The 115,343-nt window shown below is 38.2% G+C and carries 104 protein-coding genes and 1 tRNA gene (1 of these 105 running past the window's edge); 43 read left to right on the top strand and 62 right to left on the bottom strand.

Annotated elements, in window-relative coordinates; genetic code table 11:
* Together BM179_RS22705 and BM179_RS22700 are read right to left on the bottom strand one after the other, a co-directional pair.
* A protein-coding gene (locus BM179_RS22705; RefSeq protein WP_092019465.1) for a helix-hairpin-helix domain-containing protein crosses the window boundary here: on the bottom strand, positions 1–193 show its beginning. It extends 269 nt beyond the left edge of the window; 193 of the gene's 462 nt are visible here — the first part of the coding sequence; it begins with the start codon at positions 191–193; the stop codon falls past the left edge of the window.
* Between the two features lie 66 nt (positions 194–259).
* Complete coding sequence (locus BM179_RS22700) at positions 260–1,156, bottom strand: OmpA family protein (protein ID WP_092019464.1); 897 nt, start codon at positions 1,154–1,156, stop codon at positions 260–262.
* A 282-nt stretch (positions 1,157–1,438) separates the two neighbouring features.
* On the opposite strand from BM179_RS22700, the gene BM179_RS22695 reads away from it, so the two are divergent.
* On the top strand, positions 1,439–2,383 hold the full coding sequence (locus tag BM179_RS22695) for an alpha/beta hydrolase (protein ID WP_092019463.1): 945 nt from the start codon (positions 1,439–1,441) through the stop codon (positions 2,381–2,383).
* A 105-nt stretch (positions 2,384–2,488) separates the two neighbouring features.
* On the top strand, positions 2,489–3,598 hold the full coding sequence (locus BM179_RS22690) for an acyltransferase family protein (protein WP_092019462.1): 1,110 nt from the start codon (positions 2,489–2,491) through the stop codon (positions 3,596–3,598).
* Between the two features lie 58 nt (positions 3,599–3,656).
* Here the strand turns inward: BM179_RS22690 and BM179_RS22685 are convergent, their stop codons facing one another.
* Positions 3,657–3,965: an isoamylase early set domain-containing protein gene (locus tag BM179_RS22685; RefSeq protein ID WP_092019461.1), complete on the bottom strand. Its 309-nt coding sequence runs from the start codon at positions 3,963–3,965 to the stop codon at positions 3,657–3,659.
* Positions 3,966–4,489: 524 nt separating this feature from the next.
* Between BM179_RS22685 and BM179_RS22680 the strand changes: the two genes are divergently transcribed.
* Entirely contained in the window at positions 4,490–5,017 is a 528-nt protein-coding gene (locus BM179_RS22680) for a hypothetical protein (RefSeq protein ID WP_092019460.1), read from the top strand.
* A gap of 47 nt (positions 5,018–5,064) precedes the next feature.
* Here the strand turns inward: BM179_RS22680 and BM179_RS22675 are convergent, their stop codons facing one another.
* The 12 genes from BM179_RS22675 to xerD form a co-directional block, all read right to left on the bottom strand.
* Positions 5,065–5,889, bottom strand: a complete 825-nt coding sequence (locus BM179_RS22675) for an energy transducer TonB (protein ID WP_092019459.1) — start codon at positions 5,887–5,889, stop codon at positions 5,065–5,067.
* Between the two features lie 155 nt (positions 5,890–6,044).
* Complete coding sequence (locus BM179_RS22670; RefSeq protein WP_092019458.1) at positions 6,045–7,394, bottom strand: M56 family metallopeptidase; 1,350 nt, start codon at positions 7,392–7,394, stop codon at positions 6,045–6,047.
* A gap of 24 nt (positions 7,395–7,418) precedes the next feature.
* Positions 7,419–7,934, bottom strand: coding sequence for an ExbD/TolR family protein (locus tag BM179_RS22665; RefSeq protein WP_092019457.1), 516 nt, complete (start codon positions 7,932–7,934; stop codon positions 7,419–7,421).
* 124 nt (positions 7,935–8,058) lie between these two features.
* The gene (locus BM179_RS22660; protein ID WP_092019485.1) at positions 8,059–8,430 is read right to left on the bottom strand and encodes a BlaI/MecI/CopY family transcriptional regulator; all 372 of its coding nucleotides are present in this window, start codon (positions 8,428–8,430) and stop codon (positions 8,059–8,061) included.
* Between the two features lie 196 nt (positions 8,431–8,626).
* Complete coding sequence (locus BM179_RS22655) at positions 8,627–9,892, bottom strand: MFS transporter (RefSeq protein ID WP_092019456.1); 1,266 nt, start codon at positions 9,890–9,892, stop codon at positions 8,627–8,629.
* Between the two features lie 64 nt (positions 9,893–9,956).
* Entirely contained in the window at positions 9,957–10,784 is an 828-nt protein-coding gene (locus tag BM179_RS22650) for a UbiA prenyltransferase family protein (protein WP_092019455.1), read from the bottom strand.
* A 43-nt stretch (positions 10,785–10,827) separates the two neighbouring features.
* On the bottom strand, positions 10,828–11,676 hold the full coding sequence (locus tag BM179_RS22645; protein WP_092019454.1) for an MOSC domain-containing protein: 849 nt from the start codon (positions 11,674–11,676) through the stop codon (positions 10,828–10,830).
* 238 nt (positions 11,677–11,914) lie between these two features.
* On the bottom strand, positions 11,915–12,787 hold the full coding sequence (locus BM179_RS22640) for a TraB/GumN family protein (RefSeq protein WP_092019453.1): 873 nt from the start codon (positions 12,785–12,787) through the stop codon (positions 11,915–11,917).
* 155 nt (positions 12,788–12,942) lie between these two features.
* Positions 12,943–13,584 (bottom strand): hypothetical protein, encoded by a 642-nt coding sequence (locus BM179_RS22635; protein WP_092019452.1) that lies wholly within the window; start codon positions 13,582–13,584, stop codon positions 12,943–12,945.
* Positions 13,585–13,643: 59 nt separating this feature from the next.
* Positions 13,644–14,111 carry an RNA polymerase sigma factor gene (locus BM179_RS22630; protein ID WP_262503441.1) on the bottom strand — a complete coding sequence of 156 codons (468 nt, stop codon included), beginning with the start codon at positions 14,109–14,111 and terminating at the stop codon, positions 13,644–13,646.
* Between the two features lie 99 nt (positions 14,112–14,210).
* Positions 14,211–15,023, bottom strand: a complete 813-nt coding sequence (locus BM179_RS22625; protein ID WP_092019450.1) for an ion transporter — start codon at positions 15,021–15,023, stop codon at positions 14,211–14,213.
* A gap of 46 nt (positions 15,024–15,069) precedes the next feature.
* Positions 15,070–15,981: a site-specific tyrosine recombinase XerD gene (gene xerD / locus BM179_RS22620; RefSeq protein ID WP_092019484.1), complete on the bottom strand. Its 912-nt coding sequence runs from the start codon at positions 15,979–15,981 to the stop codon at positions 15,070–15,072.
* Between the two features lie 201 nt (positions 15,982–16,182).
* Here xerD and aroQ point away from each other — a divergent pair, with 201 nt between their 5' ends.
* The 8 genes from aroQ (at position 16,183) to mog (ending at position 22,233) form a co-directional block, all read left to right on the top strand.
* Entirely contained in the window at positions 16,183–16,605 is a 423-nt protein-coding gene (gene aroQ / locus BM179_RS22615; protein ID WP_092019449.1) for a type II 3-dehydroquinate dehydratase, read from the top strand.
* A 49-nt stretch (positions 16,606–16,654) separates the two neighbouring features.
* Positions 16,655–17,722, top strand: coding sequence for an aminotransferase class V-fold PLP-dependent enzyme (locus BM179_RS22610; protein ID WP_092019448.1), 1,068 nt, complete (start codon positions 16,655–16,657; stop codon positions 17,720–17,722).
* Positions 17,723–17,767: 45 nt separating this feature from the next.
* Positions 17,768–18,340 (top strand): MarC family protein, encoded by a 573-nt coding sequence (locus tag BM179_RS22605; protein WP_092019447.1) that lies wholly within the window; start codon positions 17,768–17,770, stop codon positions 18,338–18,340.
* A 122-nt stretch (positions 18,341–18,462) separates the two neighbouring features.
* Complete coding sequence (locus BM179_RS22600) at positions 18,463–19,101, top strand: ribonuclease H1 domain-containing protein (protein WP_092019446.1); 639 nt, start codon at positions 18,463–18,465, stop codon at positions 19,099–19,101.
* Position 19,102: 1 nt separating this feature from the next.
* Complete coding sequence (locus tag BM179_RS22595) at positions 19,103–19,795, top strand: tRNA1(Val) (adenine(37)-N6)-methyltransferase (protein WP_092019445.1); 693 nt, start codon at positions 19,103–19,105, stop codon at positions 19,793–19,795.
* A gap of 67 nt (positions 19,796–19,862) precedes the next feature.
* A complete protein-coding gene (locus tag BM179_RS22590; protein WP_092019444.1) occupies positions 19,863–20,831 on the top strand; it encodes a glycosyltransferase family 2 protein in 969 nt (322 codons plus the stop codon).
* Between the two features lie 37 nt (positions 20,832–20,868).
* Positions 20,869–21,672, top strand: coding sequence for a tRNA threonylcarbamoyladenosine dehydratase (locus BM179_RS22585; RefSeq protein ID WP_092019443.1), 804 nt, complete (start codon positions 20,869–20,871; stop codon positions 21,670–21,672).
* A gap of 27 nt (positions 21,673–21,699) precedes the next feature.
* A complete protein-coding gene (gene mog, locus BM179_RS22580; protein ID WP_092019442.1) occupies positions 21,700–22,233 on the top strand; it encodes a molybdopterin adenylyltransferase in 534 nt (177 codons plus the stop codon).
* A gap of 115 nt (positions 22,234–22,348) precedes the next feature.
* On the opposite strand, the gene lysM is transcribed toward mog, so the two are convergent.
* The 3 genes from lysM to folP all read right to left on the bottom strand — a co-directional run bounded on the left by lysM (position 22,349) and on the right by folP (position 24,678).
* On the bottom strand, positions 22,349–22,813 hold the full coding sequence (gene lysM, locus BM179_RS22575) for a peptidoglycan-binding protein LysM (protein WP_092019441.1): 465 nt from the start codon (positions 22,811–22,813) through the stop codon (positions 22,349–22,351).
* Positions 22,814–22,981: 168 nt separating this feature from the next.
* Complete coding sequence (locus BM179_RS22570) at positions 22,982–23,797, bottom strand: aminotransferase class IV (RefSeq protein WP_092019440.1); 816 nt, start codon at positions 23,795–23,797, stop codon at positions 22,982–22,984.
* 53 nt (positions 23,798–23,850) lie between these two features.
* Positions 23,851–24,678 carry a dihydropteroate synthase gene (folP, locus tag BM179_RS22565; RefSeq protein ID WP_092019483.1) on the bottom strand — a complete coding sequence of 276 codons (828 nt, stop codon included), beginning with the start codon at positions 24,676–24,678 and terminating at the stop codon, positions 23,851–23,853.
* Positions 24,679–24,906: 228 nt separating this feature from the next.
* Between folP and BM179_RS22560 the strand changes: the two genes are divergently transcribed.
* The 3 genes from BM179_RS22560 to BM179_RS22550 all read left to right on the top strand — a co-directional run bounded on the left by BM179_RS22560 (position 24,907) and on the right by BM179_RS22550 (position 27,293).
* Complete coding sequence (locus tag BM179_RS22560) at positions 24,907–25,455, top strand: DUF1599 domain-containing protein (protein ID WP_092019439.1); 549 nt, start codon at positions 24,907–24,909, stop codon at positions 25,453–25,455.
* A gap of 177 nt (positions 25,456–25,632) precedes the next feature.
* Positions 25,633–26,733, top strand: coding sequence for a BT_3928 family protein (locus BM179_RS22555; protein WP_092019438.1), 1,101 nt, complete (start codon positions 25,633–25,635; stop codon positions 26,731–26,733).
* Between the two features lie 50 nt (positions 26,734–26,783).
* Positions 26,784–27,293, top strand: a complete 510-nt coding sequence (locus BM179_RS22550; RefSeq protein WP_092019437.1) for a shikimate kinase — start codon at positions 26,784–26,786, stop codon at positions 27,291–27,293.
* 66 nt (positions 27,294–27,359) lie between these two features.
* On the opposite strand, the gene BM179_RS22545 is transcribed toward BM179_RS22550, so the two are convergent.
* Positions 27,360–28,940 (bottom strand): hypothetical protein, encoded by a 1,581-nt coding sequence (locus tag BM179_RS22545; RefSeq protein WP_092019436.1) that lies wholly within the window; start codon positions 28,938–28,940, stop codon positions 27,360–27,362.
* A gap of 192 nt (positions 28,941–29,132) precedes the next feature.
* Positions 29,133–30,368 carry a hypothetical protein gene (locus BM179_RS25440; RefSeq protein WP_092019435.1) on the bottom strand — a complete coding sequence of 412 codons (1,236 nt, stop codon included), beginning with the start codon at positions 30,366–30,368 and terminating at the stop codon, positions 29,133–29,135.
* Between the two features lie 329 nt (positions 30,369–30,697).
* Here BM179_RS25440 and proS point away from each other — a divergent pair, with 329 nt between their 5' ends.
* The gene (proS, locus tag BM179_RS22535) at positions 30,698–32,173 is read left to right on the top strand and encodes a proline--tRNA ligase (RefSeq protein ID WP_092019434.1); all 1,476 of its coding nucleotides are present in this window, start codon (positions 30,698–30,700) and stop codon (positions 32,171–32,173) included.
* An 80-nt stretch (positions 32,174–32,253) separates the two neighbouring features.
* On the opposite strand, the gene BM179_RS22530 is transcribed toward proS, so the two are convergent.
* The 9 genes from BM179_RS22530 to BM179_RS25720 form a co-directional block, all read right to left on the bottom strand.
* A complete protein-coding gene (locus BM179_RS22530) occupies positions 32,254–32,679 on the bottom strand; it encodes a hypothetical protein (protein WP_092019433.1) in 426 nt (141 codons plus the stop codon).
* Positions 32,680–33,151: 472 nt separating this feature from the next.
* Positions 33,152–34,537, bottom strand: a complete 1,386-nt coding sequence (locus tag BM179_RS22525; protein WP_092019432.1) for a hypothetical protein — start codon at positions 34,535–34,537, stop codon at positions 33,152–33,154.
* 23 nt (positions 34,538–34,560) lie between these two features.
* On the bottom strand, positions 34,561–35,646 hold the full coding sequence (locus BM179_RS22520) for a tripartite tricarboxylate transporter TctB family protein (RefSeq protein WP_092019431.1): 1,086 nt from the start codon (positions 35,644–35,646) through the stop codon (positions 34,561–34,563).
* A gap of 183 nt (positions 35,647–35,829) precedes the next feature.
* Positions 35,830–37,251: an ethanolamine permease gene (gene eat, locus BM179_RS22515; RefSeq protein ID WP_229633016.1), complete on the bottom strand. Its 1,422-nt coding sequence runs from the start codon at positions 37,249–37,251 to the stop codon at positions 35,830–35,832.
* A 95-nt stretch (positions 37,252–37,346) separates the two neighbouring features.
* Entirely contained in the window at positions 37,347–38,489 is a 1,143-nt protein-coding gene (locus BM179_RS22510) for a cysteine desulfurase family protein (RefSeq protein WP_092019429.1), read from the bottom strand.
* Positions 38,490–38,606: 117 nt separating this feature from the next.
* The gene (glmM, locus tag BM179_RS22505; protein ID WP_092019428.1) at positions 38,607–40,001 is read right to left on the bottom strand and encodes a phosphoglucosamine mutase; all 1,395 of its coding nucleotides are present in this window, start codon (positions 39,999–40,001) and stop codon (positions 38,607–38,609) included.
* A gap of 470 nt (positions 40,002–40,471) precedes the next feature.
* A tRNA-Gln gene (locus BM179_RS22500) sits at positions 40,472–40,542 on the bottom strand.
* A gap of 182 nt (positions 40,543–40,724) precedes the next feature.
* Positions 40,725–41,600: an ACP S-malonyltransferase gene (gene fabD / locus BM179_RS22495; protein ID WP_092019427.1), complete on the bottom strand. Its 876-nt coding sequence runs from the start codon at positions 41,598–41,600 to the stop codon at positions 40,725–40,727.
* Between the two features lie 128 nt (positions 41,601–41,728).
* Entirely contained in the window at positions 41,729–42,283 is a 555-nt protein-coding gene (locus tag BM179_RS25720) for an SPOR domain-containing protein (protein WP_229633015.1), read from the bottom strand.
* 275 nt (positions 42,284–42,558) lie between these two features.
* Here BM179_RS25720 and murB point away from each other — a divergent pair, with 275 nt between their 5' ends.
* From murB to BM179_RS22475, 3 genes are all read left to right on the top strand, one after another.
* Positions 42,559–43,578: a UDP-N-acetylmuramate dehydrogenase gene (murB, locus tag BM179_RS22485; protein ID WP_092019482.1), complete on the top strand. Its 1,020-nt coding sequence runs from the start codon at positions 42,559–42,561 to the stop codon at positions 43,576–43,578.
* Between the two features lie 104 nt (positions 43,579–43,682).
* Positions 43,683–44,492 carry a 3-deoxy-8-phosphooctulonate synthase gene (gene kdsA / locus BM179_RS22480; RefSeq protein WP_092019426.1) on the top strand — a complete coding sequence of 270 codons (810 nt, stop codon included), beginning with the start codon at positions 43,683–43,685 and terminating at the stop codon, positions 44,490–44,492.
* Positions 44,493–44,578: 86 nt separating this feature from the next.
* Positions 44,579–45,247, top strand: coding sequence for a pseudouridine synthase (locus tag BM179_RS22475; RefSeq protein ID WP_092019425.1), 669 nt, complete (start codon positions 44,579–44,581; stop codon positions 45,245–45,247).
* Positions 45,248–45,271: 24 nt separating this feature from the next.
* Here the strand turns inward: BM179_RS22475 and BM179_RS22470 are convergent, their stop codons facing one another.
* The 15 genes from BM179_RS22470 to BM179_RS22400 all read right to left on the bottom strand — a co-directional run bounded on the left by BM179_RS22470 (position 45,272) and on the right by BM179_RS22400 (position 62,814).
* Positions 45,272–45,649, bottom strand: coding sequence for a LytR/AlgR family response regulator transcription factor (locus tag BM179_RS22470; RefSeq protein WP_092019424.1), 378 nt, complete (start codon positions 45,647–45,649; stop codon positions 45,272–45,274).
* Positions 45,650–45,944: 295 nt separating this feature from the next.
* Entirely contained in the window at positions 45,945–48,047 is a 2,103-nt protein-coding gene (locus BM179_RS22465; RefSeq protein WP_092019423.1) for a tetratricopeptide repeat-containing sensor histidine kinase, read from the bottom strand.
* Positions 48,048–48,251: 204 nt separating this feature from the next.
* The gene (locus tag BM179_RS22460) at positions 48,252–50,309 is read right to left on the bottom strand and encodes a ComEA family DNA-binding protein (protein WP_143095300.1); all 2,058 of its coding nucleotides are present in this window, start codon (positions 50,307–50,309) and stop codon (positions 48,252–48,254) included.
* Positions 50,310–50,480: 171 nt separating this feature from the next.
* On the bottom strand, positions 50,481–51,611 hold the full coding sequence (locus BM179_RS22450; protein ID WP_092019420.1) for a DUF8457 domain-containing protein: 1,131 nt from the start codon (positions 51,609–51,611) through the stop codon (positions 50,481–50,483).
* A 216-nt stretch (positions 51,612–51,827) separates the two neighbouring features.
* The gene (gene rnc, locus BM179_RS22445) at positions 51,828–52,571 is read right to left on the bottom strand and encodes a ribonuclease III (protein ID WP_092019419.1); all 744 of its coding nucleotides are present in this window, start codon (positions 52,569–52,571) and stop codon (positions 51,828–51,830) included.
* A 66-nt stretch (positions 52,572–52,637) separates the two neighbouring features.
* Positions 52,638–53,885 (bottom strand): beta-ketoacyl-ACP synthase II, encoded by a 1,248-nt coding sequence (gene fabF / locus BM179_RS22440; protein ID WP_092019418.1) that lies wholly within the window; start codon positions 53,883–53,885, stop codon positions 52,638–52,640.
* A 457-nt stretch (positions 53,886–54,342) separates the two neighbouring features.
* Positions 54,343–54,579, bottom strand: coding sequence for an acyl carrier protein (locus BM179_RS22435; protein ID WP_092019417.1), 237 nt, complete (start codon positions 54,577–54,579; stop codon positions 54,343–54,345).
* A gap of 223 nt (positions 54,580–54,802) precedes the next feature.
* Positions 54,803–55,720, bottom strand: a complete 918-nt coding sequence (locus BM179_RS22430; protein WP_092019416.1) for an ROK family protein — start codon at positions 55,718–55,720, stop codon at positions 54,803–54,805.
* A gap of 111 nt (positions 55,721–55,831) precedes the next feature.
* Positions 55,832–56,296, bottom strand: a complete 465-nt coding sequence (locus BM179_RS22425; RefSeq protein ID WP_092019415.1) for a YkgJ family cysteine cluster protein — start codon at positions 56,294–56,296, stop codon at positions 55,832–55,834.
* Positions 56,297–56,328: 32 nt separating this feature from the next.
* The gene (gene porZ, locus BM179_RS22420) at positions 56,329–58,182 is read right to left on the bottom strand and encodes a type IX secretion system anionic LPS delivery protein PorZ (protein ID WP_177219490.1); all 1,854 of its coding nucleotides are present in this window, start codon (positions 58,180–58,182) and stop codon (positions 56,329–56,331) included.
* Positions 58,183–58,199: 17 nt separating this feature from the next.
* Positions 58,200–58,775, bottom strand: a complete 576-nt coding sequence (locus tag BM179_RS22415) for a thymidine kinase (RefSeq protein ID WP_229633014.1) — start codon at positions 58,773–58,775, stop codon at positions 58,200–58,202.
* Positions 58,776–58,908: 133 nt separating this feature from the next.
* Positions 58,909–59,088 (bottom strand): hypothetical protein, encoded by a 180-nt coding sequence (locus tag BM179_RS25125; RefSeq protein ID WP_143095299.1) that lies wholly within the window; start codon positions 59,086–59,088, stop codon positions 58,909–58,911.
* Between the two features lie 34 nt (positions 59,089–59,122).
* Positions 59,123–59,869, bottom strand: coding sequence for a succinate dehydrogenase/fumarate reductase iron-sulfur subunit (locus BM179_RS22410; protein ID WP_218159274.1), 747 nt, complete (start codon positions 59,867–59,869; stop codon positions 59,123–59,125).
* 141 nt (positions 59,870–60,010) lie between these two features.
* Positions 60,011–61,993: a fumarate reductase/succinate dehydrogenase flavoprotein subunit gene (locus BM179_RS22405; RefSeq protein ID WP_092019411.1), complete on the bottom strand. Its 1,983-nt coding sequence runs from the start codon at positions 61,991–61,993 to the stop codon at positions 60,011–60,013.
* A 152-nt stretch (positions 61,994–62,145) separates the two neighbouring features.
* Positions 62,146–62,814: a succinate dehydrogenase cytochrome b subunit gene (locus tag BM179_RS22400; protein ID WP_092019410.1), complete on the bottom strand. Its 669-nt coding sequence runs from the start codon at positions 62,812–62,814 to the stop codon at positions 62,146–62,148.
* A 536-nt stretch (positions 62,815–63,350) separates the two neighbouring features.
* Here BM179_RS22400 and BM179_RS22395 point away from each other — a divergent pair.
* The 3 genes from BM179_RS22395 to BM179_RS22385 all read left to right on the top strand — a co-directional run bounded on the left by BM179_RS22395 (position 63,351) and on the right by BM179_RS22385 (position 67,795).
* The gene (locus tag BM179_RS22395; protein WP_092019409.1) at positions 63,351–66,203 is read left to right on the top strand and encodes a T9SS type B sorting domain-containing protein; all 2,853 of its coding nucleotides are present in this window, start codon (positions 63,351–63,353) and stop codon (positions 66,201–66,203) included.
* 69 nt (positions 66,204–66,272) lie between these two features.
* Complete coding sequence (locus tag BM179_RS22390; RefSeq protein ID WP_092019408.1) at positions 66,273–66,710, top strand: thiol-disulfide oxidoreductase DCC family protein; 438 nt, start codon at positions 66,273–66,275, stop codon at positions 66,708–66,710.
* Positions 66,711–66,889: 179 nt separating this feature from the next.
* Positions 66,890–67,795, top strand: a complete 906-nt coding sequence (locus BM179_RS22385) for a prohibitin family protein (protein WP_092019481.1) — start codon at positions 66,890–66,892, stop codon at positions 67,793–67,795.
* Positions 67,796–67,801: 6 nt separating this feature from the next.
* Here the strand turns inward: BM179_RS22385 and BM179_RS22380 are convergent, their stop codons facing one another.
* Together BM179_RS22380 and BM179_RS22375 are read right to left on the bottom strand one after the other, a co-directional pair.
* Positions 67,802–68,401 carry a hypothetical protein gene (locus BM179_RS22380; protein WP_092019407.1) on the bottom strand — a complete coding sequence of 200 codons (600 nt, stop codon included), beginning with the start codon at positions 68,399–68,401 and terminating at the stop codon, positions 67,802–67,804.
* Between the two features lie 90 nt (positions 68,402–68,491).
* Positions 68,492–69,724 carry a bifunctional 3,4-dihydroxy-2-butanone-4-phosphate synthase/GTP cyclohydrolase II gene (locus BM179_RS22375; RefSeq protein ID WP_092019406.1) on the bottom strand — a complete coding sequence of 411 codons (1,233 nt, stop codon included), beginning with the start codon at positions 69,722–69,724 and terminating at the stop codon, positions 68,492–68,494.
* Positions 69,725–70,220: 496 nt separating this feature from the next.
* Here BM179_RS22375 and BM179_RS22370 point away from each other — a divergent pair, with 496 nt between their 5' ends.
* The 3 genes from BM179_RS22370 to BM179_RS22360 all read left to right on the top strand — a co-directional run bounded on the left by BM179_RS22370 (position 70,221) and on the right by BM179_RS22360 (position 73,533).
* Positions 70,221–72,323 carry a T9SS type B sorting domain-containing protein gene (locus BM179_RS22370; protein WP_092019405.1) on the top strand — a complete coding sequence of 701 codons (2,103 nt, stop codon included), beginning with the start codon at positions 70,221–70,223 and terminating at the stop codon, positions 72,321–72,323.
* 106 nt (positions 72,324–72,429) lie between these two features.
* Complete coding sequence (locus BM179_RS22365) at positions 72,430–72,765, top strand: YbaB/EbfC family nucleoid-associated protein (protein ID WP_092019404.1); 336 nt, start codon at positions 72,430–72,432, stop codon at positions 72,763–72,765.
* A 57-nt stretch (positions 72,766–72,822) separates the two neighbouring features.
* Positions 72,823–73,533, top strand: a complete 711-nt coding sequence (locus tag BM179_RS22360; protein WP_092019403.1) for an ATP-binding cassette domain-containing protein — start codon at positions 72,823–72,825, stop codon at positions 73,531–73,533.
* A 79-nt stretch (positions 73,534–73,612) separates the two neighbouring features.
* Here the strand turns inward: BM179_RS22360 and BM179_RS22355 are convergent, their stop codons facing one another.
* Together BM179_RS22355 and BM179_RS22350 are read right to left on the bottom strand one after the other, a co-directional pair.
* The gene (locus tag BM179_RS22355) at positions 73,613–74,863 is read right to left on the bottom strand and encodes a peroxiredoxin family protein (protein ID WP_177219489.1); all 1,251 of its coding nucleotides are present in this window, start codon (positions 74,861–74,863) and stop codon (positions 73,613–73,615) included.
* A gap of 126 nt (positions 74,864–74,989) precedes the next feature.
* Complete coding sequence (locus tag BM179_RS22350; protein WP_092019401.1) at positions 74,990–75,766, bottom strand: amidohydrolase; 777 nt, start codon at positions 75,764–75,766, stop codon at positions 74,990–74,992.
* A gap of 71 nt (positions 75,767–75,837) precedes the next feature.
* Here BM179_RS22350 and BM179_RS22345 point away from each other — a divergent pair, with 71 nt between their 5' ends.
* Positions 75,838–76,947: a redoxin domain-containing protein gene (locus BM179_RS22345; RefSeq protein WP_092019400.1), complete on the top strand. Its 1,110-nt coding sequence runs from the start codon at positions 75,838–75,840 to the stop codon at positions 76,945–76,947.
* A gap of 76 nt (positions 76,948–77,023) precedes the next feature.
* Here BM179_RS22345 and BM179_RS25830 read toward each other — a convergent pair whose 3' ends face one another.
* The 5 genes from BM179_RS25830 to BM179_RS22320 all read right to left on the bottom strand — a co-directional run bounded on the left by BM179_RS25830 (position 77,024) and on the right by BM179_RS22320 (position 82,260).
* On the bottom strand, positions 77,024–77,299 hold the full coding sequence (locus BM179_RS25830) for an RES family NAD+ phosphorylase (RefSeq protein ID WP_218159273.1): 276 nt from the start codon (positions 77,297–77,299) through the stop codon (positions 77,024–77,026).
* A 179-nt stretch (positions 77,300–77,478) separates the two neighbouring features.
* Positions 77,479–77,919 (bottom strand): Xre family toxin-antitoxin system antitoxin, encoded by a 441-nt coding sequence (locus BM179_RS22335; protein WP_092019399.1) that lies wholly within the window; start codon positions 77,917–77,919, stop codon positions 77,479–77,481.
* Positions 77,920–78,146: 227 nt separating this feature from the next.
* Positions 78,147–79,982 (bottom strand): glutamine--fructose-6-phosphate transaminase (isomerizing), encoded by a 1,836-nt coding sequence (glmS, locus tag BM179_RS22330; RefSeq protein ID WP_092019398.1) that lies wholly within the window; start codon positions 79,980–79,982, stop codon positions 78,147–78,149.
* Between the two features lie 105 nt (positions 79,983–80,087).
* The gene (locus BM179_RS22325) at positions 80,088–81,539 is read right to left on the bottom strand and encodes a DUF4270 family protein (protein ID WP_092019397.1); all 1,452 of its coding nucleotides are present in this window, start codon (positions 81,537–81,539) and stop codon (positions 80,088–80,090) included.
* The gene (locus BM179_RS22320; RefSeq protein ID WP_092019396.1) at positions 81,451–82,260 is read right to left on the bottom strand and encodes a glycogen/starch synthase; all 810 of its coding nucleotides are present in this window, start codon (positions 82,258–82,260) and stop codon (positions 81,451–81,453) included. The genes BM179_RS22325 and BM179_RS22320 overlap by 89 nt, the downstream gene beginning before the upstream one ends.
* A gap of 229 nt (positions 82,261–82,489) precedes the next feature.
* Between BM179_RS22320 and panC the strand changes: the two genes are divergently transcribed.
* The 7 genes from panC (at position 82,490) to BM179_RS22285 (ending at position 87,674) form a co-directional block, all read left to right on the top strand.
* Positions 82,490–83,326, top strand: a complete 837-nt coding sequence (panC, locus tag BM179_RS22315; RefSeq protein WP_092019395.1) for a pantoate--beta-alanine ligase — start codon at positions 82,490–82,492, stop codon at positions 83,324–83,326.
* Positions 83,327–83,509: 183 nt separating this feature from the next.
* The gene (gene panD / locus BM179_RS22310) at positions 83,510–83,860 is read left to right on the top strand and encodes an aspartate 1-decarboxylase (RefSeq protein WP_092019394.1); all 351 of its coding nucleotides are present in this window, start codon (positions 83,510–83,512) and stop codon (positions 83,858–83,860) included.
* Positions 83,861–84,054: 194 nt separating this feature from the next.
* Entirely contained in the window at positions 84,055–85,044 is a 990-nt protein-coding gene (locus BM179_RS22305) for a lysylphosphatidylglycerol synthase transmembrane domain-containing protein (RefSeq protein WP_092019393.1), read from the top strand.
* A gap of 79 nt (positions 85,045–85,123) precedes the next feature.
* On the top strand, positions 85,124–85,600 hold the full coding sequence (gene rfaE2 / locus BM179_RS22300; RefSeq protein ID WP_092019392.1) for a D-glycero-beta-D-manno-heptose 1-phosphate adenylyltransferase: 477 nt from the start codon (positions 85,124–85,126) through the stop codon (positions 85,598–85,600).
* Between the two features lie 67 nt (positions 85,601–85,667).
* Positions 85,668–86,360 (top strand): zinc metallopeptidase, encoded by a 693-nt coding sequence (locus BM179_RS22295; RefSeq protein WP_092019391.1) that lies wholly within the window; start codon positions 85,668–85,670, stop codon positions 86,358–86,360.
* 45 nt (positions 86,361–86,405) lie between these two features.
* Positions 86,406–87,212 carry a helix-turn-helix transcriptional regulator gene (locus BM179_RS22290; RefSeq protein WP_092019390.1) on the top strand — a complete coding sequence of 269 codons (807 nt, stop codon included), beginning with the start codon at positions 86,406–86,408 and terminating at the stop codon, positions 87,210–87,212.
* Between the two features lie 81 nt (positions 87,213–87,293).
* The gene (locus tag BM179_RS22285) at positions 87,294–87,674 is read left to right on the top strand and encodes a VOC family protein (protein WP_092019389.1); all 381 of its coding nucleotides are present in this window, start codon (positions 87,294–87,296) and stop codon (positions 87,672–87,674) included.
* A gap of 77 nt (positions 87,675–87,751) precedes the next feature.
* Here BM179_RS22285 and BM179_RS22280 read toward each other — a convergent pair whose 3' ends face one another.
* The gene (locus BM179_RS22280) at positions 87,752–89,476 is read right to left on the bottom strand and encodes an amino acid permease (protein WP_092019388.1); all 1,725 of its coding nucleotides are present in this window, start codon (positions 89,474–89,476) and stop codon (positions 87,752–87,754) included.
* A 208-nt stretch (positions 89,477–89,684) separates the two neighbouring features.
* Between BM179_RS22280 and BM179_RS22275 the strand changes: the two genes are divergently transcribed.
* Entirely contained in the window at positions 89,685–90,707 is a 1,023-nt protein-coding gene (locus tag BM179_RS22275; RefSeq protein WP_092019387.1) for a glycosyltransferase family 2 protein, read from the top strand.
* Positions 90,708–90,740: 33 nt separating this feature from the next.
* On the opposite strand, the gene BM179_RS22270 is transcribed toward BM179_RS22275, so the two are convergent.
* On the bottom strand, positions 90,741–90,962 hold the full coding sequence (locus BM179_RS22270) for a PspC domain-containing protein (protein ID WP_092019386.1): 222 nt from the start codon (positions 90,960–90,962) through the stop codon (positions 90,741–90,743).
* A gap of 340 nt (positions 90,963–91,302) precedes the next feature.
* Here BM179_RS22270 and BM179_RS22265 point away from each other — a divergent pair, with 340 nt between their 5' ends.
* On the top strand, positions 91,303–91,497 hold the full coding sequence (locus tag BM179_RS22265) for a cold-shock protein (protein ID WP_092019385.1): 195 nt from the start codon (positions 91,303–91,305) through the stop codon (positions 91,495–91,497).
* A gap of 199 nt (positions 91,498–91,696) precedes the next feature.
* Positions 91,697–91,891 carry a cold-shock protein gene (locus BM179_RS22260; RefSeq protein WP_092019384.1) on the top strand — a complete coding sequence of 65 codons (195 nt, stop codon included), beginning with the start codon at positions 91,697–91,699 and terminating at the stop codon, positions 91,889–91,891.
* A gap of 172 nt (positions 91,892–92,063) precedes the next feature.
* Here BM179_RS22260 and lysS read toward each other — a convergent pair whose 3' ends face one another.
* Entirely contained in the window at positions 92,064–93,773 is a 1,710-nt protein-coding gene (gene lysS, locus BM179_RS22255; RefSeq protein ID WP_092019383.1) for a lysine--tRNA ligase, read from the bottom strand.
* A 599-nt stretch (positions 93,774–94,372) separates the two neighbouring features.
* Between lysS and BM179_RS22250 the strand changes: the two genes are divergently transcribed.
* The 5 genes from BM179_RS22250 to BM179_RS22235 all read left to right on the top strand — a co-directional run bounded on the left by BM179_RS22250 (position 94,373) and on the right by BM179_RS22235 (position 100,859).
* Positions 94,373–96,949 carry a T9SS type A sorting domain-containing protein gene (locus BM179_RS22250; protein WP_092019382.1) on the top strand — a complete coding sequence of 859 codons (2,577 nt, stop codon included), beginning with the start codon at positions 94,373–94,375 and terminating at the stop codon, positions 96,947–96,949.
* A 203-nt stretch (positions 96,950–97,152) separates the two neighbouring features.
* Positions 97,153–98,094, top strand: a complete 942-nt coding sequence (locus BM179_RS22245) for a hypothetical protein (protein ID WP_092019381.1) — start codon at positions 97,153–97,155, stop codon at positions 98,092–98,094.
* Between the two features lie 82 nt (positions 98,095–98,176).
* Entirely contained in the window at positions 98,177–98,329 is a 153-nt protein-coding gene (locus BM179_RS25435) for a DUF8506 family protein (protein WP_177219487.1), read from the top strand.
* Between the two features lie 363 nt (positions 98,330–98,692).
* Positions 98,693–99,127: an Hsp20/alpha crystallin family protein gene (locus BM179_RS22240; protein ID WP_092019380.1), complete on the top strand. Its 435-nt coding sequence runs from the start codon at positions 98,693–98,695 to the stop codon at positions 99,125–99,127.
* A 247-nt stretch (positions 99,128–99,374) separates the two neighbouring features.
* Positions 99,375–100,859 carry a Do family serine endopeptidase gene (locus BM179_RS22235; RefSeq protein ID WP_092019480.1) on the top strand — a complete coding sequence of 495 codons (1,485 nt, stop codon included), beginning with the start codon at positions 99,375–99,377 and terminating at the stop codon, positions 100,857–100,859.
* A 201-nt stretch (positions 100,860–101,060) separates the two neighbouring features.
* Here the strand turns inward: BM179_RS22235 and BM179_RS22230 are convergent, their stop codons facing one another.
* From BM179_RS22230 to BM179_RS22205, 6 genes are all read right to left on the bottom strand, one after another.
* Complete coding sequence (locus tag BM179_RS22230) at positions 101,061–102,044, bottom strand: pyruvate dehydrogenase complex E1 component subunit beta (RefSeq protein WP_092019379.1); 984 nt, start codon at positions 102,042–102,044, stop codon at positions 101,061–101,063.
* A 269-nt stretch (positions 102,045–102,313) separates the two neighbouring features.
* Complete coding sequence (locus tag BM179_RS22225; RefSeq protein WP_092019378.1) at positions 102,314–102,796, bottom strand: hypothetical protein; 483 nt, start codon at positions 102,794–102,796, stop codon at positions 102,314–102,316.
* Positions 102,797–102,807: 11 nt separating this feature from the next.
* The gene (locus tag BM179_RS22220; protein ID WP_092019377.1) at positions 102,808–104,241 is read right to left on the bottom strand and encodes a SusD/RagB family nutrient-binding outer membrane lipoprotein; all 1,434 of its coding nucleotides are present in this window, start codon (positions 104,239–104,241) and stop codon (positions 102,808–102,810) included.
* Positions 104,242–104,286: 45 nt separating this feature from the next.
* Positions 104,287–107,403: a SusC/RagA family TonB-linked outer membrane protein gene (locus tag BM179_RS22215; RefSeq protein ID WP_092019376.1), complete on the bottom strand. Its 3,117-nt coding sequence runs from the start codon at positions 107,401–107,403 to the stop codon at positions 104,287–104,289.
* 170 nt (positions 107,404–107,573) lie between these two features.
* Positions 107,574–108,887, bottom strand: coding sequence for a RagB/SusD family nutrient uptake outer membrane protein (locus BM179_RS22210; protein WP_092019375.1), 1,314 nt, complete (start codon positions 108,885–108,887; stop codon positions 107,574–107,576).
* 19 nt (positions 108,888–108,906) lie between these two features.
* Positions 108,907–112,035, bottom strand: a complete 3,129-nt coding sequence (locus BM179_RS22205) for a SusC/RagA family TonB-linked outer membrane protein (protein WP_092019374.1) — start codon at positions 112,033–112,035, stop codon at positions 108,907–108,909.
* A 238-nt stretch (positions 112,036–112,273) separates the two neighbouring features.
* Between BM179_RS22205 and BM179_RS22200 the strand changes: the two genes are divergently transcribed.
* From BM179_RS22200 to BM179_RS22190, 3 genes are all read left to right on the top strand, one after another.
* Complete coding sequence (locus tag BM179_RS22200; RefSeq protein WP_092019373.1) at positions 112,274–113,017, top strand: DeoR/GlpR family DNA-binding transcription regulator; 744 nt, start codon at positions 112,274–112,276, stop codon at positions 113,015–113,017.
* Between the two features lie 214 nt (positions 113,018–113,231).
* A complete protein-coding gene (gene aroB / locus BM179_RS22195; protein ID WP_092019372.1) occupies positions 113,232–114,257 on the top strand; it encodes a 3-dehydroquinate synthase in 1,026 nt (341 codons plus the stop codon).
* A 562-nt stretch (positions 114,258–114,819) separates the two neighbouring features.
* The coding region (locus tag BM179_RS22190; RefSeq protein WP_143095298.1) for a hypothetical protein at positions 114,820–115,343 on the top strand (524 nt) is incomplete at its 3' end.

Raw genomic sequence — 115,343 nt, 5'->3', positions numbered from 1 at the left:
CAGTCGTTTTCATGACTATTTTACTCTTCAGGCAATCATCAAGTTTTGCATCTAACAATGCCAGTTCATTTTCAGCAGCTTCAATTTCGCTTTTGCGATAGCCAATAATATAACCCAGAAGAGCTGAAACAGCCAGCATAAGAAGATGCTGCCACCAGGCATTCGGGTTTTCGAGTGGATTTAGTTGAAACATATCTTTACATTTTGAAAGTTTAAGTTTTTTAATCAGATTCTGCGAAAATCAATTTTCTGTGTGATTTTATTGAATTACAATCGCAACCCTTCTGTTTTCTTTTCGTCCTTCAGGTGTATCATTAGTCGCTTTAGGCGAACTTTCCCCCTTAGCATCTGTCAGTAACTGATCTGGACTTATTCCTGATTTGGCAAACAGACTTTTCAATTCTTCGGCCCGTTTTTTCGACAATTTCAGGTTACTTTCTTCCGAACCAACATTATCTGTATGTCCGGTAAGTAAAAGTTTTTTGTCAGGATGTTCCTGCAAAAATTGCTTAGCCTCTTTTAAAAACTGCGCATTTGCCGGTGTTTTAATATATGAAAGACTTCCTGTCTGGAAATAAAGATCCATTGGTTTGAAAACAGATTCGAATTTCTGTTTTTGTGCAAGATTTTCTTCCGTTGATTTCCCGGCATCTGTAAAGCCGAAATCAAGCAGACCATAAGTAGTACCCGCAGGATTCCACTCAATTGAATCATTAAGTTTACCTTCGGTTGTAATTCTATCAGCAGGTAATCCCATTTTAACCAGATGATCTTTCAGAAACTCTGCTCTGGCAATCCCTAAATTTTCATATTTCGTAGGATTGGTTTCTGAAGAAGCATAATATCCGGTCAGGTTAAGTTTCTTGGAAGGATTTGCTTTGAGATAACTTACCAAAGAGTCCAGCTGGTTTTGAAGCGGTTCAAAAGCTACTGTTTCTTTTGATTTTTCATGTGCAAAATTCGTTTCTGAAGTAAGCAGAAGAGCATTGCCATCTTCAATTTTCAGAGGCGGGATTTTCACCGAGGCCGTCTCTTCATTCACGGGAAGTGTAACCGGAGCATCACACAGCTCTTTAATTTTACAGGTGTGCCAATAGGTTGAAGCAGCCATCCATAGTAAAAGCGCTATCAACCAGGGAGTTCTGGTTTTTGACATGACGTTAAAGGAGTAAATTGTTAAATATGAGTTATCGGTATAAAATTTAAATTATTCCTTCCTACAGACGGGAAAATGAATATCTGGTAACTAAATCTTTACTATAACTTATTTAAATAATGGGTCGGGAATAGGAAACCGGACTTGTTTTCATTCCGGTTTTTGGACTTGTTTTTCCAAAAAATGCGTAAATTGTTTTAATTTGACCTGATTTATAAGAATTTGCTATAAGTGACAGTGCAGTAGAATATTATCCTTTAAATCTCAAATTATTTTAAATTTATGAAAAAACTCATTCTGTCAACCTACCTTTTCCTCATTTCTTTCCTTAATTTTTCACAGACCTCTACCCAGAATATCGTGCTGAAACAAAACAAGGGATCTCTTGAAGGAACAATCTTAACTCCCTCTGTTTCAGGTGCATTTCCTATTGTGCTTATCATTGCCGGATCCGGACCTACAGACAGGGACGGGAACAATCCTATGGCAGATAAAAGCAATAGCTATAAATTACTGGCCGAAAAACTCGCAGAAAACGGAATCGCCTCACTCCGCTATGATAAGAGAGGAGTTGCTAAAAGTTCAGGGGCAGGTTTACGTGAAGCTGATCTGACCTTTGAAACATATGTAGATGATGCGGCACAGTTTATTGATACTCTAAGAAAAGACAAACGTTTTTCCAAAATTATCATTGCAGGCCACTCTGAAGGCTCTCTGATCGGGATGCTGGCTTTGCAAAAAGCGAAGGCTGATGCTTATATTTCAATGGCAGGCCCGGCAAGAAGAATCGATGAAATCATTAATACCCAGATTGCCACGCAGCCTATTCCCGATTCTGTAAAAAAAGAGACAGAAAAATATTTCAGCAAATTAAGACAAGGAGAAAAAATTCCGAAGATTATGCAAAATATGCTCATTTTCTCTCTTTTCAGGCCATCTGTCCAGCCTTATATCATTTCCTGGCTAAAATATACTCCGACAGAAGAAATCCGGAAAGTAAATATTCCAACCTTAATTGTTCAGGGGAAATCGGACCAGCAGGTTGGTGAAACTGAAGGTCTGGCACTTTCAAAGGCTAAACCCGACGCAGAATATTTACCGATAGAGGCAATGACTCATTCGTTAAAAGACGAAAACCAGATCCGGCAACAAGAGATCAAAAGTGAGGAATTTCCTTTGTCAGCCAAACTAACGGAAGGTATTATTCAGTTTATTCAAAAACTTTAGATTGGTTTTTAAAGATTAAATTTCAATTCAGCGGAATTATTTTTACTGCGGATTTTTATCAATCAGGCTTTTTTTTAATTTCGGATAAAAATCTTAACCAACCTAATGAATCAACGTTTACTCTCTCTTGATGTATTCCGCGGAATGACCGTCATGATGATGATTTTAGTCAACAATCCAGGCGATTGGGGACACATTTATGCGCCTTTAGAACATGCAGAATGGAATGGATGTACTCCAACTGATCTGGTTTTCCCATTTTTTCTATTCATCGTAGGAGTAGCTATTCCTTTTGCCTTCCAGCATAAAAAACCTGACTATCAGACCATTTCAAAGATCTTTCAAAGAAGTCTCAAACTTTTTGGTTTAGGCTTATTTCTTTCACTTTTTCCGCGATTCGATTTTTCAGTAGTGAGAATCATGGGTGTTTTACAAAGAATCTCTCTGGTTTTCCTGATCTGTTCAATCTTATTTCTCGTTACTTCCAAAAGGACTCAGATTTTCCTTATGATTGCCATTCTGGCCGGGTATTGGTTTATCATGACGCAAATCCCTGTACCTGATGCGGGAGCTGCAAATCTCGAACCTGAATCTAATCTGGGAGCCTGGCTGGATCGGATAGTTCTGGGTACAGCACACCTTTATAAAGCCGTCAGAGTCTGGGATCCGGAAGGCTTATTAAGTTCTCTTCCTGCCATCGGAACAGGACTTTCAGGCGTACTTACAGGTCAGTGGTTACAACGCAAAGGCATTAATACTGATAAAAAAGTGCTTTGGATGTTAGGATTCGGTTTTTTAGGAATAATGATCGGATTTATCTGGAATATGATTGGATTTCCTATTAATAAATCATTGTGGACCAGCTCTTTTGTGTGCTGGACTTCAGGATGGGCACTTTCTTTTCTTGCCGTTTTATATTGGGTAATCGATATAAAAGGACTCAGAATCTGGACAAGACCTTTTGTTGTTTACGGAGTAAATGCCATTACAGTATTCTTCCTCTCAGGGCTGATTCCCAGAGTAATGAATATGATTAAAGTTAAAATGCCGGACGGCGAAGAAACGGGTATCAAAACCTGGCTCTATGAATCATGGATTGTACCTTTTTTCACCGAACCCAAAAATGCCTCTCTCGCAGGAGCCGTTACATTTGTAATCATCTGGCTGATAATCCTTTGGATTATGTATCAGAAGAAAATAATCATCAAGGTTTAAATTCTCCCAAAATATAGCTTAAGCCTGGCAATCAGGCTTAAGCTGAAGAAAGTTTTGATTAAAGAACTACTACGGAATTTTCTTCAACAGAAATTCCGCTTGGCACATATTTGTCAGCAGACGAATCATTTGTCCAGACATCATTATCAATCAAATAACGAAATTGAAATTCTTTTCCTGTTTCCAACTCAACTACTGTCTTAAATGAACCATCTTTCTGTTTTTTCAAAGGCAGAGTCTCCGGATTCCAATCATTAAATTCTCCCACTAAACTAACAGATTTTGCTCCTGTTACAGCTTCAGCCGGAACAGCAAATGTAACCTTACAAACTGGTTTTGACTTTAAGAATTGTTTTACAAGCGTCATAATGGTAAATGATTAAATTTTTGAAATTTTTATATTAAGAAATTATATGCTCTTCCTGATTAAATATAACAAATATTCAAAAAAAATATACATAACTACCTAACAATCAAATTAATAAATTTTAAAATTCTTTAATAAATCATATTCAACCTTTAGACTTTACAAAAATCGGTCTGTAAGGTTACCTTGAGTTAAGTGCATTTACTCAATTCCGGCTAAAATGAATCCGGTATTACGAAAGAATAAACCAGCATTTTATAGAGGAAAATGAGAGGTGAAAAAGATGATTCTTAAAGCTTTTTTACAAAAATGTCATAAAAATTCTGTTTTCAGTCATTCAATCAGAATGGTAATTCTCTTTAAAACATATATTTTTTCTCAAATCATTCCTCAGGTTTGGAAACCTGACCGGGTAGTACTTATTTAGCAGAATTGTTCTGTTCTGAAATTTATCAGGATATTTACCGTTAATAAAAAATTAATCCATAGATCATCTTTAAGATATTTTAATCACTGCGTTACTTATGAACCATTTTCCTGTTTTACAGTCTTTTACCCATATTACCTCCTCTATCAGCGATCCCGTAAAAGCTTTGGTTTCCACACAATACGTTGAGCTATCAGGCTGGCAACAATTCAGAGCTTCTGTCGGAGAAGTTTTTAAACAAAAAAGGGCCTCATATCTTGCCATTACAGACAAACATCTTGTACAGGTTCAAACCCTTGGTGCAACAGTAATTGATCAGAAAAGTTTCTCTCTGGATGAAATCCATGACCTTCGCTTTGGTTCAGAAAAAGCCCCTGATCTCAAGGATGTTCATTTTCCAACCATCCAGATTACCTTTGGGAAAAAGGGCAAAAAAGGGTTAGAAACTGAAGAAATCAGTTACAAACTGTTTCCTTCCCTGTTTTTTGCCAATCTGAAATATTCGGAAAAAGTCGAAGAAGTATTGCAAATGGTGCAAATGCGCAAGGAATTGCTGAACAGACTTGAGAAATGCCATCAGAAGCTGGAAGATAAAAAAGCACTGGAAAGTCTCAGATCTTCGTAAATAAAATAAGGGAAGGCAAGACCTTCCCCCATTTCACTTTACTTCCATTAATTTAACTGAAACGTAATGGGTAGGGTGAACTTCACTGCAACCGGTATATTTGATTGTTTTCCTGGAATCCACCTTTTCATTAGTTTTATTACCCTCATCGCCTCTTCATCACAGCCAAATCCTAATCCTTTCAATACTTCCACATTATAGATTTCTCCGCTTTTACCAACAATAAAGGTCATGTAAACTTTCCCCCCTATTCCGGCATCTACCGCTCTGCCGGGATACCTGAGGTTTTTCTGCAGAAATCTGGACAATTCAGTCAGCCCTCCCTGATATTCCGGCATAATTTCTACATGCAAAAATGGTTTTTCTACTACTTCCACCTCTACAGGAATATCCACTTTTTTATCTACTCCGGTAGAGGCATCAGGGTCAATTACAGCTTCCAGACCAGCCTCCGCTTCTATGTTAACAGAACCAATGACCACATCAGACTTTGAGAGTTCATCCTGAGTAGGGGGCAGTTCCTCCACTTTATCATCAGGCATTATTTCAAAATCATTGAATTTCTGCGTTTTAACCGCTACGGGTGGAACCTGGTTAACCAGAGGAATCTGTTTGGGAAGCTCTATCTTTTTTTCAGGAGGAATTGCATATTCCTGCATATGAATATCTACAATCGTTTCTTTATGCCCGCCCTTATCCTCTGCAAAAATCAAAGGAGAAACAATAGCCAGCACAAAAATGACAATACCTAAAATCAGGGCCTTCAATATCCTGTCGTGATAATCTCTCCTTAAAGAATACGCACCATAACTCCGGTTTCTGTTCATGAAGATTATATCTTCTAAAGTTTGATTGGGTTTCGGATTTTCCATGTTAAGTTTTGTCTAAAGTTGAACTATAAGATTAATTTTAAAACTAATTTTTTAGTTATTAAATTTCTAAAAAAATCCCTTTTTACAGGGATTTTTCAGAAATTTTTCAGCCGATCACAGGCTTTCGTCTGTTGTACTCATTTGTTTTTCTTAAATCAGGTCCTGGCCGGGACAAAATTGATCGGAACGACAAACTTACTTCTTACCACTTTACCTTTTTGTATGCCGGGAATCCATCTAGGAATCAGTTTTAAAACTCTGAGGGCTTCCTGCTCCAATCCATATCCTAAACCTTTTATAACCTTGAAATCCTGAGTACTTCCGTCTGTATTTACCACAAAGGCTATGTAAACTTTGCCTCCGGTTTTAGCACGAATGGCTTCTGAGGGATATTCAATATTTTCCTGCAAAAATTCGCTAAAAGCTCTTCTGCCACCGGGAAATTCTGCCTGATTGTCCACGGCATCATAGATCCCCTGACGCCGGTTATTTTCTTCATTTACTAATTCCTCTGCCAGATCGGCACTGATCATCATTCCTCTGGTTAAATGCACTCCCGATTCCGCCAGCACCTTACTTGCCGGCTTGACAGTTTCTGAAGGCAAAACTTCTATGCGATAACCTGTCATTTTCCCGATATTCCTTTCCATTTTTGAAATCTGCCTGCTTCCCATAGTTGAAGAGGACAATACAATCATAAGCAGGAAAAGCGGAGCAATAAAGCCATATTTTAACAGAGATCTTTCTTCCGAACGATCCTTCATGAGCATTTTAATACGCTGTTTCAGAAGCGATTCATTGAAAAAATCATTCGTTAAAGGAACGGTCTGTACACCAAACTGCTGACTAAACAAAAGCATGGCATAATCATTCCTTGTATTTTCATGGCGACTGGCTATATCATCTGCAATGTACTCATGAATACATTTTATTGATCTTTTGTAGAAAAAAGTAACAGGATTAAACCAGTTGAAAATAGTTATCAGTTCAAATAAAAGTACGTCAGCAGAATGCAATTGACGAATATGTACTTTTTCATGTTCAAGCACTGTGTTCCGGCCTTTCATATCCTGAGAAACAAACAGAAAATTAAAGAATGAAAAGGCACGTTCAGATTGTTCTCCGATCAGTTTTCCCCGCATCAGCTTTCCAAGATAGGCAACATTTAAACTGAATTTTGCAATTCCTATCAGTACCCCTGTAATGTATATGAAAGCAAGCAATTCTCCCCAGGAAACATAAAAACTCGGTAATGACTCAGATCGCTGGTAGATGATTTGCGGATTATAGACTTCATAAAGCGTTTCATGTACTTTTGAAGAAACAAACCATCCTCTGATCCACTCCGACTGCATAAGCGGAATGAAGAAGGAAAAAGCTGCGGCTGCGATTAAATAAGCACGGTTCAGGTTAAAAAAGGTTTCCTCATTCAAAGCGATTCTGTAGAATGCATAAAATAAAACCAAATAAAGGTTCACTTGCAGAAGATAGTGGAGCCAGTTCATAGTATCCGGGTTTTGCTTAAAGTTCTAATAATCAGTTACTGATCTGGATAACAACTGTTTATCTTTCTCAGTAATAGTAACGATGCCATAGTGTTTATTATTGGTAATGGTAAATTCATCCAATAAATCCACCATGTTTCTGTACTTAGCATTTTCTGTAGATTTAACCACTATTGTAAAGGCATCACCTATCTTTTCTTTAAAATTAAAAAGTAATTTTCTAATACCTTCCGGTGAAAAATCTGTCGTCTGAACTCTTGTATCCGGATCATCTGACAGGCCCTGGTAATAATAAATCCTGTCGGCTTTGCCTAAAATAACAGTCAATGATCCGGATTCAGGAACCACAGACGTAGTGCCATCATCAAACGGCATGTTGAGTTTCATGATAACCGGTTTACTGAGTGTAGTGGTAAGCATAAAAAATGTAATCAGCAAAAAACCCAGATCGACCATTGGGGTCATGTCGATTTTAGTGGTTTGTTTTTTACTACGCTTTTTGCCCTCTGAGGACTTGTCGGATGCGGTTACTTCGGCCATAGTATTAAGTTGGTGTTGAAAATAAAATCCGGTAAACGAAAAGATAAATCTTTAACTTTTAAAAATTCCCGATTTTGATATTCGGGTGTAGAACTATCAGAATGTCTTTAACCGCCGCTCCCTGTTACTCCGCTTTCATTTCATTGATCATTTTCAGGATTTCATCTGCTTCTTTGACATCAATTTTTCCTTTTTGCGAGAAGAAGGAAAAAAGGCTTGAAAAAGAGTTCTCGAAGTATCCTTCCACCAATTTCTCTGTGGCGAAAGAACTGTATTGTTCTTTGGTAATTATGGGGAAATATTCGTGTGTTTTGCCATAAGCTTTATGATCTACAAACCCTTTTGTTTCCAGGATTCTCACAATAGTGGAAACCGTGTTGTAAGCTGGCTTGGGATCCGGCAATTGTTCTATGATATCTTTCACAAAACATTTATCTAACTGCCACATAACTTTCATAATCTGCTCTTCGGCTCTGGTTAATTCTTTTTCTACCATTTGCATATAGCTTTTTAATTTTTTGCTGCCCTGTTTCTTATTTTAAAGATTAAACTAATTTTTTAGTTTTACAACTATTTGAATAGTTTTTTTTCGGAAAATTATTTGAAAATATATTTTATCTCAAAAAAAAGCAATGCGACAAGGTTCTAAATCTTATCGCATTGCTTCTGATTATTTGAAAAAACGGGGATTCTCAGTTAATTTTCAACTTAAACAATTCTTTCGACCTGATCCACACCAGTGAAACTATAGAAATTGTGACAGCTCCTCCCAGCAAAACGGAAGGTACTGTGCCGAATATTTTCGCTAATAAACCGGATTCGAATGCTCCGATTTCGTTGGAAGAGCTTACAAATATTCCGTTTACTGCCGAAACCCGCCCGCGCATTTCGTCCGGAGTAAAATGTCTCAGTACTGTCTGACGTACAATTACGCTTACACTGTCAAATGCTCCTGTAAGAAATAGTGCAGCAGCAGACAGCCAAAAGAATGTTGACAGTGCAAATATAATGGTAGCAATGCCAAAGCCCGCCACAGCCATTAACAGGTTCCTCCAGGCATTGTCTGTCGGCGGGAAGTAAACCATAAATACCATCGTAACAAGTGCTCCTATTGATGGTGCGGCTCTGAGTATACCCAGCCCCTCTGCTCCTACTTTGAGGATATCTTCAGCAAAAATCGGCAAAATGGCAATTACTCCTCCGAATAATACGGAAAACAAATCAAGAGAGATCGAGTAAAGAATAATTTTGGTTTTAAATACATAAACGATTCCTTCTTTCAAACTTTCCCAAAGTGTCATATCTGCTTTTTCAGGAATAATAACCGGTCTTTTACTGATGAAAGAAATCAGAATCATCACCATAATCAGTAATCCGGTAACGATCCACAATGTGTGAGTCAGTCCGAGGTATGCATACAGAAAACCTGCTACGCCCGGGCCTACAATTGCACCAAACTGCCAAAATGAACTTGACCAGGTTGCAGCGTTGGCAAACACTTCTTTAGGCACCAGAAACGGATTAAGAGAAGAAGCCGCAGGGCTGAAAAAGCCTTTGGCTAAACCAATCAGAAATATGACAAAATATATCACGGTCAGCATCATTTCCTTACTCAGTCCCGAAATGGGATTAGTTGCCCAGATGAGAATGACAGAACCGGAAATAATTACCAGCAGACTGATAAGCATGATGGTCTTTTTATCTCTTCTGTCGGCGACATGCCCTCCAAAAAGTGCCAGAGAAATATAAGGCAGGGCTTCTGCAAGACCAATGAGTCCGAGTGCAAGCGGATCATGTGAAATTTTATATACTTCATAACCCAAAACCACTTCCTGCATCAATAAAGCCATGGTAAATAAAGAATTTCCCATCATATAAGCTCTGAATTCAGGATATTGAAGTGCAACGTAAGGACTTTTTTTAATTTTCTGCTGCCCTTCAGGTACTTGATTTTCCATAACTATTCATTTATTAAGGTCTGTTATTTAATGAAGTGCCGGCATATTTAAATCAGGCTATGCGCTAATGCCAGAAAAGCGCAATTCCCGGTAAAATAAACGCACATTCTCCCAGCCAGCGGTAACGTTCGCTTGAGCCATAGGTACAAATCCAGAATTGTACGATACTTACTCCTACTTCAATTGAAAGTACGAGATACTGATATGGATATTTTGTCCAAAAAGAGGCCAGAATTACCAACAGAATCATCAGCAAAGTTATCAATTGCACGATTCTGTCTGTATTTTTAGTACCCCAGGTTTTCGCCATTGTTATTGCTTCCGGAAATGCTTTCTGCTCAAAATTGGAAAACAAAAGCAAATTCTGAAAGGTTACCAGCCAAAGCATTACAGCCAGAATCCACTCAACAGGGCGGTGAAAACTTGCCCAGTCAACCGAAGCAGCACTTCCCCATACTCCGGCCGTATAAATCATTGCAGTAAAAGGCTCCTTATATTGATGAATCAGGCGGTTTCCTCCGATCCAGCCTACGATAAAAAGATAAAGACCCGATAAAAAAGCGACGATCAGTCCGAAGACGATAACCGACCAGGAAAGGAAAAAGGCTGAAACCGCTGAAAAAAGGCCGCAAATTCCTACAATTCCCCAGGCCAACAAATTATGTCTGGCATAAAACTGATGTCTCAAAGTAGGCACCTGGGTATCTTTAAGATTATCCAGCAGTCTGTCAAGCACATAAATCATCCAGACAGTCGAGGCCAGAATTACACCCGGCAACCATACGACCGGGGTATTTCCGGTCGGTAGTCGGCTGAACATGAGGTAATGCGCAACAGCCCCGGCAACTACATCCAGACTCAGATAATGGGCAATATTCAGGGCTTTTCTCAAAATAGTAATCTGTTGTTTTATAAAACTTACATCCCGGAACCCGTTATTTTCTCGGGCCTGTCCATTCTCTGATTTCCTTTACTTCAATAGAATCTCCCAAAGCAATTTTTCCGGTATCAGCAGGAATCAGATTTTGTCCGAAAAGAACTTTATTATGTATTTTTCTATAGGTAGAAAGTGTATAAAGCGGATCTTTTCCCGAACGTTCCCCTTTTTCAGGATCTACCGTTACCATAATACAACGACTGCAAGGTTTTACACCAAAGAATGAAGTATTTCCTGCTGAAAAATTATACCAGCTCTCTTCTTCATACGGCTGCCCTCCTGTATAGACTAAATTCGGCCTGAAGCGATTAATCTGAACAGACTCTGACAAACGTTTATTTAAATCATCCAAAGAACTCTGCCCAATCAGAAGAACCGGGTAACCGTCAGAGAATGAGGTTATATCATCTTCTGAAATCATATACCTTTCATCCACTTTTCTTTTTGATTTTTCAGGCATATAAACCAAACGACAGGGAATATTAAGCTGAGTACTGAACCAATCGTCTGCTTCTTTATTAAAAAGCAAAGAATCGATTTCATCATCCCAAACCTGAGCCTTTACCAGTTCTTTCCCGGCGTATCCATCTTCTGAAAGCGGAATATAAAGCGGTTCAACCTCTTTGGCTTTATGGGTAATTTTAAGGAAATTTTCTTCAAGATGCGTTTGTAAAAGAGCCATTTGGGGATGCTCTCTCTGGGAAAGAAAACGGCCGTTTTCATCAATCAATAACCAGCGACGATCGTACTCAAGACCTCTGGGGGTTACAGTAGCTTCTTCTACGCTAATGCCAGCTAATGATTTAACAGGATATATAAAGATTTGACTGATTTTTAGGTTTGTCATGATAAGAGGAGCGAAATTTTGTCAAAGATAACAAAACTTACTCCTCTTCACTTATGCTTTTATGAGATTACCTTGTAACCACATAGACATATAGGGAACATAGAGATTGCAACCACATAGGCATATAGAAAACATAGAATTTGTAACCACATAGACATATAGAAAACATAGGTTTTTTGTAATCATATAGAAATATAGGATACATTGGACTTTTTGATTTGCAATGTCATCTGGTTCTCTAATTAATCGCTTTTACGGTGAAGCCTTTTTTACGGAGTAAGGCAATGACACCTTCTTCCCCTGCCAGGTGCCCTGCTCCGAAGGCAAAAAAAGTAGGTTTTTCTGTGACGGCCTTCTCAATAACCGGAATCCAGCTTTTGTTTCTATCGTTCAGCAAAACTTCTGTAAATCCTTTGTATTCAGGAGATTCCGAAACAAATTGTAGTAGTTTCTCTAAATCATGTGCCCGGTAAATAGTTAGCATTTTCTCGAAAAGCTGCTTATTTTTCTCAAATTCAGCCACTTCTTCTACCAGAATTTCGGCCATTTTCTTATCTCCCAATTCTTCAACCACATGCATCTGCGCCTCAACAGGTTCCAACCCTTTTACTTCCTTCTTTTGCTTCAAAATTTCGGACATAAAAACCATTTCCGGAACTACGACAGGACATTTCATCATTTTCTGATAAATCAAGGCCTGTAAGAAAAACGGTCTGCTTTTCCCTACCTGGTCCAGATTTGTTTTGAGCGAATCTTTAAAGAATTGTTTTAACTTTTCATAATCCTTCGCTTTCAGGAAATCTTTTATTGTTTTTTCATCTTTAAAGGCAACCATTTCCTGTAGTTTCATCATTCCTGCAAAATCATCAAAATCAATTTCCAGATACAATTGTCCGCTATTTTCCAGCTTTTTTTTCAAAGATTCATCAATTTTAAAATCATTCGGACAAAGCATATGAAAAGTCCCGTACAAATATGATGGCTGCTTTAATCCGTTTCCGGAGACTTCCCATAACAAAGATTTTTCCTCAGCCTTCTGTGCATAAATCTTGCTGAAATAAAGAAAACTTATAACTAATGCAATGGTAAAAAATTTAATCGGACTTGTCATAAAATAAATATGTTTAGTAGTTTTCTATATGCCTATGTAGTTACAATCTCTATGTTCTCTATGTGACTATGTGGTTACAAATCCTATGTTTTCTATATACCTATGTAGTTACAATCTCTATGTTCTCTATGTGACTATGTGGTTACTCGTCTGGCTTATTCATCCAGTTCAGCCAACGCATTTTCCAGTTTTTGTAAATGAACCTCATAAAGTGTTTTAATCCACCAGTTAATGTATTTTTTGGTAAAATATGTTCCGATTATTGCCAAAACAGCCAAAATTGCCAGATACCCCCAAAGCATAAAATTACCAGGGTCTATCAGATCGGTCTCGCCTCTGTGGATTTCTGCCAGACAAATACCAACCCAGCCTCCATAAATAAAGGCAAAAGGTGTTATCTGATAATTAATGGTACGGTATAACTTTAAATACGATTTTAACTGTATAATGATTGATTTCAAACCTTCACGCAATTGTCCGGTTTCAGTATTTAATTGAAGATTCAGGGACAGGCTTTTGAAAAAGTACAGCATAAATACACTAAATATCATCAGAAAAAAACCGTTGATCCATTTAATCTCAGCAGAAAAACCCGGGTAAAAACAAAGCCAGAGCATTACCAGGGAAGCCAGAACACCCACAACTCCTTCCAGAATCAGATTGGTCCTTATTCTGTCGAGCGCAGTCTTTGATTTACGGCGAACCATTTGCAAAAGCACCTGATCGTCAACTCTTTCCGAAGCAATTCTGTCTTCAGATATCGTTTGCCAAAGTGATTTTAAGTTTTCAAGCTCCATATTTTACAGTTATAGCAAGATCTGTTTTTTCCAAAGTCAGATACATTTCAACATTTTATTTATTTTTCAGAAGGAACCATTAAACTCTTCAATTTCTCTCTGATCCGGGTCATCTTTACTCTGACATAATTCTGGGTAATCCCGAGAATTTCAGCAATCTCCTCATTATTCTTTTCTTCAAAGTACAAAACCAGCATCCCTTTTTCAACATCCGACAACTGAGCTATTGCATGATACAAAAGCTGGAGTTTTTCCTCCTGAGCATCATCAGCCGGAATTTCAGTTAAATTGAAAATACTTTCTGAAATACCCGTTTTCTCAGGTCTTCTGTTTTCTTTTCTCCAGTCAGAAATAGCTACATTTAAAGCAATCTGATAAATCCAGGTAGAAACTTTAGCTTCCTGTCTGAAATTCGGGAATGCTTTCCACAACTGAATAACAATTTCCTGGAATAAATCTTTCCTGTCGTCAATATCTCTCCTGTACATTCCACACACTTTGTGTACAATGCCCTGGTGCTGATTGATTAATTGAACAAATTGCTTTTCTATAACCGTCGGGAATAAAATAATAAGATAATTAGTATTAGGTAATTAGTCGCAAAGTATCATTCAGAATTACACAGATCAGGTATGTTTTTCTATTTCTTTTCCACAATGAGGACAAAATTTATGAGGATGAGTCTCCTTTCTCCTTGAACTGATGTGTTCTGAGAATCCTGAAGTCAGAATACCCGTAGGCAGGGCAATCATAACCACACCGGAAACAGCAATTACTCCGGCAAAGAATTTCCCAAGCGGCGTAATAGGAAACGTATCACCATAACCCACCGTAGTAATTGTAGAAACACCCCACCAAAGTGTAGCAGGAATGCTTGAAAACACTTTAGGCTGTGCATCATGTTCTACATAAAACATAATAGAAGAGGAAATAATCAGCATAAAAAGCATCAGTACAAAACTCAGTATTAATTCTTCCCGCTTTTCCCGGAAAACATTTTCAAAAACCCGTAATGCATGTATATAACGGGTAAATTTGAACAATCTGAAGATTCTGAATAGCCGCAGGATTCTGATTAATCCTGAACCTGTGGTAAAATGAGAGACATAAAACGGGAAAATCGCCAGGAAGTCGATAATTGCCGTAAAAGAAACCATATACCGGAGTCTTCCCCAGACAGGGTTCTGAAACTTCGGGTTTTCCACACAAACCCAAACCCTCAGTAAATATTCTATACTGAAGAAGATGACAGAAAATGTTTCAAAACCGACGAAAAAGACATCTGTTTCCTGACGGATACTTTTAACAGTATGCAGAATAATTGCCACGGTGTTAAGTGAAATAATCGTCAGGAGGAATATATCGAAAAACCAGGCAAGTCCTTTTTTCTTTTCCCTGGTTACTTCCAGAATACTGTAAACCTTTTTTCTGAGCGTCATAGCTGTTGAGGTTATTTTGTTTCCTTAACGAATCAATCTTATTTTCTTATTGCTTTTTCTTACTTCTCGGGTGAAAATCCGTAATGGTCTGTTGCAGAAATTCTCTGTCAAGATGTGTATAAATCTCTGTCGTAGTAATAGATTCATGTCCCAGCATTTCCTGCACTGCTCTTAAATCCGCTCCACCTTCAATCAGATGCGTAGCAAAAGAATGCCTGAAAGTATGCGGACTGATGCTTTTATGTATTCCGGCTTTCGCAGCGAGGTCTTTGATAATCATAAAAATCATAACCCTGGAAAGTTTGTCTCCTCTTCGATTGAGAAATACGTGGTTCTCAGCTTGTTTTTTTACCACCTGCTGGTTTCTGATATGTTCCAGGTAAATTTCTACGTATTTTATGGCATCTTTTCCTATCGGAACCAGCCTCACTTTATCTCCTTTTCCGAAAATCCTCAAAAAACCAATGTCAAAATACATTTCTGTTAATTTCATTTCAACCAGCTCCGAGACCCTCAATCCTGAACTGTAAAGTACTTCCAGAATAGCACGGTTACGTGTACCTTCGGGAGTTGACAGATCAATAACCTCCAAAATTTTCAGAATTTCAGGATAAGACAAGGTTTCCGGCAATTTCCTGCCTACTTTGGGAGAAGCTATCAATCCGGTCGGATCAGCTACAATGATATCTTCTAAAAGTAAATACTTGAAAAAAGCTTTCAGGCCGGAAAGTATTCTGGACTGTGAAGTGGGTTCCAGCCCTAATTCAGTAAGAAAAACAAAAAAACCGGTAATATCGGAATCTTTTACCAAGATGGGAGTTACATCATTTTCCCCTGCAATTTCCAGATATTCCCAAAACTTATGAACATCCCGCAGATATGCTTCAATCGAATTTTCAGATAACGAACGTTCAAGAGTAAGATAGCTTTTAAAATTTTTTAGATAGCTTTGCCACAACATTCAAAATCAGCATTTAGGTTTAATTGCTAAAATTAGCAATTTTTAACTGTTTTTATTACCTGAATGACCAGGAACGGGTTTCGCCTGAATATGGTTAAATATTCAGCAGCTTATTTTTAATGTTTTTATACCAATTGTTTTTAAATTCAGTCAGAGATTTCCGATAAGAGACCTGACAACTTAAGATTATTCCAGCATATGACACGTAAGCAAATTTTAATTCTGAATGGCCCGAATTTAAACTTATTAGGCAAACGCGAGCCTGAAATTTATGGCTACCAGACTTTTGATCAGTACATGGAAGTTCTGACTGATAAATTCACCGGAGTAGATTTGTATTATTTCCAGTCGAATCATGAAGGGGAATTAATTGATAAAATTCATGAAGTAGGTTTTTCATACGATGGAATTGTCCTGAATGCCGGGGGATATACTCATACATCCATTGCTCTGGCTGATGCGATTTCTGCGGTAAAAACTCCCGTAGTTGAAGTGCATATTTCTAACGTTCATGCCCGTGAGGACTTCCGTCATCATAGCTATCTGAGCAATCGTTGTAAAGGTATTATCATTGGTTTTGGCCTGAGAGGTTATGATTTTGCCATTCAGACATTCTTGTAGTATAGTATTTTAAAAAGCCGGATTCAGCTTTCTGAATCAGATTCAGCACATGATTACTTTTTATCCCGGTCCTTCAAAGGTTTATTCACAAATTGGCGATTATATGCAGGATGCTTTCAAAAGCGGCATACTCAGCGTTAATCACAGGAGTCCGGAATGTGTGGAAATGGTTCGGAATACCATTAATCTGCTGCACAAAAAACTAGATATTCCTGCCGACTATTCTGTTTACTTTATTTCATCAGCTACGGAAGCCTGGGAAATAATTGCGCAGTCATTGGTAAAAGAAAACAGTTTCCATGTATATAACGGTGCTTTCGGAAAGAAATGGTTTGAATATACGCAAAAACTGATTCCGGGAGCAAAAGGTTATGCCTTTGGGCTTAACGAAAACCTTGCAAACCTTTCTGCGGAAATCCGTTCAGCAGGCTCTGAGGCAGAAGTGATCTGCATTACTCAAAACGAGACTTCAAATGGTACACAGGTACTCGTAAATCGCCAGAAAATTGCACAAAATCAGGAATCATTGATTGCGGTAGATGCTACTTCTTCCATGGCTGGGATTACTTTCGACTGGACTCAGGGAGATATCTGGTTCACTTCGGTTCAAAAATGTCTGGGCCTTCCGGCCGGAGCAGGGATTATGATCTGTTCTCCCAAAGCATTGAAAAAAGCAGAAGAAACCGGAGAAAACAAACATTACAACAGTTTGCTTTTTATTCATGAAAATTTCGCAAAATTCCAGACACACTACACGCCCAATGTGCTGAATATCTATCTGTTAAACAGAGTTTTAGAAGAAATTCAGGAGATTTCATATATTTCGGATAAAATCAGAAAACAAGCAGATGACTGGTACAGCTTTTTTGAAAATTCTTCTTTCAAAACAAGTCTTTTAGTTGAAAATAATACGGTACGCTCAGATACGGTAATTGCTGTAAAAGGAGATGAAGAGCTTATCAAAACTATCAAAAACCAATCAAAAACTGCCGGAATTACCCTCGGAAATGGCTATGGAGACTGGAAAAACAATACATTCCGGATCGCCAACTTCCCGGCGATTGATCTTTTGGAAATTGAAAAATTAAAAAATACACTTGTTCAGATTCTCGGCTAAATCATTACAGTTAAAAAACCTTTTATCATCTAACATCATCAACTTATGAACTTTAACATAAAACATATTTTCTCTGTTTCTATCATTCTTTTCTCCGTTATTGATATTCTGGGTTCTATTCCCATTATCATTGATTTGAGGAAGAAATCCGGAGATATTCATGCCGGACATGCCACTTTGGTTTCAGGAGGAATTATGATTGGCTTTCTTTATGTTGGAAAATCCATTTTAAGTTTATTTGGTGTTGATGTCAATTCCTTCGCCATTGCCGGGGCTTTAATTATATTTCTGATCGGTCTGGAAATGACCCTGGGACGAAACATCTTCAAATCCGAGGATTCCGGAAGTAAAGTACATTCAATCGTTCCGCTAGCCTTCCCTATCATTGCAGGTGCCGGAACCATGACTACCATTCTTTCCCTGAAATCACAGTTTGATGAAGAAAATATTCTTATTGGGATTTTACTGAATCTTGGCTTTATCTATCTGGTTTTACGTTCATCGGAATGGATTGAGCGAAAACTGGGACAAGCCGGAGCAAATGTTCTGAGAAAAGTATTCGGTGTAATACTTCTTGCCATTTCCATCAAAATTATCAAGACCAGTCTTGGTTTATGATGATCAAGATCCGGAAAAGCAAGCCTGAATTCTCCCGGTTCAAGCAAAAATCAATCTTTTGAAAGTCGAAATCTCGTGTATTTAGACAGAATTCAGCTATTTTTGCCCATAATTTTTAGAAAGTGGCAAAAAACAAGCAAAAATATTACGTAATCTGGAAGGGAGCGAAAACCGGGGTTTTTGATTCCTGGACAGAGGCGGAAGCGTTAATAAAAGGGGTAGAAAAAGCTCAATATAAATCCTTTAACACCTTAAAAGAGGCGGAAAATGCTTTTAAAGGAAATTACTGGCAGGCTGTTCAGAGCTCATCCAATGGTGTTAAAAGTTCTTCTAAAACAAAAGCCAGCATAGGAAAACCTGTCATGGAAAGCATTTCAGTAGATGCTGCCTGCGCAGGAAACCCGGGAATACTTGAATATCAGGGTGTTGAAACCGGCACTAAAAGAGTATTATTTGCCATGGGTCCTTTTCCTGAGGGAACTGTAAATATCGGTGAATTTCTGGCTATTGTTCATGGCCTGGCATTCCTGCAAAAACACAATTCTGAACTTCCGATTTATTCTGATTCAAAAACTGCAATTGCCTGGATAAAAAACAAGGCCATTAAAACTACTCTGGAGAGAAACGCCGGAACTGAAGAGCTTTTTCAGCTTGTGGACCGGGCCGTTCTGTGGCTAAAAAATAATAAGTATCCCAATAAAATTCTAAAATGGGAAACCGAATTCTGGGGAGAAAATCCAGCCGACTACGGTAGAAAATAACATGTTCCAATTCAAACAATTTAAGATCGAGCAGCACCTGACAGCCATGAAGGTTACCACGGATGCCTGTATTTTGGGTGCGAGTGTAAATGTTACGAAAGCTGCAAATATATTGGACATTGGCGCAGGAACAGGTTTATTATCGCTGATGATGGCCCAAAGAACCCGTGCTGAAATTACAGCAGTTGAGATTGATCAGAATGCTTTTGAACAGGCCCTTGAAAATATTAATCAAAGTATTTTCAGGGAACAAATTAAGCTTTTTCACCAGCCGATTCAGAAATTTTCGACTGCCGGGCAATATGATTTGATTGTCAGCAACCCTCCTTTCTTTCAAAATCACTTAAAATCCGACAATCTTTCCAGAAATAAAGCGCTGCATACAGAAACTTTGTCTTTTGAAGAATTATTGGAAAGTGTCGGCACAAAACTTAAGCCTTCCGGCAGCTTTGTAGTTTTACTTCCGGTTTATGAAACCGAACTACTTTGCCGTCTGGCTCTGGCAAAAGACTTGTTTCCTGTGAAGCAATTGAAAATACGTCATCGGGAAAGCTCAAAAATATTCAGAATTATTACGACCTTTGAGTATTCAGAAGAAAAATTAGTGGAAGAGAGCCTGATTATTAAAAATCCGGACGAAACTTATACCACTGATTTTCAAAATCTTTTGAAAGATTATTATTTGATTTTTTAGAGAATCTGGTTTTTAAATCCATTTTTCCTCCTCAAATGAATACAGGCAAAAAGCCTGTGGGACAAATATGTTAGACATTTCAGTAATCGTTCCGTTATACAATGAAGAAGAGTCATTACCTGAGCTAGCCACCTGGATTTCAAAGGTAATGGATGAACATAAATTCAGTTACGAAGTCATTTTTGTAAATGATGGCAGCCGGGATAAATCCTGGAATGTTATCAGACAGATTTCCCTGAATAATCCAAATTTCAAGGGTATATCCTTTTCCCGTAATTACGGTAAATCCGCTGCACTTCATACTGGTTTTAAGGCCGCAGAAGGCCGTGTGGTTATTACCATGGACGCGGATTTGCAGGATAGTCCGGATGAAATTCCCGAACTGTACAGAATGATCACCGAGGAAGATTTTGATCTGGTTTCAGGCTGGAAACAGAAGCGTTTCGACCCGATTTCCAAGACCATTCCTACCAAACTATACAACGCCGTAACAAGAAGTATATCAGGCGTTTACCTTCATGATTTCAATTGCGGACTGAAGGCTTACAAAAAAGAAGTTATCAAAACCATCCGTCTTTACGGAGAAATGCACCGCTATATTCCTGTACAGGCAAACTGGAACGGATTCTCGAAAATCGGTGAAAAAGTAGTGAATCATCAGGCAAGAAAATACGGCACTACCAAATTTGGTCTGGAGCGTTTTCTCTATGGATTCCTGGATTTATTATCTATTACTTTTATCCAGAAATTCGGGAAACGGCCCATGCACTTTTTCGGTACTATGGGTATTCTTGCAATTTTGGCCGGAGGTTTCAGTGCCTTTTGGATTCTGGGAGAAAAATGGTGGGATATTGCCCATAACCTCAAATACCGGAATGCTACGGATCATCCTTTTTTCTATCTGGCTTTAACTTCCGTTATCATCGGAACACAGTTATTTCTTGCCGGATTTCTGGGAGAGTTGTTAACAACCAATTCTGACCGGACAACCGACTACCAAATCAAAGAAACAACCGGAGAGATTAAAGAGATTTAGCGTTTTTGAGATTTTATTAGCATAAAAAATAATTATAATGAGTGACTTAGCCTGGCTTGGACGAACCAAATTATTAATAGGGGAAGAACGCCTGCAAAAATTACAAAATTCCCACGTGCTGATTATCGGTCTGGGAGGTGTCGGATCATTTGCAGCCGAATTTATTTGCAGAGCAGGAGTTGGAAAAATGACAATCGTTGACGGAGATGTGGTGGATCCTTCCAATCGAAACAGACAATTACCTGCATTATCCACTACACACGGCCAACCGAAAGCGGATCTGATGAGCGAACGTTTACTGGCGATCAATCCTGATTTAAAACTAAATTCTATCAGAAAATTTCTTTCCCCGGAAGCATCAGAAGAAATCCTCAGCAGCGACAACTTCGATTATGTAATGGATTGTATCGATTCTGTTACTCCAAAACTGACTTTATTGGTGACTGCTCATAAAAAAGGATTAAAGATTGTGAGCTCTATGGGAGCCGGAGGGAAACTTGATCCGACCAAAATCAGAACCGCTGATTTATTTGCTACGCGTGAATGTTATCTGGCATCTCTTGTACGAAAAAGGTTAAGAAAACTGGGGATTTCATCCGGAATCAATGCAGTCTATTCTACAGAAAAGATGATAGACGAGTCATTGATGTTAACAGATGGCTCTAATTTCAAAAAATCAGCATACGGTACCATATCTTATCTTCCCGCAGCATTCGGGGGAGCCTGTGCTTCTGTGGTGATCAGAGATTTGCTTTCCTATCCTATTGAGATGGAAAAGAAACTTAAAGCTTTAACCCTAAGAGAAAACAAGCAAAAAAAGGTCAATTCCAGAAAATCATAGGTTATGTTTTCTTAATAAACCAACAATATGTCGAAAATTAAAATCGGTATCATTAATGTTTCTGACCGGGCAAGCGCCGGTATTTATGAAGATATTCCGGGAAAAGCTGTTTTAGAGACCCTCAGAGAATATCTGATTTCAGATTTTGAACCGGTTTACAAAGTAATTCCGGATGAGCAGGCTCTGATTTCGGAAACGTTGATAAGTATGGCGGACGTTGATGGTTGCTGCCTGGTCGTTACTACAGGTGGAACTGGTCCTGCTGTAAGAGATGTAACACCGGAAGCAACAGAGGCAGTCTGTCAGAAAATGATGCCTGGTTTTGGTGAATTAATGAGACAGGAAAGTCTGAAGTATGTTCCTACAGCGATATTGTCAAGGCAAACAGCCGGAATAAGAAATCAAACCCTGATTATTAACCTTCCGGGTAAGCCAAAGGCGATCAGACAATGCCTTGATGCGGTTTTTCCTGCGGTACCTTATTGTATAGATCTGATTGGCGGAGCTTATCTGGTCTGCAATCATGAAGTTATCAAGGAATTCAGACCAAAATCTGATTAATTGTTTTACTGTTTGGAAGCATCTTTTATTCCGGCACTTCAAAACTATATGATCTTATAGAAAAATGCCTCTCCTTATAGAAGAGGCATTTTTCAGATATAAACTAAGCTTCTTATTACAAAGTCGGGATACGTAAAATCTGACCCGGATAGATCAAATCAGGATCCTTAAGCATTGGTTTATTGGCTTCAAAAATCACAGGGTATTTCATCATGTCTCCATAATATTGCTTTGCAATTTTAGAAAGAGAATCACCTGAAACTACTTCATGAAACTGAGCTTCCGGAGCCGGAACAGCTACCGCTAACAGATTATTTACTACTTTAACTCCTTCAACGTTACCAACAGCAAGTGCAATTTTCTCAGAATCTTCCTGAGAAGGCACTTCTCCTTCAAGTGTAACGGTATCCAAAGCAGTTTTTACGGACAACTTATTGTAGTGCAAACCCAATGATTTAACATGCTCTAGTAATGCGGAGGCTCTTAATGGCTCTACTTCAGCAGCTTTGGCAGGTTCAACCTCAGTGTGGTGCCCAAAAACCTTTTCACCTACACCTTTAAAAAAAGACATCAATCCCATTTTGTTGATAGTTTTGTTTTAGAAAGAAAAAGAATATGTTTAAAAAAACGTCGCTCAGGAAGAATTTCCCTGACTTGTTTTACTCACCAAAAGTATTCATTTTTTCCAAAATCCAATGAAATACATTCTCTGATTTATTAATTGGTTAACATACATCAATAACCAATCTTATAATAATTCCCTTTCCAGAAAAAGAGACTGTATTTTACGGGTTTGTTTCCCTATTTTGCCATCATTAAAAATAGTATTATCAATCTGCGAAATGGCTACTACACGTTTTGTACTTCCGGTTGTAAAAACTTCATCAGCCTCAAGTGTTTCTTTCAGGGTAACGTCTCTTTCTTCAACTTCAAAATGTTCTCTGCACAACTCCAGCACATATTTTCTTGTTACGCCATACAAAACGCCATCTTTAGGAGTGATAACTTTCCGGTCTTTTATGATAAAAATATTACTTCTTGAAGACTCACTGATATCTCCGTTCAGATGATATAATAAATCGTCAGCTCCTGCTTCCCGCATTTTCGGTAAAACCCTGATCGGAGAAATATAACTCAGGGTCTTTATTTCCGGAATTTCTCTGGAATATTCATAAGTCATTAATTTCATTCCTATATCTGCCGGTTTGAAAATAAAAGGCTTTGGAATAATCATCAGATTGGACGGTTCAGCCGGAGTATAGCCATCAGGAGAATAACCTCCTGTCATCACAACCTTTATTCCCAGTAAATCATGAGGATTCAATTCTATCAGTTCCAGAATAATTTCTTTCAGTCTTTCTCTGCTTTCAGGGATAGGTAAACCCATCAATCTTGCTGAATTTTCCAATCGGTCTAAATGGTCATCCATAAAAACCGGTTTCCCGTTTACTGCTCTGAAAAAATCAAAAATCCCGTATCCACGCAATAAACCAAGGTCCGAAACATGGATTTTTGCCTCCTCTGACAACAAAATCTGTCCATTCAAAAAGTTATATTCTTTCATATTTTCATAATCAGGCAAAATGCCCTTGAGATTATATTTGAATTAATCAAAAACTAAAGAGATTTAGTCCATTCAACCAGTTTCACTGCTTCAATCGCTTCCCTGACCTCATGAACTCTTAAAATATTAGCTCCTTTCATCAAAGAGATCGTATTCATTACTGTTGTACCGTTCAGGGCGTCCATATGGGATATTTCAAGTTTTCTCCAGATCATCGATTTTCTTGAAACACCTACAAGCATGGGTAAACCCATAATATTAAATGCTTCCAATCTGTTGAGCAGATGAAAATTCTGGTCGGTAGTCTTGGCAAAACCAAATCCTAAATCCAGAATAATGTCCTTTTGCCCAAGCTGCCTCAGTTGATATACTTTTTGCTGGAGATCGTCTAAAATATCCATAACAAGGTCATCATAATTGGTCAGCTGATTCATATTTTCAGGAGTACCCCTGCTATGCATCAAAACATAGGGGACATTTAATCCGGCGGTAGTTTCAAACATTTCTTCATCCAGATTCCCTCCCATCACGTCATTAATCATAACTGCTCCGGCAAATACTGATTCCCGGGCCACTTTTGCTCTGAAAGTGTCAATGGAAATCAGTGCGTCCGGAAATCTTCTTATAATTTCTTCAATGGCAGGAATTACTCTTCTAAGCTCTTCTTCTTCACTCACCGGAGAGGCATTCGGGCGGGTGGAGTGTCCTCCGATGTCAATAAAAGCAGCTCCCTCTTCCAGCATTTTTTCTGTTTGGGAAAGTACTTTGTCCAACGTATCATATCTGCTCCGTTCAAAAAACGAATCAGGTGTAATATTTAAAATCCCCATTACTTTGGGAATTTTAAAATCAATCAGTTTACCTCTGCAATTTATGGTCATTGCCTGAATTTTGGTTGAATAAATAACAGAATGAGAGAATAAAAGGGAATAATCCGGCAAAATGCAATAATTTTGCAGCAGGCGTAATGAAGGACTGTTGATTTAAACTGCTTTCAAAACAAAAACTCAGAAACAAACCTATCGATTGTTGACAATCTTCACAACAGGACTCCTGTATCTGAATCCGCAATATTTTCATTAAACATTCACTTATTCTATCATTCAAAATTGAATACTGAACTCGAATATCGGCAAGTAATTTCGCTCTGCAAAGAGCTTTTCCAGAAAAAGAACAAAGATTATGGTACTTCATGGAGAATTTTACGTCTCCCAAGTCTGACAGATCAGATTTTTATCAAAGCACAACGAATCAGAAGCATTCAGGAAAAAGGCATTCAGAAAGTTGAAGACGGTATCGAAGGAGAGTTCATCGGCATTATCAATTATTGTCTTATTGCACTTATTCAGAAAACCCTTGAAAAGTCTGATCAGATGGAATTTTCAGAAGCAGAACTGAGCTCGCTGTATGATGATCAGGTTGAAAAAACCCTTACATTACTGATGAATAAAAATCACGATTACGGTGAAGCCTGGAGAGATATGCGGATAAGCAGTATGACAGACCTTATTCTGACAAAAATTTTCAGAACCAAGCAGATTGAAGACAATCATGGCAAGACTCTTGTTTCAGAAGGTGTGGAAGCAAACTATCAGGATATGTTGAATTATGCCGTTTTTTGTCTGATTAAACTAAAAGGATCTCAAAGCCAGCAATAAGCTGTTCACCATACTGATATGGACAGAAAGTTTGAAATCAATCTTTAAAATTGCAGGAGTCTGACCAGAAATTATCCTGTTACCGGCTTTAACATTTCATTAACAAGCAGTTTTCCCTGAAAGTAATAATTTTGATACATAACTAATTGTCGTAAAAGACGCATCGGGTTTCACTTCATGAGATATATCGCACAGTTTTCCAGAGTACTTGTTGGAATTGTTTTCATCTTTTCCGGATTAATTAAGCTAAACGACCCGGTCGGAACCGAGATAAAACTCGAGGAATATTTTGACGTCTTTGCAACAGACTTCGTCTGGTCTGCAGGTTTCTGGCATTCATTAGTTCCATATGCCTTGTTTATTTCTGTGTTTATGTGTGCGCTGGAGGTGATTCTGGGTGTGGCATTACTTGTGTCTTATCGCCTGAAATTTACTTCCTGGGTTTTACTGGCAATGGTAATCTATTTTGCATTTCTGACCTTTTATTCTGCTTATTATAACAAAGTCACCGACTGTGGCTGTTTTGGGGAAACCATCAAGCTAAAACCATGGACGAGTTTCTGGAAAGACATTATTCTGATGTTCTTTATCCTCATTATTCTGTGGCAGAGAAAGATATTTTCGCAACCTAAAACCGGTTGGATTGTAGGCCTTACTACAGTCCTGTGTGTCGTATTGGGAATCTATGCAATCAGGCATTTACCTCCATACGACGGGCTTCCTTATGCTGTAGGACAGAATATTCAGAATAATATGAAACCTTCTGAGGCATTGAAATTTAAGTATATTTATGAAAAAAATGGTGAGAAGGTTGAATTGGAGACCATGCCTACAGATACTAGTTATCATTTTAAAGAGCTTATTACTTTAAATCAGGATGCGGCAAAAGCTAAAATCACTGATTATAATATCTGGAAAGACGGTGATAGTACTGATTATAAAGCAGAAAGTTTTACAGGTAACAAATTAATGATAATTGTTCCGGTTATCAGTAAAGTAGATTTTTCAAATATCAGTAAAATACGCGACCTGGCCAATAGTCTTAACGGATCAGCTGTAACAGTATGGCTGCTTAGTTCATCCTCAGACGAAGAGGTAAACAATTTCCGTCATTCACATCAGCTGGCATTTCCGCAATTATCTGCGGATATTAAAGTTTTAAAAACCATTTCACGATCAAGTCCGGGAATCTGGCTTTTAAAAGATGGTACCGTAAAAGGCAAATGGTCTCATAATGATACCCCTACTAAAGATGAGGTTCTGGAGAAATTGAAGTAAGAAATCAATCATTTTCAGAATCTGTTTCGTAAAATTTTCCGTAAAATCAGATGAAAAATATTTTTCTAATAGGCATGCCCTCATCTGGTAAAAGTACTTTAGGTAAACAATTGGCCAAAGCTCTAAATTACCAGTTTGTGGATATGGATGAATTGATTGAAAGAGCCGAAAACAAAACCATTCCTGAAATTTTTAACCTTAACGGAGAAGAGTATTTCAGAAAAGCAGAAAGCGAAATACTCAGACAGTTTCATCCGGATCAAGGTCTTGTAATTGCCACAGGAGGTGGAGTGCCTTGCTTTTTTGATAACATGACCTTTATTAAATCTACCGGTGTAAGCGTCTTTTTAAATGTTGAACCAGTCGATCTGATTAAAAGGCTTCGAAAATCGGATGCCAATAACAGGCCTTTAATCAATAAAAACCTGAAGGAAGATGAACTCTTTGAGGAGCTTCAGAACCGATACAATCACAGATTACCTTATTATGCTCAGGCCGACATTAAGATTGACGGTAATATTGAAGTCGAACAGCTGATGTGGTTACTTGATGAATTGTAAAATGAAAAGGTCTCAGAATTCATAAATTCTGAGACCTTTTCATTTTCATCTGATCTGAAATATCATTTAGAAGAATAATCCGAATGAAAGTACTCCGCTGGTGAAAGTATTTGAAATTTTAGCGGAGTAATAATTATTAGGATTACTTAATTCATATGGTGTATAACCTGTGTTATAACTGCTGTTCACCAAGGCAAAATCTATATAATAGTCGCTTGTACGAACCCCGAATCCACCTGAAATCTGTAAGATTGTTCTTCCTAAATCCTGTTTGTCGAAAGAAGCTTTATACGGATTTGCTTTTGAGGCAACTCCGGCACGCACATTGAAAATTCCGGAAATTTTATACTCAGCTCCAACCTTGAAGTTAAATGCATTGTCAAAACGGTTTTTAAACTCCGGATTTACAATTGATTTGAAATCAGCATTTACCGAGGCAGGAGAATCGCTCGATCCGACACTCATACCCTTGTAATTAACATATTCCACATCAGCAGAGACAAAACCCTTCTTTCCCAGGAAAAAGGCCACTCCTGTTGCCATTCTTAGGGGCGTTGTTAACTGATAATCAAAAATCTGCTGGTTCAGATTGTATTGAATAGAAGAAATCGGCTTTCCGTTATTATCATTTTGCATATTCGGATTAAAGGCAGCATATAGAGACGCATCCTTCGTTTCAGATATATTGCTGTACCAGGTTGGAGTAGTTACACTGAAACCTACTCTTACAATGTCTAAAGGACGATAAATCATCCCGAATGATAAATTCAGTCCGCTGCCTGAAGCAGAGTAATCTTCAGTATAAGCCAGGTTATTTACCACAGGAGTTACATTGGCATTCTTGTCAGAAAACTTCTCATTCAATGCAGAGCTATAGCGATAGCTTAAACCGACAAATCCGATAGATCCTCCCAGATAGAGTTTATTTTTATAGCTGCCTCCGTAAGCAAAAGTCCATTGTGTAATCTTCCCGTCAGAAGTAAATGAAACCCTCTGTTTTGTAACAGTAGTTGCATCCAGTCTGTTTTGGTAAGTATTATTTGCTCCCGGATCAATCAGATATCCCTGATAAAACAAACCTTCATAAGAAGTAGGATTGCCCGTTGTGTTATCAAATTCATTATTTAAATCAGTCGGAGAGATATTTCTGTTGGTTGCAGAATTAGCCGCATTATCCAGTAACGAGCTTTTTTCATTCGTTCCCTGAAGAATAAAGGTGGTTTTCAGCGTAGCCTGGCGGCTATATCCGATTGCGAATGCTCCATGCCAGTCACCATTTTGGTTATCATTGGCAAAAACAATCCCAAAGTTAGGGATAGTCAGCTTTGTGTACTGATCAGGATAAGTTTGATTGATATAACTTGCATTTGTACTCAGGCTGTTCAAAGAAGCGGTAATACTAACTTCGGATCTGTTATAAAATCCAACACCTGCCGGGTTATAAGAGATATTACTCAGATCAGCTCCTAATGCTGCATGTGATCCGCCGATAGCCTGATAACGAGCTGTTCCCTGCGGTGCGATATTGGAGAACATCTGGGCATAATTTGTGTAGGTATTGGCAAGCGATGCGGCGTCCTGGGCTTTGATAAAAAGAGGACTTAATAAAAGCAAGCCTCCCATTATTATCGGATTAGTAATTTTCATGATGTATTTTGTTTTGCAGGTAATACGCGTTAGACTCTCAATAATGTTTAGACAATTATTTAACGTTTTTCACCTACCAAAAATATGTTAATAATTTGTTAATATTTAATCTGAGGGCTATTACATAAAAAAAGTGCCGGCTTTTTAATTGAAAGTCGACACTTCTGAATGATTTACTGAACCAACTTTTCGCTATCTCGGACCTCTTGATCCTCCACCGCCACCGGAAGATCCTCCAGAAGAACCGCCGGATGAAGAACCTCCCCCACCACGGGTACCACCTGAAGAACCACTGCTCCATGAAGAGGAAGAGTTATTAGACCAGCTTCTACTGCTATTGTTGTTATAGTTATTATTATTGTTGTAACTATTTGTACTTCTGCTGCTGTTACTGTTATAATCACCTGAAGAAGGATTAGCATAGGTTACGCCCGAATTTCTTCTTGGTGCCGAATAGTAAGTATTTGAGTTATTATTAGGCGTTGATGCGGTACTGTTATTTCCTCTTGTATTTGGATAGGAATTACCGCCATTATTGTAATTATAATTGTTATCACGACCGCCTCTGGTTGAGTAATAAGTATTATCGTTAGGCTGGCCATCATTAGACTGGCGACTGCCACGGATAGGGCCTGTATTTCCTGAACCGTTGGAAGGAGAATTGTATCTTGATGAACTTGTTCCTCCTATAGGGCCATAAGTACGGTTTCTGTCGGCTCCGGCGATTGAAGGTCTGTAGTAATCATAATACGATGGATAATATCCTCCGCCTCCATAATAAGAATAAGGGCTATAAGAATAATAATTACCCCAGGGACTAAAAGGATTATAATAATACGGGCTGTAATATCCGCCATAACCAAAGCTATAATAGCTTCCAAATCCACCATAATAAAAAGGATCATAGAATGAATTATAACCATAAGAATACGGGTTATAATATCCATAAGGAGACCAGCGGCTTCCAAACGACATTCCAAAAGAAATACCCGGATTGCCATACCAGCTATTCCAGCTGTTTGAGTATCCTCCTCCGTAACCATAACCGGCCACAGTGTTTACTCCGTCTCTGAAACCTGAGTTATAGTTATCTGAATTCTGGTTTTGATAAACACTACGGGAATTTATCCAGTTTTGAGAATAGTACTCGTCTGTTCCCTGAATATTCTGTGATTGAGTATTATTGTTATTACTGTACTGATTAGATCTGTATTCAGGATTTCTATTAACATATTCTCTGTCACGTTGTTCCTGGCGTTCCTGCTCCCTGTCGGCAAATGTGGCTGGGCGAACATCTTTTGCTGAGGCGTAGAGGTCATCATACACCTCATTCGAAGAGTTTCGTGCAACCTGACTGGAAGAGCTACACCCCCAAATACTTAGCAGCGCGAAGGCTGAAAAATATTTTATTGAATTTTTGAGGTCCATTTTTTTAAAGATTAAAATGTTTTACGATTTCAGGTTTCAAGCAATACAAAAAACACCATCTGCAGGAACTGAAAATATTCCATCAACGGTTTCTTAAAACTTGAAACTTAAATTTCATGTCAAACTTACTATAAAAACTTATCTTTGCAAGAATTTTAACATCTTATTAACAAAAGATCAAATACAAAAATTCCCTATTAAGTATTTGATTCTAAGCTGTTAAGTAGCAGCAGTTATGTGACAATTTTTGAAAGATTTACCCCTATTCAGGCGGCAAAAATAAGTTTGCAGACAGATATTCTTACAATAACAACGAAAAAAAAGATAAAATGAGTAAAGCACTCCCAAAAAAAAGTGAAAATTATTCCGAGTGGTACAACGAACTGGTAAAGCGTGCCGATTTAGCCGAGAATTCTGCCGTAAGAGGCTGTATGGTAATCAAGCCCTATGGTTATTCGATTTGGGAGAAAATGCAGAGAGCTTTAGACGATATGTTTAAAGAAACTGGGCATCAGAATGCTTATTTCCCTCTATTTATTCCAAAATCATATCTTTCAAAGGAAGCTTCCCACGTTGAAGGTTTCGCTAAAGAATGTGCTGTTGTTACCCATTACCGTCTTAAAAATGATCCGAATGGCGGAGGCGTAATTGTAGATCCTGAAGCAAAACTTGAGGAAGAACTGATTGTCCGCCCCACTTCTGAAACTGTAATCTGGAGTACTTATAAAAACTGGATTCAATCTTACAGAGATCTTCCTTTATTAATCAACCAATGGGCTAACGTAGTCCGTTGGGAAATGCGTACCAGACTTTTCCTGAGAACGGCTGAGTTTTTGTGGCAGGAAGGCCATACTGCTCATGCCACTAAGGAAGAGGCTGTTGCCGAAACGGAGCAAATGCTTGAAATCTATGCTACCTTTGCAGAGGAATTTATGGCTGTTCCTGTAATTCGCGGCCGTAAAACTCCTAATGAGCGTTTCGCCGGAGCAGAAGATACTTATTGTATCGAAGCAATGATGCAGGATGGAAAAGCTTTGCAGGCAGGAACTTCTCATTTCCTCGGACAAAATTTTGCGAAAGCATTTGATGTTAAATTCCTCAACAAGGAAAATAAGCAGGATTTTGTATGGGGAACTTCATGGGGTGTTTCAACCCGTCTGATGGGTGCTTTGGTAATGGCCCATTCAGATGATGAAGGATTGGTTTTGCCTCCGAAATTAGCTCCGATTCAGGTAGTTATTGTTCCTATTTTCAAAGGAGATGAACAACTGGCTCAAATTTCTGAAAAAGTAAATCCTATTGTGAAAGAACTTAAGAAAAGAGGTATTTCCGTTAAATTTGATAATTCAGACAAGCAAAGTCCTGGTTTCAAATTTGCTGAATATGAGCTTAAAGGTGTTCCGGTTCGTCTGGCTATCGGGGCAAGGGATCTTGCAAATGGCACCATTGAAGTAGCCCGTCGTGATACCAAACAAAAGGCAACCTATCAGATTGATAGCATTGTTGAATCGATCGTAAATCTTCTGGACGAAATTCAGGAGAATATTTATAATAAAGCCCTTCAATTCAGAACAGATAACACGGCAAAGATTGACAATTGGGATGATTTTGTAAAAATCCTTGATGAGAAACCTGGTTTTATATCAGCGCACTGGGATGGCACTTCTGAAACGGAAGAAAAGATCAAAGAATTAACGAAAGCTACAATCCGTTGTATTCCTTTGGATGCTGTGGACGAAGAAGGGGTTTGTATTTATTCGGGAAAACCTTCGTCACGCAGGGTAATTTTCGCAAGAGCCTACTAAGGTTGTTGCTTTCATTTTACTATTGATAACAAAAGAGGCCGGAAAATTTCCGGCCTCTTTTGTTAATTCAAATCCAAACCTTAATGCATAATAGAATCCGGTAACGAATATGGCGTTGAATCATCCGAAGATTTTTGTTTATGAAACAAGGCTCTGAATGTTTCAAGCATGTAAAAAATGTCTTCTACTTTACTTCTTGCAGCACGCATGGTATGAATATTTACACCTTGCTGCACCAGAGCCTGAAAAATATTCCGCAAATACACCAACTCCTCTTCATGATTACAGAAGTCTTTCACGATGTACATCGTAAAGCCTTTATCATTTTCATCTGCATTATAAATTACAAGGTGAAAGTCTGTTTCCTGAATAAAAGAAACAACCTTATTCTTGGAAAAATCATAAAACATTTGTTGAGAATCAACAAGGGAATCTATTATTTCTACCTCCTCTTTTGTTACGTATAAATCCTTTAAAAGATATATTGCTTGCGATGATTGTGTCATAACTATGATATTAATATTGTGAATTTTGAGTAATAACACTTAATGTTGACACAATGTTCAATTATTTTTATGATATTTCCAACAATAATTTTAAATTTTTAATGATTTATTAACATTATTTTTTTGCTTATAAAACACAGCTTAAAAACTGCCAAACCGATTAAATCACTATTCCATGTTAGTCCTTGAAGTGATATAAAATTAGAAAAATACAATTAATACAAAAGCAAATTATTTTGAAGGTACATTCCTCAAAAAGGAGTTACTTAATCTCATTTCGACCTGTTTATTAAACAGGTTTCCGATAAATTCTATAAAAAAATTGAAATAGTACTCACTTTTTAAAGCTATATTATTTGTTGTACTTTTCTTACATGTCAGATTCAAGGGTTTTTGAAACAAAAAAAGGACTGATATCTGAAAAAATATCAATCCTTTAAAAAAATTAAAAAATATTTGTTTTGAAAACGATTTAATCCTCGTTAAAATCCTCGGAAATCAATCTTCTCAATTGCTGATGAGGTCTGAGTGCAGGCTTCTTGCTAAAAAGAGCTTTGTCTCCGGTATATGATTTTGCCTTGCTGGCTAAACTTGAAGTTGTGAAATAGTTTTCCCGGATAAACTGAGAGGCTTCGTCTTCACCAATTTCGTTTCTTACCATATTACCTTTGTTAAAACCATCATTAAAACTGGCAATTCTCACTTCCATTTCAGATAGTTTCAACTGCTCCACACAATCTTTTATTTCATTCTCATAATTTCGTTTCCGGGTTTCCAGCTCTTCAATACCAGGTAAAAGGTTAAGGTCGTTTTCCAGTACATTTTTCTGAACAACATTATCAGCCAATAAGGCCTCAGCCTCCTGCAACTCCGGAACAAGTTTTTTCTTCTCCTTCTTCAAACGTCTGAGATTAGTATCAATCTGTATCCATCTGTACCAGTAACATTGCAGCACCGGAAAGGCTATTCCCAGACAAATGGCTCCTGCTATGGCAAAAAGTACACCTGACAAAACAAAAGATGCCAAAGCCCAGGGACTGTTAACCAGTTTCTCATTAAGCACATCAAAAGTCTTCAGTTGCTGGTCAATTTTTCTTGCTGTTTCCTGCGACAAAGGAGCAGAAGGATTCAGCGGGTCTATCGATTCATTCTGAATATTTTTAATCGTTTTGTTTACCCCGTCCTTTAATTTATCCGTTTTATAAGCCTCATATCTGAACCACCCTAAAATAAATAAGGTAGCAACGGCAAAAAGCACCATCGCTCCTTTAAACCAGGCATAAATCTTTTTAGAATTAGCTGAAGTATTTTCAGCATAGGGGCTTTCTATAAGTCGTTCATAAGCTGGTTTCAGCAAAATCGAAATCATTGCTAAACCTACTGCAAAAGACCATGCTTCAATATTATTTCTGATGTTCAGGGCATAAGCCACAATTTCATGAGAAATAATCAAATCTCCCGCCATAAACGAAATCCCGGCAAACAAATACACAAATCCAGCCAGCAGGGAATACTTATGAACAGACTTTTCCCGCTTTGCGGTAAGATCATGAATACTTGCCTGATTTTCATATACCTGTTCTTCCAGCCGTTCCTTACGTTTGCCATAAAGACCAACCTGAAGCATTTTTTCCTGCAAGGTATCAAAAGCTGTTTTCTGTCTGTTTTTTACCTGCTCTATAGACTCTTCAAGGGCTTTAATATCGCTCTTCCTTTCATCTATTTGTTTTTTAAGCCATTCAAAATTAACCTGACTGGATAGAAAGCCTTCATAAGTATTTTTATCCACAGCTTCCAATCCGCTTTGATAGCCATGTTGAAAGTCATAATTATCGGTATGTGAGTTATTCTCTTCCATAATATTTTTAAGGTATCTTAAAACTAGTCAACATCTGAAATTTCTTTAATCTGCTTATCACTCAGGCGGTTTTTATAATTGACAGCCAAATTGTATTCACTTTCAAAAACCTTAATCAGCATATCCCGCTGAGCGTTCAATTTGGTTCTTTCTGCGATAAGTTTGGTAAGTTCCGGTAAAATCTCCTGCTTTTCGGACCGGTGTTTTCCGATTTCTGCTTTAAATCGTTCTATTTCTGCCTCCCATTCTTCCACTCTTCTGACTTTGTCTTTCTGGCGTTGATTTCTCTTTTGAAAAATTGACAAATCGTCTTTCAAAATGGTAAGATTTCCTAAAAGAAGTTTCCCGGAAAACATAAACAGGAAAAATACGAATCCAAGTAAGGAAAGAGATTTAATAATTGGCTGGCTTTCATAAACCTGTGCAAACACAAAAACTGAGGCTGCCAGCGGCATCCCTATTTCTTCCAGAATCCTTCTCCAGGTACTTTGCTTTTCCTGGTCATGAAGGAAGGAAACCCTTCCAAACAGATTAAACATCCCTGCCAGAAAAACTCCGAGAGCGATAATATCGCTTTGTACAAATTGATCCTTCAGAGCATCCTGAATCAGAAAATAATTCCCGAAAGCTATTCCCACTGCCAAAAGCAGGCCTGTTATAGTTCTGGGCAGATGATGCTGTCCTTCAAATTCCTGGTTTTTAACCGCTACAATATCAGCTTCATTCCTCTTAATTGCCTCTTCACGCTCTTCAATCCAGTAATTCAGTTCTCCGATTTTCTCTTCCTGCTGTTTGATTACCTGCTCAGTTCCGGCCGTTTGCTGAGAAAAATAACTTCTGATTATTGAGGTTTTCTCATCAGGATCTGACCCTGACAATCCAAAAATCACGCCTTCATCCCGCAGAATATCTTCATTAATAAGCCAGTCGGGCTGCACTTCATAGATTTTCGAATCGGGATAATAAGTTACCTCCGGCTGTGGTAACTGTGGTTGATGTGGCGAAAGAACATGCACCTCCTCTGTCTGAAGAGATTCGATCGGATTCTCCCCGACAACATCAGTCTTATCGGGTTGAAATAAGGTCTTCAATTTGTCAAAGATAGACATAACAAAATGGTGTTTTATATGAATGGGCTTTTCTGTTGGCCTGAAAAGATTTCAGTAAACAGAATATTACAGAAACTTCAACTATACAAAATGGGATATACATATGTATAAGTCGAAATTGGGGAAAATTATTTTATCGGGCAAAGAATATTTGAAGAGTGGTTCTCAAAACAGATGAATTACTCAGTTTATTACTTTTTTAGAAGTGAAAATTATGTATTTCAATACAAATGCCAATAAAGAAATTCCCAGACCTCCGAAAAAAATCAGGCTGAGCCATCTGTTATAATAAACGATTGCCAGCAGGCAGACAACCGATAAAATCAAAGCCACCGCAGGCACGTAAGGATATAACGGCGCTTTAAAAGGACGATGCAGTCCGGGTTCTTTTTTCCGGAGAACAAACAAACTTAACATGCTGATCAGATACATTACCACAGCTCCCAGGACGGAGAGAATAATAATTTCATTTGTCGTTCCGGTAAATATAGCCAGAAATCCCACCAAACCGCCTGCAATCAGCGCCCAATGAGGCGTATGATACTTCAGGCTGATCTGAGAAAGTATTTTAGGGAGATACCCTTCTCTTGCCAGAGCATAAATCTGTCTTGAATAACTGATGGTATTACAATGAAAGGAAGCAATCAAACCGAAAAGCCCTAAACTGGCAAACACTTTTGACCAGGCATTATTTTTTCCAAGAGCCATAGTCAGTGTTTCAGGCAAAGGATGATCCAGATTACTTAATTGCCGCCAGTCTCCTACTCCGCCACTTAGAATCATTACACCCAAAGCCAGTATCACCAGGGTTAAAATACTGGAGATATATCCCCGGGGAATTGTTTTATGGGGATTTTTTACTTCTTCAGCTACCATAGCAACACCTTCGATGGCAACAAAAAACCACATTGCAAAAGGAATCCCTGCAAAAACACCGCCCGGTTCAACGGAAGGCGGATTATTCGCCAAGAACCTGTCATTATCATAACATGGCAGAATAATGATCAGAAATACGACCAGCTCCAGTACCGACAAAATTGTAACGATCAGGGAAAATCGGGCAGATTGCTTAATGCCAAATAAATTAATAGTAATAAACACTACATAAGTTGCCAGTGCAGTACCCATAATAGGAATGGCAGGATTCAAAAAATGTGTATAGCTGCCTAATGCATAAGCGATAGCTGGCGGAGCGAGTAGAAAATCAACCAAAGTGGCAAAACCGGCAATAAATCCTCCGATTTGTCCAAAGGCACGATGAGCATAAGAGAAAGGGCCTCCGGCATGCGGAATAGCCGTTGTAAGCTCTGTGTAGGAAAAGATAAATGTGACATACATAATTGTCACAATAATTGTAGAAATGAGAAAGCCAACTGTTCCGGCTACTTCCCAGCCGTAATTCCAGCCAAAATATTCTCCGGAAATCACCATTCCGACAGCAATAGCCCAAAGTTGAGTAGCGGATATAACACGATCCAGTTGAGGGCGCCGGCCGTCAGGAGCATCATTCATCGATAAAGGTTTTATATTGTGCTTGATTAACTTCTTACAGTTCAGCAATAGATTAAAGAGAATCGTTTTCAGGAACTTTCTCCCGAAATCCATGATTTCTTTAATCTATTGCCGGACTTAATTCTTCCCATTTGAAGCTTACTCAAATTTAACCCGAAAGAATTAAAACACAAATACCTGCCGGGAAATTATGCCTCCACTTTCAGCAATTCCGTTAATTTACTGACAACAAAGTCCACTTCTTCAATTGTATTGTATTTTGAGAAAGAGAATCTTACCGCAGGGCGGTTCGGATCTCCCCCGATAGCAGTCAGAACATGAGAGCCGATATTTGAACCACTTGAACAGGCACTTCCTCCAGAAGCTGAAATTTTGTTAATATCAAGGTTAAATAACATCATGTCAGAATCATCGGAAGCCGGGAAACTAACATTCAGTACAGTATATAAACTCCTGTCGGCATTTGCACAATCACCGTTGAAACTCACCCCTTCTATACTCTGCTGCAATTTCCCGATCATATAGGTTTTCAGATGCTGAATATGCTTGTGGTGTTCTTCCATACCGGAATAAGCTATTTCCAAAGCTTTGGCAAGTCCTACAATTCCATAAACATTTTCAGTACCTCCCCGCATATTGCGTTCCTGTGCCCCGCCATGTATAAAAGGATGAATTTTAGAATTGGCATTCATATAAAGAAAACCAACCCCTTTAGGTCCGTGAAACTTATGTGCGGCACCAACCAGAAAATTCATATTAAGCTGCTGCAAATCATGTTTGTAATGTCCCATGGTCTGAACAGTATCAGAATGGAAAATTGCACCATAATCTTCACAAAGTGCACCTACTTTTTCAAGATCCAGCAAATTACCGATCTCATTGTTCCCGTGCATTAAAGAAACCAGTGTTTTCGGGTTTTCTCTCAGCAATTCTTCCAGGTGATTCAAATCGATATGACCTTTTTCATCCAGGTTCACCAGACTAATACGGATTTTTCCTTTTTTAGCCAGGTATTCTAATGTATGTAAAACAGCATGGTGTTCAACCGGCGAAGTAATAGCATGTGTTATGCCATATTCTTCAATTGAGCAACGAATTGCCGTATTATCTGCTTCTGTTCCTCCTGAAGTGAAAAATATCTCTGCGGGAGAGGTATTTAATAATCCTGCAACGGTCTTTCGGGCACGCTCAATTGCTGTTTTAACGGTTCTCCCATGTGAATGGATAGAAGAAGGATTCCCGAAATTCTCCTCAAAAAGAGGCATCATAGCCTCTAAAACTGCTTTATCAATCGGGGTTGTCGCAGCATTATCAAAATAAACTCTATGCATTATTTATCAATGGATTAAAATTCTACTAGTTCTGTATATATAATCTATTTAGCTTAAAACATAAAATGTCAGGCTTTTGTGCCTGACATTTTAAAGAATGTATATTTATTGACAGAATTATATTCTGTGATTCACTACCTCTTTAATATCGCTGATAAGCTTTTTAGCCAGGTTATCTGCTTTTGTAATTGAGTCGGATTCAGAGTAAATTCTGATAATCGGCTCGGTATTTGATTTTCGAAGGTGTACCCATTCTTTATCAAATTCAATTTTAACACCATCAATAGCATTTATCGGATTTTTAGAGTACTTTTTCTTCACTTCTTCCAAAACCTGATCAACATCTATATCCGGGGTTAATTCAATCTTATTTTTAGAAATATAATACTCCGGATAGGCCTTTCTCAAGATAGAGATCTTTTTACCCGATTTTGCCAGATGCGACAGAAACAAGGCGATTCCAACCAAAGCATCTCTTCCATAATGTAATTCAGGATAAATTACACCACCGTTTCCTTCTCCTCCGATTATGGCCTTCGAAGATTTCATGAGTGCCACCACATTCACTTCTCCTACCGCTGAGGCATAATATTTACCTCCTGCTTTCTCTGTAACATCTCTCAATGCACGGGTTGAAGACAGGTTAGAAACCGTATTTCCTTTTTTATGTTGCAAAACATAATCTGCAATAGCCACCAAAGTATATTCTTCGCCAAATGGAGAACCATCTTCACACATAAAACAAAGTCTGTCCACATCAGGATCAACTACAATTCCCAAATCAAATTTCTCTTTTTCAATGGCTTTTGTAATATCTCCCAGGTTTTCCGGAAGTGGCTCAGGATTATGTGCAAAATGACCAGTTGGTTCGCAATGCAATTTAGTAATCTGAGTCACGCCCAAAGCTTCCAGAAGCATTGGTACTGCAATGCCTCCCGTAGAGTTCACTGCATCAATTATTACTTTGAAATTACGTGAAGCAATAGCTTCTTTATCAACCAGGGGCAATTCAAGTATCCAATCGATGTGTTTTTTCAGATATGTGTTATCCGCCGTATAGGACCCCAGCTTTCTTACTTCAACAAAATCAAATGCTTCTTTTTCCGCAATTTCGAGCAATTCTTCACCGTCTTTGCCTGAAATGAACTCTCCTGCCGAATTAAGCAATTTAAGTGCGTTCCATTGAATCGGGTTATGACTTGCTGTAAGAATAATTCCTCCTGCTGCTTTTTCGGCCGGAACAGCCATTTCTACAGTCGGAGTAGTGGAAAGCCCAAGGTCAATAACATTAAATCCAAGTCCCTGAAGGGTAGAAACTACTAATTTTGAAACCATCTCTCCTGATAAACGAGCATCTCTTCCAAGAATTACTTTAAGGTTCTCAGGATTAGACTTCTTCAACCAAGTCCCGTAAGCTGCCGCAAACTTTACGACATCAAGAGGAGTAAGTGCATCGCCGGTTTTTCCCCCAATTGTTCCACGTATGCCTGATATTGATTTGATTAATGTCACTTTCGAATATAGTTTATTAGTGTGAGCGGTAAAATTCAGAAATTAAAAAGAGATTATATCTTAATAAAAAATAAGCGTGTTCCTGACCTGAAAAATAGAAACCTATTCTTTTTCTCTCCCTATTTCAATAGCATCCGGACTTTTCCGATGATTAAATGTAAATCTTTCCGGTTTATAGATTTTGAGAATAAGAGATCTTCTTTAAAGAGTGGTATCAGAAAACACATAAAGCATCGTATAAAATGTATTTTATGGCAAAACTGATAAAATATTAAAGCCAAATCCGGAAGAATTTATCCGATGACCGGATTTCCCCTTTCAAAGAAGATTGCAATTTAAAAATTCAGCAAGAATAAGCCAACATTTCAGGTTTAAAAAAGACCTATAATTCAAAAAACTGAAAATAGTTATATAAAAACTAAAAAATCTCAAAACAAAAACCCCTCAATCGATTAAGAAAGAGGGGTTTGTTGACCGACTAGGATTCGAACCTAGAAAGACGGCACCAAAAACCGTAGTGTTACCATTACACCATCGGTCATCCTTGTTGTAAAAGGTGATGCAAAATTACAGGTTCCTTCTTAATTTGTCAAGCCCTTTTTGAAAAAATCTTTAAATTTCTTTCAGAAAAGGCCTTAAGTAGTCTCATATAACTTTGGTTTTCAAGGCCTTATTTAAGCCAAAATTTTTGAAAAAAATTTCAAATCTCTTGCTTCAAAATGCCTATAAACCGGCTGTTTCCACCGTTGGAGCAATTTTTTTAACCAAACCCTGCAAAACTTTACCCGGTCCGCATTCTGTAAAAGAGCTCGCTCCGCCGGCTACCATGTTCTCAACCGACTGCGTCCATCTCACAGCTCCGGTTAACTGAGAAACAAGATTTGCCTTAATTGTAGCTACATCTGTAGAAGGCTGGGCATTTACGTTCTGATAAATCGGACAGACCGGAGTGTTAAAATTTGTGGCCTCAATAGCTGCGGCAAGTTCTTCTCTGGCTGATTCCATCAAAGGTGAGTGGAAAGCTCCGCCAACAGGCAAAGGTAAAACTCTCTTTGCTCCTGCTTCTTTCAATTTCTCTCCTGCTTTTGCCACCCCTGAATTAGAACCCGAAATTACTACCTGACCCGGGCAGTTGAAATTAGCTGCTACCACTACATCATCAGTAATTGAGGCACAAATCTCTTCTATTACCGCATCTTCAAGTCCTAATACCGCAGCCATTGTAGAGGGATTCTGTTCACAGGCTTTCTGCATAGCCAAAGCTCTTTGCGAAACCAGTTTCAAACCATCTTCAAAACTAAGGGCATTTGCTGATACAAGGGCCGAAAATTCACCTAATGAATGTCCCGCTACCATTTCAGGCTTAAAATCTGCGGTTTCTTTTGCTAAAATCACAGAATGAAGAAATATAGCAGGCTGAGTTACTTTAGTTTGCTTTAGCTCCTCATCGGTTCCCTCAAACATAATGTCAGTAATTCTAAAACCTAAAATTTCATTTGCTTTTTCAAAAAGGGCTTTGGCAGAAGGTGACTTTTCATAAAGATCTTTGCCCATTCCTTTAAATTGGGAACCCTGACCAGGGAAAACGTATGCTTTCATCGTTTAAAAATAAAATTGTTTAAATATGCCGTAACCCGGCGTTTTCAGAAGAAATCCTTATAATCTTCAGATTTTAAAAGGCAAAATTACTCCGCCTTGCTTTAATTTCAATAGCTCAGAAAATCTCATTACTTTACCTGCAAGCCTTTGCGAATCTCTACTTTATCAGGTAAAATCATGGCTGTAGGATAGCTTTCCTTAATTTTACTGAAATATCTTTCAGCATCCATCCTGTTGAGGAAATCACCTACTTTTACCTTAAAAACCGGTTGTGTATAGCTTATGTACGGATTAAGCTCAGGGAAGCTCTGATAAGTAAAAACCTTGGCATCATCTGCAGATTTTTTGTCATTTCCTACATAAATCTGAATTCTGTAACCATTGGCAAACCTGATATTTTTGTTCCTTGAAGCAATTGTATCCAAAACAGCATCCAGCTTTTTATTTACCTGCATCGGCTGTTCAGATTTGTTTACTTTTTTAGGATCAGCTTTACCGGAAACACTTTCTCCGGGCTTCTCATTATATTTCGGCCGGTAAACTGCCAAATTCTGGTCGTTGGATTTGGGTGTACTTTTAGTTGTTGCTGAAGCTGTACTTTTCCCTGTAGTAGCAACTTTCGGAGAGCATGCTACACCAAAAATCACCATAAGGAACAAGACGAAGTATGAAATGCGTTGCATAAAAGAGTGGGTATTTTTGCAAAAAAAGAGTTGTTTTCCGAAAGATTGACCTCCGATAAAGTTCCGGAATTCAATAAAGTTTCCGGAGCACTTGCAATCAGTGAATCAAAACAAGCTGATAACGTTTTAAAAGATTATATTCTGAGTTGATTTTACAAATTTTAAGTATAAATCTCAGAAAAACAATAAACGTTTGTAAGCTTTTGTGTTATTTTGAATCCGGAATTTCAACAAACCACCTTAACAGACTTCCTGAATTCCGGAATTTTCAGCCAATGCTAGCAGTCAGAACCAACGTTTCTTTAAAATCATACAATACCTTCGGAATAAGTGCCTTTGCGAAATTTCTGGTAGAAATCGGATCTTTAGAAGATTTAACAGAAATTTTAAAAGACCCTCAATATCAGTCTTTACCAAGACTTTTCCTTGGCGGGGGAAGTAATATTCTGCTTACAGGAGATTTTGAAGGACTTATTGTCAAAATCAACCTTTCCGGTATTGACATTATTGCTGAAGATACAGATACCGTTCTGATTAAAGCCGGAGCCGGAATAGTCTGGAATGATCTGGTGATGTTTGCTGTAGCAAAAGGGTTCGGAGGCATGGAAAACCTTTCTCTTATTCCCGGAACTGTTGGCGCAGCACCTATGCAAAACATCGGGGCGTACGGAGTGGAAATTAAGGATATTTTTGAGGAATTGCAGGCACTCAACCTTAAAACCCTGGAAGTTGAAACCTTTAAGCTTGAGGACTGTCATTTCGGTTACCGTGAAAGTGTTTTTAAACATGAGAAAAAAGGGCAATATGTAATTTTGTCTGTTACTTTTAAACTCCGCAAAAATCCGTTTTTTAAAATTTCATATGGCGATATTCAGAAAACGCTCGAAGAAGCAGGCATTTCTGAATTAAGTGTAAAGGCAATCAGTGAGGCCGTTGTCAAAATCAGAAAGAGCAAATTACCTGATCCGGCAGAAATCGGAAATTCCGGCAGTTTTTTTAAAAATCCTGAAATTCCTAAAGATCAGTTTGAGAAGCTCAAAGAGAAGTTTCCTGCTATTCCAAGTTATCCTGTCAATGAAACAACGGTCAAAGTGCCGGCAGGATGGTTGATTGAACAGGCTGGCTGGAAAGGATATCGCGAAGGGGAAATAGGTGTTCATGCAAAGCAGGCACTTGTTCTGGTGAACTACGGCAACGGCAAAGGACTGGAAATCAAAGAACTGGCTGAAAAAATACAAAAATCCGTTTTTGAAAAATTTGGTATAGCATTAAGTCCTGAAGTAAATTTTATCTGAGTAATCTGACATTTCAGGGGCGACGGATTTCTTTCATATTCAGACAAAACTATAGGTATTTATTTAATCCGGTATATTTTCCGGTAATTTTAAAATTCATTCTCATGAACATTCCAAAGTTAAAAAATACAGATAAAAACAATTTTTTCCTGATGGCAGGAAGTTGTGCCATTGAGAGCCGTGACCTGGCTTTTGAAATTGCCGAAAAGATTAAGGGAATTACTGACCAGTTTGGCATTCCATATATTTTCAAAGGATCTTACCGCAAAGCTAATCGTACCAAACTGGATTCATTTACAGGAATCGGTGACATCAGGGCTTTAGAGATTTTACAGGAAGTTGGTAATCATTTTGACCTGCCAACTGTTACAGATATCCATGAATCCATTGAGGCTGAAATGGCTGCAAAATATGTGGATGTATTACAGATTCCGGCATTTCTTTGTCGTCAAACAGATTTATTGGCCGCAGCTGCCAAAACCGGGAAAGCGGTAAATATCAAAAAAGGGCAGTTTATGGCAGGTGTTTCCATGAAATTTGCTGTTGAAAAAGTACTTCATGAACATCCCGGCGCCACAGTTTTCCTTACAGACAGAGGTAATTCTTTCGGTTATGGCGACCTTGTGGTTGATTACAGAAATATTCCTGAAATGCAGGCACACGGCGTTCCGGTGGTGATGGACTGTACGCATTCACTTCAAAGACCGAATCAGGGTTCAGGCGTTACGGGTGGCCAGCCTCAGTTGATTGAAACCATTGCCAAGGCCGCTATTGCAGTCGGAGCAGAAGGTTTATTCATTGAAACACATCCGAATCCTTCTGTGGCCAAATCTGATGGCGCCAATATGCTGCAACTGGATAAGCTGGAAGGGCTTTTGGAAAAATTAGTTAAAATCAGACAAGCAATTGTCTAGCTATCGGCTGTCAGCCATCGTTTTTTTGTCGCTTTTATCTTTTTCTTTAGTCTGACGGCTGATAGCCGATAGCTGACGGCCTATATATGACATTCCGGAACCGACTTCAATATTTTCTGGTAAAATCTTTAAGAATTTCAAACAGGGAAGCTCTGTCGCTGATATTGAGCGGACAGATTGAAGTAAATCAGAGGAAAGTAGAAGAAAACATCATTCTAACACTTCAGGACAGCATTGCATATCAGGGGAAAGTACTAAAAGAGGGTAAAAAACTGGTTTATGCAGCGTTTTATAAACCCAGAGGGATAGAAACTACACTTAATACCCAAATTCCGGATAATCTGAAAAGCATCCTCCCTTTTGAAGAAGAACTTTTTCCGGTCGGAAGACTGGATAAAGAATCTGAAGGATTACTTTTTCTTACCAATGACGGCAGGCTATTTGACAAAACACTTAGAAAAGAACATCAGACTGAAAAGGAATATCTCGTAACTGTAGATAAACCGATTGACGGACATTTTATAAAAACAATGTCTGAGGGGATTGTTATTATGGGACAAACCACTTTGTCTTGTGAGGTTAAACAGATTGATTCATATAATTTCAGTATTATTCTGGTGCAGGGTTTAAACAGGCAGATCCGCAGAATGTGCTATAAACTTAACTATGAGGTGCTGAAACTAGTCAGGATAAGAATCGGTACAATAGAGCTTGAACATCTCTCTCCCGGCGAGTACCGCTTTATTACTTTATAGCATTCTCTTCCGGTATTAATATTCTCAGGCGGAATGTGCTAAAAACTTCTCCCGGAAAATCATTTTTCTTCTTCTTGAAATATCTATTTTTTTACCGGTTTTCATGGTAACAAACATTTCATCTTTCAATTCAAAACTCTGAAGGTTATTAAGGTTAATCAGATAAGAGCGGTGAATACGAACAAAGGGATGATTACTCAGAATGGCTTCAAATTCTTTTAAAGTTTTGGCCAGCATTATTTTCTTCCCGTCGCTCATTAAAATAGAGGTGTAATTACTTTCAGCTTTCAGCAAAATAATATCGCTGATAGAAATGTACCTCGTTTTCCGGTTCAGGTAAATCGTATTCCATTTGTAAAGGAAAAGTCTGTCAAAGGCAGATACAATCGGTAAATCATTCATAGAATTTTCAAGGGCCAGTGAAATATTAATTTATTGAATATGTATTTTAGATAGTCCTTTTTATAATCATTATCCGGTTTATCAAAAGTGTATAGTCCGGATTTCAGAATCATCTGACGGATAAACGGCATAATAATCCCGGCTTTCACCAATGAAGCCCAGAAATCCCTTCCTATATGAAATAGAAAACAGAGCAGTGAACACAGACTTTATGTAATAAATCTACATCATGAAAGCAGGTTCTGTAAAGTCATAACCGATGAAAGAAGGCTAATAATCGTTGAAGGGATCGTTTTTAATTGAGGGGAAGTATAAGTTCTGCACGGGTTTTTCCTTCTCCGGCATTTACAAATCGCACAGAGGCTCCGATTTTTTGGGATAATTCATCTATCAGGTGCAAGCCCAGACCTGATAAACTTCTGGTATTTTCCTGACGTTTAATTATCTGTTCGTATTGTTCCTGGCTAAATGCCTCTCCATCATTCTGAATACTAAAAATCACACTATTCTCATTCCGTGAACATTCCAGTAGGATTTCACCTTGCTGTGGAGAAGCCTTTACAGCATTCTGGAATAGGTTTCTGATAATAGTTTGCAGGAAATACTGGTCTGTTTTTACTTGTATATTTTCCGGAATTTTTCTTTCTAAATGAAGGTTTTTGGCATCAATATTCAATTGTAATAATTGCTGGCTCTGCACCACAACAGGAAGTAAATCAATTACCTGAAATTCAGTTTTAAATTGATTCATCTGGGTTTTAGACCAGAGTAACAAATCTTCCATAGTTTCCAGCAATGAACCCGTAGCTTGCTGAATCTTCATACTGAGCTGACTTTTCTGGTCTTCATTCAGCAATAAAGGATTCAGCTGCTGCAATTTCAGAAATTGATAAACCTGACTAATCGGTGACCGGAGATCATGACCAATGATACTGAAAAGTCTTGCTTTGGTTTGATTAGCTTCTTCCAGTTCTCCGTTGAGTCTGGCAAGCGAATGATTTTTCTCTTCTATAATTGCAGCAGTTTTTCTTTTATTCCGATAAATAATCCCCAATAAGATTAAGGCGATCATGACTAATCCTAAACCGGAAAGCAACCATATTTTTTGCTTCTGAGCATCTTCCAATTGAATATTCTTCAATTCTATCTGTTGCTGTTTTTCCTTGTTCTGGTATTTTTCTTCTGCTTCGGCAAATGTTTTCTCCGAATTAACAGTAGCTAATGAATCCTGAGTTGTTGCAAACTTACTGGAATACAAATAAGCTGATTTCCAATCATTTAATCCTCCATAACATTTTCCGATTTTTTCCAGGCAAAGCATATACATTGCATTGTATCTGTTTTGCTTTGCCAGAGGTTCTGCTTTTTGTAAAAAAGCCAAAGCATTTCTGTAATCCTTCAATGCCAGATAGACTGAGCCGTTGGTATAATAGATATTGGCCTCATAATAACTGAATCCCCATTTCTGATTCAATTCATTGGCTCTTTTTGCATAAATCAGTGCTTTTTTATTATCGTTATACTTTACATATCCCTGGGCAAAATAAAGATCACATTCCAGTCTGCTATTCCAGATAAGAGAATTATTACATTTTAAAGCCACCGACGTCAGGCTGTCGTAGAACGCAGTAGCTCTGGACAAATCTTTTCCATAAAAAAGATTCTCTCCGATCGTCAGATAATAATAAGCCAGTAATTGGTTATTCCGGACTATATATCTCCTCATTTCCTTAAGATAAGCGAGCTGTTTATCCTCCTGCTGCATATTTCTGAAAGCCCTCGAGACGTAGTAATATGCCTCTGCCAGTTCATCAGAAGGAATTTTTTCCCGCTGAAAAAGTTTTTTCAGAATCTCTAATGCTTCTATACTGTACGCCAGAGCCTGACCATCCTTTGCTGAAATTTTTGAGTATGACGCCAATCCCATTAAAGCCCTGGCTTTGAGATATTCATCATTTACAGCGTTCATTGCCACCTTAATCTGAGCTTCAATTTTATCTCTTTCTTCCTGTGTATGAACAAAGCTGATCATAGCACCCAATGCGTTAATTTTATAAAGTGGTTTACCTGATTTTTCGGCAAATTTTATCGTATTTCCATAAATGGCAAGACAAATACTATCCGAGCCATTTGTGTTTTCATACGCATTCCCCAGATAGAAATTAAAATTGGCAATATTCTGAAAGTCATTCGACGGGATTAATTGTAAAGCCTTTCCGGCAATTATCTTTTCTTCCTCATAATTACCGATATTATTCAATGAATCACAGGCACGATCAAATGCTTTAATCTGCTCGCTGAGGGTTTTGTTCTCAGGAGATCTGTGGTTATCAGATTGGGAATAGGTTAAGAAAAACGAAGAAAACAGGAATACTAAAAACAAGAAAATTCTTTTCATAATCTGACAGCGAATGATATAACTTTTTATGGATTGCGTCTTTTTATTAAATTCTCCACCACCCTTCAGAATAATTACATAGAACCCTTTATCTGAACCTCTTACAGAAAATTATTCCTGTTTCTCAATATACTCTTATTCTTTTAAAAATTTAACTTTTCAAAAGAATTCTTAGTTAATGTCGCATAAAACGATGTGGTCTTGTCACCAGTGAAACCTCAATTGCATTTTCAGCTCCGAACGATGGGAAACGCTAATCTCTTCAAGTCCCGAACCGAAAGTCATTCCGTCAAACAAATCCGTCCTCGACCACCTCAGCCAACAGTCAATACGCTTCGATAACTTTCGTCTGATTATCACTGAATGACGTATTCCTTTTCCTGAATAGGCCGGAAAAGAGAAAGCATATAAAACATCCTGTTCATAAAAATATTGTCTGCTGTCGTAGTCATCGGTATTAAAAAAGGCAACTCTTCCTGAAAAATTCCATTTATTCAAATCAGCATTTAAATCCTGAGCAAGGGCAAAACCTCTGGATAAACCTTGCCCTTCAAATTGAGACGTTCCTAATGAAATTCTGCTTTGAAAACTCCAGATATTTGAAATTTTTCCGGTCAGACTACCTGACATTACCCTTCGTGTGTTATTTCTCACAACGGTAATTTCCCGGCTGTTAAGGTTCCCTTTTTTGTCTGTATAAGATTCCTGAATTTTAGTATTTCCTTCTTTATTCTCTTCCTTAAACTGCAAATAAGCTTCGAGTGACTTTCGTGGCCGATATAATACCTTACATAAGTATCCGAATCCATTTGTCGTTTCCTTATCCACAAGATATTTATACCAGGGGAACCGAAAAAAATCTACATACGCCGAGGCTGAAAACTTCCTTGAAAACTGTTGTTTGAATCCGGCATAAAATCCCGTTTCATTGATATTCCGGGTATTTTCTGAGAACGAGTCTGCATAAAAGCTATGGAAATCTTTCTGATAATTCCTGAATAGCATTGAAAAGTCTGTATTTCTTCCCAGACTTCCGATTACTCCATTTACTAATCCCCAGCCTCCGCCGGAAGAACGGGCTATTTCTCCGAAGAAGTTGAAATTCTGAAGCTGGTAACTATAATGCAAGCCTATTAAAAAGTTGTCTTTCCCCGAAAATTCAAAAAGTTTGTAGAGCTTGTCCGATTGCTGAATTGGTATCTCAAACGAGGTTTTAAGAGCGGTAAGGCCGAAAATAAAGCCCTCTTCATGTCTTTTAAAACAAATATTCATCCCGAAATTCTGTTCAAAAAGCCTTCTTTTATCCTCTATTTCAGCAATTGTTCTGTGTAAGCCTGAGGTTTGCAGAGAACTGATGTATGATTCCCGGGACAGTATTGAATCACCTGACAGATTGGCATCCCTTTTATTGCCCGAATAAAAACCGGTCACTTCCAGGTTTCCGAATCGGAAAGTTGAAGCAATTCCTCTGAAGAAATTCATTTCCGTGGCAGAGGTATAGGTTTTGATACCCAAATGGCTTTTTCTGATTGCCAGCACAGTTTCCGAACCCTTTCCGAGGTAAAATCCGGCAGAAGTTATTAAACCCTGCCCGAATTGAACCTGATAATCTCCAATGACAAGGTTTTTCAAATGACCTTTATTCTGTAACTGAAAATGAGCTGAAGCAAAATCCGCCAGGCTGGTTTCACCTTCATCTTTTTCCAAAGTAAAACCCATTGAAAAATTCCTGGAATGGGTCATTTTATATCTTAAATAGCTTTTAAAAGCGGGGCCTTCGTAACGAACCTTACTTCTCAAATCAGGATCGGTAAAGCCCTTTTTTTTCTCAGGGATCTGACTATATCGCAGCAGAAGAGATTGTTGGTTCCGGCTAAAATCAGGTAATACGGATTCTTTCGGTCTGACAATCACAAAAGGCAGAAGTTTGTAAATCAGAGGGAGGTCAAAATCCGGTACACTTTGCAATTCATAAATTGAAATCAGTGTCCCGATTTTATTTCTGTAATCCCAGAAGCTGTTTAACTGTTTTTCTGAAAGAATATACAAAGCAGACAACTCCTCTCTGCCGGCGGTATTCAGATCAAGCGGATGAAGGTAATATTGCAGAAATGATTCATAGAGGTCTTCTATGTTGGTGTTTTCAGGAGAACCTATCAGATTTTGAACAAAATCTTCAATGTTAATTTCTTTTCTCGGATACTCCTGTGCCTGTATATGCAGACTCATGAAGCATAATACAGCTATCAGAAACTTTTTCATCAATTATTAAGTGTAGAATCCGGACCAAAATCGCTGAAAGCAAGCCGACCGGCTGCTTATATTCAATGATTTTCCGGAAATTATTCATAGAATGTAAAACAACAAAAAAGGCTTTAATCAAAATCCTGTCAGACAATTGATTAAAGCCTTCCGGCACTAAGTTAAAAATATTTACTGGTACTTTCTGCTAACAATTTCTAAAAATTCATCAGCCTCTTCAGCCGCCATAATCCAGTTGTATTTTGGAGCCAGTGATTTGTTCATCAGATTTTTAGCTTCATTAAAATTAACACAACCATCAAGCTCTTCCAGAGATTTATTGTAAGAAGAAATATCTCCATCAAAAAGGCGTCCGATAAAAATAAATTTCTGATTCAGGCTAATGGCATCCGCAATACTTTTAATCGGTTTATTAAATCCGAAATCAGTTGTACTATTTGAACTGATTACTTCTTTTTTAAGCAAGTCATTTACCGTAGGCAGATCATCAATGAATGAGTCGTTCAGCGAATTCGGTAATTTAATATCCGGAGAGCCTTCTTTTTCAATCTGAGCGGTTACTTCTGCTACAGTTGGCAATGGAGCCTCTTCGTCATCAACAAGTTCCTCAGGATCAGCATCGAAAAATGACTGAGCCATTTTTAAAGCAGGTTTCTCTGCTTCAGGTTCGGGAAGAACAGAAATTACCTTTTTAATAAAATCCTGTTTGTCAAGAGGAACTTTCCCCGACAGCATTTCAAGGTATTTATCAGGATTTTCAAACTCAATATTTCCGGAAATTTCGTTCAGCCAGCTGATTGCTTCCGTAACATAAACTTTTTCTTCCTTTCCGATTCTCTTTTCCAGGGCTTCAGCAACACCTTTATTAATTTTGGTATATTTCACCAATAATGCCAGGCGTTCTTTCGTCAGGATAAAATCGGGAGAATCACGGACAAAATCATCATAATATTTACTCGGATCAAGTAAAAGAATGATGGTCTTTTTAACAGAATTGTTTAACAGAGGTTCAAAATTCTCTCTTGAAATCTGAATATGCTGTGAAACAACATTCATAAAAGACTGCAAAGCTGACTTTACATCTTCGTGTTCGAAATTGAAAAACGGACTCTTGAATTTCTCTGTATCAGCTTTCCATTTTCCAAATAATTCCTTGACAATGAAGACATTTACCTGCCCAACATTGCTGAGGTGCATAATTTGTTGTCCTGAAATATTGGTATTTTTACTAAAAAATTCCTCACAAACCTTGCTTGCGTACTGTTGAGCGTATTTCTCTATGGCCGACAGGTCTAACTTCATACTTTTAAAAGAATTTGAAAACGTAAAGGATATGAGCTTTTGACCAAAGTTAAACGGTTTCTAACCTGAAAATCAGTTTTAATTCCTGAGATTCAATGTTAAGATCCATAAAATGGTCAATTTACAACTTATTAAGAACGCAAAAATTGAACCAAAGATTTTGCAGCGGCAGAAAAACCAATCGATGGTCTGCTAAGAAATATGAAAAAGTTTAAACTATTTCAAGTCCAATTCATCACAAGCCTTCATGGCGGCGGCTTGTTCGGCTTTCTTTTTGGAGTAACCTTTTCCTTCGGTAAAAGGCTCATTATCTACCAGAATTTGTGCCGTAAACTCTTTATTATGCATAGATCCCTGTTCTGAAATATCAAAACGCAGTACCTTTCCTTCTTTTTGTGCCCATTCAATCACCAATGACTTAAAGTTAGGGTTATTATTAACCACTGTATCTATGTCGAAATGATGAGTCAGAATTCTCTTGATGATAAACTTTCTCGTAAAACGAAAACCCTTATCCATATAAATCGCTCCGATGAGTGCTTCCAAAGCATCGCCATACATGGACGTACGGGCTAATACCGTCCTGCGATTTCCATCATATTCTATTAATTTTTCCAGACCGATTTTTCTGGCCACCACATTAAGTGATTCTCTACTTACCATGCGGGACCTGATTTCGGTTAGAAAACCTTCATCTTTATAAGGAAATTTCTTAAAAAGGTACTCTGCTGTTATCATTCCCAAAACAGAATCTCCCAGAAACTCAAGTCTTTCATTTGACTCTTTATAGCCTTTGGCAACAGTTTCCTTGGAAACTGATGAATGCATAAATGCCAGCCTGTAAAGCATCAGATTTGAAGGTTTCTCACCAATGATGCTCTCTACGGCTTTACGGAGGACTTTATCTCTATCGTCACTCTTAAAAAACTCAAGAATAGGATTTATAACAGAAGACTTCACAATATACAGTTATCAATTTACAGATAACAGATCAGACTTACCCGATCTGTTATCTGCTAACTGGATTTATATTTTTCTAAAAATAACAGTTGCGTTATGTCCACCAAAACCAAATCCATTACTTAAAACGATATTCATTTCACGGTTTTGAGCCTTGTTGAATGTAAGGTTCAATTTAGAATCAATTTCAGGATCAGGGGTAAAGCAGTTAATTGTCGGAGGAACAATCTGGTGTTCCAAAGCCAGAATACTGGCTACTGCTTCAATAGCTCCTGCTCCGCCAAGCAAGTGTCCGGTCATTGATTTGGTAGAACTGATGTTCATTTTGTAAGCATGTTCACCGAATAAATCAACAATTGCTTTTAATTCCTGAGGATCACCTATTGGTGTTGATGTACCGTGTGTATTGATATAATCAACTTCTTCCGGTTTGATATTGGCATCTTCCAAAGCATCCTGCATTGAAAGTAATGCGCCATATCCTTCGGGGTGCGGTGCGGTGATGTGATAAGCATCAGAAGAGAATCCTCCTCCGATCAACTCAGCATAAATTCTGGCACCACGAGCCTTTGCATGCTCATACTCTTCCAGAATAATTGATCCGGCACCTTCTCCAACCACAAAACCATCACGGTCTTTGTCGTACGGACGGGAAGCAGTTGAAGGATCATCATTACGTTCAGACATGGCACGCATCGCTGTAAATCCGCCTACACTGGCAATGGTTACAGCAGCTTCCGAACCACCTGAAACGCAGACATTAATTCTGCCTAATCTGATGTAATTGAATGCATCAATTATTGCATTATTTGCAGAAGAACAGGCAGAAACCGTAACATAATTAGGTCCGCGGAATCCATGACGAATTGAGATTTGCCCTGAGGCTGAATCTGCAATCATTTTAGGGATAAAGAAAGGATTGATTTTAGGTGTTCCATCTCCTTTTCCGAAATAAATCATTTCTTCTTCAAAGGTTTTCAACCCTCCGATTCCGGAACCCCAGATCACGCCAACTTTATTTTTATTGATTTTATCAAGATCAAGGCCTGAATCTTTAATCGCTTCATCAGCAGCAACAATTGCGTACTGAGTAAACGGATCCATTTTACGGGCCTCCTGACGCGGGATAAAATTATTAACGTCAAATCCCTTGATTTCACAGGCAAAGCGTGTACGAAATTTTTCAGCATCAAATTTTGTGATCGGTGCACAACCGCTCACGCCATTGACAAGGCCCTGCCAATATTCTGTTACTGTATTTCCAATCGGAGTCAAAGCTCCCATACCTGTAACTACAACTCTTTTGAAAGTCATGAGGTTATCTAATTTGTGATAGATTTTCAGAAGTTTGATACAAGAAATAAGCGCAATGTGTTAAAGAATATAAATAGTACGTAACACATTCTTCGCACACTTCTCACCTCTATTTTCCACTAAATGTACTAAAAATCTGTGAATTTTATTTCCAAAAAAAGTATTTTGAAGGGATTTGTCCCAATTTCCGAACTCTTACCGAAGGGTTAAAGCGGTAAAGTCTTAATTCTGCAAATCTAAACTGACCTTAATACAAGCCCTGTCAACTGATACAGATTCGGGCATTGAAAAGGACAGAAAATTCAAAACACTCCGGGAATTTGCATTTGAACGGATATAACTATCTACCGATGAAGCTAATAAACAAAATGTGTCAACTCGATGACTAATAATAGCAAGAATATAAATCTCACCGATTATCAATCATACGGGAATTGACACATTTGCGAACTTTAAATTACTTAGCGTTCTCTTCGAGATAGGTAATTGCTTGTCCTACTGTCTGGATGTTTTCAGCTTGGTCATCTGGAATAGAAACATTGAATTCCTTTTCAAATTCCATGATCAACTCCACAGTGTCCAAAGAGTCGGCACCCAAGTCGTTAGTAAAAGATGCCTCCGGAGTAACTTCTGATGCCTCAACGCCTAATTTTTCGACGATGATACTCTTCACTTTTTCTGCAATATCTGCCATTTTAGAAAAAAATTTTTGGTTAGAAAAACGGTGCAAAGATTATGATTTAAAATCAGATTGTCAAACAATTTTTTCCAGACATATAACAATACCGGGATTAAACAGTAACAATCAATGAAATATCAAAACAATATCTTTTTTAATTTGAACTTTTATACGACGAGTCGTAAATATGAGGTCTTTCTTTCCGGCGTAACCTTCAGGAAATACCCTTAAAAATATACTAAAAACACAATGAAGCAGCTCCTAAAAGACCTGCATCATTCCCTAATAATGCCTTCTTGATTTGTACATTTTCAAGATATGCGGGAGTCAGCCAGTAGTCAAGCTGTTTAGAAATATTAGGAAGAATAAAATCAAAAGAAGCAGATAATCCTCCTCCGATCAGTATTGTTTTAATATCCAGAATACGGATCAGTCCTACCAGCATCTCTCCTAACATATCTCCTACTTCATTCCAGATAGCGATGGCTAATTCGTCTCCTTCTTCAGCGGCTACTACCAGACCTGTGGTAGAAATAGAGCCATCAGATGGAAGTACTGTTTTACCTCTCCATGCTGTTCTCATATCATTAGCCAACATCAATAATTCTTTTTTACCGACATTACGCTCCAAAACTCTTCCGTTTCTTGAAGGTACATGTCCTGGTTCCATGGCATTTCCATCCCCTCCTAAAAAGATCTTCTTATCCAGAATTGCTGCTCCGCCTACACCTGTTCCCAATGTTATGAAAATATAATTCTCAGGCATTACATCTTTTTCCGGAGAAAAATAAAATTCTCCCAGCGCGGCAGCATTTGCATCATTTTCCAGAAAAAACTCATGGTCTGTAAAACGCTCATTCAGAATCTCCACTAAAGGCGTTCCGTCAATTTCAGGAATGGCCGTAATTTCGATAAGTGTTTTTCTATCTCTGGTTAAAATACCCGGCAAACCGATACCAACCTTCTTCACATTTTTGTGCTGATAAAGCTGTAAAGCAATTGCATCAGCCAGTCTTTCAACAAAATGCTTTGATTCACGCCAGGTCGCTGTATCGTAACTCTGAAAATTAGTAATGTTTCCTGTTTCGGCATTGACAATGCCCATTTTCACGCCAGTCCCCCCGACGTCAATACCTAAGTATTCAGTTGTTGCCATTCGTTAATTTTAAGTTTAATCTATAAGATTTTTTGGGTAAAGCAGTTTTTCAAATTTCAAACACCAAAAATAATGTAGTATTTGGAAATACTCTATATATCGACTAGGAATTTACAAAACCTTCTTCATTCTTTCAACAATTTCGAGCACCGCAGGGCATATTCTGGTATTTTCCAGGGTTAACGGCAGTATACTGAGCATATTCTTTCTGTTTGTATGAGGATACTCTCTGCATGCCTTCGGACGAATATCATAAATTGAACAGTAATTATCTGCCCCTAAAAAGGTACAGGGTGTGGAGTTCAGCACATAATCCTGGTCTGCGTCCATATGCAAATGCCTCGTTATCAATTCTCCGGGACGAATTCTCAGACGTTTCGCAATTCTGTCAATATCTATATCTGTAAAAACCGGACTGGTTGTTTTACAGCAATTACCACAGGTCAGACAATCGGTTTCCTCAAAAACCTCCTCATGAAGCGTCTCAAATGCTTCGTCCAGTACTTTAGGCTTTTTGTTTTTTAATTTTGCAAAATATGCCTGATTCTCTCTAAATGTTTTTTTCGGATCTTTCATTAATTTTCTACTTTCCCTGGCCAGACCATACGTTATTTAATAACTGCCAGTCGGCTGACCAGTGTCTCTTCTCCCTTCCGGTTGAAACTAAAAATCATATACACACCGGTTGCTACTTTATCTCCATTGAGCATTCTTCCATTCCAGACTGCTGTCCCCCCGTTTGCTCTGGTTTCATAGACCAGCCTTCCGTTTGCATCTGTAATTTTAACATATGCATCTTCTACCAGGCCTGAAATCCCGACCGTTCCGTTAAAATCCGGTCTTACCGGATTCGGGAAGACTTTTACAGCATTCTGATCCTGCGTCTGACTCCCATCGGAAGCCGTCCCCCGGTAAGAGACCAAACCATTGGTAGTTCTGATGTAAACTTCACCACTGACAGGCTCTACCGTAATGTATTGAATTTCATTGGATGGCAAAGGGCTGTTTTTATCTGTAAAATTGGTAACAAGCTCAGTGGCATCGGCATTAAAAAGGAAAATTCCGTTTTGTGTGCCGATCCATTTTCTGTTTCCGCCATCTATCGCAATAGCAGTAACAACCTGGTTATTTAAAAGTCTTCTTCTCTCAAAAACGGGTGTATAGGCATTAAAACTCCCTCCGTCAAAAGCCCCGGTCGGATTGTCAAAAACAGCTACACCATTACTGGTCCCTACCCAAATCTGACCATCCTTGTCTAATGATAAAGTATTTACATTACCATTCGGTAGTTTTCCGCTCCCGTCAGCTGTAGAAAGATAACGGCTTTGATTTTTGGTATTTTTGACTAAAATTCCCTGATAATATCCCAATCTGATCCAAAGGTTCATATCGGCATCTGCAATAATGGAATCTTTTCTTATGTGAAAGAGTGTATCATTGCTCACAGGACTGTAACTCTTAAAACTACCGGAGGCATTTCCGACCAAACCATTTACAGCATCGGCAATCCACAATTTTCCGGCAGGATCAGCCAGTGATTGCTGTGGGTTTCCGGAAAAAGGTGTTTTAATGGTCTCTATTTTACCGTCTGCATTTACCAGAAAAACGGAACCATTACTAAATGATAAAGTACTGTATTTATTCAGAAAAGCTGCATTTACAAGATTATCATTTACCGCAAGTATTTTGGTAAACTTCCCTTTTTCCAGCTTAAAGATTCCTTCTCCGTCAAAAATCGCCAGTAAGCCTGTATTTGAATTACAGATTTTGTATTTTCTGGCACTAATTCCCTTCCAGTTTCCATAATACTGTAAATTAATATTGGAGGAAAAAGGTGCTGCTCTTACTCCCTGGGAAGATGTCAGATAAATACTGTCGTTGGCAATTGTACTCCGGTAAACGGCCATTTCTGAGCCATTGTCACCAAGATTCTGGTATGTTTCACGGATATCCTGCCGATCCAGATCAAGTACGACCAAACCAAAATCATAGGCAAGAAAAGCTGTTTTATCCTTAATCTCAATGTGATTAACTTCTTTATTTCCCTGAATCTGAGCGGTTTCCTTAAGTAAAGGAATATTAAGAATATTTCCCGGTTCCCCCAGATCATTCAGAGAAAGCAGGTCTATATTTCCGGATTTATAAGCAATTATTAAGGTTTTTGAGACCTGACTGTATTTTATTTTACTGATTAATGACTCTGAGAGTCCATCTATTCTGGATAATCTAAATGTCTCTCCGGCTGTATTATCGTAATAAAAAAAGCCGTTTGAAGTAACACAATAAATTTTATTTCCGGCTATCTCTAAATCTTTGGCATTAGAATAATTAAAATGTGATCTCCAGGTTCCTATTGGAATATCCTGCGCAAAAACAGAAGATGCTGACTTCAGGAAAATGAAAAACAGAAACAAACCGATGGCTTGTTTTTGATAATTTTTCCTCTTAAAGTAGTCAGACATAATCATCAGTCAGTTTTTTACAAATGATAACATTTCCTGCATCGTGCTTCGTATGAATCCGTTTCACCAAGTAAAACTTCGTCCTGAGAAGCTGCTTTCCGGTAAGAATAATGCGCAACATCTCCGCAAACCACACATACTGCATGCACTTTGGTAATATATTCAGCCACAGCCATCAGCCCCGGCATGGGTCCGAAAGGATTTCCTTTAAAATCCATGTCCAGACCAGCAACGATAACCCTCTTTCCTTTATTGGCTAAAATATTACATACTTCCACGATTCCTCCATCGAAGAATTGCGCTTCATCAATTCCAACAACATCGCAGTCGCCGGTTAATGCAAGAATATCCCTGGATTCAAGAATCGGAACGGAAGGAATTGACAGGGCATTGTGCGAAACAATATCCTCGTCGTGGTATCTGGTATCGACGTTAGGCTTAAAAATAGCTACTTTTTGTTTAGCTATCTTGGCACGGTTAAGTCGTCGGATCAGTTCTTCGGTTTTTCCTGAAAACATTGAGCCGCACACGATTTCTATCCAGCCCGTGCGTACTTCACTCTGATGATGATTGTGATAAGGTTCTATGAACAACTTTTTAATATTTATTGTACATCCGCTAAAAGCGGCCATAAATGAATCTGAAAAGCAGGCCGGACAGATTTTATCTGATTACAAAATCCAACCACATTACCGGCACATCCTTTCTATCTAATTTACTGCAAAGTTACGTTTTTTTACGATAAAGCGTTTGCACAATTTTACGCGTAAAAACATCATTCTTCAGATTCTCTTTAAACCGGATAAAATCTGAGCCGCCGGAAAACAAAAAAGCTCTGTGAATAATCACAAAGCTTTTCTGACAATCATCATCTCCCTGCATCAATCTGATCTTCTTTCTTTTCAAAAGAATCAGTCACATTTTCAGGTTCTGGTTGTTTTTATTTTGAAGTAAGTACTGCACTAAAGTACTCTCTGTTCATTCTGGCAATATTTTCCAAAGAAATTCCTTTTGGACATTCCGCCTCGCATGCTCCTGTATTTGTACATGCTCCGAAACCTTCTTCATCCATTTGCGCAACCATCTTTTCAGCGCGGATAGAACGTTCTGCCTGTCCTTGCGGAAGCAATGCCAGCTGAGAAATTTTAGCAGAAGTAAATAACATTGCGGAAGCATTTTTACAAGCAGCTACGCAGGCACCGCAACCGATACAAGCCGCCGCCATGAAAGCCTCATCTGCATCCGGTTTAGCAATCGGAAGTGCATTAGCATCCTGTGCATTACCGGTATTTACAGAAACAAAACCTCCGGCAGAAATAATTCTGTCAAATGAAGAGCGGTTTACAGCAAGGTCCTTAATTACAGGAAATGCTTTAGCTCTCCAGGGTTCAACCGTGATTGTATCTCCGTTTTTGAAGCTACGCATGTGCAATTGACAGGTAGTAACTCCTCTGTTTGGTCCGTGAGGTTGTCCGTTGATATACATCGAACACATCCCACAAATACCTTCACGGCAATCATGATCGAAAGCAACAGGTTCTGTACCTTCAGTAATGAGACGTTCGTTTAGTACGTCAAACATTTCAAGGAAAGACATATCTTCTGAAATGCCTTTTACGTCATAAGTTTCAAAACGTCCTTCAGAGTTTGAATTTTTCTGACGCCAAACCTTAAGCGTCAAGTTCATATTACCTTCCATTTTGATTTCAATTATCTGTTATCCGTGATCTGTTATCCAGACTTTATGAGAAATATCAGTTACTTGTTTTATTCATTAGTCCTTTTCAGGATAATGAACAGGCACGAAATTCTGATCTGCAACAACAAACTATTTATAAGAACGCTGTGCAATTTTGATGTTTTCGTACACTAATTCTTCTTTATGAAGTTCGAATTGAGAATCTCCTTTGTATTCCCATGCTGCTACGTAAGCATAATTCTCATCATCACGTTTTGCTTCACCTTCTTCAGTCTGATATTCCTCACGGAAGTGACCTCCACATGATTCATTTCTGTTTAAAGCATCAACGCACATTAATTCTCCCAATTCAAGGAAGTCAGCCACACGGCCTGCTTTTTCCAGTTCAGGGTTAAATTCATCTGCATCTCCTGTTACTCTGACATCCGACCAGAATTCTTTGCGAAGTGCCTGAATTTCAACAATTGCTTCCTTTAAACCTTTTTCATTACGGGCCATTCCACATTTGTCCCACATAATTTTACCTAATTTCTTGTGGAAATGGTCAACTGATTTAGTTCCTTTAATAGACATCAGTTTGTCAATCGTTTCCTGTACATTCTTCTCAGCTGCCACGAATTCAGGAGCATCTGTTGAAATGGCTTTTGTACGAATCTCGTTAGCAAGATAAGAACCGATTGTATAAGGAATTACGAAATACCCGTCAGCAAGACCCTGCATCAGAGCGGAAGCTCCCAGACGGTTTGCACCGTGATCAGAGAAGTTTGCTTCACCTAAAGAATAAAGTCCCGGAATAGTTGTCATTAAGTTATAATCAACCCAAAGTCCACCCATTGTATAGTGAACCGCCGGGTAAATTCTCATCGGAACTTCGTAAGGATCCTCTCCGGTAATCTGCTTGTACATATCAAACAAGTTACCATATTTCTCTTTTACCACTTCCTTACCCATTATCTGAATTTCTTCGTCAGAAGGAGAATGGATACTGCGCTTGTTAGCTTCTCCTTTTCCGTAACGGATAATTGCAGCAGCATAATCAAGGTAAACCGCCATTTTAGAAGTACCTACGCCATAACCTGCATCGCAACGCTCTTTTGCAGCACGTGAGGCGATATCACGAGGAACAAGGTTACCAAACGCAGGATAACGACGCTCAAGATAATAATCTCTTTCGTCCTCAGGAATTTCGTTAGCCTTACGGTTATCGTCTTTTTTCTTTGGAACCCAGATACGGCCATCATTACGCAATGACTCCGACATCAGCGTTAGTTTTGACTGGTGATCTCCTGAAACAGGGATACAGGTCGGGTGAATCTGAGTATAACAAGGGTTTCCGAAAAACGCTCCTTTTTTGTGGGCTTTCCAGGCAGCAGTCACGTTAGATCCCATTGCGTTGGTTGACAAATAGAATACGTTGCCGTAACCTCCTGAGCAGATCAGAACGGCATGACCGAAATGACGTTCCAGTTTTCCTGAAATCAAATCACGGGCAATGATACCACGTGCTTTTCCATCAACCATTACCACTTCCATCATTTCATGACGGGTGCATAGTTCTACGGTTCCCATACCTACCTGTCTTTGAAGTGCGGAATAAGCACCCAAAAGAAGTTGCTGACCAGTCTGACCAGCAGCATAGAAAGTACGTTGTACCTGTGTTCCACCGAACGAACGGTTTGAAAGCAATCCGCCATATTCACGGGCAAAAGGAACACCTTGTGCTACGCATTGGTCAATAATGCTTCCAGAAACCTCAGAAAGACGGTGTACATTCGCTTCACGCGCACGGTAATCCCCACCTTTGATTGTATCATAGAAAAGACGGTAAATAGAATCACCATCATTCTGGTAGTTTTTAGCTGCATTAATCCCTCCCTGTGCAGCGATAGAGTGCGCACGGCGAGGTGAATCCTGGAAGCAGAAAACTTTTACTTTATATCCTAATTCTGCAAGAGAAGCAGCTGCAGAAGCACCTGCAAGACCTGTTCCGATTACAATAATTTCAAGACTCCTCTTGTTGGCAGGGTTTACCAACGGTACAGTTGAACGGTATTTAGTCCATTTCTCGGCTAAGACTCCGTCAGGTATTTTGGCATCTAATTTAGTTGACATAGACGAATTTTTTTAAAAGACACGAATTTAGAAATATGATTCCGTAATCAGGGTCCGGGATTACCTTTTGGTTTGAGAATAATGTTTCAGAAACAAAGGTTTTTCTTACCGAAACCGGCCGGAATTCATACTTAATGATTCATCACACGTTTTTACTTAATAATTCCTAAATACATTGCGATTGGCATAGCCGCGAAAATCAACGGAATGATAATGGCAAAACCTGTCCCAACTGATTTGATAAAAGGGGTATATTTCGGGTGATTCCATCCCAGCGACTGGAATGAGCTCTGAAACCCATGTAATAAATGGTAAGCCAGAGAAATGCAACCTAATACATATATAACTACAGGAACCGGGTTTTCGAATACTTCTTTCATTTCACCGAAAAGCGTTTCTTTTCCACTGGTAATTTCATCGGTAAAACGACTTACTACCCAGAAATGACGAAGGTGAATTACGAGAAAAATCAATAGAAGTGTTCCTAAAAGACCCATAGATCTTGAATACCATGTGCTGTTTGCCGCACCATTTACGGCATACTTTACCGGGCGTTTTTCATTGTTGCTTTTCCACAATAACAACCCATCAACAATGTGAACAATAAGGCCAAGGAAAAGGCCTATCTCAGCGGTACGGATCAGCCAGTTAGTTCCCATAAACTCAGCTGCTTTGTTGAAAGTTTCTCCGCCATCATTGAAGAAGATACATGCGTTGATGCCACAATGAACAAGCAGGAATGCTATTAAAGACAAACCTGTCACCCCCATTAAGAGCTTTCTGCCCAACGAACTTGATAAAGTTTTAGTTACCCAAGACATTTTAATAATTGATTATAGTTGCTAGTTGTCTGCAAACGCTGTCCTTTAAAGTTTCCAAAACCAGGTAACGGACGAACGAGTAACAGAAATTACTCCCAAAACTACTATTGAAAGATCGGTCTATCAAATAATCTATAATTTTTTAGCAATTATTTATAAACGTTCTACGTTATTTCAGGGGTTTTAGCGGGTATTTATGAGTCATCTCCCGGTTTAAGGTAAAACTCAGGAATTTTCGGAAACTTTTACCTGAAATATTAAACCTGTTTTCCGATATTATATCTGTTATAACTCAAATATTTCTATACTGAATCATACCTGTGTGCGGAAATTATCAGCACTGAAACGGGTCTGAATCCGGGGATTTCAATCTGTTTTCTTCATATTCTGACGTTTTAACTGAATTTAAAGTAGTTATTTCCTATAGGAAGTTTTTTTATATTCGTTTTTTGAATTTTCAAGATATTGGAAAAAAAATATTCTATAACTTGTAGCTTCAAATAATTAAGGCTTTTGCCTCATCTTATCCTTATACCATGAAGTCAGCTTTAAGATACATCTTTATTGTTTCGACGTTTCTGTTGAGTTTTGAATCTTTTGCCTCTCACCTTAAAGGGGGAGAAATTTCAGTAAGACGGGTTTCAAACACTTCACTTACGTACGAGTTTACACTAACCACCTATACAGAAAATAACCGCGCCAATCAGGAACAAACCTTTGTCTGGTTTTGCTTTGGAGACGGTACCGCCCCCGTGAGAGTTCTTCGCTGCTGCGGCACGCCCGTGGATATCCCGAATACAAACGGAACCCTGAAAAACATTTACAGAACTACTTACACATATCCTGCTCCTTCCCTGTATTATAAAGTTAATGTGGCTATTCCAAACCGTAATGACAATGTAAGAAACATGTCAGATTCGTTTAATACGCCATTTTATGTTGAAACCATTTTCTCTATCAACTCTGGTTTGGGTCTAAATTCTACTCCGGTATTATTGAACCCGGCCATAGATATTACCGCAGTAGTTGGTCAAAAATATACACATAACCCAAATGCAGTTGATGCTGAGGGTGACAGTTTAGCTTACAGATTAACGATTTGCCGTCAGGGATCTGAAGAAAGCTGCGATTTAAGAGGAGCCTCAGTAAACAATTTCCGTCAGCCTAACGAAGTTTCAGCCATTCCTGCCACTTTTGAAATCAATGCAAAAACCGGGGATCTCGTCTGGAATGCCCCTGCAGAAGTCGGGAAATATAACTGTGCCTTTATCGTTGAAGAATGGCGAAACGGAGTGAAAATTTCCGAAACTGTCCGTGATATGCAGATTGAGGTAGTAGATGCAGATAATAAAGCGCCTGTCATTACGGTTCCGCCTGACATCTGCGTTGAAGCCGGAACGATGATTAGACAAACTATTACTGCTACAGATACTCCTTCCAGCACCGGAAGAAGAGATCCGCTCACGATTACTTCAACCGGGGCAGTTTATGATCTGGCATACATTGGTCCTCCTTTGGCAACATTTGTTTCAACACCAAAACAAACTACTACCGTTGCAACAGGAACATTTACCTGGCAAACTTCCTGTAACCATATCCGGGAACAGACTTATGATATCCTGTTTAAAGTAGAAGATACGCCTCCGGTTCAGGTCGGTACTGCTGCGAAGCTGACCGACAGCAAGATCATGAAAATTAAAGTTGTCGCCCCAAGTGTGAAAAACTTTAAAGCTGCGGCTGACCCTGTGACCAAAGGGGCTTCACTCACATGGGATAGTTATGCCTGTCAGAATCCGGGAGCGCAGATTGTAATTTATAGAAAAGAAGGAAGTTGCCCGGATTATACCCCTAGTGCCTGCCAGACCGGATTGCCCGGAAGCCTCGGCTATCAGGAAATTGCACGGGTTCCGGTTTCAGATGTAAAATATGTTGATACCAACGGTGGCAAAGGCTTAAAGAAAAATGTGAATTATGGCTACAGGTTAGTAGTGGTTTTCGGGGCTCCTACCTATGGACAAAGCATTGCCTCTGCCGGAGCATGTCTGATGATCGAATCTCCGATAATCCTGATGACGAATGTAACCGTTGATAAAACAGATGTTACAAATGGTGAGATTACAGTAAAATGGACCCGTCCGATTGGTTTGGATAAAAATATCTATAGTGGCCCGTATCAGTATCGTCTGTCAAGAGCAACAGGTCTGAATGGTACTAACTTTACACAGATTTCAGGTAACATTGATACTGATTTGTCAGGGACTAAAGCTGATACTGTTCTTACAGATAAGGCATTAAATACGACAGATAATGCTTATCGCTATCGGGTAGAATTCTTCTATACCAATAACGGAAGCCTGGTATCACTTGATACTTCAAGCTCGGCCAGCAGTGTCAGACTTGGTGCTGCCGCAGACATAAGAAGTGTAAACTTAAGCTGGCAAGCCAATGTACCCTGGAACAATCAAAACCAAACACATAAGGTTTACAGAGAAACCAGACCAGGATCAGGTATTTTCAACCAGATTGCAGACGTTCCTGTTTCCGGTACCAACACCTTTAATTTTAAGGATTCCGGGGCAGATAATATTGCTTCTGACGGAGTTTATAAAGTAACAATGTCTCCTGATTCTTCTTATTGTTATAAAGTGCAGACGGTTGGAAATTACAGTGATCCTAAACAGAATCTGGGATTATTGTTTAACTTATCGCAGATCATCTGTGCAACCCCGAAAAGTAATATTGTTCCATGTCCTCCGGTATTATCCATTGACCTGTTAGACTGTAAAACTTTCAGCCAGTCAGGTCCTTGTGATCAAACTTCCTTTGCAAACGTACTTACCTGGACTACTCCTGCCAAGGATGCCAACGGCGTTGATTGTACAAAGGATATTGTAAAATATACGATATTCTATTCAGCGAAGTCCGACGGCAATTTTGAGAAAATCGGAGAGATCACTTCTCCGCAGCCATTGCCACAGACTTTTACCCATACCAAAAGTGATTCATACATTGGTTGTTATTACATTACTGCTACTGATAAATATGGTGCGGAAAGTGCAAAAAGCAATGTGGTATGTAAAGACAACTGTCCAAATTTTGAATTGCCAAATATCTTTACTCCAAACGGTGATGGCAAAAACGATACCTTCCAGCCATTAATTTGCCCGAGATTTGTTGATAATGTCAAATTTGATGTTTACAACAGGAACGGTACAAAAGTTTATGAGTATAATGGTGGTATCAAAGGTTTTGCCTGGGATGGAAAGACTAACGACGGAAAAGAGGTTTCTTCAGGAACTTATTACTACAGTTGTGAGGTTAAATTCCTGACATTAGATCCTTCTAAAACTTCGCTTAGCCTGAAAGGGTGGGTGGAGCTGTTAAGATAATTCTTCATTCATTTCAAAAGGATTATATTGAAGAAAATCGGGTGAAATGCCCGATTTTCTTCGTTTTATATGGAACCTCAGATTCATACAGACATACAAAAGCAGAATCATCAGATTGTCTTTTTTGATGGCATCTGTAATTTCTGCAATGCCAGTATCAATTTCATTATAGACCACGATCCTGAAAAGCTTTTCAAATTCATCCCTCTTCAATCTGAACTGGCACAAAACATTCTTGAACCTTTTGGAGAAAACAGGAAAATCCAACAAGATTTTGACTCTGTCATTCTTCTGAAAAACAATATTCTATACAAAAAATCAGCAGCAGCCATAGAAATTGCCGCACAATTAAACAGCTGGGTGAAACATCTTAAAATATTCAGATATTTACCTGAATTTCTCAGAAACCCGGTTTATGATTTTATAGCTAAATACCGGTATCAGATTTTTGGTAAATCTGATGAATGCCGTATTCCCACCCCCGAATTAAGAGACCGTTTTCTCTGATCTGAATATATTTTGCAATCCATAATCATTCCGAACCGCTTGTAACATTTGAGAACAAAACGCTTCACAATTGGTAATCTTTGACAAGATTTCTTTGCGGACAGATAGTTTTTCTCAAAACCAAAACCTTGAGTTCCGGGACTCTCCGCACACCCGGCTCTCAATTAAATCTTATTAAAATGTTCTTAATCTTTTTGGGCATCGTCGTATTAATGGCCGGGTTCGCCATTAGCTCACCATCAATGAGTTGGTCAAGGTACTCCCCGATAACAAGGATAGTCGGGGCAATCATAATTGTTATTGGTTTGCTCTCATCTGGCATTCGACAGATTAATGCCGGAGAAGTAGGAGTTCAGTCACTTTTCGGAAATGTAAAAAATAATGTTCTCGAAAGTGGCCTTAATTTCATTAATCCTCTTGCGGTTGTAACAGATTTTGACATCAAAACGCAAAATTATACCATGTCCGGTATTAAAGACGAAGGTGATAAAGAAGGCGATGATGCGATCAGAGTCCTGACAGCCGACGGACTTGAGGTCATCATTGATTTAACTGTTCTTTACAGAGTAATTCCTTCAGAAACGCCAAAAATCCTGAAAGAAATCGGGGTTGATTACAAAAACAAAATAGTCAGACCGATTACCCGTACCAAAATCAGAGACAATGCTGTTTATTATGATGCTGTTTCTTTGTATTCTACCCGAAGAGATGAATTTCAGAACAGAATCTCGAAAGATATAGAGAAGAATCTGAGATTAAGGGGAATATTACTGGAGCAGCTGCTGGTCAGAAATATTAACCTGCCGACTTCCGTAAAGCAGACCATTGAATCTAAAATCAATGCTGAACAGGAGGCTCAGAAAATGCAGTTTGTTCTTCAAAAAGAACGTCAGGAAGCCGAGAGAAAGAGAGTGGAAGCCCAGGGAATTGCTGATTACCAGAAAATACTTTCAACAGGTTTGTCAGATAAACAATTGCAATACGAAATGATAAAGGCTCAGAAAGAAATCGCTTTATCGCCAAATGCCAAGGTAATTATCATGGGTGGCAAAGGCAATGCTCCGATTATTCTGGGAGATAAATAAACCTGCTTAAAGGTTGTTATAATATTCAAGGATTTTAACCAGGTCATTCAGATTATGAATCATCAGCGACTTATTATCGATAAAATGTTTCAATTCTGAATGATGTTCCGAAAGGATACTGAACAAGCTTTTTCTGGATTTATGATATCGTCTGACTGATTTGTCCGGGAAAATGAAATAGAGTTCATAGGCTTCTCTGGTAATAGCCCTGGTATTCCATATTGGTGCATAACGGGTATTCTCTTTATAAAACAGAGAAATCTTGTTTTCATTAAAATAAAGAACCCCAAAGAAAGTCGGCGCGCCATAATCTCCTTTTTTATGCTCAGTAAGAGAATAGAAATATCTTCGGGTTTTTAAAACGGTATCGTAGAAATCAAATGATATAACCTGAAGCGCAGAGAAGGTTCTTAAAGCATTATCTTCGGAACGAAACTTTAAAATACCGGATTGCATTTCATATTGCATGGTACCCAAAAGTGTATCTCCTTTTGCGAGGATTACTTTTCCATAAAACCATTCCTCTTTATCATCAACTAAGTTTTGAGACAGAGAGCATAATTGGCAAAAGAGTACTAAAAATCCGATCAATAATGTTTTTATCATAATTAAAAGGTTTATCAGATTTTCCGGAAAGTAATGCCTGATACTTTCCGGAAAATTATTTTTAGCACTGTTAAAATTGCCGGAATTGTTTTATTTAGTCGAAATCATATTCTCCTTTAAAATATCATGTCCCATTTTGTCTCTTTTGGTAGCAAGATATCGTTCATTATGAGGATTAGGCTCCACTTCAATCGGAACCGTATCAACGATTTCAAGGCCATAACCCAGCAATGCTGCTCTCTTTTTAGGATTATTTGAAATCAATTTGATTTTGCTGATGTTCAAATCTCTCAGAATCTGCGCCCCAACGCCATAATCTCTTTCATCCATATTAAAGCCCAGCTCAATATTGGCCTCCACGGTATCCCGTCCCATTTCCTGCAACTTGTAAGCCCTCAGTTTATTAATCAATCCAATACCTCTACCCTCCTGAAACATATAAAGAATTACACCTTTTCCAGCTTTCTCTACCATTTCCATCGCATTGTGCAACTGCTCTCCGCAGTCGCAACGGCAAGAGCCAAAAATATCCCCGGTAATACATGAGCTGTGTACTCTTACTAAAATCGGTTCATCCTTTTCCCAGCTTCCTTTTACCAGTGCAAGGTGGTTATCTCCGGTATTGGTCTGGCGGTAAGCAATAAGATCAAAATGCCCCCATTCAGTCGGCATGTCAACCCCAATTTCACGTTTAATTAAACTTTCTTTTGCTAACCGGTATTCTATCAGATCTTTAATCGTTACCAGTTTTATATCGAACTTATCAGCAATTCTTCTCAAATCCGGAAGACGTGCCATAGAACCATCTTCATTGAGCACTTCAATAAGAACGCCTGATGGTTTATACCCTGCCAATCTCGCAAAGTCCATCGCCGCCTCAGTATGTCCGGTACGGCGAAGCACTCCTCCTTTTTTGGCTTTTAAAGGAAAAATATGACCCGGGCGACCTAAATCCTCCGGTTTAGTATTAGGGTCTGTTAAAGCGATAATTGTCTTGGCTCTGTCGGAAGCAGAAATCCCTGTCGTACATCCGTTTCCAAGCAAATCCACTGAAACAGTGAAGGACGTTTCGTGAGTAGCTGTATTCTTTCCGACCATCATTTCGAGTCCGAGTTCATCACAACGTTCTTCCGTAAGTGATATACACATTAACCCTCTGGCTTCACGAATCATAAAGTTTACAACTTCAGGGGTAATTGACTCTGAAGCACAAATCATATCTCCCTCATTCTCACGATCTTCATCATCAGCAACAATGATTATTTTACCATTCCTGATATCCTCTATCGCTTCCTCTATACTATCTAATTTTATGGTTGACATTTTGATTTCTGTTTGGTGAAATTTGTTTCTGGCTGGTTCTTTTTGATGAGTAATAAAAAAATTAAATTTAAACTCAAATTTGTTTGAGGGATCATTTTTCGGGTAAATTAATTATCACACGGCCCTCAGATTGATTTATATATCTGGCTTTGTTTCTGTCTTACTGGTTATCAACGACAAAATTACGCTTTTTTGTTCCTAACTTAAGCATTGCTTTTTTCGGAAATCAAATTTATCCGGTAGTTATTTCGTTTTCAATGCAATAAAATTAATAAGGTCTGATACTGGTTCTTTTTCAAGAGAAATTATTCAAAATAACTGACCGTTCAGAACTAAAATTTTATTCTAAACAGATTTAGCATAAAATTTGCAGTGTAAATTCCTGAAATGAGAGAATAGTATAAGTTCAATCTACGCTATTGACTTACAACCTATTAGAAAAAGGTGTTAAGATATTGGCTCATTTCAGACTCAAACGTAATGAGGATCCCATAAAATGAAAAAAAAAGTTTACTATATTTTTATTATACTTTTGGCTAACATGGTCTTTGTACCAATGTTTTCTTCCTTCATTTATGCCCAGCGTTGTCCTACAAATACCTTTGGTGCAAGTCCGGGCAGTTTTAAAATAGGGAACAAAGATGTCACAGGATTTTCCGGTACGGATAACAATACAATGATTACCATTTGTTTGGGAGATGTTGTTCCTTTAAAAAACACAGACCCGGGCGTTAGTCAGGCCTCAACATGGTATTACCCCGAACAACCCGCCGGCAGTCCCGCATCAATAGGAGCTTCGGGTTTTAATAATATTTCAAGCTATAAATTTGATAAAGCAGGTGTCTGGTTATTTATGCAAAGTTCTACCGGTGCATCCGGAGCAAAGTTTGCCTGTCAGGTAATTAATGTCATAACCCCTAAGCAACCCGTTGTAGAACAGATAACCAGCTGTAGTAACAATGAATTTATCATTACTTTTAAGAACGACCCGAATAACAATTTTGATCAGTATCAAATCAGCTACAAGCCGGTTCCCGGACCTCCGATAGTTCAGAATGTGTCGTTTACAGCAGCTGACTTGCCTTATACAGTACCTCCTCAGGTTGGGCTGGGTAGTTCGCCGAGAGCCATTGAAATAAGAGGATACAATAAAATCGGAACCAGTTGTGCTGCTCCAGCCTACTCTGTCGGCCCGCTTACCCCAAACTCTTCCACCGTTCCCAGACCAAGTCTGGTCAGTCTGGAAGGAGTCGGTGGCGGAACTTATAATCTGGCCTTTTCAGGGCAAAACGGTACAGCAATGAAAGCCTATTTAAAGGAATCAGGCGCTTCTTATAATTTTAGTACTCCTTATCAGTCGTTTATATCTCAATCGAATGGTATAGAAACAGTAGGTTTTACTGTTCCGGATAAAACAAAGCAATATTGCCTTAAACTGGAGGCTGTTGACAATTGCCCCGGAACTATTCCTCAGGCACATCTGAGTAATGATGAATTATGTACCATTCCTTTTAGCGTAACTACAGATCCGGTAAATAAAAAAAATATTATAAAATGGACTTCCCTTCCGTCAACATTGAGAAGTTTCACGGAATACAAACTGGAAAGGACTGACAAAAACGGCACAAAAACTGTTTTATTACAGACCCCATTTATTTCAGCCAATCAACAGGAGGACAATAACCTTACCTGTGGAGAAACCTATACATATCAATTAAAAGGAACTTACGGCTCATATACTTTAACAGAACCTATTCAGGTTAAAACAACCTGGCCGGAAACACTTTCTAATATTCCGTATGTTTTCACGACTATCGAAAATGGTCATGTAACGGTTAAATCTGCTTTTGATATAACTCCGACCAATCTTGCTCCCAACAGCTATAAATTTTACAAATTAAACCCGGCCACAGGAAGTTATGATTTTCTGGCAAAAAACGGATTAGGAACTTATGACGACCTTACAGCAGATTTTAACTCCGGTTCTTTTTGCTATCAGGTAACCTGGGAAAGCCTGTGCGGGAATGAGTCTCCTAAAAATAATCCCGTTTGCACGATTTTTCTGAAAGCTGACGGCCAGATACCTTATTGGACAAGTCAACCACCACAGTCTGATGGAGTAGGTTATTATAAATTAACCAAGCTATCTCCATCCGTTTCAGATTTTAATGTAGGAAAAGGAACAACCTGGACGACTCCTTTTCCGGCAAGTGATGGGCAGGTTATCGAACTGCAGGTAACATCTCTTAGCGCCACCGGCAAGAACGGTCCCAGCGTTTCAAACATTATTAAAATTTCAAGGCCTTCCCGTTTAATGGCTGCTGAAGCTTTTACTCCTAATGGGGATATTGACAATGATATATTTCTGGCACAGGGCATTTTTGTAAAAAAAGTGGAAATGAGTGTTTATGACAGATGGGGAAATATCCTTTTCTTCGGAAAAACTGATGATTTGGCAGCAAATGCCAACTTTGGCTGGAACGGACTAACCCCTGCAGGAGAGAGAGCTCCGCAGGGAAACTATGTGTACAAGATTGTTGGTGAAGATTCAGCCGGAAATACCTTGGTGAAAGAGGGCTCATTTGTACTGTTATACTAATTTATACCACATGAAAAACTTTTTTGAACCTGACCCTTGTCAGGTTTTTTCTTTTTTTAAGAAATAGACCATAACTTGCATCGTTGATTAATTAAATTCAGAAAATATGTTTGATATGATGGGCATGCTTGGAAAGGTCAAGGATCTTCAGGCTAAAATGAAAGAAGCACAGGAATCACTTTCAACAATTGTTGATACAGGAGAGGCCGGAGCCGGGATGGTAAAAGTTACAATTAATGGTAAGAAACAATTACTGAAAATTGAAATTGATGAAGATCTTATCAAACCTTCTGATCGTGAGATTTTACAGGATCTGATTGTTGCAGCAACAAATAAAGCCATGGAAAATATTGAAGGAAAAATTAAAGAACATCTTCAAAATGCCACCAGCGGACTTTTGCCAAATATTCCGGGGATGGATCTGGGAAGTATGTTTTCTTAAAATCTCACGGAGCAATTCTCACGCAATTCCTGTTTCCAAACAATATATTTGTTATTTATGTCAATCAAAATACAAAACCTTACCAAACTTTATGGTAGTCAAAAAGCCGTGGATAATATCTCTTTTGAAGTGAATACCGGGGAGATTGTAGGCTTTCTCGGACCAAACGGAGCTGGCAAATCTACTACTATGAAGATTTCAACCGGATATATTCCTGCCAGTTCGGGTACTGTTGAGGTTTGTGGATTTGAGGTAAATACGGCTCCGATGGATGTCAGGAAAAATATTGGGTACCTTGCCGAACATAATCCGCTTTATCTGGAAATGTATGTAGGGGAATTTCTGGAATTTATTGGTTCTCTTTATCATTTAAAGGGAAAACTTCTGAAAGACCGGATTGCCGGAGTCATTGATCTGGTCGGACTGGAGTTGGAAAAGAAGAAAAAAATCGGACAATTATCTAAAGGCTACCGTCAAAGGGTTGGTCTGGCACAGGCCCTCATTCATGACCCTAAGGTTCTTATCCTGGATGAGCCCACAACGGGGTTAGATCCGAATCAATTAGCAGAAATCCGTTCAGTTATTAAAAATATAGGTGCACAGAAAACTGTTGTTTTTTCAACACATATCATGCAGGAGGTAGAAGCCATCTGCGATCGGGTAATCATTATCAATAAGGGTAAAATCATTGAGAATAAGTCTCTGGCTGAGCTAAAACAATCAGGAAAGAATATGGAAGAAATTTTCAGAGAGCTGACCAATTCATAAACTTAGCCTTGCTATGCAAACGAGGCATTTTCTGACAAAAATTCAGAAAATGCCTCGTTTATTTTAATATTCATAAGTATTATTTGCCTGACTGATTATGCGTGGACTTTGATTGGCCGCTTCCCAGCAATTCATTAACATCTTTGTTAAATTCTTTTACAAATTCCTCATAATATTTCCCGGTTGCCGGGCCTGTATAACCTGTGTGAATCTTGCTTACATTCCCTTCCCGATCCACCAGAATTGTGGTAGGAAAAGACAGAAAGTCACTTAATGCAGGCAATACTGAACTCACTTGTTTTTTGTCAGCAACTCCCGCAAAAAGGATATCGTAATCAATTCCAAAACGTTTTTTTAAAGTCTCCAATCTTGTTTTAGCGAAAGCCGGATCATTTTTCCGTTCAAAAGATAATCCGATAATCTCTACACCTCTGTTACGATTGGCTTTATACCATGGAGCCAGAAAAGAAGCTTCATCAATACAATTCGGGCACCAGCTGCCAAGTATCGTTACAATTACAGCCTTTCCTTTATATTTTTCGTCCTTCAAAGAAACAAGTTTTCCGGAAAAAGCATCAGGTAAAGAAAAATCAAATTTTGTTCCCTCTTTGACCTTAGTGAGTGAATAAGCATCAGGAAGAGCTGCTTCCGCATTTCTTGTCCCTTTTATAGCAGTTACTCCTCTTACACCGATAATTTCTCCGGTAAGATTATCTCCTGAAATTTTACCTTTAATCAGAGAAGGGCTTGATCCGCTAAAAGCAGAAAGAAAAAACTCATCTCCTTTTACAGTACCTTCAAAGAACCTGTAATCTCCCGTAGTACTTAAAATTGTTCCGGTTAGCTTACTTCCTGACTGTTCAAATACACCAACAGTTTTGTTTCCGCCGTTCGGGCCGTTTCCTACAATTACATCCCATTTTCCATTAAGGCTTACCTCTGCTGAGACAGGGTTCTCAAAAAAACGGTATTTCCTGCCAGATTCTGCCTTAAATGAAATTCCGGCATCCGGATTGGCAGTATTTAATTTTTTGAATCTACCGGACAAAACAGTCGGGCTTTCAATTTTCGCGGATAATACCGCATCATAAATATCAACCGGAATAAACAATGAATCCCCTTTCTGGCTTACGTTTTTCAACTCAAATCGCTCCGAGCCATTTAAAAGAAACACTGTTGATCCGTTTAATTCAAAGTTGAAAGGCGATTCCTGCCCGTTGAAAATGGTGAATACTCCACGCCAGATTCCGGATTTAGGACTGACCTGTGCCTGCAGATTTGTCCCTAAAAGAACAAGGATTAACCAGATGAAAAACTTTATAGACTTCATGATTTTTAGTGTTAATGTGTTCATATTGTTGCGGTGGCAAATATACAAACTTAATCCATATACACTATAGACTATATTCAATAAATTATTTCTGACTTCAATAAGTCCTGAAAATAACATGAAGTATTACAGCATCTGAAAATCATCCGCATCGAGGTTTGCCGGAAATTTATTTCTGAAATCTATTAAAGCTTCTTTATTGAGCACTTCAGTTTGTATCATTTCTTCATTTTGTTTCAGAAACAGGGCTTCTCCTTTAAAATCTATCAGGGCAGAATCTCCTGAATAATGCAACCCTTTACCATCTGTTCCTACCCGGTTCACTCCTGCCACATAGGATAAGTTCTCGATTGCTCTTGCCTGAAGCAGAGTTTTCCAGGCATGTGACCTTGCTGCCGGCCAGTTAGCTACATAAATCAGTAAATCATATTCCAGCTTAATATTCCGGCTCCATACCGGAAAACGAAGATCATAACAAACCATCGGACAAATTTTCCAGCCTTTCCACTCAATAACCAGCTTTCGGTTCCCGGAAGAAAAATGGTCATGCTCCTCTCCCATTCTGAATAAATGCTTTTTATCATAAAACCGGTAATCTCCGTCAGGCTGCATCCAGATCAGTCTGTTAAAAAACCGATCATGGTCTTTTACAATAATACTTCCCAGGATAACTGAATTTGTTGAAGCCGCCTGCTGTTTCATCCATTTGAAAGTCGTAAGGTTCATTGGCTCTGCGATTTTCCCTACATTCATCGTAAAACCTGAATTAAACATTTCAGGTAAAATGATAATATCTCCCGGATGGCTGAGTTGCGAGATTTTTTCTTCCAGCATCGCCATATTGGCGACAGGGTTTTCCCAGAAAAGCTCAGTCTGTATCAGTGTGATTGAAAGGTTCTTCATAACTAAGAATAAATAATTAGTCAAAAATACGTAATTTGTTGATTGTAATTTCTATCCAATCCAAACCAACTATGAAAAACTTATTTATCTTATTCCTGAGCATAACTATGCTCTCTTTCAAAGGAATAGACCATCCTTCTCTGCCTATCGGCGCCCCCGCTCCTGATTTCAGTTTAAAAGGTACTGACGGAAAAATGTATACACTTAAATCTTTTTCCAAAGCCAGAATACTGGTTGTTATTTTCACCTGTAATCATTGCCCCACTGCCCAGGCCTATGAAAGCCGGATCAAAAAGCTGGTTACAGATTATAAAGACAAAGGTGTACAAATTGTTGCAATCTCTCCCAATGATCCTAAAAGTATAAGATTAGATGAATTGGGTTACACAGAATACAGTGATTCCTATGAAGAAATGAAATTGAGAGCCAAAGAAAAAGGCTTCAATTTTCCGTACCTGTATGATGGTGATACAGAGGAAACTTCAAAAAAATATGGACCGGTCGCCACACCACATGTCTTTATTTTTGATGAAAAAAGGGTGCTGAGATATTCCGGACGAATTGATAATGTGGAAAAACCTACAGAAACTCCGCAAAAAACAGATACCCGAAATGCAATCAATGCCTTACTGGAGGGAAAAGCAGTTCCTGTAGAAACTACCAAAACATTCGGTTGTTCAATTAAATGGGCTGAAAAACAGGTACTGGGAAAACAGGAAAAAGATGAATGGGCTAAAGAAGCTGTTTCCCTTGATCTGATTGATGAGGAAGGATTAAGAAATCTGGTTAAAAATGATTCCGATAAATTGAGAGTTATTAATGTCTGGGCAAGCTGGTGCGGTCCTTGTGTGGCAGAACTACCCGATTTTATGAATATTGATCACATGTACCGCAACCGGGATTTTGAGTTTATTACAGTTAGTGCTGATAAACCTGAAAAACAGGCAAAAGCACTTGCTATTCTCAAAAGGATGCAGATTTCAGCCAAAAACTACCTTTTTAATTCAGGTGACGCTTATAAACTGATCGAATTGATAGATCCTAAATGGCAGGGCGCTCTGCCATATACTTTAATCATAGAACCTAAAGGAAAGGTTGTCTATGGAAAACAAGGCCCGATAAAGCCAATTGAGATAAAAAAGCTAATCGTCGAACATCCATTGATTGGTCGGTATTTCTAAATCAAACTTTCATTTACTTGATTACATCGGCTGACGGCTGATGTAATCAAGTAAATGAAAGCCTACTTAGTATAAATTATATGAGCCGATTATCCCAAATAAATTCTTCGGTCGAATAAATTGATGTTTTTTTGGAAAAATCAGGATGATTTGTATTAATCAGATAATTACTCTCCCATGGAACAAGTACTGATGGAACTTGAAGAACTAGAGATTTTTCTGATCTATACCACGCTGAACCAATTTTTTGAAGAGTTGGATACCTTTGAATTGATTTCCAATTTCCCGGTAAATCTTTAATTTTTATTTCTATAATATCAGAGTTATCAATCTCTAAATTAATGAAAAGCAATTTATATCCTGATTTAATATCAATTGTATTTCAATGCGCAACTAATTCCAATGTTGATAATGAAATAGAAGCACCTGCATAAATTACAAATTCGTCATCTTTATTCCATCGATTTGCAACTCCAGATGCTTTCAAAGAATCTGCATATTTGGATTTTCTAATATTATATACGAGCATTTCTATACATTTTCACCAAATTCAATCGCATTAAGTCTGTTATCAATGAATTTAATTCCAGAAATCGTTTCTAAAAAATCAACAGGAGCATGATTATCTAACAGATAATTCTTTTGGGACAACCATAACTCAAAATTTTCAACGTTATCAAATACTTCTATTCCGTGCTTGTAAAGCGATAAAATTAAAATTATATGCTCTTTGATATTATCTTTCAAAACCAATTTACTATTATTCTTATAATTTCTGAAAGTTCTTGGCGTTACATTTAGCCATTTGGATAAAGTGGTATCGTTCACTCCAATAACTATATCTAATATAGAAATGAATTCAGCATCTAATTTAGATTTAATAGTATAGAAATAAATATTCGAAAAATCTCCGACAGCAGGAATTTCTTCGATTATTCTTTTTTGTTCGTTATTCAAAGAGATCGTTGTCATTTCTTTTCTAAATTAATCTAATGTAAAATAAGGAATATTCTCCTGGAACATAACGAAATATTTCCAAAAACAGACATAACTTCCGCTCACATCTATAAGTAAGTAAATGCTGACGCAGAGTATATTGTCTTATCAGATCTACAATTTTTGATATGTGGATTCAAGTATAAATAGCATAAACTATTTTTTCCTAAAAGAACAAGAGTCTGCTTACTCTTCATCAATATTTACTCAACCGTTACAGATTTGGCAAGATTTCGTGGCTGATCCACATTACAACCACGCATTACGGCGATATAATAAGAAAGCAATTGCAGCGGAATCACAGAAACCAAAGGAATCAAGGCTTCATGCATTGCAGGAATCTCAATTGTGTAATCTGCCATTGTAGGAATTAACTTATCTCCTTCTGTAACAATAGCAATCACAATCCCTTTTCTGGCTTTTACCTCCTGAATATTTGATACTACTTTTTCATAAGAACTATCCTTGGTTGCGATAAATACGACAGGCATTTCGGCATCAATCAGGGCGATTGGGCCATGTTTCATTTCTGCTGCCGGATACCCTTCTGCATGGATGTAAGAAATTTCTTTCAATTTCAATGCTCCTTCGAGCGCTACCGGAAAATTGTAACCCCTTCCCAGATAGATGAAATTTCTGGCATCTTTAAATTTCTCTGCAATCTCTCTGATCTTCTCATCAGATTTCAGCACTTTCTCGATTTTGCTTGGAATCCGTTCCAGTTCAAACAATAATCTTCTAAAAGTATCTTCGTGAAGCGTTCCTTTTTTACTTGCAACAGCAATCGCCATCTGAGTCAGAACTGTTACCTGCGCAGTAAAGGCTTTCGTACTCGCTACTCCGATCTCAGGACCTGCGTGGGTGTAAGCTCCTGCATGAGATGCTCTTGGGATAGATGCTCCTACCACATTACAAACACCGAGAATCGTTGCTCCTTTGGATTTTGCCAATTCTATGGCCGCTAAGGTATCGGCAGTTTCTCCTGACTGTGAAATGGCAATTACAAAATCACCTTCTTTGATAATCGGATTTCTGTAACGGAATTCCGAAGCGTATTCCACTTCTACGTTAATTCTGGCTAATTCCTCAAAAATGTATTCCGCTACCAAACCTGCATGCCAGGAAGTTCCGCAGGCTACAATGACAATTCTTTTTGCTTTGGATAATTTTTCTGTATAATCTCTCAAACCTCCCAAAACCAGGTGTCCGCTGTCTGCATTTACTCTTCCTCTCAAACAATCTGCTACTGAACGCGGTTGTTCAAAGATTTCTTTCAGCATAAAATGATCATACCCTCCTTTCTCAATAGCTTCCAGCTCAAGTTCAACCGTTTGAATATAAGGCGATTGAAGAATATTATCCACATTTTTAACAGTCAGTTCTCCGTCACGAACTACCGCTAATTCAAAATCATTCAGATAAATTACCTCATTTGTATATTCAATAATCGGTGTGGCATCAGAAGCGAAGAAATATTCTCCGTCTCCTACTCCAATCACTAAAGGAGATCCTTTACGTGCAGCGATCAGCTGATTTGGTGTTCCTGCGTCCATAATCACAACCGCATAAGCACCGACAACTTCTTTCATGGCCAGTCGAACTGCCTCTTCCAGCAAACAACCTGTATTTTGCTGAATATCCTGAATAAAGTTTACAAAAACCTCTGTATCGGTATCACTTTGAAATACATAGCCCTTTTTAACAAGATTCTGCTTGATTGCACTGTAATTCTCAATAATACCATTATGAATAATAGCCAGGCTTCCACTGTTTGAAAAATGCGGGTGAGCATTCCGGTCATTAGGTTCTCCATGTGTTGCCCAGCGGGTATGCCCGATTCCGATATTGCTTTGAAGCGCTTCACCATCCAGTATTTCTTCTAAATCTTTAACTTTCCCTTTTTTCTTATAAATATTCAGTCCCTGATTCATTAAGGCAATTCCGGCGCTGTCATACCCTCTGTATTCCAAACGTTTAAGACCTTTCAAAATTAAAGGAGCAGCCTCCCGGTGCCCTACATAAGCAACTATTCCACACATAATTACTGGTGATTTAAAGAGTAAACTGTTTACTGGTATGTATCAAAAAATAAAGCGGAGTAACCGTAAAATCGTCACTCCGCTTCAAAAATATCACTAAATGAATTATTTATTTGTATATGTGTAATAAATTTTCAGTTTTGTCTTAGTGGCATCAAATGCTACTCTGGAAGTATTATCACCGAAAACTTTACTATTTCCCTTATCACTCAAAACAATCTGAGGAGTCAGCAATAAACCAGTATTAGGCCTTCTTCCGCTCAAAATATTTTGCAAAGCAGAAGTAATGTTGAAAGTAAAAGTCTTTCTTGTTACATCGTAAACTGCTGCCGAAGGCGATGTGGTACCTTCTGATCTGAGAAACAACAGCCCGTAGGTATCTTTTACAATTCTGTTGGAACTATTAGACTCAACCAGTGAGAATACACTTGGTATAGATAAATTAACAGGATTGCTTTTGGTTTCCAGAACAAGCTCGGCCTTATTAATGGCAACATTGTATTTATCCTTAAATCTCAGCAAACCAGGGAATTCCAATTTAGTAGTCAGTCCGACCCCACCCTGAAAATAGGCTTCGTTATTCGATAATTTTGAACTTAAAATATCTCCCGGTTTAACCAGACCTGCCAATGCACCTGATCTTTCTGCGGTGATATTATTGTATCTTGATAAAACCTCTTCGGTAACAGCTACTCCTGAAGAATTATAACCGGTGGTGACAGTAAGTCTGGCATAATAGTTCAAAATAGAAACTGCGGTATCTCCGGGGCTGTGATAATACAAACTCATTTTTGTGTAAGAAGGAGAAAAACCAAGGATCGCTCCTTCATCACTCTTCTTTCCTACTAAAGCGAGACCTTTAAAGTAAGATCTGAAAGCTGCTCCACCTGCTGCAATATCACTGCTGGAACGCTGATTCAACAACTCCTGGCCTAAAGCTCTGCTCATTGGAATACGCAGGGTATCAAACTTAATGGTATCCCCTGCGATATTACGATATTTAATCGGACGAGGCTTAAAAACCTTTGTTCCTACCGGCGTGCTTTCGTAAGCTGATGAACTGTTATTAAAATATCCGGTAAAATAATCTTTGGAATTTGACAAGGCATCCGTCAAACGGTGAACATTAAGTGTCTGAGATTTAGTGGTATCTCCCTGATATGTTCTGTAAACCAGATACATCACCAGCGAATCCATTACTGCATCAGTCTTAGCTTTCAGGGTATCAGCATTAGCAATCTGGAAGAAACTTGCAGAATGTATTTTCCCCAGAATAGGATCTGTATAATTCCCTACCAATAAATTATTACCCATATTGGTATAAACCGAATCGAGCAGCACTGTTGAAGAATTAACAGTAAGGGTATCCGTAAATTTCAGACCCAGTTCCTGGGCAATCAATTCTGAACCAATTTCTTTAGGATCTTCGCAGGAAGTTAGGGTTGTTAAACCCAAAAGCATTGCAAAACTATACGCCAGCCAGCCCTGTGTAGATGTTGTAAAAAGTGTCGATATCTTCTTCAGCAACAAATTCGATTTTTTTGTCTGATAATTCATTAATAAGGTTATTAAATTTATCGGTTAGTTCTTCCACGGACGTAATGACAGTATCGGCATATTCCATACCGATTTTAACAAAACCATCATAATCAGCACTTTCAAGACTTCCAAGCATATCATCTTCCACATCCATCATTTTTACTTTTTCGTACAATCCGTCAAAAGTAAATTTATGATTAAATGTGCTTTCATATACTGAAAATACCGACTTGGCATCTTTAAACATTGGATCATTCTTATAAGTCGTCTTCAGATACAATGGTATCAGAGAGGTCATCCAGTCGTTGCAATGAACGATGTCGGGTGACCAGCCTAATTTTTTAACCGTTTCCAAAGCTCCTTTGCAGAAAAAGATGGCTCGCTCGTCGTTATCGTCGTAGAATTTATCTTCTTTGTCAGTGAAAACGTATTTTCTCTGAAAATAGTCTTCATTGTCGATAAAATACACCTGCAATTTTGCCGATGGAATACTTGCAACCTTGATAGTCAACGGCTTATCATCATCCCCAACAGGAATTGTAATGCCGGAAAGTCTCACAACTTCGTGTAAACGATTCTTACGTTCGTTGATCAGACCAAACCTTGGAACCAAAATTCTGATTTCCATGCCCTTTTCCTGCATGGCTGTTGGAAGTTTTCTAACGAATTCGGCGACATGTGTTGTGGTAAGAAATGGGTCAACTTCACTGGCAACGTAAAGGATACGTAATTTTGACATTTGTGTCGTAGTTAGGGGCTTAATTCTAAAAAATTATGCAAAAATATAAAAAATTCCTCGAAATTCCACAATGTTCTGCGAGAGAATGTAATTTAGCGGTTTAGATTTCGGTAATCTGACATAAAATTTCCTGTTTTAAGACAGCTTTACTTTTCAGGCTTCTCTCTATAACAACATTTTTGTGCCGCAGGAAGACATTCCGGGTGCAGGTTTTTAAAAACTTTGATTAATGAATATTTTTCATGACATTAAATCGCTTCAGCTTTTTCTAAAATCTCAGCGATCGGCAGGAAACGCTATCGGACTTGTGCCAACCATGGGAGCTTTACATCAGGGACACCTTTCTCTGATCAGCGCTTCCAGACAAATGAATAACATTACGGTCTGCTCTGTTTTTGTAAACCCTACCCAATTTAATAATGCTCACGATCTGGCAGTTTATCCGCGAACACTGGAAGCCGATTGTCAGCTCCTGGAAAGTGCAGGCTGCGAAGTGGTTTTCGCACCTTCAGTGGAAGAGATGTATCCTCAGCTTCCTCACTTAAAATTTGACTTCGGTTCGCTGGAAACTGTCATGGAAGGTAAATTCAGACCTGGTCATTTCAACGGAGTGGGAATAGTCGTTTCTAAATTATTTCATATTGTTCAGCCGGACAATGCTTATTTCGGACAAAAAGACTTACAGCAATGTGCTGTGATTAACCGCCTGGTAAAAGACCTTAGTTTTTCTCTTGATTTACACATCTGTCCGACTCAGCGGGAAAAAGACGGGCTGGCAATGTCTTCCAGAAACCGGAATTTAAGCACTCAGGAAAGAGCTCTTGCTCCGCAGCTTTACAAAGCCTTAAAATCTGCCTCTGAAAAGCTCCGCACCGAGCCTTCAGCAAAAGTTAAAAACTGGGTTGAACAGTATCTGAAAACAACAGAAGGCATTGATCTGGAATACTTTGAGATTTCAGATTTCGAAACCCTTGAACCTTCTGAGGAACTTATCGAGGGGAAAACGGCTTTATGTATTGCAGCATTTCTGGGAAAAACTAGATTGATTGACAACCTGATTATTTAATCATTTCACTAAAAATATGCCCTGAAATAAGCGTGGTATTTTAAGTTTTACCATTGAAGACAATCGTTTTTCATGGGAAATAAGAACTCTGAAAACGATTATTGAATACGAATTATATAATTTTGCGGTTGAAAACATCAACAAGCAAGAATTTATTAAAATCCGAAATCTCAAATTTACAAAATGTTTATTCATGTCATGAAATCAAAACTTCACCGGGTGAGAATCACTCAGGCGGAGTTAAATTATGTTGGAAGTGTTACAATTGACGAAGATTTAATGGATGCGGCGGGGCTGATTGAAAATGAAAAAGTCCAGATCGTGAACAATAATAACGGGGAACGCTTCGAGACTTATGTCATTACAGGAGAAAGAGGTTCCGGAATAATCTGTCTGAACGGCGCTGCTGCCAGAAGAGCTCAGGTTGGAGACATTGCCATTATTATTGCCTATGGAATGATGACAGAAGAAGAAGCGAAAACGCACAAACCCAAACTTGTTTTTCCGGACCACAACAACAAACTGGTGGTTTGAGCAGCATAAAATCAACCTGTTAAATGGACACCGGATAAGCCTTCCGATGTCCATTTATTTTTGTAAGCACATATAAAAAACATATCTTGTGTCTTTATTTTATGACTTAAACCTGATATTCGTTCATTTTAACGCATGTGCTGTTTTTCAGCATTCCCCGATTCCTAACAATAAACCCTGAATTATCATTTCTGATGAAAAAAATCCTACAATATGCCATATCTCTTACAATTGCCGGAGGGCTTTTATGGTATGTTTTTAAAGATATTGACCTTTCTACAATGGTCGGACAATTTAAGAAAGCAAATTATTGGTGGATCGTTGTCTCTGGTTTTGCTGCTATTATTGCACACCTGAGCCGTGCTGTCCGATGGAAAATGCTGATGGAACCTCTGGGATATAATCCTTCTAATTTCCGGACCTTACTGGCGGTATTAATTGGTTACTTTGCCAACTTTATAATGCCCAGAATGGGAGAAGTCTCCAAATGCGGAAGTTTACAGAAAACGGATAATATTCCTTTTGAAAAATCGTTCGGAACTGTAGTGGCCGAGCGGATTTTTGACCTTGTCAGCCTTTTAGTTCTGCTGGCGTTGAATTTACTTTTAGAATTCGGTCGGCTGAAAGAGTTTTTTGTGGAGCAGTTTTCAGAAAAAATTCCTCTGGTAATCGGTATTTTGGTTGCTTTACCTTTACTTGGATTTGCCGGGGTTTATTTTTTCAAAAAATACCAGGATCGTCTTGTTCAGAAATCAGCTTTTTTGAAGAAAGTTATCCACTTTATGAACGGTTTACTGGACGGTTTGTTAAGTATTAAGAAACTGAAAAGTCCGGGATTATTTATTGCTTACACGGTTTTAATCTGGGTTGCCTATTATTTTTCGGCATACGTTTTATTCTTTTCTATTCCGGAAACATCTCATTTAGGTCCTTTGGCAGGCTTAACTGTGCTGGTAATCGGAAGTCTTGGAATGGCAGCTCCGGCACAAGGTGGTATCGGCCCTTTTCACTTTCTGGTAGGAAATATATTAGTCTTGTATGGTCTTACAAAAGAAGCCGGTATTACACTGGCAACTTTTATTCATGGTTCTCAAATGCTTCTTCTGTTATTTCTCGGAGCAATCAGTTTTCTGATAACCTTATTCCTGAAACCTAAAACTTCGGCAGAAACAGCGGTTAGTTAAGGCATTTTAAATAGATATTCTGTATTGAATTCTTATTTCCTGCTAAAGTGGGAGTTCAATCAATAATTCATTGGTTATTATGACTGAAAGTAAAATTTTAAACAAAGAACAAGCTGCAGAAAAAGTAGCTGAATGGCATGCTGAAGGCAAAAAAGTGGTATTTACCAACGGCTGTTTTGACATTGTTCATTTAGGACATATCGATTACCTCGAAAAAGCCAGAAACCTGGGTGATAAACTGGTATTGGGTTTAAATACTGACGCTTCAGTCAATCGCTTAAAAGGCAAAACCAGACCCGTAGTAAATGAGTATGCCCGCTCAAGAATGATGTCGGCTTTTGAGTTTATAGATACTGTCATTTTGTTCGATGAACCGACACCTTTACAGTTAATTGAAAGCTTAAATCCTGACATTTTGGTAAAAGGAGATGATTATTCCGTTGAAAACATCGTTGGTTCAGATTTTGTATTAGGAAATGGGGGAAAAGTTGAAACCATTCCGTTAGTACCGGGATATTCAACTACGGCAATGATCGAAAAAATCAAAAACCTTTAACATGAAACCCCTTCATGTTCATCAATAAAACAAAAAACACGAATTGTCTTCGTGTATAAATTAAGCCATGATAGGAATATATGCACTCACATTCCTTTTTGGAATTATTGGGATGTTCGTCAGCTGGCGATTAAAATCAAAATTCCAGGAATATTCACAAATCGGGCTGGTCAGCGGCCTTTCCGGACAAGAAATCGCGGAAAAAATGCTGAGAGATAATGGCATTTACGATGTCAGAGTAATTAGTGTGGAAGGTCAGTTAACAGACCATTATAATCCGGCTGATAAAACAGTTAATCTTAGCCAGGATGTATATTACGGACGAAATGCGGCAGCGGCGGCTGTAGCCTCTCATGAATGCGGCCACGCAGTACAACACGCCACTGCTTACACCATGCTTCAGTTCAGAAGTGCAATGGTTCCGGTTATGAGTATTTCGAATAACATTATGCCATTTTTATTAATGATCGGGATGATGGTGGTTTATTCTACCGGAAATGCAATGGTTTTGACAATTGGGGTCGCTCTTTTTGCAGTAGCGACATTCTTTAGTTTTATAACTTTACCTGTCGAATTTGATGCAAGTCGCAGGGCTTTAGCATGGATAGAAAGCAGCAGGGTAGTGAACAGTAATGAACTAGCATTGGCGAAAGATGCTCTTTGGTGGGCCGCAATGACTTACGTAGTGGCAGCATTGGGAATGCTTGCTCAGTTGCTTTATTATGTCAGCATTATTTCAGGCAGAAGAAGTAACGATTAACTTCTGAGTAAATAGTTTCCGGGAAAGTATTAAAACCATTTGCCCATGAAATATTATACCATTCAGCCATCCTCTGAACTTTCAGGATACGTGAGGTATTTCTGGGTGCTGGAATGTGATATTTCAAGGGATCAGCCCTATATTCATCGCTCAATGGCTGATGGATGTGCCGAACTCATCTTTCATTATCAGGGCAGGTTTGATGAACTTTTAATAAATGGTACGTCGGAAAAATCTTTTATTTCCGGGATTCACGGCCAGGCACAAAAACATAGCAGATTTACTATTAATGAAAGCTTTGGAATCTTTGGGGTTTATTTATATCCCTATGCACTTCCAAAGCTTTTTTCTATTCCTGCGGAAGAGTTCAGTAATCAAATGGTGGATATTGCTTCTCTTCTCGGCCAGAAAGGTAAAGACCTTGAGGAGCAGATAATGCTGGCCGGTGATAACAGTCAAAGAGTTAAAATTCTTTCAGCATTTCTGAAAAATCAACAAAATCTCTCTTCAAAATCTTCTCCTGAAATATTCTCTTCTATTGATTATATTATTCAAACCAAGGGTCTGATTAATGTAGAAGCACTTGCTGATCAATATACATGCTCTGTACGCCAGTTTGAGCGAAAATTCAAAGAATATTCGGGTTTTAGCCCGAAATTATATTCAAGAATCATCCGGTTCCAGGCTGCTCTCAGTGAATACGGAAACACAGGGCAATCTCTTACAGAAATTGCTTATGCCTGCGGATACTACGATCAATCACATTTTATTCATGATTTTAAGGAATTCTCCGGACATCATCCCAGACATTATTTTCTGAAAAACGGAGAAGGAACTGAGTGGAGAAATTAATAATGTCGGATTTTTCCAATTTTTACAGATTGAACACTTCTAATTTTGTCTGATCAGTTATCAATTTTAAACCTCAATAAAATGGAAATTGCACAAGGACATCAGGCAGTTATGCCCTATCTAATGGTTGAAAATGCCAGAAAATTCACAGAATTTTGCCAGAAGGTTTTCAACGCCCAGCTAACATTCAGCAGATTACGTGAAGATAATATCACGGTCATGCATTCTGAAATCCAGATTAGCGGGTGTACTATTATGTTTTGTGATGCCACAGATCAATGGAAAGTTGAAACCTCAAATCTGTTTATCTATGTAGAAGATGCTAATGAGACTTTTCAAAAGGCTATTGAGGCCGGTGCTGCAATTGTTTCTGAAATTGCCAATCAGGACTATGGCAGAAGCGGGGGCGTAAAAGATCCTTTTGGAAATGTATGGTGGATCACTTCAATTCTGAAGAAATAAGAAGAGGCATTTATAAAAAAGGGAAGAAAAGATCTGATGTTAAAATGGATCCTTTCTCCCTTGTTCTTTTAATATTTTCAGCTATTTACAGCCAGTTTACTTTTGCGGTAGCTATATCCGAAATAAATCGCAAATCCAACGGCACACCAGATAATAAAACGCTGCCAGTTAGTCGTTCCCATCTGGGTCATCAGGTAAAGATTAACAATCAATCCCAGCACAGGAATAAGCGACAGGCTTCTGGTATAACTCCAGAATGAGATTAATGCCCAGATTATCAGAAAACACAGCATCAGAAATGCATTTCCAAAATCCTCTCCTCCGGAAATATTTGCAAAAAACCAATCATAAGAACCAGCACTAAAGATTTTCAAGAAAACCATCACGATTATCAAAAGACCTCCGGTAATAAAACGGGCATTGATATATGGGATTTTAAACTTGGATTTCGCCTGATTTTCAGGATCAAGATCAAGTACCAGAACCCCTCCGCAAACCAGCAGGAAGGCAAATAATGTTCCGATACTACTCAGATTTATCACTTCTTCGAGGTTAGCAAATAAGGCTGGGATACCTACTAAAACCCCGGTCATAATTGTAGCAAAAGAAGGCGTCTTATACTTCTTATGCACTCTGGCAAAAGCCTGAGGCAAAAGGCCGTCTCTCGCCATTGTCATCCAGATTCTCGGCTGACCAAGCTGATAAACCAGCAGGGCACTTGTTAAAGCAATTACAGCACTTGCGGCAACAATTCCTGCTACCCCGTTGAGTCCTACCATATGAAACATAAATGCCAGCGGATCTTCAACGCCTGTCAGATGATGAGAAGGTACAATTCCGGTAAGTACTAAAGTAACCAGAACATAGAGCGTTGTGCAGATAATCAGTGCATACATCATCGCCCTTGGAATATCCCTCTGGGGGTTTTTGCATTCTTCAGCAGTTGTTGAGACAGAGTCAAATCCAATATAAGCGAAACAAACCGCTGCAACACTTTTTAACACTCCCGATATTCCGTTTGGTGCAAAAGGAGACCAGTTATCTACTTTTACATAAAAAGCGCCCACTCCTACTACTAAAGCAATTACAAGTAATTTAAGTACCACCAGAATGTTATTGGTATTTTTAGATTCCTTGATACCGATATAAACCAGATAGGTAATTAAAACGGTGATTATCAAAGCAGGTAAATTGGCAATAAAATGTATGCCAAACAGCTGAGGAGCCGTTTCCCAGGCAGTAAAGCCGTCTCTGAGATTGACGGATAATGATTCAAATGTTTTTCCCTCAGCAACTGCTTCTGAAGCCATTTTATGATAACGGGCTGCTGAAAGGTAATCCATTGTGATATAATCCGGAACATGAACGCCTAGTCCTTCGAGGAGATCGACAAAATATTTTGACCATGAAATAGCTACTGCCACATTGGAAATCGCATATTCCAATAATAAATTCCATCCTAAAATCCAGGCTATGATTTCACCGAAACTTGTATAGGCATAGGTATAGGCGCTTCCGCTGATCGGAACGGTAGCCGCAAAACGTGCATAGCAAAATGCCGTGAACATACAGGAAACAGCTGTGAAAACAAATAATAAGGATACTGCCGGACCTCCGTTTGCAGAAGCCTGACCAATCGCAGAAAATATACTCGCCCCGATTATCGCTGCAATCCCCAAAAAAGTGAGATCTCGGACATTCAGATTTTTAACTAGCCCATGACTATCACTAATTTCATTCGTGTGAATATCCTTCAGGATTTGATCAATTGATTTTTTTCGAAAAAAAGACGAGTTACTCATACGTTGCAGCGCAAATTCAGCGTTTTGCGATCTTGGGGTTTAAGTGTTGTGAAGTTAATTGTTTTAATGCCTCAAAACATCAGAATGAGATTTACGGCATCGGGGCTTATCTAAGAAACCAGCAATACTTTTCTTTCAAAAGGAATTATTTCTTTTATAAGTTAACACAAAAATTACAAAAATCTCATCAATTACCTAATTTTGTGGCATGCAAACAGCCATAGTCATCCTGAATTACAATGGTAAAAGTTTTTTGGAAAAATTTTTACCCTCAGTAGTCAGACATTCTGTAAATATCCCTGTTTATGTTGCAGACAATGCATCAACCGATGATTCGGTCCTTTTTCTGCAAAATCAATATCCTGACATTCACCTGATTACACTTCCTGTAAACTTTGGTTATGCCGGAGGATACAATGAGGCTCTGGCACAAATTCAGGCAAAATATTACATTTTATTAAATTCAGATGTTGAAGTGACAGCCAACTGGATTAATCCTGTTATTCAGTTGATGGAAACGAATCCGGATATTGCAGCCTGTCAGCCTAAAATCAGATCATTTCATCAAAAAGCCGATTTTGAATATGCCGGCGCTGCCGGAGGTTTTCTTGATTATCTGGGTTATCCCTTCTGCCGGGGCAGAATATTTGATACCCTTGAAGAAGATAAAGGACAATACAATGACAACCTGGAAATTTTCTGGGCAACCGGAGCCTGTCTGTTCATTAAATCAGAAATTTTTCATGAAACGGGTGGCTTTGATGCAGACTTCTTTGCTCATATGGAAGAAATCGACCTTTGCTGGCGCATAAAATCTGAGGGGTATAAAATATTTGTCTGTGGCGATTCAGAAGTCTATCATGTAGGTGGCGGTACGCTTCACAAATCTAACCCAAGGAAGACATTTCTGAATTTCAGAAACGGGTTAGCAATGCTCTACAAAAATCATCCTTCTGAAAAACTTTTCATTCATATTTTCACCAGATTGATTTTAGATGGATTAGCAGGTGTAAAATTTATCTTATCCGGAAATTTTGCCGATTGTTTTGTCATCATTAAAGCTCACTTTAATTTTTATTTCAATTTGGGCAAATGGACGGCTAAAAGAAGAAAAATCAAACAGGGGAAGAATTTACAGGGGATATACAAAAGCTCAATTGTTCTTGCTTATTTCATGAAAGGGAAAAAACTATTCTCAGATCTAAGTAAAGAAATCTACTCAAACGTATAGCTGAATGAATAAAATCGTTCCGAATTTAATTTCCTAGAACTCCCAAACCGTCGGATTATTTCTCTGGCGAAGGTATTTTCGGATATTCATCCAAAAAGCGAGTATCAGATAAATGATAATGGGAGATCCCATCGTAATGAAGGAGATATAAATAAAATACAATCTTATACTGCCTGTGGAAATCTTAAACTTCTCCCCCAAGCGAGTACAGACGCCAAAAACCTGATTCTCAACAAAGTATTTAAGTCTGAGCATAAATTAGTGTTGCTGGATTGAACAGTAAAGTTACTAATTTTAGATCGTTTACAAATATAATGACCGCTTAAAATACAATTAAATCCGTTTTAAAGTGATAAAATAGATTTAATGCTAAAAATTATGGATTTTCTTGAAAACTTTTTCTTAACAAATGTTTGGATTTAAACTTTTATTCTTACATTTGGTACATAATCAACCAAAATAACTTGCTTCATTTCAAGTAATTACCTACCAGAGAGTTTATTAGATATTAAATAACTACTCATTAAGTACTGGAATAAGTTAAGTTTGTAATCAGATAGTTATTTAGTTTTTTATAAATTTCGTTCTTTTTTTTATGCAAACAGGTACAGTAAAATTCTTTATTGAGAGTAAAGGTTTTGGTTTTATTGTTGATGATTCGACTAACCAGGAAGTCTTTGTTCACGTGACGGGTTTGGGAGGAGTACAAATTCGTCAAAATGATAAAGTTTCATTTGAAACTATTGAGGGCAAGAAAGGCTTAAACGCCATTAATGTCAAAAAAATATAATTTTTTGCGATTTTATCCCGATTTATCGTCCCAGGCACGTATAAGAAGTTTGGGATTTTTTTGTGTCCGGATAATCAATCCATTCAAAGGAAATATATAATTTTCTTTGGTATTCCTGCCATAAATATTCTATGGGAAAGGATTGTTCCGGTCTGCGTTTTAGTGCATTTTTATTTTTTAACAATTATATTTTTTTTTTATGCAAACTGGTAAAGTAAAATTTTTCAATGAGACCAAAGGTTTTGGATTTATCATTGATGACGAATCAAACGAAGAAATCTTCGTACACGTAACAGGTTTAGCTGGCGTAACGATTCGTGAAAACGACAGCGTTTCTTTCGAAGTAACTGAAGGAAAACGTGGTGCGAATGCAATCAACGTAAGAAAAATCTAATTTTTCGACACGCTGACACGGGATTAGAGAAAATATCCTTAGCATAATTCAGACAATCTCGTGACGAGAACAATACTGAAGAAGGACTAAGTAATTTATAACTCTATTAGATTAGAAGTCAAAACCCCAATTCATATGAATTGGGGTTTCTTTATTTTAAGGCATTGCGGGTTTATTCAAACCACTTTAATACATCATCTTTTGCAGGAATAGCAATGTCCAGTTTCAGCTTCTTACGCATTCCGCCTAAATCATTGAATACTTTGTTCGGATTCGCTTCTTTTAAGGCATCAATTGTCATAAAGCCCATCTTCTGAAGTACAGGAATCCAATCTGCCGGAACACCCAGTGTCTCAAACTCAGCATCCGTAGAAACTTCAACTCTCTTCTCAGGACGCATCTGCGGGAAGAATAATACTTCCTGAATAGACGACTGATTGGTCATAAGCATCGTCAACCGGTCAATCCCGATTCCAATACCCGCAGTTGGCGGCATACCATATTCCAGTGATCTCAGGAAATCTTCATCCATTGCCATCGCTTCTTCATCTCCTCTTTCTGCAAGACGTAACTGCTCTTCAAAACGCTCACGCTGATCTATCGGGTCATTTAATTCTGAATAAGCATTGGCAATTTCTTTACCATTTACGAATAATTCAAAGCGCTCAACCAATCCCGGTTTGCTGCGGTGTTTCTTCGTCAAAGGAGACATTTCAACCGGGTAATCAATAATAAAGGTAGGCTGAATCAGATTTGCTTCAACTTTTTCTCCGAAAATTTCATCAATCAGTTTTCCGGTTCCCATTGTGGCATCTACTTCAATCCCCATGCTCTTGCAATGTTCTCTCAGCACATTTTCCTCCATTCCTTCTACATTAATTCCGGTATATTTCTCAATAGCTCCGGCAATGGTAAGGCGGGTAAACGGTCCTTCAAAATCAATTTCATTCTCTCCTACTATTACTTTAGTCGTTCCGTTAGTAGCCAGGGCAACTTTTTCGAAAATTTCCTCCGTAATACCCATCATCCAGTTGTAATCCTTATAAGCTACATAAAACTCCAAAGAGGTAAATTCCGGATTATGAGTACGGTCCATCCCTTCATTACGGAACATTTTCCCGAACTCATAAACTCCTTCAAAACCACCTACAATCAGACGTTTCAGATATAATTCATTGGCAATACGCATAAACAATGGTATATCCAATGAATTATGATGCGTTTTGAACGGACGGGCAGATGCCCCTCCGTGAATTGATTGCAAGATAGGTGTTTCTACTTCCAGCCATCCTTTTGAATCAAAAAGAGAACGCATGGTTGTAATAATTCTGGAACGCTTTAAGAAAATCTCTCTCACCTGAGGATTTACAATTAAATCAACATATCGCTGACGGTAACGTAATTCCGGATCCGTGAAACCATCAAAAGTTTTTCCATCAGCCTCTTTTACAACAGGTAATGGTTTTAATGATTTGGTAAGAATTTTAAATTCAGTGACATGAATTGAGATTTCTCCCGTTTGAGTGGTGAACACATAACCTTTCACACCGATGATATCACCAATGTCAAGAAGTTTCTTAAATACAGTATTGTAAAGTGTTTTATCTTCATCCGGACAAAGATCATCTCTGCGGAAATATAATTGTATCCTTCCGGTAGCGTCCTGCAATTCAGCAAAAGAAGCACTTCCCATAATCCGGAAACTCATCAGACGTCCGGCAATGGATATATTTTTATAATCTGTCTTATTATTCTCGTAATTCTTATGAATGTCCGCTGCGGCTACATTTACCTCAAATAATTCAGCCGGATATGGGTCGATACCCAATTTCATCAATTCTTCCCGCTTCTGGCGGCGGAGTAATTCTTGTTCGCTCAACATGTTTAGTTTCAAGTTATAAGCTTAATAGTTTGGGGTATAATAAGCCGGAATCGAACTTTAAGGTCTGCAAACAACGTGATTTACGCAGAGTTACAAAAACTTAAAGCTTTTTTCCGCAGAATTTAAGCGTTTAAAACCGCCGAATATGATCCCTCAGACGCTAAGCTTTTTAAAGAAACACAAAATTAGAGATTATTCAACGCAAATAAAAAACTTGCCACTCATTGATACACATTTATTTAGTTTAATACGTTCTTCGGTTAGCATTTAACCAAGTTAAATTTAATTGTATATATCCGGAGACACGGTTTTGTAATCTATTTACTTAAAAATGGAACAGAAATACACTATATTCAAAACCCTGGAAGTTTAACTACTATTAAATTAAAGATTTTGACTAAATAAAAGTCTATTTAGCCAAATTGGATATTTAGCAATAAAAGTATAACTTTATAAATAAATATACGCCTAGAATCAAATGTGATAAATAGCTCATATACATGCGATTATTCACCTTACTATCGCAATTATATACTCGTTGGATTCAACCGCAGAACAGGCTACTTTAAAAACCATTTCCAACAATATAAAAATTATATATGAACAAAATTTACCTATTAATGTTTTTTTTATTCATTATGAATTTGGATGCAACTGGTCAATGTAACATTGCTGATTACAAGGGTTTAAGAGCGTTGTATAATTCGACAAATGGGGATAATTGGAACAATAAAGATAATTGGGACGTAAGATCTGAAAATCCACCTCAAAATTGTAATTTATCAAAGTTTCATGGTGTTTACTTGGATGCCAGTGGTAGAGTATATTTGATAAACTTAGGAGAAAATAATCTTAATGGTCAAATTCCTAAAGAAATTCAAAATTTAACAAACTTAACCACACTTTGGCTTAATCAGAATAATTTAATTGGTGAAATTCCTAAAGAATTAGGTTCTTTAATTAAATTAGAACGTTTGGCATTAAGTTATAATAATTTAAGTGGTACAATTCCAGTTGAATTCTATAATTTAATTAATTTAAAAGAAATATCCATAGAATCTAATAAACTAGCTGGAAGCTTAGGAAATGGCTTTAAGAACTTCCCAAAACTTGAACGATTATTAGTTAATAGTAATAATTTTTCAGGACTACTACCAGCCGAAATTGGAAAATTAATAAATTTAAAAGAGATTACTTTTCATAATAATAATTTTGAAGGATGCTTTCCTATAACCTTTAAAAGTTTATGCGATAAAAATATAAATTTTAACAACAACCTAAAATTAGCTGATTGGGGCATATTCTGTAAAGAATCTATTTGTAAATTTCTCAATGCAGAATCTTCTTTTCTTTGTAATTTAGATAAATCAAAGATGATTCCTTTAAGAGATTCCCAAAGATTTCCATATGTAGTAAAACTTAAAGGAAGTGCGATAAATCTTAATTCTCCATATGAAATACATTTTGATACCGGTAGCTGGACAACTAGTATTCCTGGGGGGCTATTAAACCTTAATAAGGTAAAGATTTTAAAAGAAAATATAAATGATCCTTGGGGTAATCTGGCTGATTTAGTTTCAGGTCAATTTATTTTAGAGAGTGTCGATGGCACGCCTTATGAATTAAATGATTATGTTTTTTATGCGACAAAAGATAAAACAACAAAAAAATACTTGCCTGATGCCAGCACTGGTTTTACTACCTCTATTTTAGGAGCCTTTCCAAGTATAGACCCAGATACAAGGCTTCCTTCGGTTCCCTTTGCTCTTGCTTTAAAATATGCACCCGACAATATGGGTTTAGGAATAATTTCGGATTGTTACGAGGATATAAATAAGAATTGGAATTCAATGAAATCTTATCTACAAATTGGCAATGATTCTAAAATTTTAGATAAGCTAAATTTTAGAACTGACATACCTAATTGGCGTAACCAACAAGAATTCCATCCTGAGGCTGTCCCAGGCTTTAGTATTAAAATTAAATTTTCAGATACAGATGAAATTATTGAAGCTTCAAATTTGATTTCAACCGTAGATACTGGAGCTTCAGAATTGACGCTTAGACTTGACTCCGATAACCCTCAAAATAAAGCAACTTTTTCATCACATTTTATAAAAGACGGTCTATGGGTTAATTGGAATAATACTGATTATAATAATAGCGCAAAAACATTAATTAACGCAGATGTTACTATCGAGTTCACTGATAGCAATGGGGCAAAGAATAGTTACTCTTTTCCAATAGATAAAAATCCATATTCAACACCAACCACATTATATGCCTGTACTTGGGAAGGAAATGCTCCATGGAAGGAGAGTTTTCCACAGTTTCCAAAAAATAGAATAAATTTAGGAAATACTATATATTTTTATTGTCCAATATATTTTTGGGATATTAAAAATAAAAGAGTAGGTATCGGATTCAAAAACCAATGTCAATTGAATGCCAAAATAAATACGCCAGACGGGACAAGTTTTTGTACTGGAAGTTCAGTAAATATTTCAGCAGAGCCAATGGGTAACAATAACCCATTTACATATAAGTGGAAACAAGGTACAAATGACCTTGGAACAACTACAACTTTAACTGTTGCTAAAGCCGGAACTTACACCTTAGAAGTGACAGATAAAGAAGGGTGTATTATTACAAAAAGTATTGAAATAATGCAAAGTTCCTTACCAAATGTGACAATAAGTAAAAGTGGGTCCACTGATTTATTCACAGGTGGCTCTATCATTTTATCAGTTCCAAGTGGAGCAGAACAAACTTACCAATGGTTCAAAAATAATCTTGCTATTTTAGGTGCAATAAATAATTCATTTACAGTAAACGAAGCAGGTAAATTTTCAGTTACTGTAACCGCAAATGGTTGCTCTGCTACATCAGAAACTGTAACGGTAAATGTCATTTTAGCAAATGAATTACCAAACGAATCGAAAACTTTCAAAGTTTTTCCAAATCCTGTAGAAAATACTATAAAGACTATCTTTAACGAACCTTTAACAAAACCTTCAAAGGTAAATTTAATAAACCAAACAGGAATAGTTTTAAAAGAATGGATAACAAATCTTCAAGAAAACTCATTTGACATTTTAGGTCTTCCGAGTGGAATTTACATTTTAAAATGCGAAATAAATGATAAAATCGAAGAAGTCAAACTTATAAAAAATTAATTTTATTGCTTGTGGATACATCATCAGACTGGTAAAAGCGACTGCCCCAACATAGTATCGAAGACTATGAAGCAGTTGGAAGAAACTCAAAATTGGCCCACACACACCTGTTACGGATGGATTATTTCCAATACCCCCCTTCTTCATAAATACTTGTACGCTGTCTGCAATTATATAAGACTTCTTTACTAAACAACCCTTTAATGAATCTTTTAGAACTACATTATTATTTAGACGACAATAGTCATTCTATGAATGCTATTGTTAAAAATAAATCTGAAGCCGAATTAATAAAACTGTTTTTTGAAGTTTCAAACCTTCTTGACTTAGACATTACTTTAGAATTTGAGGCTTTAAAGGAAGGAGGTATTAAAGATATTATAAAGTATTTTAAAAAGAAAAAAAACAAGCAAGCGCTTATGATTTTCTTTGGTACAATTATCTCAAATGTATTGATTAATATTACTTCTGACTACTTTATTAAAGATAAAGAATTGGAGGAGCTTAATAAAGAAGAGAAACGCCTAAATATTCTGAAATTAAAAAATGATTTACAACAAGATTCTTTAACCAAAGAACAAGAAACTGTTATCTTAGAAAATATTGTTATTCAAATTAGTGAGACACACAAAATTAAAGTCTTCAAATCAAGATTTTACCAGCAAATCCTAAAAGAATCTAAATTATACCAATTCTCAACAACGGAATTAGATACTAATTATAAACCTCTTTCAGTTGAAAAAAGTATCTTAAGAGAGCATTTTAGCAAACATGTTTTAGAAAGCGAAGACTTAAAACCTAAGACAATTGAAAATGCCAATATTGAAATAGTTTCACCTGTATTAAAACAAGGAAATATAAAATGGAAAGGACTTTATAATGACAAACCAATAAGTTTTAATTTACTTGATTCAGAATTCAAAAATGCCGTTTTAAATAAACAATATAGTTTTTCAAATGGAACAAGTATAACATGTAGTCTTGAAATTGTAGTGACACTTGACAATAAGGGCGAGGAAATCATTAAGGAAGCAAGTGTCTCCGACGTTATTGAAGTATTCGACGGAACGCAAATAATCATCACGAAAAAAGCTAAGCATTTGAAAGAGTCAAAAAATCAAATAAAAATTGACTTTAAAGAATAACTACATCCTATTGCCGACAAACAAATTGATGGTTTACTGAATATAATAAACAAGGAAAAATTCAATCTTTTAAAAACTTACTATGACAACAATTGAAATTCAAATAGAAGAGAAATATAAAATTCTGAAGGGGCTTGAAAAAGCTTATGAGAAACTCCTGGAATTTAAGAAAACCAAAAATAGCGAACTCGTTGTACTACGTGACAACAAAATAGTAAAAATTAAACCCGAATAAAAAGCATATCTCCTGACAGCGTTCCGTTGTAAGCTACCAGACGAACAATGAAATTCGTGCGATCAGAATCATTCCCACTTCTTTCGTTCCTCCCTCCCTCCGGTAATTCTTCAAAATTTTATCTTTCTTCCTGACCTGATTCAGGATCTTATTTCCTCATAACTAAGTAATAAAGTGACCCTAAAAAACACAAACCGGAAAATATGGCATGATTTACCTTGCAACAACCAATCATTTCAAGACAAAATGGCATTAAAAATCACTAAAAACCCAATGGCATAGAAGTTGAAGAATAGGAAGTATCCTGTCAATGAAGATTCAGGAAACTATAAACTAGTCTTAAACATTAAAAAAAATAACGCTATGACACTCGTAAGATTCAATCAGCCATTAGTGAACAAATTCTTCAATCACGAATTCAACAAGTTTTTCAACGAATCAGATAACCGCACTTTAAAAAATAATTATGACAGTCTTCCTGCTGTAAATGTAAAAGAAGACGAAGCAGGCTTTAAAATTGAAGTGGCGGCTCCTGGTTTGAAAAAAGAGAACTTTAAAATCAACCTTCAGGAAAACCGTCTGACAATCTCGGCAAGTCAGGAGGAAAAGTCTGAAGAAACTTCTGAAAAGTACACACGCAAGGAATTCAGTTTTTCTTCATTCCAACGCACTTTTACTTTGCCTAAGAATGTAAACGGGGAAAAAATTGAAGCTTCTTATACTGATGGAATATTGTACCTCAGCCTTCCTAAAAAAGAAGAAGAAAAACCTGCTTTAAAAGAAATTACCATTGCATAATTTCGTTATAGTTCTAATGAAAGCTCAAAATCTGACAATCAGGTCAGTTTTGGGCTTTTTTAGCTTAGGATTTTCTTAAAATTTGTTAAAAAAACAATAGTTATAGCACCTGAGAGTATGTTTTTGCGTTAATTTAGCGAAGTCATAAAAGTAAAATTCCCTGATAGTTATTTACGGGTAAAGACTTCACGATGCGTACAATTTATTCGTAAAAATTAGACATTCTTAATTTGTATAAGTGATGGAAATGAAAAGCAATTTAAAAACCTTAGCCTTAGTGGGAGTATTAAGTAGTGCTTCTACGCTTGGTGCCTACAAACTGTTAAATTTCGATAAGAAAGATGTAGTTTTCAGTGAAGCCCCGTCGGCATTTTCCCGATTGGTTTCCAATACGCCTAACGTACCCGGTAATCCCGGAGAATTTACTTTTGCAGCTGAAAAAGCAACTCCCGCAGTTGTTCATATTAAAACTAAAATGACCCGACAGGTAAGTCGCCAGATGGGAGATCCGTTCGAAGATTTCTTTGGTTTCGGAGACCCTTTCGGAGGCAGCCGCCGTCGTCAGCAGCCTGAAGCTCAGGAAGCATCAGGTTCCGGTGTAATAATTAGTTCTGATGGTTATATTGTAACAAATAACCACGTTGTTCAGGGAGCAGATGAAGTTTCTGTAATTTTAAATGACAAGCGCGAATTAAAAGCGAAAGTTATCAGTACTGATCCATCCACAGATATTGCGGTGATTCAGGTAAAAGCAGCCAATCTTCCTTTCCTTACTTTCGGTGATTCTGATGGTTTGAGAGTTGGAGAATGGGTATTGGCGGTAGGAAATCCGTTCAACCTGGAATCAACTGTTACAGCTGGTATTGTTTCTGCAAAAGGTCGTCAGAATATTATCGACAGAGGTGACGGCAATGAAGTAAGCCCTCTGGAATCCTTCATTCAAACGGATGCAGCCGTAAACCCTGGCAACTCAGGCGGAGCTCTTGTAAACCTGAAAGGTGAATTAGTAGGAATCAACACTGCTATTTACAGCCGCACAGGTCAGTTTGCAGGATACTCTTTTGCTGTTCCGGTAAGTATTGTTAAAAAAGTATCTGCCGATCTCATCAAATATGGTAACGTTCAGCGTGGATATTTAGGCGTAAGTATCAGTGATGTTACTGCTAAAATTGCAGAAGAAAAAGATTTGAAAACCAATGACGGTGTTTATGTAGGTGGCTTCACTGACAATAGTACCGCTAAAAATGCAGGATTGAAAATTAATGATGTAATTGTTAAAATTGATGGTATTGAAACCAGATCCGCTTCAAAATTGATGGAATTGGTTGGCCGTAAGCGTCCGGGTGAAAATGTTGTAGTAACCGTAAATCGTGAAGGTCAATTAAAAGACTTCAATGTGGTACTTAAAAATAAAGAAGGAAATACAAGCATTCTTAAAGGTGATTCTGCCGCTGAGTCAGTAAAAATTGATCTGTTAGGTGCGAAATTAGGAAATCTTTCAGCCTCAGAAAAAGAGAAATATAAAGTAGCAGGCGGCGTAAAAATCATTGAAATCACACCGGACGGACGTTTGGATGCTCAGGGTATAACCAAAGGCTTTGTAATCACTAAAATTGATGACAAGCCTATCAAAGATTCTAAAGAAGTGGCTGAATTATTAGACGGCAGACGCGGCAGAATCAAAATTGAGGGAATTGACCTTGACGGAACCCGTTATATAATGGTACTGTAATCAGTACGGTTTCAATAACAATAATTTTCAATAGAATCCGTTCAGTATTGTAATCTGTTTTATTAAAATTGCCAGTTTCTATTTTGAAGAAGTGGTTGAAAAGTAACATTTTCAACCACTTTTTTATTGGTATAAAAACACAAAAAAACCCTGAACGGATTTCGTTCAGGGTTTTTTGAGTTTCCTGTCTTTAGAAAACGCTTAGTTTCTGTATAAAACTGCTTTTACTGCCGCTACTGTACGTTCTACACTCGGAAGAATTTCGGCGATCAGCGTCGGTGCGTAAGGCAATGGTAAATCTTTTGAGTTCACACGGATTACAGGAGCATCCATGTAATCGAATGCAAAACGTTGAACATTGTAAGCGATTTCAGAAGAAAGTGCTGACAAAGGGTTAGCTTCTTCAACTACCACACAACGGTTTGTTTTCTTTACAGAGTTCAATACAGTTTCATAATCGATAGGACGAACGGAACGTAAATCGATTACTTCAGCATTGATTCCCAATTTATTCAATTCTTCTACAGCCGGTAAAACAACTCTTGACAACATTTTACCAAAAGTAACGATTGTTACATCAGTTCCTTCTTTTACAACATTTGCTTTCCCGATCGGAATAATGTATTCTCCTTCAGGAACAGCACCTTTATCGCCGTACATCAATTCTGATTCCATGAAAATAACCGGATCATTGTCTCTGATGGCAGCTTTTAACATTCCTTTCGCATCGTAAGGTGTGGCAGGAACAAGTACTTTTAAACCAGGAGTATTGGCAAACCAATTTTCAAAATTTGAAGAGTGCTGAGACGATAATTGTCCCGCATTTCCGGTTGGTCCGCGGAAAACAATCGGACAGGAATATTGTCCGCCAGACATTGACATCAACTTTGAAGCTGAGTTAATAAGCTGATCGATTGCCACCAATGAAAAGTTGAAAGTCATAAATTCAACGATTGGACGCAATCCATTTGCAGCGGCACCTACACCGATACCTGCGAATCCTAATTCGGCAATTGGCGTGTCAATTACACGATCCGGCCCGAACTCATCCAACATACCCTGTGATACTTTGTAAGCACCATTGTATTCGGCTACTTCTTCACCCATCAAAAAAACTGAAGCGTCACGACGCATTTCCTCGTTCATGGCTTCACGAAGAGCCTCTCTGAATTGTATTTCTCTCATTTGTTAGGATAGATTCTGTTTGAAATTACAAATTGGGGGTTAACATCAACAATATTAAAAAAGAATGTACCCTTCATACCAAATCGGGTGTAAAATTAGGCAAGAATCTTCACAACACAAAGGTTTGATTTTAGCTAAGATAAAATATCTTTCATAAAATAATAATACCACACCGAAAAGGCGTGGTATTATCAGCTTAAACCATCTTTGAAAATCAGGTTTTCCGGGAAAAACCGGATTAAATCCCTTATTTCAAATACCGTAATCTGCTATTTGGTAATAATTGTTACAGATTTCTGTGCCGAAAGCAATTCATTAGCAGTTACTATTTCTGAAAAAACAATCATGCTTGTTTTTTTGGTTCTCGGTGCCTGCACAGGAATCGTTACCACATAATTTCTCAGATCATTATCAAATTTAACTTTTGAATCCTTCAACGGAACTGTGGAAATAAGGGTTTTAGTCCCGGCGGCTGTCGGTGCTGAATAAAGTCTGAATTCTTTCACATCAACTTCCGTCGTGTATTCAATGGTACAGTTAACTGACGAAAGCGTATCAACTGTTACACTGGTAATCAGAGAACCTGTTGCTGTTAGTCTCGTAGTTCCTGGCCAGAAAACAGCAATCTGAGCAACTTTACCTTTACTATCCAGAATTCCGTCGATAATATTGTTTTCCTTGTAACAACTTGTGGCAAAAATCGCGATAACAGACAATAATGCCAGTTTGTAAATATTTTTTACTTTTCTCATGTCTTTCCTGATTATTTGGTGAACATCCACATTTTCTCATTAAGCGGCTTGATATTTTGTTTCGCTACATCAGAGTTTCTGGTAGTCTCGGAAGTAGGATAATTGAATCGCTGAATAAATTTACCCTGTAAATCAACATTCAGATTGGCAGGTACGGGCATATTCAGGTAATCATAGCGACGAAAATCTGTCCAGATATCTCCGATAAGAAACATGGCTTTATTTTTTTCAGCGAGAATCTGAGATAAAGTAAGATTCGCTGCCCCCACATTAATCCTGGCATTGGAAGTATAAGCTATCATATCAGCATCCGACACACCTACATTTTTCATATTTGCTTTAATAATTTCCAAATAAGCATCATAACCTGGTGCTGTAGTGCCCTTGCTGGTAACTGTTCCGCCATTCAGAATAAATCTCGCTTCTGCTTCTATGGCTTTAGCTTCTGAATAAGTCACCATTTCAATCGGAGAATTAATGTTTGAGCTCCATGAACCTGTAGTAAAATCAACGGAAGCCCCCGCCCCTGTTCCGGGATTTACACCAAGGTATTCTGTCTGACTTTTCCTTAAAGTAGCCAGTTTGGGCAAGCGTGGATCAACCACCGTTCCTCCTTTTCCATTCATTAAATCAATAAATGTAGCAGAATGAGTAATCGTAATATTTCCGGTGGTATTTGCCAAAGCAACACGGCTATACCAGGGGCTCAGATTTTTGGTATTATACATTAACTCGAAGTCATCGGCATTACTTGCAAATCCCTTTTGTACCGCATCCAAAGCTGCCTGTGCTGCCTGCTGAGAATTTTTAACCGATAAATGCAAAGCAAACCTCGCTTTCAGTGTATAGGCAAACTTTGTCCATTTCGCCAAATCACCTGCATATATTAAATCATCGGCCCCAGGTTTGGTTCCTGTATTTTTTTGCAGTTCGATAATTCCTTCATCCAGTAATTTTTGAATAGCTGTATAAACACTTTGCTGCGTGTCATAAGCCGGTGCAAAGTTTTTCTGATCTGCCTGAGAATAAGGTATATTTTCCCAGGAAGTCGTGAGCAGACCCAGGTTATAAGCCATCAGTGTCTTCGAAATACCCACATATGCAGGTGCATTTCCCGACTGGCCTTTGCTAATCATGAGGTTAAGATGCGGGAAAATATTCAGGTAAAACTGAGACCACCCTGTCGAGTTATCAGCCTGAACCTGTGAATCCAGATCCCCTAAAGCTCTGGCACTTCCTATTTGCTGTACATATTGACAAGCTATATAAGCCTGATAATAACTTGACTCACTGGTATAAAAAAGAGCTGTTGGCAGTAATTCCTGAATGGCTGCATCTCCTTTCAGGGTAGGATCGACATTTACGTCCAAAAAATCCTTACAACTTGTAAGCAACGTTGCCAAAGCAACCAGCAACAAGGTGCATTTATGATATATTTTCTTCATGATCATTTCTTTTTGAGTTGATTCTGCTTTTCTCAGCGCTTTCTGTTAAAAATTAACGCTTACACCAAATTGAAAACTGCGGGTAGAAGGGTTATTCCGACCTACAAATCCAATACGGTTTGTTCCTGATCCAAAAGATAATGCTTCAGGATCATACCCTCTGAATGGAGTATTCAGGAATAAATTTGTTCCTGTAAAACTGAATCTTACACCATTTTTGAAAACAGAATTGGCAATTAATTTTTTAGGCAGGGAATAACTGATATTCACACTGCGCAATCTGAACCAGGAACCATCCTGTACTGTAAAACCAGACCAGTAGTAGAACTGATTAGCTGATCTGTAGAAATTATCGTCCAAATACACCAGTTTGGTATTCGGCACATAAGAAGTTGACCCGTCTGTATTTTTCTGAGCAACCACTCCTTTATAAACAACCTGCTCGTATCTTCTTTCTGTAAATTTCGTAATCCCGTTTCTGACAGAATTTTCCTCCGCCATATCCACAACATTACCTCCCTGACGCCATTCAAGTAAGAAAGAAAGTGATAAACCTTTATAAGTAACAGTATTGGTCAGACCTCCCTGCCAGTCAGGCATTGCATTGCCCACTTTCGTCGCAGTGGTACTTACCAGCGGAAAGCCATTAGCCTGAATTACAGTTTGTCCATCCGGTGATTTTACATATTCAAAACCCCATAAATCTCCCAGATTACTGCCTTGTCTTACTTTCAGGAATGTTTTAGTATTGTCAAAATAAACGATTTCCTGTAAAGCCGGAGGCATTTCTAATACTTTTCCACTCAATTTAGACCAGTTTACAGAAACGTCCCATGAAAAATTCTTTGTTTGAACCGGCTTTCCGCTAACCAATAATTCAACACCCTGATTTCGGATTAAACCGATATTCGTGTAATAATTGGCATAACCGGAAGCATTCGTAACCGGAGCATTTACGATCTGATCCTTGCTATCCATTGTAAAGTAAGTTGCATCTACTGACAAACGGTTTTTCAGAAACCGTAACTCTGCTCCCACTTCGATGGAAGTAGTTCTTTCCGGTCTCAGATTAGGGTCTGCGGTAGTGGTAACTCTGCTGTAGCCCGGAACATTGTTATTATAGGGAAAATTGGTTACCGGAGCAAAATAAGTCGAAGTAATATAAGGATCAGCACCCTTACCCACCTGTGCCCACGAAGCTCTTAGTTTTCCATAAGAAAGAATATTTCCTTTGGGCAGGCTTTCTGTAAATACATATCCCAGACTCACAGAAGGATAAAAGAATGAATTATTTTGTACAGGTAAAGTCGAAACAATGTCATTTCTTCCCGTTACGTTCAGATATAAAACATCCTTATAATTCAATTTCGCATCCCCGAAGAAGCTCACAATTCTGTATTGCCCCGGAGAATAAAATCTTGTTTCCGTGTTTTTATAACTGCCGATCTCTGAAGGATTTGAGCCCAATAACCGCTCTCCTCTGGTATAATAACTGTCAGGTTTCTTGCTATCAACGATAGAATTACCTACCATCACCGAGCCATTCCAGTTTTCATTAAATGATTTTTTGGCTGTAAGATAAAAATTCGAGTTGATCTCTCTGAAATTTAAATCTTCTTTTACCAAAAAGCCTTTTACCTGAACTCCCACATCAAAAGTACTGTCAACGGTACGGCTGCGGGTTTCATGATACGTATCATAAGTCACCTGATATTTCGCTGATAACCATGAATTAAAAGCATAATTTAAGGCAATATCAGCGATATAACGGTTTACATTATCAATCCTCGGGCTTTTTTCAACAAGGTATCTTGGGTTATCCACCACACCTAAGGTAATATTCTTTTGAGAACCGTCGGGTTTGATGTAGTCATTTACATCATAAGAGTTTGGCCAGTAAGACAGAGAACTGAAGATCGATTTATCACCGGCAGGCGGCCGTTTACCTCCTGAATTGACGTAATTAACAGAACCTGAAACGGAAAAGCTCTTTGTTACATTATACAATCCGGCCAGCTTCAGAGAGGTTCTTTCAAAATCAGTATTTGGAATAATTCCTGACTGATAATTTCTTCCCAGGGAGAAATAAATATTCCCTTTGTCTCCTCCTTTTGAAATTGATACGTTGTTATTATTGCGGAATCCTGTTCTATAAAAATCCCGGAAATTATCATAGATTTTGTCATTAGGATTAGTATCTCCCATTAAGGCCGGGCCAAATGAGCGGAATATACTTCTCTGAGCTATCTCTGTTTCAGAAATAAACTCCCCGAAACGACCTTGTATAAAACGATTCTGATAGTCCGGTGTTTTGCTGACATTATCGATCCCGACGGTAGAAGAAACATTTACACGGAGCTTTCCGCTTTTCCCTCTTTTTGTAGTGATAATAATGGCTCCATTTGAAGCCCGTAAACCATATAATGCAGTCGCTGCCGGTCCTTTCAATACTGATATTGCTTCCACGTCTTCAGGATTGATATCGGCAGCACGGTTTGTATTACCAAATTGTTCGGAAGCACCCGGAGAACTACTTCCGGCACTGGGTAAAGGATTTCCGGCATTGGTAGTATTACTGATAATAATTCCGTCAACCACAAATAAAGGCTGGTTATCAGAACCACTGCTCAGGGAAGTAATTCCCCGGAGAATAATGTTCACCCCGCTTCCGGGTGCTCCGCCTGATCCGGTGATTACTGCCCCGGCAATTTTTCCCTGTAACGCTCCTACAAGGTTCTGTTCTCCGGAATTTTTGATCGCATCCGATTTAATTTCCTGAACAGAATAGCCCAGGGCTCTTTTTTCCTGAGTCTGTCCTAAAGCAGTTACTACAATTTCATCGAGCTGGCTGACATCACTTTCCATTGTCACATCAATCACAGACTGGCCTGATACTTTTACTTCTTTCTTCAGATATCCTACCGAACTAAATACCAGAACAGCATTATCACTGGCCTGAATTTTATAAACTCCGGAAGCATCCGTAGTTGTACCTCTCGCGGTTCCTTTTACCTGCACACTCACGCCCGGAAGTGCAGAGCCGTCAGATGGATCGGAAATTTTACCGGTAATCTGACGATTCTGGGCAAATGAAGAAAAAGAGAATATTATTCCCCAGATCGTCAGAATGCCCATGAATCTTTCACGTACATTTTTTCTCATAGATAGTTGTCGATGGTTTTAAAAAGATGAAATTATGCTTATAAATAGTTGAAAAGAAAAGTGTAAAACTTATCAAATGATAAAATCAGTCAACCTGAAAATTACAAGGAAGTCCACGGGAATCCCGTGGACTTATGGTTTTATTTGATGATGAAAGCACAATCCGAAAATTATATAGACGGGTCAGCAGGCGTGTTCGGGTTATTCTCACGCTCGTTTCTTGGGAAAGGATACCAGTTTCTGGTACGCTCAGCATTTGCTGTTCCGGCCGCAGGGCGACCAAATCTTCTGCTGTCTTCCAGTTCTAAACCTGACATAAACAATTCAATGCGTCTGTTCCGGTAAATTTCAACCAAGATCTGATCCTTGGTTTTGTCTCCGCTGTAAGCAGGCAGATCTGCGCCAATTCCCCAGACATCAGTCTTTTTGGTAAGTACATTGTTTAACTCATTCACTGCATTATTCAAATCGTCTTTTCTGGCATAAGCTTCTGCTTTTATGAGAGACACTTCTCCCGGCAGATACACCGGAATCGGTGAAGAATATGCTGTAAAAAAGCCTTTCCCACGGTAGGTATTTTGTGAAGGCGTACGGCTTAAGAAGTAAAAATCAATACGTTTATCTTCTGTTGCCGGTTTAAGTGCTGCCGGTAAACCCATATTCAGATCAAGTGGCTGATATACGTTAACATTTCCCAGTGCTGTTTCAAAAATCGGGTTTCTGTTATCTGCCGTATCTCCGTATCTGAATTCAGATCTTTTGCTTAAATCTACTTTGCTTGCAGCAGCAAGAGCCTTATCGTTATCACCAAGCATTAAACTATAACGGGCTATAAGCGCATTGATCGTATTCACCATATCTATTCCGCCGATTACCTTGGTAGAAAATTTACCAGGGATAGTTACTGATTGCATGCCTGCCTGAGCAGTTTCCAAAGAAGAAATCGCCTGTTTCAACACATCTTCTCTGTTATTAAATGAAGCCTTATCTGCAACCACAATCGGTGCCTGCTGCCAAAACTGAGCAAGATTACCTAATGCTAACGCTCTGAAAATTGAAGCATAAGCCACAATACTGGCCTTCATGTTCGGATCGGTGGAAATACTGGCATTACGCAAAATCATATCAGCATTTGACTTAACAAGGTTGCTATACGACCATAGATTGGATACGACTGCGTTTGACTGGTCAACGCTTCCTGCCCCTTTTTCAAGGGCATCTTCATCCGTATTTCCGGCATTCAGTACTTTTAAGGATTTATTTGTCAGACCGGAACCAGTAATTGAGGCATATACAGGACTCTGACGGCCAACAGAGTAACGATATGCCAGACCATTGCACAAGGCAAGTAAACCGTCCACACTGTTTACAACCTGGGTTTCACTGGCAGAACTAGGGTTAAGATATTCTGGCTGCGAACATGAACTAACTGTAAGGCTTGCCAACGCTGTAACAAATAGCGATTTGATGATATGTTTTTTCATAATTTCTCCTTGTTAATTGTTAAAAATTGGCTGTTAAAGTCAACTGATACGATCTTGGAATTGGTACGTTACCAAAATCCACCCCTCTCAAAATATCGCTGTTCCCTCCGGCATTGGTTTCCGGATCATAGCCATTATACTTATCCCATGAATACAGGTTTCTTCCGATCAGTGAAAGATTCAGGTTACTCATTCCTTTAATCGGATTTTTGAAGCTATAGCCTAATGATACCTCACGTAGTTTTACGTAAGAACCATCATCAATTCTCCATTCTTCAATGGTATAGATTGAGAAGATATAGCCACGAGGTAATTCTCCTTTCAGTTCTTTCTCCGCATAATCTCCGATACCAACTCCCTGACGGGTACGTTTATCGGCATTAAACACCTGAAGACCCTGAACAGCATCTAAAAGGAATCTGAAATTGAAGCGTTTGTATGTTAAACTACTGGTTAATGAAGCTGTATAATCCGGGTTTGGATTTCCGATAATTTTCTTCAGATAATCTCCGGTAGGTTGTCCGTTTGCATCACGTTTCGGTGTACCGTATAGCCCTTCTATGGTTCCTCTTTCTCTTTGCGGGAATCCCTGAGGAGTAAGCAAAAGGCTTCCGTCCGGATTTCTCGCATAATAGAAAGCATAAAATACACTGGCCGGCTGTCCTTCAATAAGATATGACGGTGCTCCTGAAACTGTATTAATTGCTACAGAAGGACTTCCCGCACTGATTACTTTGTTTCTGTTACGGCTGTAAACCATTGTCAGATCCCAGGTCAGGTCTTTCTTTTTAATCGGCGTAACGCTCAGAATGGCTTCCCAGCCTTTGTTTTCCATTTCACCAACATTATTGATAAAACTTAAACCTCCTGTTGAAGAAGCAAGTGTACGGTTTACAACCAATTCACTGATATTCTGAGAATAATTAGTTACACCCAAACTGACCCGGTCTTTCAAAAGAGATACATCCAAACCAAATTCAAGTTCTCTCATTCTTTCAGGACGAACTCTTGAGTTGGCCAGCTTACTGCTTGGCACAAAAGTATTGAACCCCTGGTAAGCCGTTGGCAAAAACTGCCAGAAACGGTCGTATGTACCAATAGCACTTAATCCACCTGCATCACCGAAAGAAGCTCTGAATTTCAGACCGTTAACTGTATTTGACAAAGAACCGTTTTTCCAGAAATCCGCATCGGAGATTACCCAGCTCCCACTCACTTTCGGATAAAACTGATTGGTTTCGGAAGATGAGAATAAGGTAGAGCCATCACGACGAATTGCTCCGGTTAAAAACACCTGATTTTTATAACCAAATGTAGTCTGTGCAAATTGTCCGCTTACTGAATATCTGTCTAATCCGTAAGATGCCAGTACCGTATTACTCGCCGCACCGCTAACCGTCTGAATAAAGCTTGTTAAATTTTCTCCGGTTGTTTTACTGTAATCACGACGGGTAAACTGATAGTTAAACCCTGCAACTGCATTCAGTTTGAGAGAACTTGTTAAATCTTTCTCATAGGAAACGTTCAGATCCGTGTTGATCTGAGTAGAATTTCCGTTAGCAATCCCGGCGAAACCATTCGGATAACGTTCTGCAGGAAGACCAGCCTCTGCCTGGTATGGGTAAGGAGGAATGTAGTTTTTCCCGAGTTGAGAGAAATAGTCAACTCCTAAAATATAATCTATGCTTAAGCCTTTCAAAGGTGTAAGATTGAACTGCAAATCATTTATTGTTCTGCTTACACTTTGGTTGAAGTCAAAATCTTCAATAGGCGACAATGGGTTAACCCTGGAAGGCTCTACCGCTTTTAAACCTCCGGTAAGCGGATCTTTTTGCGTAATGTCGTAAATGTTATTGGTAATATTGACTGAGTTAATCGGACTGTAGAATACGTTTCCGTTAGGTTTTTCATTAGAAAATGAATTAGTATAAGTCAAACCGGCAGAAACTTTCGCCCAGTCAGCCAGGCGTTGTTCAATGCGCAGGCGTAATCCATAACGTTGAAAATCAGTGTTTTTAATTATACCCTGATTCTTCATGTATGAAATCGAAGCAAAATACTGTGTTTTATCTGTTCCGCCATTGATCGACAAATAATTGTCATTTCCGTAGCCTGTCTGAAAGATATTATCCTGGTAATCATATCTTGTAACGTCAACCAGATTTGTTGCCAGCTTGGTCGTCACACCATCTCTTACAATCCCGACAGATTCAACTCCGGCCGGTGCGGCACCGATGGTATGTAAACGCAGGGCTGCTGAACCAAATTGTTTTCCGTAAGTAGAAATATAGACTTTTTTGCGAAGCTCATTTACATTCACACTGGTAGAGAACGTAACTTTCGGCGTTCCGCTTTTTCCTCTTTTTGTGGTAATAACAACAACCCCGTTACTGGCACGTGAGCCATAAATAGCAGCCGCAGCAGAACCATTAAGAACATTCAGGGTTTCAATATCCTGTGGATTAATATCTGCCAGACGGTTAGTTCCCTGAACCGCATCATTTCCGGCCTGATTAGCTGAAGCCAGCTGGGAAACGTTCGTAGAAGCATTACTGATTACCACACCATCAATTACATACAAAGGATCTGAACTTCCCTGCAATGATTTTACACCACGTAAACGTATTGAAATTCCTCCGGATGGATCACCTGAGTTTTGTGTAATCTGCGCTCCCGGAATTTTACCCTGCAAAGCACTTGAAAGGTTGGATGAACCCGTATTTTGTAACTGATCTGCCTTAATTGAAGTAATGGCATTCCCCAATTGTCTTCTGCTTGAAGTCAGGGTTGAACCTGTTACTACTACCTCATCTAAACCAAATGCATCTTCTTCTAATGCTACATCAAGAGAAATTGATGTCTTTGCATTTAAACTTATTAACTTTGTTGCTGTCTGATAGCCTATGGAACGGAATAATAATTCGTATGTTCCGGCTTTCAGGTTTGTATTTAAAGTGTACTCACCATCAATATTTGTGATTGTTCCGGTTGTGGTTCCTTTCACAATGATAGTCGCTCCAATGAGTGGTTCCCCATTTTTCTTTGAAGATACTTTCCCTTTGAAAGTAAAGTTCTGTCCGAATGCCGTGGCAGACATAAAAACTAACGCGATTACTCCCAAAAGTGGTCCTAGTAGTTTTTTTTTCATAATCGTTTGAGTGGGTGAAGGTGGATGAAGAAATGCCCGTTTTTGCTGTTTTATACCTGAGTAATTATCACTAAACCTGCAAAAAATAGCATTTCCCGGACTTAAATTTAATGTTATTTTTTTATATTTGATAAAAACGTTATTATTTTTTTAACATACAGTATTAAAAATGGTTAAATTTCCTTAAAAACAGACAAAACTCAAAAAACGCAAAAACCTGCATTTACCTGATTTAAACATGCTAAAAAAAGAAAGACAAGCTTTAATAATTAAGCAGATTAACCTCCACAACAAGGTTCTATCTTCTGACCTCAGTCTTACGCTAAATGTGTCAGAAGATACAGTCAGAAGAGATCTTCATGAATTAGCGCAGGAAAACAAGATTATTAAAGTTCATGGAGGAGCTTTATCCAAATCGTATAATGTCACTTCGCAGCAATCCGATACTTATGCGTATGAGGAGAAGAATATCATAGCACTTAAAACAATCAGCCTCATCAAAGAGGGAATGACTATTCTTACCAGTGGAGGAACTACCATGAGAGCTATCGCGAGAGCACTTCCCTCAAATCTGAAGGCCACCTTTATTACCATGAGTCCCTTAATTGCCCTTGAATTAATTGAACATCCTAACCTTGAAGTAATTTTACTGGGTGGAAAACTGTCCAATGATTCAAAAATAAGTGTCGGAGGAGAAGTGGTAAACCGGATTAATGAGATAAAGGCCGATTTATGTATTTTAGGAATAAACGGATTGGATTTTGATGGAATTACCGATTCCGACTGGGAAATAGTTCAGGTAAAAAAAGCCATTATCAATGCTTCAAGAGTAGTTATTGCCTCCACTATTTCTGAAAAACTTAATTCTGCTCTGCGGCTGAAAGTCTGTAACCTGAAAGAAGTGGATTATCTCATTACTGAATTACCTTCCGATTCACCGACATTATTGGCATTTAAAGAGAAGGTTAATCATATTTTGTAATATGTTTTAACTGATTCCTGAGGAAAGCATTCATGAGATTGTCACCATTACCCCGGAATTCTGTAATTTTGAAGAATTTCCGGTGTTGATTCCGTGTATTTGCTGAATATATTCAATTATATCAGTTTTTACCGGGACCAGATTTCACGGGAAGTAATTTTGAAAATGTTTTAAAAACCTGAAATAGCGGCGAATTTTCGTCCATATCTCTCATATGTCAGTAGTAATTGCCTCAATATCTGAAAGTTTACCTCAATATTTAGATGGAAAAAATTATTCAAAGGTCTTTTTGATTTGTGACGAACACACCAAAAAACATTGCTATCCGATCCTGAAACCTTTGCTTGGAAAACACAAGGTTGTTCAGATAAAATCCGGAGAACAGGAAAAGCACCTGGCTACCTGTGAGAAAATCTGGACAGGAATGACAGAAGATGAACTTGACAGACATAGCCTTGTTATCAATCTGGGTGGTGGTGTAATCGGAGATATGGGAGGTTTTTGTGCCGCAACTTATAAAAGAGGGGTTGATTTCATTCAGATTCCAACTACTTTGTTGGCGCAGGTAGATGCAAGTGTTGGCGGGAAATTAGGAATTGATTTTCACAGCTTCAAAAATCATATTGGCGTTTTTCAAATCCCGAATGCAGTTCTGATAGATGCTCAGTTTTTGAAAACCCTGCCATTTAACGAACTCCGTTCCGGTTTTGCTGAAATTATCAAACATTGTCTGATAATGGATGAGAAAAAATGGGATGAAATAAGAAGGAAGGATTTTGAAGAACAGGATTTTAATGATTTAATCGGACATTCCGTTGAAATCAAAAAGCAGGTTGTTGCAGCCGATCCCACAGAGAAAGGTTTGAGAAAAATCCTGAATTTCGGACATACCTTAGGACATGCGATTGAAACTTTTTATCTAGGAAAACCCAAACTTCACCTGCTACATGGAGAGGCTATAGCTGCCGGAATGATTTGTGAGTCCTTTATCTCCTTTGAAAGAGGTATGATCGACCAGAGAACGCTTTCCCAGATTGAAGAATTTATCTTTACGATATATGGAAAAGCTACCATTTTAGCACAGGATATAGACGAAATTATCCAGTTGACCGCTCAGGATAAGAAAAACAAAGGAAAAGAGATTCGTTTCTCTTTATTGGAAAAAGCCGGAAAATGTACTTATGACATTGCAGTCTCGAAAACTGAAATGAGAAAAGCGCTTGAGTATTATATATTTTAGCATATGACCTGAGTCTTGATTTGTACCAGAATAGCGATATTTCCCTTCGTCTATTCTGCATTTCCTGACGAGAGAAAAGCAACCCGATCTGCCCGTAGAGTTCCGCAAGGCTCTACGGATTGTAAATAAATAGAGTTGTTGATATGTTGAAATAAATGATTTTTTGACCATAAAATCGTAAAATCATGTTCTTTGTGCTTATAGTAGACACTCTTTTCCATAAATTATCCGTAGTCAAACAAAAAACTACTGACAGGAAAGAAAATCCGATACACTTAACACTTCGAAGCTGCCTTATGGCAGGATTCTTCCCAATAACATCTAAGATTACTACACAATCGTTTGCGCAATAATCCCTTTTATTCTTCAATTACCAGCATTTCCCTGTTGCCTTACCATACATCAAGAAATTCCTCATTTTATCATGAAAAACTCAATAAAGTGAATTGTAGATTTGGGTATTTTAATTTTTAAACAGAAATTCACTTTTGATAAGTTGGTATTCTGACTTTATCCTTCAACACACCAATGTTTGATTTATTAATCTAATAATCAACTATATATGTTGAAGTATTACCGATCCGTTCTATCACCGATCAAAGTCTTACTGATTCTACTTCTGATTATTTCTCCTTTCGGGGAAAGGGGGCTTTTAGCCCAGAGTAATTTCCCTGTCAGTTGCAGCCCCTATTTGTTGCCTCAGTATAGCCTCAACTGGAGTGCCTTAACTTCTTCCAATAATTTCCTGAGGGTTACTCTGGTGCTGAAAGATGAAAAATATCAGCGTGGGATTGTTCCTGTTTTTTTACGTTTTAAGTTTGAACAGGCTGGTTCTGTGATTAGTACAAGACCTGACTATCTTCCGGCTATTCCCATCAATTTAAGTTTCGGTACTCCTCTGACCCTCTATGGCAGTGATTTAGTCAACTACTTTCAGGCTGGTCATTTAATAGCCCAAGGTGCAGTGGATGAAAGTATGCTAAGGCAAGGCGGACGCCTGCCTGATGGTTTGTGGACACTCAGTGTTACTGCCTATGAGTTTGATGCTTCCAGAGGACATCGACAAATCTCAGAAACAGGAATAGC

This window comes from Pseudarcicella hirudinis (assembly GCF_900115665.1).
GTDB classification, from domain to species: Bacteria; Bacteroidota; Bacteroidia; order Cytophagales; family Spirosomataceae; genus Pseudarcicella; species Pseudarcicella hirudinis.
Note: the sequence above shows the minus strand (reverse complement) of the source record. Positions and strands in the feature narration are given on the sequence as shown.

Bases quoted from the DNA above. Each gene is read 5' to 3' on its own strand.
- BM179_RS22570 (WP_092019440.1), bottom strand. From the start codon at position 23,797: ATGAAAGAATATAACTTTTTGAATGGACAGATTTTGTTGTCAGAGGAG.
- BM179_RS22390 (WP_092019408.1), top strand. From the start codon at position 66,273: ATGGAACCTCAGATTCATACAGACATACAAAAGCAGAATCATCAGATT.
- porZ (WP_177219490.1), bottom strand. From the start codon at position 58,182: ATGTCTGACTACTTTAAGAGGAAAAATTATCAAAAACAAGCCATCGGT.
- BM179_RS22385 (WP_092019481.1), top strand. From the start codon at position 66,890: ATGTTCTTAATCTTTTTGGGCATCGTCGTATTAATGGCCGGGTTCGCC.
- BM179_RS22335 (WP_092019399.1), bottom strand. From the start codon at position 77,919: ATGACAACGATCTCTTTGAATAACGAACAAAAAAGAATAATCGAAGAA.
- BM179_RS22510 (WP_092019429.1), bottom strand. From the start codon at position 38,489: ATGCATAGAGTTTATTTTGATAATGCTGCGACAACCCCGATTGATAAA.
- BM179_RS22435 (WP_092019417.1), bottom strand. From the start codon at position 54,579: ATGGCAGATATTGCAGAAAAAGTGAAGAGTATCATCGTCGAAAAATTA.
- proS (WP_092019434.1), top strand. From the start codon at position 30,698: ATGAGTAAAGCACTCCCAAAAAAAAGTGAAAATTATTCCGAGTGGTAC.
- fabF (WP_092019418.1), bottom strand. From the start codon at position 53,885: ATGACTTTCAAAAGAGTTGTAGTTACAGGTATGGGAGCTTTGACTCCG.
- BM179_RS22585 (WP_092019443.1), top strand. From the start codon at position 20,869: ATGAGTGACTTAGCCTGGCTTGGACGAACCAAATTATTAATAGGGGAA.
- BM179_RS22690 (WP_092019462.1), top strand. From the start codon at position 2,489: ATGAATCAACGTTTACTCTCTCTTGATGTATTCCGCGGAATGACCGTC.
- BM179_RS22225 (WP_092019378.1), bottom strand. From the start codon at position 102,796: ATGAGAAAAGTAAAAAATATTTACAAACTGGCATTATTGTCTGTTATC.
- BM179_RS22270 (WP_092019386.1), bottom strand. From the start codon at position 90,962: ATGCTCAGACTTAAATACTTTGTTGAGAATCAGGTTTTTGGCGTCTGT.
- BM179_RS22605 (WP_092019447.1), top strand. From the start codon at position 17,768: ATGAACTTTAACATAAAACATATTTTCTCTGTTTCTATCATTCTTTTC.
- BM179_RS25440 (WP_092019435.1), bottom strand. From the start codon at position 30,368: ATGGACCTCAAAAATTCAATAAAATATTTTTCAGCCTTCGCGCTGCTA.
- BM179_RS22460 (WP_143095300.1), bottom strand. From the start codon at position 50,309: ATGAAAAAGTTTCTGATAGCTGTATTATGCTTCATGAGTCTGCATATA.
- BM179_RS22380 (WP_092019407.1), bottom strand. From the start codon at position 68,401: ATGATAAAAACATTATTGATCGGATTTTTAGTACTCTTTTGCCAATTA.
- BM179_RS22465 (WP_092019423.1), bottom strand. From the start codon at position 48,047: ATGAAAAGAATTTTCTTGTTTTTAGTATTCCTGTTTTCTTCGTTTTTC.
- BM179_RS22685 (WP_092019461.1), bottom strand. From the start codon at position 3,965: ATGACGCTTGTAAAACAATTCTTAAAGTCAAAACCAGTTTGTAAGGTT.
- BM179_RS22545 (WP_092019436.1), bottom strand. From the start codon at position 28,940: ATGAAAATTACTAATCCGATAATAATGGGAGGCTTGCTTTTATTAAGT.
- BM179_RS22215 (WP_092019376.1), bottom strand. From the start codon at position 107,403: ATGAGAAAAAATGTACGTGAAAGATTCATGGGCATTCTGACGATCTGG.
- BM179_RS22425 (WP_092019415.1), bottom strand. From the start codon at position 56,296: ATGAAAGATCCGAAAAAAACATTTAGAGAGAATCAGGCATATTTTGCA.
- BM179_RS22345 (WP_092019400.1), top strand. From the start codon at position 75,838: ATGAAAAACTTATTTATCTTATTCCTGAGCATAACTATGCTCTCTTTC.
- BM179_RS22670 (WP_092019458.1), bottom strand. From the start codon at position 7,394: ATGAACTGGCTCCACTATCTTCTGCAAGTGAACCTTTATTTGGTTTTA.
- BM179_RS22595 (WP_092019445.1), top strand. From the start codon at position 19,103: ATGTTCCAATTCAAACAATTTAAGATCGAGCAGCACCTGACAGCCATG.
- BM179_RS22430 (WP_092019416.1), bottom strand. From the start codon at position 55,720: ATGGCAACAACTGAATACTTAGGTATTGACGTCGGGGGGACTGGCGTG.
- BM179_RS22235 (WP_092019480.1), top strand. From the start codon at position 99,375: ATGAAAAGCAATTTAAAAACCTTAGCCTTAGTGGGAGTATTAAGTAGT.
- BM179_RS22665 (WP_092019457.1), bottom strand. From the start codon at position 7,934: ATGGCCGAAGTAACCGCATCCGACAAGTCCTCAGAGGGCAAAAAGCGT.
- BM179_RS22590 (WP_092019444.1), top strand. From the start codon at position 19,863: ATGTTAGACATTTCAGTAATCGTTCCGTTATACAATGAAGAAGAGTCA.
- BM179_RS22555 (WP_092019438.1), top strand. From the start codon at position 25,633: ATGAGATATATCGCACAGTTTTCCAGAGTACTTGTTGGAATTGTTTTC.
- BM179_RS22645 (WP_092019454.1), bottom strand. From the start codon at position 11,676: ATGACAAACCTAAAAATCAGTCAAATCTTTATATATCCTGTTAAATCA.
- aroB (WP_092019372.1), top strand. From the start codon at position 113,232: ATGTCAGTAGTAATTGCCTCAATATCTGAAAGTTTACCTCAATATTTA.
- glmS (WP_092019398.1), bottom strand. From the start codon at position 79,982: ATGTGTGGAATAGTTGCTTATGTAGGGCACCGGGAGGCTGCTCCTTTA.
- mog (WP_092019442.1), top strand. From the start codon at position 21,700: ATGTCGAAAATTAAAATCGGTATCATTAATGTTTCTGACCGGGCAAGC.
- BM179_RS22355 (WP_177219489.1), bottom strand. From the start codon at position 74,863: ATGAAGTCTATAAAGTTTTTCATCTGGTTAATCCTTGTTCTTTTAGGG.
- BM179_RS22640 (WP_092019453.1), bottom strand. From the start codon at position 12,787: ATGACAAGTCCGATTAAATTTTTTACCATTGCATTAGTTATAAGTTTT.
- BM179_RS22405 (WP_092019411.1), bottom strand. From the start codon at position 61,993: ATGTCAACTAAATTAGATGCCAAAATACCTGACGGAGTCTTAGCCGAG.
- BM179_RS22375 (WP_092019406.1), bottom strand. From the start codon at position 69,724: ATGTCAACCATAAAATTAGATAGTATAGAGGAAGCGATAGAGGATATC.
- eat (WP_229633016.1), bottom strand. From the start codon at position 37,251: ATGGATTTCGGGAGAAAGTTCCTGAAAACGATTCTCTTTAATCTATTG.
- BM179_RS22325 (WP_092019397.1), bottom strand. From the start codon at position 81,539: ATGAATTATCAGACAAAAAAATCGAATTTGTTGCTGAAGAAGATATCG.
- BM179_RS22245 (WP_092019381.1), top strand. From the start codon at position 97,153: ATGAATCTTTTAGAACTACATTATTATTTAGACGACAATAGTCATTCT.
- BM179_RS22550 (WP_092019437.1), top strand. From the start codon at position 26,784: ATGAAAAATATTTTTCTAATAGGCATGCCCTCATCTGGTAAAAGTACT.
- BM179_RS22360 (WP_092019403.1), top strand. From the start codon at position 72,823: ATGTCAATCAAAATACAAAACCTTACCAAACTTTATGGTAGTCAAAAA.
- BM179_RS22520 (WP_092019431.1), bottom strand. From the start codon at position 35,646: ATGTCTATCTTTGACAAATTGAAGACCTTATTTCAACCCGATAAGACT.
- BM179_RS22635 (WP_092019452.1), bottom strand. From the start codon at position 13,584: ATGGAGCTTGAAAACTTAAAATCACTTTGGCAAACGATATCTGAAGAC.
- BM179_RS22250 (WP_092019382.1), top strand. From the start codon at position 94,373: ATGAACAAAATTTACCTATTAATGTTTTTTTTATTCATTATGAATTTG.
- BM179_RS22205 (WP_092019374.1), bottom strand. From the start codon at position 112,035: ATGAAAAAAAAACTACTAGGACCACTTTTGGGAGTAATCGCGTTAGTT.
- panC (WP_092019395.1), top strand. From the start codon at position 82,490: ATGAATATTTTTCATGACATTAAATCGCTTCAGCTTTTTCTAAAATCT.
- BM179_RS22290 (WP_092019390.1), top strand. From the start codon at position 86,406: ATGAAATATTATACCATTCAGCCATCCTCTGAACTTTCAGGATACGTG.
- BM179_RS22230 (WP_092019379.1), bottom strand. From the start codon at position 102,044: ATGAGAGAAATACAATTCAGAGAGGCTCTTCGTGAAGCCATGAACGAG.
- BM179_RS22660 (WP_092019485.1), bottom strand. From the start codon at position 8,430: ATGGTAGAAAAAGAATTAACCAGAGCCGAAGAGCAGATTATGAAAGTT.
- kdsA (WP_092019426.1), top strand. From the start codon at position 43,683: ATGAACATTCCAAAGTTAAAAAATACAGATAAAAACAATTTTTTCCTG.
- BM179_RS22675 (WP_092019459.1), bottom strand. From the start codon at position 5,889: ATGGAAAATCCGAAACCCAATCAAACTTTAGAAGATATAATCTTCATG.
- BM179_RS22410 (WP_218159274.1), bottom strand. From the start codon at position 59,869: ATGAACTTGACGCTTAAGGTTTGGCGTCAGAAAAATTCAAACTCTGAA.
- panD (WP_092019394.1), top strand. From the start codon at position 83,510: ATGTTTATTCATGTCATGAAATCAAAACTTCACCGGGTGAGAATCACT.
- BM179_RS22220 (WP_092019377.1), bottom strand. From the start codon at position 104,241: ATGAAGAAAATATATCATAAATGCACCTTGTTGCTGGTTGCTTTGGCA.
- BM179_RS22395 (WP_092019409.1), top strand. From the start codon at position 63,351: ATGAAGTCAGCTTTAAGATACATCTTTATTGTTTCGACGTTTCTGTTG.
- fabD (WP_092019427.1), bottom strand. From the start codon at position 41,600: ATGAAAGCATACGTTTTCCCTGGTCAGGGTTCCCAATTTAAAGGAATG.
- BM179_RS22295 (WP_092019391.1), top strand. From the start codon at position 85,668: ATGATAGGAATATATGCACTCACATTCCTTTTTGGAATTATTGGGATG.
- BM179_RS22210 (WP_092019375.1), bottom strand. From the start codon at position 108,887: ATGAAAAAACATATCATCAAATCGCTATTTGTTACAGCGTTGGCAAGC.
- BM179_RS22280 (WP_092019388.1), bottom strand. From the start codon at position 89,476: ATGAGTAACTCGTCTTTTTTTCGAAAAAAATCAATTGATCAAATCCTG.
- BM179_RS25435 (WP_177219487.1), top strand. From the start codon at position 98,177: ATGACAACAATTGAAATTCAAATAGAAGAGAAATATAAAATTCTGAAG.
- BM179_RS22610 (WP_092019448.1), top strand. From the start codon at position 16,655: ATGATTACTTTTTATCCCGGTCCTTCAAAGGTTTATTCACAAATTGGC.
- BM179_RS22680 (WP_092019460.1), top strand. From the start codon at position 4,490: ATGAACCATTTTCCTGTTTTACAGTCTTTTACCCATATTACCTCCTCT.
- BM179_RS22260 (WP_092019384.1), top strand. From the start codon at position 91,697: ATGCAAACTGGTAAAGTAAAATTTTTCAATGAGACCAAAGGTTTTGGA.
- folP (WP_092019483.1), bottom strand. From the start codon at position 24,678: ATGACCATAAATTGCAGAGGTAAACTGATTGATTTTAAAATTCCCAAA.
- BM179_RS22305 (WP_092019393.1), top strand. From the start codon at position 84,055: ATGAAAAAAATCCTACAATATGCCATATCTCTTACAATTGCCGGAGGG.
- lysM (WP_092019441.1), bottom strand. From the start codon at position 22,813: ATGGGATTGATGTCTTTTTTTAAAGGTGTAGGTGAAAAGGTTTTTGGG.
- BM179_RS22200 (WP_092019373.1), top strand. From the start codon at position 112,274: ATGCTAAAAAAAGAAAGACAAGCTTTAATAATTAAGCAGATTAACCTC.
- BM179_RS22450 (WP_092019420.1), bottom strand. From the start codon at position 51,611: ATGAAGTTAGACCTGTCGGCCATAGAGAAATACGCTCAACAGTACGCA.
- BM179_RS25720 (WP_229633015.1), bottom strand. From the start codon at position 42,283: ATGCAACGCATTTCATACTTCGTCTTGTTCCTTATGGTGATTTTTGGT.
- BM179_RS22240 (WP_092019380.1), top strand. From the start codon at position 98,693: ATGACACTCGTAAGATTCAATCAGCCATTAGTGAACAAATTCTTCAAT.
- BM179_RS22350 (WP_092019401.1), bottom strand. From the start codon at position 75,766: ATGAAGAACCTTTCAATCACACTGATACAGACTGAGCTTTTCTGGGAA.
- aroQ (WP_092019449.1), top strand. From the start codon at position 16,183: ATGACACGTAAGCAAATTTTAATTCTGAATGGCCCGAATTTAAACTTA.
- murB (WP_092019482.1), top strand. From the start codon at position 42,559: ATGCTAGCAGTCAGAACCAACGTTTCTTTAAAATCATACAATACCTTC.
- BM179_RS22655 (WP_092019456.1), bottom strand. From the start codon at position 9,892: ATGGAAAATCAAGTACCTGAAGGGCAGCAGAAAATTAAAAAAAGTCCT.
- BM179_RS22275 (WP_092019387.1), top strand. From the start codon at position 89,685: ATGCAAACAGCCATAGTCATCCTGAATTACAATGGTAAAAGTTTTTTG.
- lysS (WP_092019383.1), bottom strand. From the start codon at position 93,773: ATGTTGAGCGAACAAGAATTACTCCGCCGCCAGAAGCGGGAAGAATTG.
- rfaE2 (WP_092019392.1), top strand. From the start codon at position 85,124: ATGACTGAAAGTAAAATTTTAAACAAAGAACAAGCTGCAGAAAAAGTA.
- BM179_RS22265 (WP_092019385.1), top strand. From the start codon at position 91,303: ATGCAAACAGGTACAGTAAAATTCTTTATTGAGAGTAAAGGTTTTGGT.
- BM179_RS22470 (WP_092019424.1), bottom strand. From the start codon at position 45,649: ATGAATGATTTACCGATTGTATCTGCCTTTGACAGACTTTTCCTTTAC.
- BM179_RS22285 (WP_092019389.1), top strand. From the start codon at position 87,294: ATGGAAATTGCACAAGGACATCAGGCAGTTATGCCCTATCTAATGGTT.
- BM179_RS22625 (WP_092019450.1), bottom strand. From the start codon at position 15,023: ATGACGCTCAGAAAAAAGGTTTACAGTATTCTGGAAGTAACCAGGGAA.
- BM179_RS22320 (WP_092019396.1), bottom strand. From the start codon at position 82,260: ATGTCAAAATTACGTATCCTTTACGTTGCCAGTGAAGTTGACCCATTT.
- BM179_RS22695 (WP_092019463.1), top strand. From the start codon at position 1,439: ATGAAAAAACTCATTCTGTCAACCTACCTTTTCCTCATTTCTTTCCTT.
- BM179_RS22400 (WP_092019410.1), bottom strand. From the start codon at position 62,814: ATGTCTTGGGTAACTAAAACTTTATCAAGTTCGTTGGGCAGAAAGCTC.
- BM179_RS22530 (WP_092019433.1), bottom strand. From the start codon at position 32,679: ATGACACAATCATCGCAAGCAATATATCTTTTAAAGGATTTATACGTA.
- BM179_RS22525 (WP_092019432.1), bottom strand. From the start codon at position 34,537: ATGGAAGAGAATAACTCACATACCGATAATTATGACTTTCAACATGGC.
- BM179_RS22475 (WP_092019425.1), top strand. From the start codon at position 44,579: ATGACATTCCGGAACCGACTTCAATATTTTCTGGTAAAATCTTTAAGA.
- BM179_RS22365 (WP_092019404.1), top strand. From the start codon at position 72,430: ATGTTTGATATGATGGGCATGCTTGGAAAGGTCAAGGATCTTCAGGCT.
- BM179_RS22700 (WP_092019464.1), bottom strand. From the start codon at position 1,156: ATGTCAAAAACCAGAACTCCCTGGTTGATAGCGCTTTTACTATGGATG.
- BM179_RS22370 (WP_092019405.1), top strand. From the start codon at position 70,221: ATGAAAAAAAAAGTTTACTATATTTTTATTATACTTTTGGCTAACATG.